Here is a 115,343-nt window from a genome sequence, read left to right on the forward strand (position 1 = left end):
GGCTCGCCTCAAGGAGGTCATCCAGGATAACTATGAGTCACAGCTGCAGCGTCAAAGAGCAGAGTTAGCAGCACTGCACAGCCAGATCAACCCCCACTTTCTCTACAACACCCTTGGCACTTTCCAGATGCTCGCCTTGATGGAAGGACAGGAGCGTCTGGCTATGTTGGCTTACCACCTCGGACGGTTAATGCGCTACGCGCTGGAACCCAGCCCCCTGGCAACGCTGCAACAGGAGGTGGAACACATCGAGCATTTTCTCTCCCTCATCAAGATCCGCTATGAAGAACGCTTGAACTATACTATTCAGATTCCAGAGGATCTGCTGATCTACAGCATCCCGCGCTTTACTCTGCAGCCGCTCGTCGAAAATGCTGTTTACCACGGCCTTGATCCCAAAGCCGAAGGGGGAAATATCTGGGTCCAGGGATGGCAAGAAGAAGAACAATTGGTCATCACGATCTGTGATGATGGTATCGGCATGAGACCAGATCAATTGCAGTACTGGCAGGAGAGGCTCCGATATGAGACAAATTTCCTCGCTCGCTCCCGCCATATCGGGATTCTCAATGTCCAGGGGCAGATCCAACGCATCTTTGGTCCCAACTATGGGCTGACCCTTGGCGCTGGATCAGCAGGCCAGGGGATTCAGGTGACCATTCGCTTGCCATTGCGCGTGCTAGAAGCACACTCCTCGCAAGAGAAGAGGTGATCTATATGAATCAGCAGCAGATAAAGAAAGAGAATGTGATTCTGGTGGCCGATGACGAACGTGCCCTTCGCCAAGGGCTTCAGATGCTCATCTCGCGCCGCTACCCAGATCTGCTTGTCCTGGAGGCCAGCAATGGTCTAGAATGCTGGCACACGTTGGAGCGTGAGCCACAGATTAGGCTGGCATTTATCGATATTCGGATGCCGGAGATGGATGGATTGCAGATATGCGCCAGGAAGAAAGAGGCCGATCTGCCTGTGAAGATCGCGCTCATCTCTGGTTTCCGCGACTTTGACTATGCTCGCCAGGCTCTGCGCTACGGAGTCGTCGACTACCTCTTGAAACCCATTAATCCGTCCGATGTGCTTCGCTTGGTTGAGGAGGTGGTCTTACGCTCCCTCCCTGCCTCCCCTCTCCCCGAAACATGTGAGCGACAAGAACGCCTGATCATTGAGCAAATCCGCCGCTGGATTCATGACCATCTGCATGAAGAGATTACCCTGCTCGATCTGGCACACCGTTTCCACTATTCTGTCGGCTATCTGAGCTTACTCTTTAAAAAAGAGAGCGGAAAGGGCTTCCAAGAATATCTTGTTGCCTGTCGTATGCAGCGCGCACGCTCCCTTTTACAGGACCCAGCTCTCCGCATCGCTGACATCGCTCAGCAAGTCGGCTACAGCAATCCCAAAGCGTTTTCAATGGCGTTTCACAAAGCCTTTGGTCTCTCTCCGACAGATTTTCGCGAAATACGTGGCAAAGACACAAAAAACTGATCACATAGTTTCTCACCTCTCTCTGTCTTGCCACAGTTAGCAAGCAGGAGTTGCCTTCTTCCCGAGGGAAGTCGCTGCTCGAAGCAGTCTTCCGTTAAGAGCGCCAGAGCATTTATGCAATGTTTAACTCTCTCCCCTGGTCATTTATGCGTCATTTACGCATCATCGGGTAAATTGAGAGTGTCCACTCAGAGACGAGCCATTGAGAACGGAGCCAGCCAGCCAGTCGGATTGCCTGATCTATGAGCCTGGCACACCCACTGGTTGGCTGGTCGGCTAGTCGACCGAGACTGTGATAGAGGTCGCATTTTCTCCGGCAGCGAGAAGAATGAAGAATGCAACACTCACAGAGAAACGTCCCACCCGCTTCATCTCCTACGCCCTGCTCACCGGCTCAAGAGGTACCCAGCGCCCGGTACTCTAAGGGGAGCACAACAGTCATCGAGCTGCGTCAGGTGACCAAGCGCTTTCTCACGCCCGGTGGCCAGAGCTACACCGCACTGCGCGATCTGAGCCTCGCTGTAGCCCCGGGCGAATTCTGCGCTCTTATCGGCCCTACTGGCTGCGGCAAGTCCACCACCTTGAGTCTCATCGCCGGACTGGATACGCCGAGCGCTGGCACCGTCCTGGTCATGGGGGAAGAGGTGCACGGTACCGATCCGCGCATCGGCTATGTCTTTCAAACCGACGCCGTCTTCCCCTGGAAGAACGTGCTGTCCAACGTGGCCGCTGGCCCTCTCTTTCGCGGCCTTCCCAAGCGGGAAGCGCTGGAGCGGGCCCGCGCCTGGATTGCTCGTGTCGGTCTGGCCGGTTTCGAGGACCGCTATCCGCACCAGCTCTCGGGCGGTATGCGCAAGCGTGTGGCCCTTGCCCAGACCTTCATCAATGAGCCGCAGATTCTGCTGATGGATGAACCGTTCAGCGCGCTCGACGTCCAGACACGCACACTGATGGAGAACGAGCTGCTACAGCTGTGGTCTGCGCTTTCGGCTTCGGTGGTCTTCGTGACCCATGACTTGGAGGAGGCTATCGCCCTTGCCGACCGCGTCTGCGTTCTGACCGCCGGTCCAGCCACGGTCAAGGGGATCTATACTATCGATCTGCCCCGCCCGCGCAATGTGGCCGAGATCCGCTTTGATCCACGCTTTGTGCGGCTCTATCACGATATCTGGGAGGACCTCCGCGACGAGGTGATGATTAGCTATGAGCGAGCGAAGCAATCGTCTTGAACATGGAGAGAGCGATGGCGCAGCCAAGGCAATGGAGGCAGATAGCGCTATCCTGGCGGCCCTGACTGGCCGACGTCGCCGCCGCCGCTGGCTCATTAATGCCCTGCGTTTGCTGCTGCTCGTGGTTCTGATCGGCGGCTGGGAATTGGGGACACGGCTCGGCCTGATCGATCCCTTCTTTTGGGGGCGCCCGTCTGGGATCTGGCAGCAGCTTGTGACCTGGGTGGTCCACGGGACCGCTCAGGGACCGCTCTGGGTGCAGATTGCTGTGACGCTGGAGGAGGCCCTGTTTGGCTTCTTGATCGGCGTCGTCCTCGGCATTAGTTTCGGCGTTCTCCTGGGTCGTAACGCCTTTCTCGCCGAGCTGCTTGGCCCCTATATTAAGGCGGCCAACTCTATTCCTCGTGTGACTCTGGCGCCGCTGTTCGCCATTGGGCTGGGCCTGGGCAGCCAGTCAAAGATCGCCCTGGCGGTCGTCCTGGTCTTCTTCATCGTCTTCTTCAATGCTTTCCAGGGCGTGCGCGAGGTCGATCGGAATCTGTTGGCCAACGCTCGCATCCTGGGGGCCAACCGCTGGCAGCTCTTCCGCGAGGTTATCTTGCCTTCGGCGCTCACCTGGATTATTGCCAGCCTGCACACCAGCTTTAGCTTTGCGCTGGTGGGGGCTGTGGTCGGCGAGTTTGTCGGCTCGATCGAGGGCATCGGTCTGATGATCCAGAATGCCGGCGCCACCTTCAACGCCAACGGAGTCTTCGCGGCCATGCTGATCCTGGCTGCAGTGGCTCTACTCTCGGAGATCGTGATTACTGCCCTGGAGCGGCGCCTGCTGCGCTGGCGCCCAACCGCTCTGAGTGAGGTCACACTCTGAGATCGATCCAGTTGCAAGGGGATATAGTGCCCACGCCCCCACAGCTGAGACGGCTAAGCAAGGTGCAGCAGCACCACGAGGGGGCATTGTCTGGGTACCACCAGAACAGCACAACGAACGGAACGCACGAAGGGAAAGGAAGAGAAAGACCATGAGTGTCAAGCGAGAGTGGCTACGCCAGCCCATCACCGCGCTCATCCTCTTGCTGGCCGTGCTGGCCAGTGCCTGCGGCGGCAGCGGCGGCCCAACGGTGAGCAATGGCAAGATTCAGCTCAAGATCATGGTTGGTGGCTTGAGCAAGCAGATTTATTTACCTAACATGTTGACCCAACGGCTCGGCTACTTTGCTCAGGAAGGTCTAGCAGTTACGCTCATTGATGAAGCCTCTGGCCAGTCCGCAGAGGACGAGGTGCTCGCCGGCCAGGTCGATGCCGGTTCCGGCTCCTATAACCACACTATTGAGTTACAAGCGGCGGGGAAGCAGATGGAGTGTGTGGTGCAGCTCGACATCGCTCCAGGTGAGGCCGAGATTGTGGCTACGCGCGAGGCCGGCCAGATCCGCTCAGTGAGCGACCTCAAGGGAAAGAATCTCGGGGTCACCGAGCTGGGTTCGGGAACGCAAACCCTGACCACTGTCCTTCTCCACAAGGTAGGCGTTGCTCCCAATCAGGTCCACTTCGTCCCCGTGGGGGCTGGAGATACCTTTATCGCCGCCCTGCAGCAGGGCAAGATCGACGCCGGCATGACGACAGAGCCGACTATCTCACGCATTATGGCCAGCGGTATCGGTAAGGTCCTGGTCGATCTGCGCACGCCCCAGACCACGCAAGCCGCCCTCGGTGGCCCTTACCCCTTCATTTGCGTCTTCATGCGCAACGACTATGTGAATGCTCACAAGGATGTGGTGCAGAAGCTCGTCAACGCCTATGTCAAGACCCTGAAATGGATCCATAGCCATACGGCGGAGCAGATCGCCGACATGATGCCTGCCGACTACTACGCCGGCAACAAGCAGCTGTATGTGACGGCGCTGCAGAACCAGCTAGCGATTTTCAGTCCCGATGGCCTGATGCCCGCCGGTGGACCGGAGTTTGTTCTGAGCACCGAGCAGCAGTCAAATAGCTCGGTGCAGGGGAAGCAGATCGATCTGAGTACGACCTACACCAATGAGTTCGCCAGCAAGGCCAGTTAGGGGAGAGAGCGGTCTGAGCGCTAGACGGATCAAGAGGATCGAGATAGTATAATAGGGTGATGCTGGCTCTGTCCTTGCTTCGAGAGTATCAGCAAACCGAGCAGGGCAGAGCCTCCCGAGCTGGACGGGAGCGCACCCGCTCCCTGCCGGGCAGAGTCGAGGCGCCCGGGTCCCGGTCTTTGTCCCTGGTCGGAAGACAGGCAGATAGCCGTAACACTGGGGTGCCTGGCCCCAGAGAGACGCGCCGCAAGAGCGGGCGGGACCGCGGAGCGCCTTGTGACCGAGAGAAGCCAGCCAGGTTCACTGTGGAGAAAGGCTTATGCGGCCTGCGCTTCGTCGCTCCCTACTGACTCGTCTGCTCACGGTCTATCTTCTCTTCGTCATGGTTGTCCTGTTCGGCGGAGCCAGAATCAACATGCTCGTTGAGCAGCGGCTGCGTAGCGATGTCCAGGCTGCAGATCAGGCCCTGGCCGAAGAGATCGCCCGGGAGACGAGCCTGCAGCTGCTGGGAGCCGAACAAGCGTTACAGAACCTGGGCCGGCTGGTGCTGGCTTCCCCGAACACGGCCCCGGCCAGGCTTGAACAGCTCTTCCAGGCCTGGCATGGCGCCCGGAACGATGTCGATCATGTCTACTGGCTTGACCCTTTCGGCGCAGTACTGGTGGCCTGGCCGGCTGACCACATCATTGCAGGGGCCGAATTCTCTCCTCCCACGGTCGTTGAGCAGGCGCTGAAGAGCGACCAGCCGGCCTTTGAGGTGGGCATCGTCGGATTGGCCTCCAGCAGGCTTGCCAGCCCAGGGGTCATCGTGGCCCAGGCCGTACGCTCTCAGGGCCGCCTGCGTGGACTGGTTGCCGCCAGTTTCTCGCTGGCAGAGCTGAGCCTGCCGCTGGCCAACGTGGTCCAGGCCCAGCAGCGACAAAGCAAGCATCTGATGATCGCCGTGATTGATGGCAACGGGGTCGTGGTGGCCGCATCCGAGGGCAGGCGCTTGCTTGAGACGGCCCTCGGCGAGTTGCCCGGAGCGGCCCAGGCGCTTCAGGGTCAGAGCCTCTCACGTACCGGGCCTGGACCGGACGGCCAGGACTGGCTGTTTAGTTCTGTACCGGTGCCGAAAATCGGCTGGGCGGTGGTGGTCGAGCGTCCGACGAGTGAGGCGCTGGCCGTCGTCGATCAGTTCCATCTCTGGCTCTTGCTCGTGGCTTCACTCTTTAGTCTAGGCGGCCTGCTCTTCTGGCTGCTCCTCCACTTGCGCGTTATCCGTCCCCTACAGATGCTGGCTGGTCAGCATCAGGCGCTGCCAGCCAGCAGTGAAGCCATCCCCACAGCCACGCTCCTGCTCGCGCGCCAGGACGATGAGATTGGTGAGTTGGCACGTTCGTTGATCCGCCTGGAGCGCGACGGCCTGCGCAAGCTGAGTGAGCTGCGTACCCTGCTAGAGACTTCGAGCGCCGTGGTTCGCTCTCTCGATCCTCGCGCCGTCATCGCAGAAATCATGCACGAGGTACAGCGCCTGGTCGATGTCCAGGCGGTGGCCGTGCTGCTACCCGACGAGCAAGGGATCTTGCGGGTATTGCAAAGCAGTGGTCACAGCGAGCGCTACGATCGCCAGCTCTCTCTTTCGCCTGAGCGCGTCAGTTCGGCAGCAGTGCTGGCTCTCAATAGCGGCCAGCCGGTGCAGAAGCTGCTTGATGGCAGTCAGCCCTCTTTTGCCTACGACGACGGCTTTCGCGCGGTTCTCGCCTTACCTATCATCAGCCATCACGTCGGCAGCGTCGTTTTGGTGGTCCACCGGCGTGAGCCACGCCTCTTCGAGGAGCATGAGGTCCAGTTGCTGTCAACCTTCGCCAACTATGCGACGCTCGCCTGGGAGCATGCCGTCCTCTACGAGCGCAGCGATGAGCGGCTGCGCGAGGTCGCCAGGGAGAACGAACGCCTCTATCGGCGAGCTACGGAGGAGAAACAGCGGCTGGCGGCTATCATGGAGAGTATGCAGGATGGGCTGCTCTTATTGGGCATCGATGGCCAGATTCTCTATGCCAATCAGGCAGCCTGCGCCATTGCCGGTCTGCCACGCACGGCTCTGGAGGGGCGCGCCATTGCGGCCTTTTATGAGGCCCTACAGGCGACTGGGGCTGAGGCCGCGGCCTGCGCGCAAGCTTTGAGCCGGACGGAGCCAGCCACGTTTCTGATTGAGAACGGCGAGGGAACGCAGGCCCGCGCCCTCCAGATGCGGCTCTTCGCTGTGCAGAGCGAGAGCGGTAAGACCATTGGGCGCGGCTTGCTGGTACGCGACGTCACCCGCGAGCGAGAGCTGGATGAGTTTAAGACGACGCTGCTGGCCGCGGTCGGCCACGAAGTGCGCACGCCTCTGGCAGCCATCAAGGGCTACGCTTCGACTTTGCTGCAGCAAGACGTGGTCTGGCCTCCAGAGGAGCAGCAGCAGTTTTTGCAAACTATCATGCAAGAGGCCGATCGCCTGACGCAGCTGGTGCGCAATCTGCTTGACCTCTCACGGCAAGAGGCCGGCCTGCTGCAACTCAGGCGCGTCCCTGTCGATCCGCGCGCGCTGGTGCGGTCGGTCGGCGAGCGCATCAAGCCGGGAGCGGCGACGCTAGCGGTGGAGATCCCGCCAGGGCTGCCCCCGGCCCTGGTGGATCGCGGGCGGATCGAAGTAGTTCTGCACAATTTGATCAGCAATGCCTTGCTCTATGGGGCGCACCAGGTGCGGGTCAGGGCCTGGCTCTCTACGGATGAGGTGGGGACCCTGACCTTTGCTGTGCTCGATGATGGACCAGGTATTGCCTCCGAGGAGCTGCCACATATCTTTGAACGCTTCTATCGGGCCCCACGCGGACGCCGCCAGCATGCCGGCGGGACAGGGTTGGGCCTGGCAATTTGCAAAGCCTTCGTGGAGGCACATGGGGGACGCATCTGGGCGCAGAGCGGCCCAGAAGGCACAGTGATGTGTTTTTCGTTGCCTTGCGCCTCGCAGTCGGCACTGACGGCGCTTCATGAGGCAGTCGACGAAGAAGAAGGAGATTCCAGCGATGGTCACAGGAATAGGGAAGGCCAGACGCATCTTGCTCGCTGAGGATGAGCTGGCGCTGCGCGACTTCGTGAGTCGCAATCTGCGCGTACGCGGTTTCGAAGTGCTGGAGGCCAGTACTGGCCTGGAAGCGCTGGCACTTTTCGAGCGGGAGCGACCGCACCTGTTGATTCTTGATCTGATGATGCCCCGGATGGACGGGTTAGAGGTCTGCCAGCGCGTGCGCGAGCAGTCGACAGTTCCCATTATCGTGCTGACGGCCCTCGACGCCGAACGGGACAAGGTGACCGCACTGGATTTGGGAGCCGACGACTATTTGACGAAGCCCTTCGGAGTAGAGGAGCTGCTAGCACGAGTGCGGGCCGCGTTGCGACGCGCCCAGTGGGAGAGCGAGACAGCGACACAGGCAACGCTAAGGGCGCGACGCTTCGGAGAGATCGAGGTGGATCTGGCCAAGCGCATCGTCCGCCGCGGCGGCGAGGAGGTCCGCCTCTCTCCAACAGAGTTTGCTCTGCTGGAGCAGCTGATCACCCAGGCTGGCAAGGTATTGACTCATCGCTGGCTGCTTCAACGGGTCTGGGGACCAGAGTATGGCGGTGAGGTGGAGTATCTGCGCGTCTATCTCAATCGCCTGCGCCAGAAACTTGAGCCTGACCCCGCTCACCCACGCTACTTTCTGACCGAACCAGGGGTAGGCTATCGCTTTGTGGCTCCCGGCCCTGATGTGGAATAGGCTGACAGAGACCGCTCCCTCTATCGCTCCTCCACCTCCCCCACGTATGGCCAAGCCCACAATGCATAGAGAAGCACAGCACTGACCGGCCCTGTGCAGGTGCTCTATCGGCACCTGCACGTCCTACGGCTCTCGCTTTCTTTCCCTTCTTCTTTTTTTAAGAAGCAGCTTCATCTGGAGAGCAGGTATGCAGATATGAGCGGACCTCTGCCGCTGTGCGCAGGTGGAGAGCTTCCCTGGTTACCTGCTGAGCTTCCTGGAGGGTCCAGCGACGGATCGCCTCTTTACAACGTGGAACAGCCCGGGGCACCATGCTGAGCTCATCGATCCCTAGACCCAGTAAGAGGGGCAGCGCCAGCGGCTCGCTCGCCAGTTCCCCGCAGATCTCTACGCGGCGCTGGCAACGGTGGGCCGCCTCGACGGTCAGCTGGAGCAGACGCAGGACGGCGGGATGAAAAGGATCGGCCAGGGAGGCCGTGCTCTCATTGGTGCGATCGGCAGCCAGAACATACTGGGTGAGATCGTTGGTGCCCAGGCTGAAGAAGTCAACGACTTCGGCCAGGACGTCGACCAGCAGGGCGGCAGCTGGCACCTCGATCATGATGCCAAGCTCGACGCGCTCAGCCAGCTCCTGCCCTTGCTGACGTAGCTCCTGCTCTACTTCCTGCACGAGGCGACGCAGGGCTTCGACCTCCTCATAGCTGCTGACCATTGGGAACAGAATGCGCAGCTCCCGCCCCGCGCCCGCGCGGAGCAAGGCCCGCAGCTGGGTGCGCAAGAGCGGCGGGCGCTGCAAGCCCAGGCGCACCCCCCGCAGGCCCAAAAACGGGTTGGACTCGCGTGGCAGGGAGAGATAGGGCACCGGCTTGTCCCCTCCAATGTCAAAGGTACGGAAGACGACAGGCGCCGGCTGGACCGCCTCGATGAGAGCGCGATAGATCTCTCGCTGCTCCTCCTCGCTGGGCGCCTGGCGGCGCTCGAGAAACAGAAATTCAGTGCGTAGGAGACCAATTCCCTCGGCTCCACAGGTCCGCACAGCGGCCACCTCTTCCGGGGTCTGGACATTGGCTCGCACGGGGTAGCATCGACCATCTCTGGTGCAGGCCGGCTGCTGCCTGTCTTCCTCCGCCTGCCTGGCCCGCCTCTGGAGCCGTTGGGCCTGCCGACGATAGCGAGCCAGGGCCTCAGCCTCTGGCTCAGCAATGACAAGACCCCGTTCTCCATCTACGATCACAGCCTGCCCAGAGCGCACCCCCGCTAGCTCTTCTCCTAAGCCAACTACCGCCGGTACTCCCAAGGCCCGGGCCAGAATGGCCACATGAGAGGTCGGCCCTCCCTGGGCCGTGCAGAAAGCCAGCACCTGCTCCCGCGGACAGCGCACGATCGCCGAAGGGGTCAGCTCGTGCGCAACGATAACCGCCGGCTCGCTCAGCTGCCAGCTCTCTTCAGCCTGCCCCGTCAGGTGACGGAGGACCCGCTGCGCCACATCCTCTAGATCAAGGACCCGGGCCTGTAAATATTCGTTCTGGACCGCTTGCAGTTGGTGAATATAGTGTTGAAATCCCGCCTGCCAGGCAGAGGCGGCACTCTGCTGCTGGCGGATGCGTCCCTGTACCTGCTGCAGCAATTCGGGATCTTGGAGAAACAGCTCGTGCGCGGAGAAGATGGCCGCCTCCTTGGGACCAACGGCCCTGCCAGCCTCCTCGGCCAGAAGCCGGATTTCCTGGCGAGCCGCTGCCAGAGCCGCTTCGAGACGCGCCAGCTCCGTCGCCACATCCTGGCCCGCTTCCACCTCGACTGTGATGAGGAGCGGCTCATAGCGGTAGACCGGACCGATGGCAATCCCCGGAGAGGCTGCTATGCCACGGATTCGTCTCTCACTCATTGCTCACTTGCTCCTGCTGCTCAGCCTCCTCGGCCTCGCCGAAATTGTCGGCGATGAGCCGGGCGATGGTCTCTACGGCCTCGTCTTCGTCTTCTCCGTCGGCAGCGATGCGCAGCCGATCATTGCGCTGAATGCCGATCGACAAAACTGTCAGCGGGCTTTTGGCGTTTACCGGCTTACTGCCTTGCGTCAGGTTTTCGATGGTGATCGTCGACGAGAAGGCCGCCGCTGTTTTGGCCAGCAGCGTGGCCGGACGGGCATGCAGGCCGTCACGGTAGGCAACAACCACTTCTGTTGATGCAGCCAAACCTATCCCCTTTCCTGCTCAGCCGGGCTGATCTGGGCCATAATACGGGTACGAGCCGCTAGCCACGATCAGCCAGACGCTGGGTAAGATTAATCACGCCCTCTTTCGCGGCCTGAATGGCGAGAGGCGTGAGATCGCGCAAGCTCATATATTCTCGTTGCACAAGAATTTCAAGCAGCATTGGGAGATTGACGCCGCAGATGACTTGAGTTCCCTGCAGCGCCAACTGCAGAGAGGCACTGGCAGGATTGCCGCCCAGGATATCGATAAGGATCAGCACCCCGCCATCGCTCATCACCTCGCGAACCGCGGCTTCGACCTCCCGTTTGAGCTGCTCAAGCGAGCCACCAGTGGGCATACCGATGGCGACAAAGCGCTCCTGGGGGCCAGCGATCATCTCGACCGCGTCCTTCAAACCGGCGGCTAACGAGCCATGTGAAACAAGGACAACACCGATCACGCAGCCCTTCCTCTCTCAAGGCTGCCCAGAGGCACAGCCTCTGAAGCCACGTCAAGCACATAGTCAGTATGGTCACCACGCTTATGCTCTTGGTCAGCGTCCAGAGCGAGGAGAGGAGAATAGGCCTGCCCTTCCCTCTCCTGCCCTGAGCCTCCCTTTTCTTCACCTTCGCCAGGTGGTGCGTGTCGACAGGGCCAGGCTCTCTGCCCCTGCCGGGCGTCTACCACTATGGAAGAAGAGGCGACCGGTTCCCCCTTCTTTGCGCTCGACCGGGAGCTGGACCTCGGTCAGGCAGCCTTCCGGTTCGTCCTCACCCTGGTCGTGCAGGAGCAGATGACGGTAGGGGCCGGCGACGGTGTAGCCGTGGGCCTCGATCCAGATGGCCAGCGACTGATAGACCTCGCTCAGGCCGTAAGGGCCTCCCCGATAGAGCAAGGTGGCAGCAGTCACCGCGGGCAGTTCTCGAATAGTGATGTGGCCGCCGCTGCGTTCGACGATATTGCCGAGTGACGACCCTTCCACCGGAATGGCGACCTCTACGATGCTTCCCTCGCCTTCTCCGCCGTTGGCATCCAGCGTTAATAGCAGGATGTGCTCACCCGGCCTGACTCCGCTGTCCTTTAAAAATCGCAGCATCTGCCTGGCAAAGCGCAGTTGGAGTGCGACGCTGGGGGCTGTGGTGCGACTGGCGGCCACGAGCTGCGGCTTGAGGCGTTTCAGGACAACCTCATAGCTGCTCTGCTGATCATCGAGCCTCAGCTGCTTGAGACGGGCCTCGATACGTGCCTGACGCTCCTGTTCGATGAGAATCTGCTGCTGAACTTCGACGAGCCGCTGCTGGAGCACGGCACGGAGCTGCTCAGGGGTCACCTGCTCATCCAGCAATTGGACAATCTGGGCAAGCTCAAAGCCCATCTCCTTGAGATCGAGGATGCGGTGAAGGCGCGTGAGCTGTTCAACGGCATAGTAGCGGTATCCCGTGAGGGTATCAACCTGCACCGGCTTGAGCAATCCGATCTCGTCGTAGTAGCGCAGGGTCCGCATAGAGACCTGCCCGAGCCTGGCAAAATCGCTGATCTTGAGCACCAGCTTGCTCCCCTCCTTCCTCGTCTCTGAGGAGGCGCACTGGCCTGGCATCCATAGAGAGAACAGGCGCTTCTCCTCCCTCTAGGATAAACCTTGCCGCGACGTGAAAGTCAAGGTAAGGGCAGAGCTGCGTCGGCGCTAGCTCCCCACCCTCGGCGCTGACGACCAACCCCGGGTCAGTAGCAGCAATGCGAAGGGGAAAGAGCCAGGGCAACCGCTTGACTTTCACACGACGGCAAAGTTTATCCTAGTAGCAAGCAGGCTCTTCCGTCCAGCCGGGTGCAGTGCCTGGCATAGCCACGGCAGCTTCGCCGGCCCAGCCAGGTCCCAGCCCTGACGAGGCGCCCACCTGGTACCTGGCGCGCAGAGCTGAGGCCAGGCGCAGGCGCCGGACCATTCGGAGGAGCAGCGCAAGACTAGCTGAACACGTGTGAGGGAGCGGGGCGAGAGCCACGACTGATCAGCGCTGCGGTAGCGCGCCGCCTCGCCCGCTTCTCGAGCGTGGAGAGAGATCCGCTGTGGCTTCATCAGACGCGCCGTTTCAGCTCAAAGATCTGCTGACGCCCGCCACCATTCGCTTGCATGTTGCTGCCAGCGATCCCGGGCAGGTCATCCAAGAGGCTGGTCAGTTGTTGCTGGCCAGCGGCGCCATCGAGGAGCGCTACATCGAGGCCATGCGGCAGGCTCTGCAGACCTACGGCCCCTACATGGTCATTGTGCCAGGCGTGGCGCTCTTACATGCGCGCCCGAGCGATGGGGTCAAACGTCCCTGCATCAGCCTGCTGACGCTGGAGCCTCCCGTGCCCTTCGGCAACGAGGACAATGACCCGGTGAAGATCGCCATTGCCTTTGGCGCGGTGGACCGTCAGAAGCACCTGCAGGCACTCACCATGCTGACCCAACTCTTGGCGAATGAGCAGGCGCTCTCAGCGATTCAGGCCAGTACCTCCGCCGAGGAAGTGATGCACATCATTGCAGCTGCCTCGCCCGCTTCGTGAGCGAGAACGCAGCAGAGGCTCAGGGGGAATGCATTGTGAAGATCTTAGCTGTCTGTGGCATGGGATTTGGCAGCAGCCTGGTTCTGCGCATGACCATCGAGGACGTTCTCAAGGCCGCCGGTCTCAAGGCCCAGGTTGTCGTGAGCGATATCGGAACCGCGCGCTCGGAGCAGGCTGACATTATTGTCACTTCTGCCGAATTTGCGCGCCTGTTAGCCGATAGAGGCATCCCTATCGTCGTCATCAAGAACTATGTCGATCGAAAGGAGATGAAAGAGAAGCTGCTGCCCTTGGTGAAAGGCAGCTAGCTGATGCTGAGGCCGAACTCAGCGCGAGCATCTGCCTTCAGCGAACAAGCACTGTTGTGGCCTGGAGAGAGACCTCCAGGCTCACTCGTTAGCTAGCTAACGAGCCAGCCAGAAGAAGGATGGTGAACGATGAACATTGTGCTTGCGATCGTTCAGTTCATTGTCTCGGAGATTTTGAGCAAGCCACCGCTGCTGGTGGGATTGATTGCCCTTCTGGGCTTGCTGGTGCTACGACGCCCCGTCAGCGAATTGATTGCCGGAACGCTCAAGACCATCGTGGGCTTTTTGATTCTGACAGGCGGAGCCACTATTTTGATCGGCGCCCTGGCCCCACTGGGAACGATGGTGCAGGCCGGTTTTCACCTGCAGGGTGTGGTACCAACCAATGAGGCAATTGTCAGTCTGGCCCAAAAAGCCTTTGGCGCACCAACAGCGCTCATCATGGCGTTCGGTTTTCTGGTCAACCTGATTTTAGCGCGCCTGACCCCGGTAAAGTTCGTCTTCCTGACCGGTCATCATCTTTTCTACATGGCCACGGTGCTGGCCGTGGTTCTGGGGAGCGCGGGTATCACGGGCATCCATCAGGTCATATTGGGCGCGCTGATGCTAGGGACAATTGGGGCAGTGATGCCGGCCCTGGTCCATCCCTTTACGCGCAAGGTGACGCGCGATGCCGGCTTCGCCCTGGGTCACTTCAATACGTTCGGCTATATTACGTCGGGACTGGTGGGCAAGCTGGTGCGCCGCCTGGGGGCGCCACGGGCCAGCGCGGAGGATCTGGTAGTGCCAGAAGGGCTGTCTTTCCTTCGTGACTCGCTGGTGATGACCACGCTGACAATGGTGATCATTTATCTGGTCCTGGCCATTATTGCCGGACCAGCAGCGCTGGCGCAGGCCGCTGGCGGTGGGAACTATATCATGTTTGCCTTGACCCAGGCTCTGACCTTCGGGGCGGGCGTGGCCATTATCCTGGTCGGTGTACGCATGATCCTGGCGGAGATCGTGCCGGCTTTCCGCGGTATAGCTGAGAAAGTGGTGCCCAACGCTTTGCCCGCCCTGGATTGCCCGACAACCTTCCCCTTTGCCCCCAACGCGGTCCTGATCGGCTTCATCATGAGCTTGCTGGGTGGCATCGTAGGTCTGTTCTTGATGGGACCACTGGGCCTGGCCCTGATTATTCCCGGTATGGTGCCCCACTTCTTCGACGGTGGCACCTCTGGCGTCTATGGCAATTCTAGCGGCGGCTGGCTGGGAGCCGCCGTCGGCGCCTTCATCAATGGCCTGCTGATTACGCTCCTGCCAGCCTTGCTGCTGGCCTTCATGGGATCGTTCGGCCTGGCGAATACGACCTTCGGGGATACCGATTTCTGCCTGGCCGGCATCATCACCGGGCTGGGAGCTAAGGCGGGCTTTTTCGGCTCCTATGCCGTGGTGGTGGTGCTGACCATTGTGCTCCTGGCTCTGGCCTCGTTCGTCACACTGCGCATTACTCCGCGCAGTGGACCACAAGAGGAGACGCCTGAAACGGCTCAGGCAACCGCCGAGACAACCGCCTGAGCGGATTTCTATAAGACTGGCTGCGTGTGAGGGCTTGCTCGTCCGCTCTGTTCTGCTCTGCCTCTGCCAACAGAGCACAAGCAAGCCCTCTTTGCGTGGTGCGTTCTCCGTTCCCTCCTGCTGCAGGCTGGAACAGTGGCACGGGGCGCCCGCAGTAGTAACCCTCCGCTCTCACGAGGGAAAGGCCCCTACAGGGAGGACAGCCGCTCCCCATCAGCGCCTCCGACCTCCTCTCGCGCCATCTCCCCCGCTATGGTGTTTCCACCGGCAGATGGTCCCCAGCAGTCTTGATCAGCCGTTACTCGGCACCGAAGGTGTCAGGATCAGGACCAAGACGCACCCCGGTATCGAGGGCCGAAATGGCGGCCACCTCTTCCTGACTCAATTCGAAATCAAAGATCTGGCAGTTCTCCCTGATGCGCTCAGCGTGCACCGACTTAGGAATGACCACCAGCCCAAGCTGTACGTGCCAGCGCAGCACAATCTGCGCCGGGGTCTTGCCATACTTGTCGGCCAGCTGCCTGAGCAGCGGTGTGCTGAGCAGGGTGTCTTTGCTTCCCTGTCCACCCAGAGGAAACCAAGACTCAACCTGAATGCCATGCGCTTTGGCATAATTCCGTGTTTCCTCTTGGGCAAAAGTGGGATGAAGCTCGATCTGGAGCACCGCCGGGACCACCTCGCTCTCCTGCAGGAGGCGCTCAAGATGGGCCGGCTTAAAATTGCTGACGCCGATCGCTCGCACCTTCCCGTCCTTGTAGGCGCGCTCCAGTCCTTTCCAGGTCTGGACCGTCAGACCCTTCATAGGCAGCGGCCAGTGGATCAAATAGAGATCCAGATAATCAAGACCCAGCTTCTTGAGGCTTGTCTCCAGGCCCTTGAGAGCCTGATCATAGCCATGATCTGTGTTCCAGAGCTTGCTGGTGATAAACAGCTCTTCACGCGGCAGCCCGCTCTGCCGAATCGCTTCGCCAACCTCTTCTTCATTGCGGTAAGCGGCAGCGGTATCGATGAGACGGTAGCCGTTTTCAAAGGCCGCCAGCACGCTGCTTATTGTCTGCTCCTTCGGCGTCAAGAAGACTCCGAGACCAAGCTGCGGCATGCGTACGCCGTTGTTCAAGGTAACCCAGGGAATATCGGCATGCACCTGATGATCTGGCATCTTTCCCTCTTATCCTTCTCAATTGTTATAACGGTGCTAGCAGAAGGATGGGAACCGGAGAGACGGCCTGATTAAGGCTAACAGCCCCAGGCCGGACTGCTCCCGATCCCCCATAACCTAGCACGAATCTGGCCTGAGCCGCAAGGAAGGGGGCCTTCCACAGAGAGAGTATATCCAGTCAGCAGCGGCCAGCGTTAGGAGAATTCTCGCCAGAAATTGGCAAATTCTGCACACACCTTGCTGCTGTCGCCAGCAAACCTGGGCTGCTCCTTCCTCAACGCTTGCTTAGTGTCCAGCGAGAGCAGCAAGACAGGACAAGGCATAAAGGCTTAGTCGAAGCAGCAGCAGATGGAGACACCGACTGGAGAGGCCAGCCGGAAGAGCTTTTCTGGTTCAGGAGAAGTACCAGGACAGGGTCAAGCAGAAGGGGAAAGAGCGTCGAGGACTAGGCCAGCCCTGCCCTGCCTGGGTACAGGCAGGGGAAAGGCTACCTTCGTAGTCTAGCTCTTTTCCCTGCCAAGCCGTCCCTGGCGTGGTGGCCCACAGGACTCGCGAATCACCAGCGAGGTCGCCAGCTCCACATGATGGGTCTCCAGGGACTGGCCAGCGATCAGGCGCAAGAGCATCTCTGCAGCCATCCGCCCCATCTCCTCCAAAGGCTGACGGATCGTCGTCAGCGGCGGCGCCAGATGGGCCGAGTACGTCACATCATCGAAGCCGATGACGCTCATCTCTTCGGGAATGCGAACATGGCGCCGGTAGAGCGCCTGGTAGACCCCAGTCGCCTGGGCATCGTTCCCAGCAAAAATGGCGGTCGGCGGGTCCGGCAAGTCGAGCAGAGCCTCCGTCTGCCGGATGCCATCACCCAGCAAATAGCTTCCCTCACAGATCAAGGCCGGATCAACGGCGATTCCCGCCTGCTCCAGAGCCTCGCGATAGCCCGCCAGCCGCGCCCGCGAGGTTGTCAGATGCAGCGGGCCGGTGATAATGCCGATGCGCCGATGGCCCAGCGAGAGCAAATACTCCGTAGCGGTATAGCCACCGAGCCAGATCGTCGAGCCAATCGTCGGGAAGGCCGTTGTCGGCTCGTTGCGGTCACCAATGGCCACAAAAGGAATCCCTTGCTCTAAGAGAGTATCAGCGATCCCGACTCGCTCGTAGGGGAGCAAGAGCAGAACGCCATCGCTCGATTGATCGAGGATACGCCGTAACCAGAGACGCTCGGTTGCCTCATCCTCATTAGTTGCAAAGACCACGAGGCGGTAGCCGCTCTGCTCCAGCACCTCCTGCACCCCCTGCATGATGCCGAGATCATAGCCACCCTCCAGGCGCATCAGCACCAGGTCGATTAAGCCACTACGCCCCCGGCGCAGATGGCGCGCAGCGTGGTTCTGGACATAATCGCTCTGCTCGATCAGGCGCTGGATGCGGGCACGTGTCTTCTCACCGACGCCAGGCCGCTGATTAAGGACCTTGGAGACCGTTGTGGTCGAGACGCCTGCGCGCCTGGCGATCTCTACCATCGTTAAGCGCTTTGGTCGTTTTGGTTCCAGTGTCGGCCCCTCCCCTGTCCCAGTAGGTAAACGATAACTCAGAGAGATCATTTCAATGGTACCACGCTCTGCCCTCCATGTCAACGCACGCCCCAAGCGTTCACTGCACAGACAAGGCTCCTACACAGCTGCTAGCGCCCCCGGGTCAAGGAAAACGAGTACTTAGACCTCCCTTGACAATCCTCAGTTTCTATGCTACCTTCTACCTCAGAAGGCAGAGTAAACGTTAACCTTGTCTTGCTTCGGCTCACCCAGCTCGTCAGCGCTTGACGGGAGCCAGTGCCTGCCAATGTTTGCCAGCGACAGATACGCTTAAGGAGGTCACTCAGCTATGGCGCTCTTCGCTTCTCCCCCACCAGCACCAACACGCTCATCCTGAGCCGCCCTCACGTTGGCATCGCTCGCCTCGCTTCCGCGTTGACCGCTATCCCTGGCTGGAAGGACCGAGTTCTTGACCCAGCCGGCTTGCGCGGTCAGACGCAGCAGGCCCTCTTTTCTACGCTCTTCTGTGGCCAGGTCGGGATCAGTTGTCATGTGGTGTCTCGGACGTGGCTTATATGGACGTCCGGACGGCATGACATAGGGATATTCTGTCTATTTACCAAGGAGGTCATCCTATGAGCACGCAAGGACCAGGGTCCCCTCTGAATCGCCGCCGCTTCTTGCAGCGCTCGCTGGCGCTGGGGGCCGGCGTCGCGGGCCTGGAGCTGCTCGCGGCCTGCGGTGGCACCAGCAGCAGCTCTACCACCGTCACAGCTACCGTCAATACGCTTCCCCCGTCCACCAATCCCGGAGCCGTCTACGTCTTCAACCAGGTTGTCAAAGACTTCGAGCAGGCCTATCCTCACGAGCACATCGTCGGCAAGAACGACCCCTACGACCCAACAACCTACTTCGCGAAACTGGCCGCTAATCAGCTTGAGGATGGCGTCCAGAGCTATTTTACTGAGCCCCCGCTGCTGATCGCTCGCCATGCTGTGGCCGACATTACCAATCTGGCTAGAAGCTGGTCCTCGTTCAAGGACTATATCCCGAGCATCGCCTCGATCGTGACCCGCGGCGATCGCGTTTATGGGATTCCGGTCAATGGCTATGTTCTCGGCATCTTCTATAACCGCAAGCTTTTCAGCGGGGCTGGCCTCGACCCCGATAAGCCGCCCACTACCTGGGAGGAGTTCCGCGGCTATGCCAAGCAGCTCACCAGTTCGAAGGTGGCTGGCTTTGCTGAAACCAGCACGGCTAACCAGGGCGGCTGGCACTTCACCAACTGGATGTACACCGCCGGCGGCGACCTGGAGTCCTCCGATGGCACGAAGGCCGTCTTCAACAGCTCCCAAGGGGTCAGCGTGCTCAATTTCCTGAAGGCCATGCGCTTCACCGATCGTTCGATGACCCAGCAGCAGCTGCTGACGCAGGCCGATACGTTGCAGCTGCTGGCAACCGGCAAGGTAGCGATGGTGGTGATGGCCCCGGACCAGCTCAATGCGCTCCAGGCCCAATATCAGGCCAATTTGAAGGATTTTGGCATTGGGCCCATGCCCCAGAACGGGGGGAACGCGGCGCTCACTGGCGGCAATCTTTGGGTCTTCAATCCGAAGTCGGCTCCCGAGGTGATCAAGGCCGCCTTTGACTACGTGATCTATTCGAACTTCAATCTGGAGGTTGTCGAGCGCAGTCTGGCTCAACAGGCTGCCTCCGGCCAGGCCGTGGGTGCGCCAACGGCGGTGCTGTTCCAGGGAGCCTTCCAGCAACAGCTCTCGGCCCTCTATCGCAAGTACGCCACGGTGCCCCTGGAGAACTATACGTCCTTCATGAATGCGAAGCTGCAGCTCCGCCCGGAGCCGCGCAATCAGACGCAGAAAATGTATGCTGCCCTCGATCCGGTGATGCAGGCGATTTTGACCGATCCGAAAGCCGATGCGGAAACGCTGCTGAACCAGGCCGCTCATCAGTTCCAGCAGATCCTCGATCAGTCCAGCGCGTCCTAGGGGAGGCTGCCCGCGCTGTCTCTGCGCCGCGCGCCAGCGCAGTGCCGTCAGAAGGGAAGGTCTGGGCCGATGGCGCTGCGCCGGCGCGGCGCGCTGAAGGAGGGCTTCATGTCATATTCTTCGTCATCACCATCGCCGCTGTCGCCCCCTCGCGAGTCGACGCCGGCCTCGACGCCAGGCACAGGACTGGTGGCCGCCCGCGGGGAGCACGCTCGCCGTCGCCAGGGTCCGCTCAATCGAGGACTCCAGGCCCGTTGGCGCCAGGTCCAGGGCTATCTCTTTCTCTTGCCGGCACTCCTGATCTTTGCGCTCTTTGTCTGGTATCCGGTGGTGCTGGGGTTCGTGATGAGCTTCCAGAGTGTCGATCTGATCAACCCTGCGACCTGGGTCGGCTGGACAAATTACCGCCACGTCCTGGCAGATCCCCTGTTCGCCATCGCCTGGCGGAATACGCTGGCTTTTACTGGTTATGCTTTGCTCTTCGGCTATCTGGTGCCGTTGGCGCTGGCACTGGCAATCAATGAGATGCGCCACGGCAAAAGCTACTTCCGTCTGGCTTTTTATTTGCCGGTGATGCTGCCGCCGATTGTGACGGTCTTTCTATGGCGCTGGATGTACGATCCCGACTCGGGCCTGCTGAATGCTCTGTTGAGCCTCGTCCATCTGCCAGGCCGACTCTGGCTGGAAGACCCCCAAACGGCTCTGCCTGCCCTGGTGGTGGTGGCAACCTGGAGCGCCGCCGGCTCAACGATGCTCGTCTATCTGGCCGCTCTTCAGGGAGTGCCTGCCTCGCTCTACGAGGCGGCGGAGATCGATGGGGCCGGCTTCTGGCGCCGCCTCTGGCACGTGACCCTTCCTTGCATTCGCCCTATCATGCTGCTGATGCTGGTGCTGCAGATTATTGCGACGATGCAGGTCTTTATTGAGCCGTTCACAATCACCGGCGGCGGCCCCCAGCATGCTACGCTGAGCGTTCTGCTGCTGATCTATACCTATGCTTTCCAGAATGCAGACTTCGGTGAGGCAAGCGCTCTGAGTGTGATGCTGTTCCTGGTGCTGGCCGCCTTCGCTCTGGTGTATATGCGAATGACCAGTCGCCTGCTGCAAGGAGATTGACTATGGAGATGGATCGGTCTGAAACCCAGCGTCGGCAGGATGAGCCGTCGCCGGTGACTACCGGCGGGCAGCGCTGGCTCGTCTGGCGACTACGCCTGGCCGGTCGCCGCCCTTCTGGAGACCCGACAGCCAGTAGCGAGCGGACGCTGATCTCTCCCTTGATGCTCCGCCGCCCCTCGGTGCGCGCGCTCTACTGGGGCGTCTTCTCGCTGCTGCTGTTGGCAACTGCGACAACCTTCGGCCCGCTCTATTGGATGGTGAGCGGGGCGCTGAAGTCCAATGTGGAGATCTTTCAGACGCCTCCCACTTTCTGGCCCACTCATCCCCAGTGGAGCAATTATAGCAATGCCTGGCAGATTCTGCAGCTTCCGCTCTATATGTGGAATTCGCTGCTTCTGGCTGCAGGGGCCGTGGTACTGCAGCTGCTGGTCTCGGCAACGGCAGCGTATGCGCTTTCGAAGCTGCGTCTGCGAGGTAAGCAGGCGATTCAGTTCGCTTTCTTCGCGACTTTGATGGTGCCTTCGGTCGTCTATCTGATCCCTCAGTTCGTCAACATTAGCGATCTGCCGCTGATCCATGTGTCGCTGATCAATAACTGGGCTGGGGTCTGGCTGCCGGAGGCGGCCAACGCCTTCAATATTCTGGTCCTGAAGAGCTTCTTCGATACGATCCCTGGCGAGCTGATCGACGCCGCCCGTCTGGATGGGGCCAGTAGTTGGCAGGTCTTTCTACGCATTGTGCTCCCACTCTCACGCCCGGCTCTGGCTGTGATCACCATCTTTACGGTGATCGCTTCCTGGAAAGATTTCCTCTGGCCGCTGCTGGTGCTCTCGAATAGCAATCTGCAGCCACTGCTGGTGGCCTTGTACCACGAGTCGAGCCTCAACGCCAATTTGCCTTTCAGCTATTTGATGGCCGGTCTGGTCTTTACCAGCATTCCGCCCATTGTGCTGTTCTTGCTCTTCCAGCGCCAGATCATTCGTGGCGTCAATCTGACCGGCCTCAAAGGTTAGGCCAGGACGGCCAAACAGGTTCAGGGAGGTCAGGAGCGTTCTTTCTGGGTGGTCTGCCTGCCCCGGGTGGTGGGCCAGCTCCAACGCTCTTGCCTTCCGGTGAGACATGGAGTTGTCATGAAAGGAGGTATCTGATGCAGGATGCTAAGCGGCGAGCGATCGCCATGCTCCGCTGCAGTAGAGACCGTCGAGCGGTGCTGCTCCTCACAGCGCTGGTACTGGTGCTGAGTAGCCTGGGCATAGCGCTGATGCTGCCGCGCCTGACGCGCACAGCCTGGGCCAGCAGCGCAGCGGTGACCGGAGGCTCCGGCGCCACGCTGCCCTATGTGGAGATGGAGGCCCATCAGGCAACCACCAATGGGAGTATCCTGGGACCCGATTTTTCGCTTGGGAGCCTGGCCTCCGATGCAGTGGACCGTCAGGCCGTACTGTTGACAAGTGGTCAGTATGTACAGTTTACGCTGACGCAGCCTGCTAATGCTCTGAATCTGCGCTATAGTATCCCGGACTCCGCCAGCGGGGGCGGGATCTCGGCGACGCTGAGTATCTATATCAATGGGGTGAAGCAGTCGCAAGAGCTACCACTGACGTCGAAGTATAGCTGGCTCTACGGGCAGCCGAATTTTTCGAACTGCAACGCTAACGACTGGACTGACACGCCCGGCGGCACAGCGCATCATCAGTTCGATGAGGTGCATCTCCTGCTGCCGCAGATGAGCGCCGGTACAACGGTGAAGTTGCAGGTCGACCCCGATAATACGGCTCCCTGGTATGCCATCGACGTGGCCGATTTCGAGCAGGTGCCGGCCCCGCTGACGCAGCCCGCCGGCTCTCTCTCGGTGACTGCCTCGCCTTACAATGCAGACCCGACGGGCAAGGTCGATGCCACGAGCGCTATTCAGCAGGCCGTCAATGACGCCTCGGCCCAGGGTAAGACAGTCTGGCTGCCCAGAGGCACCTATCTGGTGACCAGCCACATCCTGGTCAATAACGTGACGATGACCGGGGCTGGCCCCTGGTATACCGTGCTGACAGGCGCTCCCGTTGGGAGCAACGGCACTGGCGTTGGTGTCTATGGCTACGATGCCTACGATGGTCAGACCAGCTCCAATGTGACGCTGTCGAATTTTGCGATCGAGGGGCAGATTACGAATCGCATCGACTGCCTCCAGGATAACGGTATCGGCGGTTCCCTGAACAATTCGACAATTTCGAACATCTGGATCGAACACACGAAGGTGGGGATGTGGTTCGATGGTCCCTTCAGCGGTCTGAAGATCACCGGCTGCCGCATCGATAGTGTGCTGGCCGACGGCATCAATTTTCATCGCAACGTGACCAACTCTAGTGTGACGCAGACCATCATCCGTGGCACCGGCGACGATGGTCTGGCGATGTGGTCGGCGACCGATAATGTGCCAGCGACCGGCGACAGTAACAATACCTTTGATCACGATACGGTGCAGTCGCCGTACCTGGCCAACGGGATTGCGATCTACGGCGGCAACGGCAATAGCGTGACGAACAATCTGGTGACCGGCTCGCAGTATCGCGGCGGCGGCATCATGATCGATTACGAGGACTTCGGCAACGCTACCGCTCCCTTCGCCGGGACAACGACGGTGAGCAACGATACGATCCGGCAGACGGCGGGTATCGGCGACCAGGGCATTCAGCAGTTTGGCGCCCTGATGTTCTGGGCCGATAGCGGTGCGATGAACGCAACGTTCACAGTCTCGAATGTGGAGATCGATAACAGCCAGTATATGGCGATCTCGTTCGATGGCGGCAACCCCATCAGTACGGTCAATATGAATGGGGTGAACATCAGTGGCGCTGAGTTCGCCTTTTCGAACAAGGTGAGCCAGGTGACCGGCTCGGCAAGCAATGTGACGGCCAGCGGGCTGACGGTGGCCAGCATCCAGAGCTGCGAGAGCAGCGGCTCCTGGAATATTACTCTGGGCAGCGGTAACTCCGGCTGGAGTCCCAGCTCACAGGTCTGCGGCTTCCCCACGGGTACCCCAACGCCGACGCCTTCACCCACGGCCCCACTGCCGACGCCAACTCCTTCGCCGACGCCAACGCCGCAGCCAGCGCCAACGGGGACGCTGGTCCTGGCAATCAATGCCGGCGGCAGCGCGACGGGCAATTTCGTGGCCGACACCGACTACGACCAGGGCAATCAGTACAGCGATACCTCGACGGCGATCAATACCAGCCGTGTGGCTGAGGCCATTCCGCAGGCGGTCTGGCAGTCCTGCCGCTGGAATAGCTCCTTTACGTACACGATCGGCGGCCTACGCGCGGGCAATACCTACACGGTAGCGCTCGATTGGGCGGAACTGACCTGGACGGCTGCCGGTCAGCGCCTCTTCAATGTGGCAATCAATGGGACGACGGTGCTGAGCCGTTTCGACGTTTACGCCACGGCGGGCTACAAGACGGCCCTGCAGAAACAGTTCACGGTGACGGCCAACGGCAGCGGTCAGATTGTGATCGCCTTTACTCAGGGCGGGGCCGATAATCCTTTTATCAGCGGCATCGAGATCTGGCAGCCGTCAGGCGGCACGGCGACCCCAACTCCAACGGTGACGGTGACGCCAACGAGTACGCCCACGCCAACCCCAACACCTGCCCCCTCGGGGACGCTGGTCCTGGCAATCAATGCCGGCGGCAGCGCGGCGGGCAATTTTGTGGCCGATACGGACTACAATCAGGGGAATCAGTATAGCGATACCTCGACGGCCATCAATACCAGCGGGGTGAGCAATCCGGCCCCACAGGCGGTCTGGCAGTCCTGCCGTTGGAATAGCTCCTTCACGTATACCATCCCCGGCCTGACGGCAGGGACAGTCTATGTGGTGAAGCTGGACTGGGCCGAGTTGACTTTCCAGGCCGCCGGCCAGCGCGTCTTTAATGTGACGATCAACGGGAGCCCAGCCCTGCTTAACTTTGACGTCTATGCCACGGCGGGCTATAAGACTGCCGTACAGCGCCAGTTTAATGTGGCAGCCAATAGCAGCGGCCAGATCGTGATCGCCTTCACTCAGGGAACAGCCAAGGCCGACAATCCCTTCATCAGCGGTATTGAGATCTGGAAGCCGGCCAGCTCGCCGACACCACCACCGGCAGGAACGCTGATCACCGCCATTAATGCCGGCGGCTCGACGGCAGGCAATTTTGTGGCCGATACGGGCTACAACCAGGGGAACCAGTATAGCGATACCTCGACGGCGATCAATACCAGCGGGGTGAGCAATCCGGCCCCACAGGCGGTCTGGCAATCCTGCCGTTGGAATAGCTCCTTCACGTACACCATCACTGGGCTGTTCGCCGGGGCACGCTATACGGTGAAGTTGGACTGGGCTGAGTTGACTTTCCAGGCCGCCGGCCAGCGCGTCTTCAATGTGGCAATCAATGGACAGACGGTGTTGAGTAATTTCGATGTCTATGCGACGGCGGGCTACAAAACGGCTCTGCAGAAGCAGTTCACGGTTCAGGCTAACAGCAGTGGCCAGATCGTGATTGCCTTTAGCCAGGGAAGCGCCGACAATCCCTTCATCAATGGCATCGAGATCTTTCAGGCTTGATCTGCCTGCATGGGATACAGCATCGCTTTCCCTGACAGGTGAGTGGATAAGCAGACGAGCAAGGAAGCTGGTTGCTGGATAGATAAGACCCCGCTCGGAGCGCGGAGCGCTCGCTCCGCCTCCGGAGGGGTCAGGTTTTCACAGACTGACTCGGCCCAGTTCAACAGCGCTTCTTTGCCCGTTGTTCAGTGAATCGATGATCAGCGGTCAGATTATAGAAACAAGCAACCAGAGAGGAAAGGAACCGAGCTTCATGGAGAGGGAACAGCCAGGAGCCAGCAGTGCTCACTCCGTTGCCATCTGGACACATGGTCCGGGTGATCCACACGGCTCATACGGCCCCGAGGGCTATCAGGCCCTGGGCCAGGCTCAGGTCTGCGAGTGGACCGAGGCCAGTCTTTGCTTGCGTAGTGGCCCGGCCACGGTGGAGGTGACGGCGCTCGCAGCAGATCTCTTCCGCGTTGGTCTCTTTCTGGATGGCCGTCCCCGCCGCTACGAGTCGCCAGCAGTGGTGGAACAAGCCTGGCAGCCTGAGTCTGTCACTATCACAGAGCCAGCAGCGGGACAAGTGAGCATGGCCACTCCGTTCGCGACGGCGCACCTCTCTCTTGATCCCTTGCGCATCAGTTTCTCTGATCCGAGTGGGCGAGTCTTTGCCGCCGATGATCCTGAGTTGGGAATGGGCTGGTTCGAGCAGCCTTTCGATGAGGCGCTGGTGCCACTGGCCAACGTGGCGGGGACGCTTGGTCTGCCGCTGCGTGTCTATAAGCAGCACCCGCCTGAGGCGCACTACTTTGGCTGCGGTGAGCGCTTCGGCGGTTTGGATAAGACAGGGACCTACCAGATCTTCTGGAACACCGATCCGCAACCCGGGCACAGCGTTTTCCACAATAACTTGTACGTCTCTATCCCTTTTACGCTGGTCCTGGCCGATGGCCTGGCCTGGGGGCTATTCGTGGATAATGCGGGGCGCGTGGCCTTCGATCTGGCTCACGAGCACCCAGCTCGCTCCTGGTTCGGAACCAGCACCGGCGATCTGATCTATTATGTGTTCTGCGGCCCGACTCCACAGGCCGTGCTGGAGCGCTATACTGCTCTGACCGGGCGCACGCCTCTGCCGCCGCTCTGGTCGCTCGGCAATGGACAGAGCCGCTTTAGCTATGCTTCCGCCGCAGAGCTGCGCGAGGTGGCGGCGACCTTCCGGGCACGCGATATTCCTTGCGATACGCTCTATCTGGATATCGATGCCCTCGATGGCTACCGTGTCTTTACCTGGGACCGGGAGCGCTTTCCCGATCCCGCCGGCCTCTTCTCCGAGCTGCGCACCCAAGGCTTCCATGTGGTGAGCATTGTTGATGCGGGCATCAAGGTCGATGAGAGCTACGCGGTCTATGTAGACGGCAAGCGGCGCGATCTGTACTGTAAGACTCCAGACTACCATGACTATCAGAATGCGGTCTGGCCGGGCCTCTGTGTCTTTCCCGACGTGACCAACCCGGCGGTGCGCGCCTGGTGGGGCGAGCAACATCGCTCGCTGCTTGATGCTGGGGTCGCCGGCATTTGGACCGATATGAATGAGCCGGCTGTTTTTATTCCGGTACATGGGACGCTGCCCCCTGAGACGATCCATCCTGGCGGCGGGACTCCACGTTTGCATGTTGAGATTCACAATGCCTATGGCTCGTTATTGGTCCAGGCGACGCGCGAGGGTCTGGAGCGCCTGCGCCCGGAGATGCGCCCGTTTGTGATTTCGCGCGCCGGCTACGCTGGCATTCAGCGCCATGCCTTGCTTTGGACCGGCGATAATGCTTCAACGTGGGAGGATCTGGCGCAGAGTGTGCCGCAGTTGCTTAATCTGGGCCTCTCCGGCGTGAGCTGGTGCGGCAGCGATATCGGTGGCTTCTACGGCGATTGTAGCGGCGAGCTGCTGGCTCGCTGGACAGAGTTCGGGATCTTTCAGGCTTTCTGCCGCAACCACTCGGAGAAGCAGACGCGCCATCAAGAGCCGTGGGTCTTCGGTGAGCCGTACGAGTCGGTCTGTCGCGCAATGCTCAAGCTACGGCAGCGCCTGCTCCCTTACCTGTATACGCTGTTCGAGGAGTGTCACCGTACTGGTGCGCCAGTGCTGCGCCCGCTCTTCTGGATGGCGCCAGCAGATCCCGCCGCCTGGGCTTACGATGATGAGGCGCTCTGCGGCCCTGCGCTGCTTGTAGCGCCTGTCTTGCGCCCAGGTGTCAGTCACCGTCATGTCTATCTGCCCGCCGGCACCTGGTTCCACTTCTGGAGCGGTCAGCGCTTGAGCGGTCCGACTCATGTGGTAGCCTATGCCCCGCTCGGGCAGCCGGCGCTGTATGTGCGGGCCAATACTGCAGTCCCACTTTGGCCGGAGATGAACTATGTGGGAGAGCGTGCACCAGATCCGCTGACGCTGCTGCTCTACCCAGCCGAAGGGAGCGGCGAAAGCAGTCTCTACGAGGATGCCGGCGATGGCTATGGCTACTTGCAAGGGGAATACGCTCGCCGGCGCATCATTTGCGAGGTCGAAGGCGATGAGATTCGGGTCTTCATCGGCGCCCGCGAGGGCAGCTTTGTGCCGCAGCGCCAGCGCATCGTGTTGGAGCTGCGTGCTCTCAAGCGCGCTCCCCGGAGCGTCGAGCAACGCACCGGAAACGGCGACTCCGCCGGTCAGGTCGCGTGGTCCTATGACCAGGAGCAGGGCCTCCTGCTGGTGACAGTGCAGGAGCAGGCTGAGGCGCAAGAGCTGAGTATCCGCCTGGCAGCGGAAGCCGCTGAGGGAGGGCCAGGCTCCTGGCTGGAGGAGCCGGACGAGGAGGCTGCTGACCGGCTGTGAGCTGCAGGCAGGCCCGCGACCTTCTCGCTGCTCGTCCCGGTCGCTCGCCAGGTACTCAGGTAGTCAGCGCGGACCTGCCAGTTTCTTCGCCCGTGTCAGTTCGTTAGATCAGGCTCCAGGCCTTAGTGCCGTCAGAGCTAGAGAGAGGAAGAGTGCTGGCAAGAGGTGCCAGCACTCTTCCTTTTGTTTCTCTCCTCTTTTCGAGTACTTCCGATGATTCCGATGCTTTAGCGGAATCCCCTCGCTACTCTTGTGGATATGAGCGCGCTGCTGCTAAGGCCGTTTCGGCCTGGTAGCTGCAGTATAATCGCCAGATTATTCCGATAAAAATGCCAATGGCTATCGTCTGACGGATAGGGAAACTATGAATCTGATTGTGGAAGGGAAAGGCATTTTTATTAGTAAACATCAAGGGAGAATTCGCCTGGTCCAGGGTTCGCAGGTCGTGGAGGAAGTACCTCTGATCCATCTCAATCAAATTCTTGTGATCGATACAGGCGTCGGGATTTCTAGTGATGTGGTGAAGCTCTGCAGTGAGGAAGGGATTCCACTTCATTTCCTGGAGAAAAATGGCATGGTGAGGGCCTCACTCTACGCCGCCGGGCTGACAGGTACTGTGCTCACCCGCCGCGCCCAACTGCTGGCTTTCAGCTCCGCGAAGGGGGGCGAGCTTGCCCGGGCTTTCACCCGTGGCAAACTGGCGAATCAGCTTCATCTGCTGCGCTACTGGACGCGGAGCCGCAAAGATGAGCAGCCACAGCTCTGCCAGAAGCTGCACCAGGCGGCGCAAGCCATCCAGGATCTGCTTGGGGAAATTGACGGGTTTACCATCTATCAACAGGGAGTTGAGGAGCTGCGCCCCTCTTTGCTCTCAGTGGAAGGTCGGGCCGCTCAACACTACTGGGCAGGCGTCAGGTACGTTCTGCCGGAGCAGATCGACTGGCCCGGACGCCAGACGCGAGGAGCAACCGATCTTTTTAATGCCCTCCTCAACTACGGCTACGGCGTGCTGTATGCTCAAGTTGAACAGGCCATCCTCTTGGCGGGACTTGATCCCTACGCAGGCTTTCTTCACGCCGACCGTCCCGGCAAGCCTAGCCTGGTGCTGGATTTGATCGAGGAGTTCCGTCAGTGTACCGTTGACCGAACGCTGGTCGGATTGCTGAATCGGCGCGTGCCGCTGGAGCAGGATAGCGAGGGGTTGCTGACTGCAGAGACGCGTCGTAAGGTAGCTGAGAAGGTATTGGAGCGCCTGAGCGGGAGCAGCGAGCTGTATGAAGGGAAGCGCCAGGCTCTTCGCTTCATTCTACAGCAGCAGGCCCGTCATTTGGCCTCCTTTTTGCGCGGCGATCGCGAGACCTATACGCCCTTTGTCGCCGGTTGGTAGTCAGTGGAGAAGAGAAGGGGAGCTTCTTTCATGCGCACGCTGGTCATTTACGACATTTCTCACGATGGCACGCGCACGAAGATCGCCGATGCCTGCCTCGACTATGGCCTGGAGCGTCTGCAGCAGAGCGCTTTTATCGGGGAGCTATCTCCCAGCCAGCAACGTGAGCTGTTTCTCAAGATGCGCCAGCGCCTGGGACGGCACGGGGCGAATATTCAGCTCTTTGCTCTTGATGAACGGGCTTGGGCCAGCCGCCGGGTGATTATCCGCGCTGAGCCGATGCCAGTGGAAGACGAGTCACAACGAGTGCAGAAGGAGGCAAGTGATGGAGGAGAGGAGTCTGCATCTTCTTGAGGAAGAGATAGAAACGTGGTGGCTGGATGTGACCGATCTGAAACAGTTTGCCTGCTGTCCTCGCCTGATTTACTATCGCTATACCTGGCCAACCATCCGCCCCCTGACCCTGGCTATGCAGGCCGGCAAGGAGAGTCATCGCGCAGAGGCTCCGCTCCACGAGGTCCGCCGCAGCCTGCGCCGCTACGGCCTCGCTGAAGGTGAGCGGCTCTTTCATCAGCCGCTGATTTCCAGACGGCTGGGTCTCAAGGGGCGTGTTGATCTGTTGATTGTGTCACCATCGCTGGCCGCCCCGCTGCGCGAGGCGACCATTGTCGAGTATAAGGATTCGGAGCGCCAGAGCCAGGCCCACTTTATGCTCCAGCTAGCTGCCTATGCCCTGATGGTCGAGGAAGAGCTGGGTCTCCCTATCAGGGGCGCGTTCTTATATAGCCTCCCTCTGCGCCAGGCCGAACCGGTGCCGTTGACACGCGCGCTGCGTCGCCGTGTTGAGACAACAGTGGCGGCGATCCGTCAGAGCCTGCAGACAGAGCGCCTGCCAGGGCCTACGGCTCAGCAGCGGCGCTGTCCGCTGTGCGAGTTCCGACGCTTCTGCAACGACGTGGTGTGAGTGAAGGGGGAGGGGAGCAGGAGAGTAGAAAGCTAAGGCAAGGGGCCTGTCTGAGAGAAGAGAGCGGGATTCCGACGATTTAGCGGAATCGCCTGGCTATACTGCTCCCCAGAGCAGCAGCAGGCCCCCTGGCCCCACTCCTCTGCCAGGCTAAGACAAGAGCACCAAGGGAAAGGAGATGCCGCCTTGAATATCGAGACCATGAAGCGGGTCCACCGCCTGCAGACGATCATTCACCTGTTCGAGAGCCAGGTGCAGCGGCGTTGGCGTACCCGCGAGATCGCTGAGCGGCTGGGCATCAATGAGGATACGGCGAACAAGTACCTGAATGAGCTGCAGGTGACCGGCCTGCTGCCTCTCACAAAAGAGGGCCTCTACTGGTTTTTGCCGGAAGGGGCGGTCATCCCCAGGTTGCAGCTCTCCCTGAGCTATCCCGAGGCGGTGGGCCTCTATCTGGCTGGTCGCCTCCTGGCCCAAACGCGCGATGAGCGTAACTGGCATCTGACGATGGCTCTGCATAAGTTAGTAGAGGCCCTGCCTGCTCCCGTACGCGAGCAACAGGAGACTATCGCCGCGCTGCTGCTCACGGAGGATAGCGAAAGGGAGGATTTTTCAGCGATTTTTCTCGCGCTGGCCTGTGGCTGGGTCCAGCATCGGCGCATCCGCCTGATCTACGAGCCGCCGCGCAAGAACCGTTTTGAGACGCTTTTCGATCCCTATCTGCTGGAACCATCAGCTATCGGACGGACCATCTATGTGCTCGGCTACAGTCATACTGTGCGGTCCTTGCGTACTTTGAAGCTGGAGCGCATCCGGCATGCAGAGCTAACCAGTGAGGCCTTTGTCCCTGATCCCTCCTTTAAGGCTGAGGAATTGCTGCAGCGGGCCTGGGGCGTGATGTACGGCGATGAGGAACCGGTCAGGGTGCGTCTGCACTTCAGCAGCCAGGTGGTGAAGCGGGTGCGTGAGACGCGCTGGCATCCGTCGCAGGAGATTCGTCTGACGCGCGACGGCTGCGAGTGGACGGCCCTGATCGGTGATCTGGTCGAGATCGAACCCTGGGTTCGCGGTTGGGGCGCCGACTGTGTGGTGTTGGAGCCGGAAGAGTTGCGCCAGCGTGTCATCAGCCACGTCCAACGAGCCAGCCAGAACTACGGCTTGCAGCCCGCCCCTCTCTCTACCCACGAGCCAGGCAGGCTCAATGCGGATCTGTTCCGCCGCCCCACCCGGCCAGAAGAGGCTTAAGTGAAAGAAAGAAAGAAAGAAAGGAGTGAGCGGTTCCCCTTATGAAGACTCTCTATCCCTATCAGGAGCGCGTGCTACAGGTGCTGGCCCAGGGCCGCAATGTGATTCTGGTCATTCCGACGGGCGGCGGGAAGACGCTGGCTGCCCTGCTGCCCTTTCTACAGAGCTGCGCCTTCAACGATGGGACGCTGCCCGGAAAGGCGCTCTACGTTTCGCCCATGCGGGTGCTGGCCACGCAGTTCACCAGAACCTGCCGCCAGTTACTGGAGGAGGAGCTGAACCCGCTCTTGATCGAGCCTCTGCGCCAACGCTATGCCCAGTTCGGGCGTCCACTGCTCAGTTTGCAAACAGGCGAGTCGCCAGACGATCCCCAGTTCGAGTCATTGATCACGTCCTGCACGATCGATCAGGTGCTGGCCAGCGCTCTCGGCGTGCCCTATAGCGTCGACGGGGCACGGGCCAATATCAATGTTGGTCTGCTCGCCAGCACCTACCTGATTCTGGATGAGCCGCATCTCTATCCGTTAAATCGGCAGGGCCAGAGCTGCTTTGGCGCCTTGACAACGACGATCGAGTTGCTGCGCCAGCTCAAAGGCCTGGCGCGCTTTATCTTCATGAGTGCGACGCTCTCCAGGCCGCTGGTGGAGCAACTGGCGCAGATGATCGACGCTGAGGTGATTGAGGCGAGCGATGAGGAGCTGGCCGCCCTGGCCAGGGGACGTCAGCGCGTCTTTCAGCGCGTGGCGGAGCCACTGAGCGCTGAGCAGGTGCTTGCGCGTCACCAGCGCTGCTCTCTGGTGGTCTGTAACCGTGTCGAGCGCGCCCAGGAGCTGTATCTGCAGCTTGATGAGCTGATTCAAGCGCGCGGCCTTGACATCCGTCTGCAACTGCTGCACAGCCGCTTTAGCGATGAGGACCGGCGCCGTCAAGGCGAGGAACTGCAGCGTTTGCTTGGCCCCGCCGCCTGGGATGAGAAGAGCGAGCGTTATCAGGGCGAGAATGCGATTGTGGTGGCGACGCAGGTGGTCGAGGTGGGCCTTGATATCTCGGTTGAGACGCTGCACAGCGAGCTGTCACCGGCCAATAGCCTGATCCAGCGCGCTGGACGCTGCGCGCGCTTCCCTCACCAGCAGGGGCAGGTCTTTGTCTACTCCCTTCCCGTCGATGATCAGGGCCAGGCGCAGACACTGCCCTACGAGCCGGAACCCTGTCAACGCACGTGGGAGGCCCTGGCCGAGTACGATGGCCAGGTCGTGGGCTTTCAGGAGGAGCGCCGCCTGCTCGATATGGTCCATTGTGAGAGTGATCTCCAGTTGCTGGCGCGCTATGAGGAGCAACGGCCCCATCTGCTTGAGAAGATGGTCTGCAGCTTGAGGAAGCCCGATCCACGTGTGCGCTCTACGCTGATTCGCGATGATCTGCAAGTGGCGCTGCTGGTGCACGATGCCCCCGAAGAGGAGATCGTCACAGCGCCCTGGCAATGGCAGCTTTTCACACTGCGTCCCAGTCTGCTGCAGGGTCGGCACTGGCAGGCCCTACAGGAGCGGGCCGCCGCGCTGGGTCTCGATTGGGTGTGCAAACAAGCGATGCTCATGGATACCGGGAGTGGGAGAGTAGCCCAGGGCGAGGACCATAGCCGGACCAGGAGCGAGACAGCAGCCCAGGGCGAGGATGATAGCCGGCGCGAGCCACTGTATACGTGGGAGCCGGTGACCAACCCGGCCCAGATCAGTAGTGCCCTGGTGCTGGCTTTGCCGCAGGCCCTGGTGACCTACGATCGCGATCTGGGCCTGGTCTTCCGCGACGGGCGCCTGCCATTGCCAGCGCGCTGGCAAGAGCGCCTTGAGGGCATGCGCTACCAGAGCCGTCCGCAGGAGCGGCGGCGTTCAGGTGCGGCCAGTCAGACGGTCTCACGCCAGCGCTACGAGGAGCACATTGGGGGACTGGCCGACGCCTACCATTACGGCCTCTATCATGAGCTGGCCTATGCGCTGCGTCGCCTGGAGGAGCGCATGGGATTGGCAACGGGCACGATTGATCAGGCCATTCAGTTAGCGCTGGCTCTGCACGATCTGGGGAAACTGGCTGAGGGCTGGCAGCGGTGGGCCCGCGCCTGGGAACGCCTCTATCACGAAAAGAAGGGTCTGCACTATCAGGAGCCGGCAGCCGATTATCTCTTTGCCAAGACGACCTATGACGTGCGAGCCCGCGAAGAGCGACAGTGGGAGCAAGAGCTAGCAGAACGCCGTCCTAACCACGCCTGTGAGAGTGTGGCCCTGGCACGCCGCTTCATCGTGGACTGCCTTGGCGCGACAACGCCGGCAAGCCCCTCTGCACCCGTGGTGCGGGCAACCTGCTATGCCATTGCCCGTCATCATACCACAGGGGCTCACGAATATGGTGCGAGCAGGCTGGCGCCAGGAGCCTTAGAGGCGGTGCGGCGAGCCTTAGCTCTGGTACAGCGCGAGACCTCGCCTCGGCCCATGAACCTGCAGTTGATCCAGCCAGAGTGCCAGCAAGGAGATCTCTTCCCCGAGAATGCCAGGTCAGGGAAGTTCAGTCAGCCCGCTCTGGACCTGCACAAACCTCAGTACGAAACCTGGCTGGCCTTTGTCATGACACGGGCTTTGCGCCTGGCCGACCAGCGCGCCGACGCGTATCGCTGATGAGAGTATCCTCAAGTCGGATCGAATAGAAAGGAGGTGAAAGAGGTTTAAAAGCACTACTCTTTCAGTATCCTCTTACCCCGAAGCCTATGAGAACAGCAGCGGGCAGATCGTCGGGTTTTAGTTTAGCATGGCTGTCCCCATGTTGACAAGGTCCATATAATATATGGCAAATCAACCTAGTAGTGCTTTGAAAAGGGGGAGGGCATGCTAAACGTCAAGCCCGGCGTCCAAGCGCTATTTATCCTGTGTGTAACAACAGTGACACTCGTTCTAATTGTGCTGGTCTTCATAGGAAACTCTACCCAATTCAGCCAGCTAGTAGAATTCATGATGCTCTTGGGATCTTTAGTTATCGGACAATCAAGCAGATTCAGAAGAGGAACTCAACATGACAACGCTCTATGTCAACAAAGCGAGCGGGACATTCGCCGATACCCTGCTCGCCCTGGGCGTAGCCGATCTCATGCGGCTCGTCCTGACGCGCCTGGGCCGTCTGGAGCAGTCACTGGAGATCTACGACGCCGGCCGGAGCTTTCTGATCCAGCTCCCTCCCGTCGAAGAAAGCGACCTGGCGAGCAGTAACCGCCTCCCCCTGCTGCGCCCCCTAAGCACCGCCAAACAGCAGGAGCGGCAGGCGAAGAAGGGGCGCACATTCAGCGAGGTCGAGATCTTCGACTACGAGGCCGAGCAAGAGAAACAGCGTCAGCTACAGGCACAGCTCGCCAAACTGTCGTCCGAGCAGCGGTCGCCAAAAGCGCGCCTCAACCCTTCTCCAGAGCTGCAGCAGATCCTGAGCAACGGCCCCAGCCCTGAGCTGGAGCACTACAAGGCCATCAACGTCATGAAGGTCGCCGACACCTTCAATGAGCTGGCGCTGCGTTGGGAGAGCCTGAGCGCCGAGCAGCAATGGTTTGCCATGCGTCTGCTCTTCCGCCTTTTCTCCGAGCCGCTCAACGACGTCGAGCAGGCGCAACGCACCTGGGAGAAGTGGGCCAAGGAGCAGGGCCTCGGTGGCAAGACACAGGCCACTGCCGTGCAACTGCTCAACCCGACCAGTGGCAAAGGGGCCAATGCCCCCAAAAGCAACCGTCTGGCAGTTGGCGGCCTGGAAAGCTTCTGGCTGCTGGAGCTGGTCAAGTTCCGCGGCTTCATGCTGGGCGCCGCTCCCTATATGCTCAGCGGCAGCAAGGACCGCAAGACCTTCGTGGTGCTGCCCGAAAAGGTCGAGCTGGAGACACTCAGGACCATTATGCAGAAGTTTCGCGAGATCTGCTGGTCCAGTACGGCCATCAAACAGGATATTCTGGCCGCCCTGCGCCTGGCCCAGGTTCTTGTGAACCACCGGCGCAACGAGCTGGCGAGCAGCCAGAACCTTGACCCGGACGAGCTTCCTCCCCTGGTCAGTATCACCCACGGGCTTGACGTGGCTTTCTACAAGGACATGGGCAGCGCCCACGCGGTGATGAACGTCTCGACCATCAATCTGCCTTCGTGGCTGCCGCCGCGCCCGCGCTCCGTCGCCGAGGCCACGCAGATCGATGAGCTGCTGGACGAGCACATCGCCATCATCAATCGCATCGAGGGACCGCAAGGGAAAGAAGGTAGCGAAGAGCTAGAGCTGCTGCGCATCTACCGCGACTTTCTCTCCAGTCACGATCTGCGCCTCTTCTGGCGCTTCGCCGCCAGCTATGGCCCTTACCTGTTCCGTCAGCGGGAACGCGAGAAAAACGAGAAGCGCTGGCTCAAGCAGTTTGCCAGCCAGGGATTGGACAAACTTCTATTACTGGAGAGTGCTGCAATGGAAACGAAAAAAGGAACTCAGGACCTGAAACTGACTCCCATCCTTCAGAACAAAGGCTTCCAGCGCATCGCCTCAGCCATCCGCGAGGCAACGGTCAACGCCCAGCGCCGCCGCTTCCAGGATAACAACTATCCCTACGAGGTGCGCTACGGACTGGGGCAGGAACTGCTGCGCAAGATCCATCGCCGCGACGAATTCATGCAAGCCCTCAGCGAGTTTCTGCTGCATTACAACGCCGAGACCGCGCGCGAAGAGGAGAAAGTGGCACAGAAGCTGGGACGCGCCTTGCGTTCAGAGGACTACAGCCAGCATCATCTGCGCTACCCCGTCACGACCAGCGATATCGACGAGTTCGCGACCCTCTTCGACCAGTACCCCTGCGAGCTGGTGGCCTCGATGCTGCTCTCTTATGGCTATGCCCGCTGGGGCAAGGCCGCAGAAAGCAGCCAGAGCGAGGAGGGCACAGAGGCGGCTGCCGCTCAAAGTTCACAGTCCTGATTCATCGTTCACTTCCTACAAGCAAGAATAACCGCAACGACAACTCATCATAAAGAAAGAGAGGAATCGAACTATGGCCAACACACCGGTCTCGCTCTCAATTGCTGCGCGCATGACCCTGAACATGCACAGCCTCAACAACGAAGGTGGCGAGGGGAACCAGATTCAGACGCGCATGGTCGATATCGTCGGCGACGATGGTCTGCTGCACACCGTCAACGCCATCTCTGGCGACATGCTCAAGCATGTCCTTATGGAGCACTTCTATCGCCGTGCACGTGAGGAGGGCTTGAGCCTCTGCGCTGGCTGTCAGCAGTTCGACGCCAACCGCATCAATGCCGACAGCGACTTTATTCAGGGGGCCGGCAGTACTGGCGCTGCCCTCATCGACGGCCTGCTGCAGCGCTGCGCTATGGACGACGTTGGTGGGATTCTGGTGACTGAAGGTGGGCGTTCGGTCCCGCGCAAGTCGGTTTGTGAATTCGGCTGGGTTGTAGCCCTGCCCGAGCGCGTACGGACCGATAGCTACTTCCACGTCAAGTACGCCCTGGAGCGCGGCCCGGGCGCGACGCGCAAGGATGAGAGCAACGAACACAAAGGGGCCAACCTTGGGCAAAGCATTTTCCATCGCCCGGCCTCCAGCGGCGTCTACGCCGTGGTCTGCCACGTCGAGCTGAGCCGGGTGGGCTACAACGATATCGCGCAGAACTACGCCATCAGCGTCGAAGAGCGCCAGCGCCGCACTCGCGTCCTGCTTGAAAGCCTGCTCTACAGCTTCCTGGAGCTAAACGGCGCCATGCGTTCGACCCAGCTCCCTCACCTGCTGGCCCTGGAAGGCTTCATCAGCACCAGCGACACCGCCACGCCGGCGCCGCTGGTCAGTCCGCTGCTGGGCGGCAGCGACGAGCCGCAAGCCTACCGCGAGCAGGCGGAGGCCATTGTTCACGCCCTGAACGGCGCTGGTCCCCAGCATGTGCGCCTGCAGACCTTCGATACGCTGGCCGAGTTCTCGCAGCAGATGCGCTCGCTGATCGACAGCATTACCCCCGAGGCGGCGTCGGCCTAGATCGGTAGGTCAGTTGGCAGATCACACAGAAAGGAGGCAGACGAGCAATGTGGATCGTCGCGCACTACTTGCCGGTCTCTTTCTTCTCGCTGCGACCGGCCAGCGCTACATCCTCGGGCGGTCAGACGCTGCTGGTGCCGACCCCTTTCGCTATCAAGATGGCCTTGCTCAGCACCCTGATCCGCACTCGCGGTCTGGCAGAGGGGGAACGCCTCTTCCCCGCCCTGCGCGACCTGCCTATCGCCCTGGAACCACCCGAGCAGGCGGTCGTCATCAAGGGCTTCAGCAAGATCCGCCGCGAGCTGAAGGACAAGAGCAATCCCGAAAAGGCCGCTCGCGCGCGTTTAGAAAAAGAGTATCCTTTTCAGCCGACAATCGCTTATCGTGAGTACATTAGCTACTATGGAAGCCTGCGTCTGGCCTGTGAGGTAGCTGAAGGGAGTCCCCTGGCGGCAGTGCTGCCGGAGCTGCTGGTCGGCCTCAACTACCTGGGTAAGCGCGGCGGCTTCATCCAGATCCTGCAGCCTCCTGCGCAAAGTGCGGAGCTGCCCGCGGGCGGCTTTCTGCTGCTGACGGCCTCACGGCAGGAGACTTTCCCCATGCAGGGGACGCTGCAGGTGCTCGACGACTGCGGCCCGAAGTTGACCTTTGCTCAGGCCAACATCTATACGACTGAGCGCATCGTGCTGAACCGAGATCGCGTGCTACGTCATGTGGTGCTCCCTTATCAGCGCTGGCGCTCCTCACACGCCTATAGCTGGTATCGCCTCCTGCCATCCTTATGAGAGGAGAGCATACGAGCGGCGATGCTGCTGCCGCGTAGCGCCGTCCTCTGCTCCTGCCAGGGAAGGGCAGAGGCTCCACCGACGGACGCGCACACATACTTACATGGAAGGAGGGCATATGCTGACAACCTATCACCTGCTATGGACCATGCGCGTCGAGACGCCACTAGAGCTGAACGATTCTCCCGGGACGGCGCTGCGCGGCGCCCTCTTTACGGCAATCTGGCGCCGTTTCTGTACGAACAAGCAGGCGCGCACCTGCCTGGAATGTCCCCTGTTGCAGGTCTGTCCTGTCAGCGCGCTGCTAGCGCCAGCGGATGACCCGCAAGCGCCAACGCTGCAGCGCCTTAACGGGCAGCCCTGGGGGCGCGACATTCCTCGCCCCTATGTGCTGGAGCCACCCTTAGAGGGTGGGCGGCGCTACGAGCCAGGTGAGCAACTCGTGTTTGGGATGACGCTCATTGGCCGGCGCGTGGAGCTGCTGCCCTATGTCATGCTCAGCAGCCAGGAACTGGAGAGCCAGGGTCTGGGGCGCCCTCTGCCCGAGAACGGCTCGCCTCCTCGACGTGGTCAGCTGCGCATCGAACAGATCGAAGCCTACCACCCCTTCAGCGGAGAGCGGCAACTACTCTACCGGGCAGGAGCACGCCAGGTGACCACGCCGACGCTGGCAGTGCAGGCCAAGGACGTGCGCCAGCGTGCCCAGACGCTGCCGGAGCGACACGTGTCCCTGACCTTTCTGACGCCCCTGCGCCTGATACGGCATGGCACGCTCTGCAAAGAGCCAGACTTCGCGACGCTGGCACAGCGACTGCTTGAGCGCCTGGAGCTGTTGGGGCTGGCCTACGGCAACGCTGACGAGGCCCGCACCCTGGCCCAGCAGCGTGGGCGCCTGTTGGAGCTGGCGTCAGCCGTGCGCTGTGAGCAGCATACCACTCGCTGGCAGGATATGCCCAGTTATTCGCGTCGTCTGCGGCGCGCCACCCCCATTGGCGGTCTGGTGGGGCAAGCGACTTTCGTCGGCGAACTGGCGGAGCTGCGGGAGCTGCTCGTGTGGGGGGAGCTGATTCACGTGGGGAAGGACGTGGTGAAAGGGGATGGCTGGTATCGCGCCTGCCATTCGCTGGAAGCGGATGTACATACCCCCTCTCTCTCAGTTCATAAGCGAGAGTAAGCGAACCAATCAGGAGCACCTGGCAGACTGGCCTCATCGGTATCATCAGCTGCCAGGTTCTCTTACCTCTGATTTGCCTTAGCAACGATGCTACCTTTTCGCCTTACTTACAAGCGTATCTCAGCCTAATCGCATTCGTAGCGGTTTGGGAAGCATCTGATACATTTTTACAATCCAGGTCTCAACCCAGGGCCGAAGATGTTCCGGTAGGCGCTGCAGTTGCCATGTGCGTTCCTGTGTAACCGCCGCTTTGACATCGAGCGGATGCAACGCAGCTACCAGTTTTATCGAATATACCACAGTACCGAGCGCGTGGGTAGGAACATGAGCAGTGCTTACGGCTTGCCCTGCAGCATGGGCGGCAAAGCCCGCTGCTGGCTCGTCCCTCTTGACACCTTTGGCGGAGGCATGAGCGGCCAGAGCAGCGGATCGAATGGCCTTCATATGGAACTCGCCGGTCTGGGCCCAGGCGCGAAGAGTTCTGATCGCCTCCCTAGGGCGAGGATCATCTGGATATCTTTCCTCAAAGAAGGGCAACAGATGCTCCGCGCAGTCTGCCGCCCAGAGACCTAAGATCCGATGATCGTTTGTATTATAAACAATCCAAAAGTCCTGGTGCGTTCCCAGATATCGCTTCTTAAGATGCTCCAGGAGATCTTCATCCTGAGCAGGGCAGGGGCACCTGCGGGCATGCTCCATATGCCACTGCATGCGTTGCTCCAAAGTCGGATGGTGAGGCAGTCGATGTTTCGCATGCCACTCGGCATTTGGAGAACAATCATATACCATCAGGTTTGACCTCCTATGGCCTGTTTCACAGGCAGCTCGCTCTTGGACAGAGGGAGAGGGGGCTAGTACAAAACACTTCGCTGCCTATCGCGGAGGTATTGTCTCAGCTATCCCGCCAAAGAACTGATTAAGTCAGCCAGGCCCAGGTCTCGGGTCAGGCTGGGCTGGCCTGCTCAGTAGAGGAACATCGACCAGCCTGGCCCGAGCCAACTACACCCCGCCAGCTTCGGAACTCACTCTTATAACGTGGCTTCGTCTGCCGTGCCGGGCTTGCGTCCCCGGACCGTCAGCAGGTTCCAGAGCGCACAAAAGTCCTCTTGTTGCATCTCTGCCACAGCCTGCTGATAGAGGCGCTCTAGCTCTTCCTTTGTCCCCATCCCCATCTTGATCAGAAACGGTTGCACCAGCTCCAGGAAGATCAGGGCATCCTTGAAAACAGGATAGTGCCCCTCGGTCCCCATCGACCACTCGATCACGCTCGCTCGCAGTTTCACGTCCTCGAAGCCCGCCTGACGCACCAGTCGCGGCAGCACCGGCGTGATGCCGACGTGCCCCCCGTCGGGCGAAAAGCTCTGTCCGGCCCGCTTGAGGGCCTGGGTACCAAGATGAAAGTAGTGTTCATAAGACGGACTGGTGGTCAAAGGGGACTCCATCTCGGTCAGGCGCACGATCCCTCCAGGCTTGAGCAGGCGGAAGCACTCTTTCAGCAAGCGGGGCCAGGCCTCCGGCAGCATGAAGCCACATAACAAGCGTCCGTTGATCAGGTCAAAGGAGCGATCGGGGAACGCTAATGGCTCCATCACATTCATCACCTGAAAGTGGGCGTTCTCCAGTCCACGCGATTGCGCCTGGGCCCGGGCATACTCGATCACTTGCTGGCTAATATCGATGCCAATGACTTCGACGTGCGGATAGTGAAAAGCGACCTCCAGGTCCCAGCCACCAGGACCACAGGCCAGATCGAGCACTCTCCCCCCTTCCGGCAACTGCTGCCCCTCGGGAAAGAGTCCCCCCATGCCATCGGTCAGCAACCGGTCCTGTTGCATCAAGCGCGCCAGCTCGCCCGCATTCTCCGGGTCAATGATATAGGTATGCTTCGCGGCTTCTTCCATGCCTCTTGCTCCTCGCTCGTCAGGTTCCCCGCCTCATCTGGCCCTGAGCCAGATCAGACCGGGCCTTTGTGTTACGACTTGCTCACCACCTGGCGCCTCTGCCCAACGAAGAGACTTCTACTACCGTACAGGGGCGCCAACCAGCCAACCAGACCGCTACTATCCCAAACACAACAGAGCATCAGGCCCTTACCTCGCCCCTAGCGCACCCCTGGCCTGGATTGGGAAAGGTAGCGCATCGACACACGTCCAGAGTGATGACGCCTGTTTCTCACTCTGCTTCTTCAAGTGTAGCAGACACTGGCCCGGCAATGGAAGAGGAACGGCCCCCAGCAGACCGATCCTCGTCGTCATTGGAAGAGAGATGGCCTCTTCGTCTCCAGATAAGAGCCAAGATAAGAAGAAGAAGAATAAGAAGAACAAAAAGGCAATAGGAGCTTGAAAGCTCCTATTGCCTCCAATCGGTTGAGGTGCAGGGTTGACAAGGAAAATGTTTTTTCTCAGATTGAAGCAGCGAGCGGCTCCCAGAGAGACGAGAAGAGACTAGCGATGCACCTCCTCGGGCAGCTCATACCACTGCAGACGCCGCCCGACCAGGGCCCGCAGTTTCCAGGCGCTAGACTTCGGCGCCTGATCCAACAGGCGCAGCATCTCCTCAATGTGCCGCTGGACAAGAGCCGCTTTCTCGGCTGGTAGAAGCTGGCCCGCCTCTTGAGCCACTCGCTGCAGATTATCAGTGACGGTCGTATACCAGCCCCAGTCGTGAGCGCAGACCTGCGTCACGATGCGCATATCAAGTTGCTCGCCAGGATTGGCTGCCGCCTCCTGGGGAGGAAAGTCCAGCAGCAGTGCCAGCAGATCCTGAATATCTTTGGCATTCAGCTCGACGATTTGCAGCTTCGTCAGCAAGAGATCAGCTGGTGATAGCGTCAACGGATGTAACTGGAGACGCGGCTCCAGTACGAGCCTGTGGCACATTTCAAAGACGCTCAGAAAAATATCAACCTGGCGCTGCTGGACCTGATCGTAGAAGAGCAGACGCCGCTCTCCGTGCAGGGCATTAAAGCGTCGGTCAGCCACATAGCCGTTGGCTTCCAGAGCAACCCGTAACGGACGAGCCTGCTTCTTGGGCGCCACAAAGTCCAGATCGGCATAGGAGCGCGCGAGAGAGCGATGCCTGGCGCTGGGACAGCGCAGCCTCACTGCCAGGCCACCCAGGAGGCGCAGCGTCAGACTCTCTTGCTGCAGCGCTGTCACCAGACGCTGGGCCTCCGCCACGCCGTCGGCCAGAGTCGGCCCCGGCCCGTTGGCACTCCCCGCCTCTGCCGATGCGGGCAAGCCAGCCTCAAAGTCTCCCGGCCTTGTCATGGCCACCGCCTTTCCTTGGTCGTCTTGACTGACGGATCGAGTGAGTGGGCTTTATCCAGTGATCAGTTGATAACTGAGCAGCTTCGGCCCCTTGAGCGTGACCAGCGCAGCGCGCAGATGCCCGTCACCGTACTCGCTGCCTGGATTGATACAGGTCGTGCGCCCGATTTTGCTCACCGCTCGCGACTCATGAACGTGGCCATGCAGCGAGACCAGGGGCTGGAAGCGCTCGATCATCGTGCGCACGGCCTTGCTGCCCACCGGCCCCGTGGCAATCTCACCGCCAACCACGACCGGCTTAAGCTGCTCATCTAGCTGCGGAGCGGTATCCAGACCGGAGCCATACGGTGGAACATGGACGTTGAAGATCGCTCGCTCAGGATGCTGGAGCTGACAGGCCATTGATTCGATCAGGCGACCCAGCTCCTCATCGGGAATATCGCGCGGCGCATGCCAGGGCGTCAAATTTGCAAAGCCCGCACTGACCATCTCATGCTCATCATCGATCAGCACCACCTGGCCCTCGGGCATCTCCACATAGCTGGCCTGCTTCAAGACCTCCACGATCTCCGGCTCATCATCGTTTCCCGCATCAATAAAGCAGCGCACACCACTTCCGCGAAGGCGCTCCTCCGCCAGCTCACACCAACGCTGCACGCTCTCGACCATCAGCCGTGTAAACAGACGATCGACAAGCGTCCGGTCGCTTTCCAGGGCGGCCAGCTCCTCCACCGTCGTCCGAAATGGATAGGCCCCAGCGTGACGCACCTGACGCTCAAAAGCCGCAATGGCCTCCTCGGACTCGAGCGTCATCCGTTCCCCCAGAAAGGTGGCCCGATAGCGACTATTGTGGCCATCGCGCACGATGGGAATAAGTGCTTTGCCAGTAATATCGCCCCCGAGGATCAGGACATTGGCACCGTAAAACTTGGCGCTGTTAATGAATTTCATAAAACAGCGCTCGGAGCCGTGAATATCGGTAGCAAAGAAGATCGTGGTTCGACGAGTGCCAAACATCAGCGAGACAACTCCCTTTCCAGAGCAGCGGCCCGGCCCACTCCCTCTAGCGCTCTGCCCCAGGCCAGCCAGCTCGACTACGCCCAGCGACTACATGCCCCCCAAGGCCATCGGCAGGCGAGGCGCACCAGACCGGATGACATACCTTCTCCTATCCAGCCCAGCGGTCGGTCAGGACATGAACGCCCCGCCGTTCACATCGACCGCCAGACCGGTCATATAGGCTGCGCGCTCACTCAATAGAAAGGCCACCACCCGCGCCACATCTTCCGGCTCCTCCAGGCGCCCCAGTGGGATCGCCCGCAGATAGTCGGCGATGACTTCCTCGGACGTGATACCCCGCAATTGGGCCTCCCAAACCACTTCACGCTCTTGCATTGAGGTCCGCACATAGCCCGGGCAAACAGCATTGACGCGAATACCGGCCTCGGCAGTCTCAAGCGCTAGAGCCTGGGTGAAGCCAACGACAGCGAACTTGGAGGCGGAATAGTGGGCCAGGAAGGGCGCCGCCTTCTTGCCGGCCATCGAAGCAATGTTGACGATGCTCCCTCCCCCTCCACGACGCAACATGGCGCGTACCTCGGCCTGACAGCAGAGAAAGACCCCTTTGGCATTGACGTCCATGTTAAAGTTCCAGTCGTCCTCGGTCAGGTCCACCACGCGGGCCATCGAAGAAACGCCGGCGTTGTTGACCGCCAGCTCCAGGCCCCCCAGACGAGCCTGAGCATCTTCAATACAGGCTGCCACTGCCGCGCCCTGTCGCACATCGAGAGCCGCAGCATAGAGACGGGCCTCTGGTCGGAGCGTCCTCGCTTCAGCCGCGGTGCGCTGAGCGGCCTCCCCATCCAGATCGGTAATATAGAGATCGGCCCCCTCACGCACCATCTCCAGAGCAATGGCGCGCCCAATCCCGGTACCTGCACCAGTGATAAAACCGCGCAAACCAGCTAAGAGCATCTCCCTTGGTCCTCCTTATGGCTTTCTCGGTTCAGTCTGAGTTGAGTTGAGACCACCAGACTGGACGGGTAGATCTGCCTGGTCCTGAATTAGACGCGCTACATCCGCAAGCTGAGCCAGCTCGGGGAAAAGCGGCTGCAGACGACGGTAGAGATCGCGGTAGAGGAAGAAACCCCGACGATAGAGCGCCACCTGCTCGGCGCGGGGCCAGTAGGTCGGCCCCTGAGCGATGAAGCGCGCGATCTCTTCCCAGCGCTCAAAGAGGCCGGCCCCCATTCCGGCTACGTAGGCTACGCCCAGAGCCGAGGCCGCCTCACCCGCTACCACTGTCACTGGCTGACCGACGACATCCGCGGCGATTTGCATCCAGAGAGCGCTCCGACTGCCCCCATCAGCAGCACAGATGCGCCGAATAGGTCGCCCTGCTTCGCGCAGGAGCTCCAGATGATGGGCAAAGCCATAACAGACCGCTTCCAGCACGGCCCGATAGAGATGGGCACGCCGATGATGGAGCATGACACCGGCGAAGACGCCACGTGCCGTCGGGTCGAAAATGGGGGTCTTCTCCCCCAGAAAATAGGGCAGCACTAACACGCCATCGGAACCGGCAGGAACGGCAGCCGCCTCCTGATCTAACTGAGCCAGCGAGCAGCCGGGGGCCAGCTGGGCCGTAAACCATTTCACCAGCGAGCCACTGGCCGCCATGCAGCCATTGATGAGCGTCAGCCCAGGGATATCGTGATAATCAAAGTAGAAATGGGGATCAGGCTCCGGCTGATCGGAGCAATAGAGAATGTCGCCCGCCCCGCCGAACTTCAACAAGATATCGCCCTGCTGAGTCAGACCTGCCGCCAGCGCCGCCGCCACATGGTCGGCGCTTCCAGCCACCACCGGCGTTCCAGCCAGCAGGCCCGTTGTTTCCGCCACCGCCGTGCTGACTCCTCCCACGATCTCAGTAGGGGCATGCACCGGCGGCAGCAGGGCGCGCGCGATGCCAGCATGATCCAGATAGGGCTGATGCCACTGCCGCCGCCGCACATCATAGAGCGCACTCTCCGCGGCCCAGTTCTCTTCGAGCGACAGCTGACCAGTGAGGCGAAACACAATGAAGTCATAGGAGCCGCAAAGGCAGGCGGTGCGCGCTACCACCTGGGGCTCGTGCTTGAGCAGCCAGCGCCAGCGCGGATCGATGTTTTGCTGGTTGACGACGCCTCCGGTCACCTGGAAAAACTCGTCCGCATCGACGGCGGCGCGCAACTCCTCGACTTCCAGAGCCGAGCGGGCATCGTTTTGCAGAATAGCCGGGCGCAGCGGGCGCCCGCTCTGATCTAGCAGCACCATCGCTGGCACCATGCCCGAGACGCCGATCGCCGCAATCTCGTCGGCAGGGATCTGCCTCAACAGCTCGCGCAGCGCCTCCTGACAGGTCTGCCACCATTGCTCGGCATCCTCTTCGGCCCAGCCCGGTTGAGGCGAGCGCAGCTCATGCGGGCGCTCAACCTGCGCCACCAGGCCACGCTCACGCTCGAGAGCGACAGTCTTTAAGGCAGTGGTACCCACGTCCAGCCCCAGCGCGTAGCGCTTCTGAGCGGCCATCGTCAGGCCTCCTCGCGCGCAGCACGCACCTCATCCATAAAGCGCCGCACACGCTCGGGATCAACCGGATTCCAGGTGTAGCCGTCGCGCTTGAGACCAGTACCGACGATCACGCCGTCGGCAACCGCCAGCGTGGCCCGGACAGTCTCGATGCGCACCCCAGTGTTGGCCAGCACCGGGGTGGAAGGAACAGCGGCCTTGGCCTCGCGAATGTGACTGAGATCGGCCTCAGCCCCAGCCATTGGACCGGAAATCAGAATGGCATCGGCCAGCGAGGAGACGACCACACTCCGCGCCAGCGCTCCAATGGGGCGCGGACTCAGTGGACGGGCAAACTCCGGCTCGATGTTGAAGAAGAGCCGAATGGTGTCGGCCCCGATCTGCCGGCGATAGTCCAGGGCGGCAGCGGCATCAGGCTGCCAGAGGCCCATGTCGCTGTCATAGACGCCGGTAAAGACCTCGCGCACGAAACTGGCCCGTACCGCCTGGGCTACCGCCAGCGCCGCCAGCGGGTCCCAGAGCAGGTCAACCCCATAAGGCAAGCTCAGATAGGGACGCAGCTCGCCAATGGCGGCAGCCATCGCCGCTACCTGAGCGCGATCGATTTGGAGGGCATAGGGGCGATCGCCTTCATTGCAGAAGAGCAGCCCGTCTACCCCCCCCTCCTGGAGAACTTCCAAATCACGCCGGAGGGCGTCGAGAATGGCCGCCATTCCAGCGCGACTGTCATAGAGCGGTCGCCCCGGTAAGGGCGGCAAATGCATCATGGCGATTACCGGACGCGAGCGTCCGAAGAGCTGTTCTAGCACAGAACCCGACCCTGCTGCTCTCTCTGACATCTTCTTCTTTCCTCCCTGAGAGCGACTCACCACACAAGTACATAGGCAACAGACACCTGGCCAAATGTCCTCGCGATTAGCCTGAGCCTCCGGCCCTGGTCCAGGCAAAGGGCCGGACCCATAAGACTCATGCGCAGGGCGAGACCCAGCCTCTTGAGGAGAGCCGGGGACGGCGCGGGACAGATCTATCGCCCTCTGCCTGGTTGGGCAGGGACTGCTCTGCTCTCTCCACGCGCGCCCCGCTCCTTCTCCTGCCCTTACTCAGGCGGGATCTCACGGAAGGCCGCGCTGAGCTGAATGCCCTGGCGCTGGCGGATCAACCGTACGATCAGATAGTAGATCAGGCCCAGCACCGGGACAGCGAAGGCCTCCGCCATTGAGAGCGGCGAGACCTTGCCAAAGGCAGTCGTCGCAAAGGTGACATAGAGGACAAAGGCCCAGCTCAAGAGCATCACGACGCCGACCAGCGTCAGTACGGGGACACCAAACAAGCGAACCCGTACCATTGCTGGCGCCTCCTCAAAGAGAGACGGGCGCGTGAAGGGCATCAGGATCGCTGCCAGGGCCACAGCAATAAAGGCCAGCGCCATGACCGCAATCACATTGATCAGGAGGGCGCTCAGGCCCTGATAAATGTTGAGGTAATTGAGCAGCTCGATCCAGAGGGCAATCACCACGGTGGCAATCACCGGCGTGTGCAGGCGCTCACTTACTTCTGCCACTCCCGCCGGCGCCAGGCGATCAAAGGACCAGGCGAAGAGGTTGCGCGTGGCGATCATAAAGCCGGTCGGCGTCCACCAGAGGACCGAGAGCACAAAGCAGGCCGTCACAAATACCTGCAGGACAGTGGGCAGCGACAGGAACTTGACCAGCGATGGCAAGTACGGAGCAAATGACAAGGGCGAGGGCGAGACGTTGAAGCCCAGATAGACCAGCGAACTGAATTCCGCGCCATAGGTGCGATAGATCAGAGCGCTCCCTAAGACGTAGAGCAGGGCACTGATGAGCAAGGCCCCCAGAATAGAGAAGGTCGCGGTCCGCCGCACATTCTTGATCTCGCCCGCAAAGTAGCCGGTCCACTGGAATCCCGTGAAGACCTGGAAGGCGTAGATCATGGCGAAGATCGTGCCGGCCCAATCCAGACCTGCGCCCGATGAGAAACCAGCCTTCGCCACCGCGCTGACCACACCGGAAAGGGTGGTGCCGCTGTGGGCGTTAAAATTGCTGACAAACGCGCTGTGATCGGTCATCGCCAGACCAATCAGCCAGACCAGCATACCCAGCCAGACCACGACAAACATCACCAGCATATAGCGCGCCACCCGCCGGGCTCCCAACACCATCAGGCCAGCAAAAACCACGGTGAGCACAGTCGCGATCAGAAATTGCGTGAGCTGGTCGGGGGCCCAGGTAAAACCGGCTACAAAGCCCAGGCTGGGACCCAACAGTGTCAGCATGGTCGTGAAGTTAAAGGAAATCCAGGTCGTGAAGACAAAGGTCAGCGTCAGATTGGTCAGGAAACCAATTCCTGGCCCCAGCACCCGGCTGACCCAGACATAGTCACCGCCGGAGCGCGGCATCGCTACCGTGAAATAGAGGTAGACCATGCCAAAGCAGAAGACTAGCGGCAGCGAGAGCAGAAAGGAGATCAGGACATTCGCGCCAGGCCAGAAGGTGGGCGCAAATGAGAAGACCTGCGTGATCCCCACCGGAATGAGGACAGCGGAAAAGACCAGGTTGAAGGCGTCAAACGGCGACAGCTCGCGCACCAGACCGGTAGCATTGCGCACAAAATGCGTCGTGGTGCCTGCTGCTCCCTTGCTGACGGTAGACATCAGATCCTCCCTCCAGATGCAGGGGAATGCAAACAGCGGACAACAGCGGTCGGCTGCGCCGACCACGATAGCTGTCCCTCCCGGCAAAAGCAGCTCACCGTGGGAGAGAATCAGGTCACAATGATGTCCAGAGATCAGGACATATGACTGGCCTGACAGGCAAGGAAAGGAAGAAAAAAGATTGTAGCGCTGCTCCCACCTCCTGAGACGAAAGCGATCGTATGGGCAAGCGGCACTGGATGAAAGTCGCTAGTTTCGCGGCGGTGGCGCCACCGATTCGCGTACCACGAGCGTGACCGGCAGAACCACATGGGGGATCACCGGCGCAGCATCCGCGTAGGGCTGATGCTCTTGAGCGGCGCGCTCGCGGTCACGATGGTTCTCATGAGCCTCGATGCGCTGGAGCAGCAGCTCCACGGCAGCGGTGGCTACCCGCGTCGATGGCTGTTGGACCGTGGTGAGCGATGGCGTGATCATCGCCGTGAACTCAACGCCATCGAAGCCAGTAAGCGAGCAGTCGCGCGGCACGTGTAGCTGTAGCTCACGCAAGGCGCGCAGCGCTCCCAAAGCGATCATATCGTTGGCAGCCACGACCGCAGTCGGACGCTCGTCCCCCACGGCGGCAAAGACCCCCTCACGCGCACAGGCATGGATGATCTCGTAGCCGTGGCTGGCGCGATACTCGCCAAAGCGCAGGAGCAGGTTCACGGACGCCCTCCCGCCTTCGGCCAGGCCAGCGCGGAGACCATTCAGGCGATCCGTCACCGTGGGCAGACCCTCCGGCCCTCCGATAAAGAGGAGCGAGCGGTGCCCCAACTGTGCAAGCAGTCGCCCAAGCTGGCGCCCCCCATCAAAGTTGTCCACAAAGACGCCCGGCAGATTATCGATACGCTCGTCAACCACCACTACGGGCACCCCGGCAGCTACCGCCTCCAGCAGCGCCCGATTGGGAACGCGCGTCCCGGGGAAATAGAGCAGGCCGTCAACCTGACGACTGAGCAGCATCGAAAGATAGTCGGCCTCGCGCTTCGGATCAAGATTCGTGTTGCAGAGAATGACACTATAGCCCCGGTCGTGCGCTGCGATCTCCATCGCCTCAGCCATGCTGCCAAAGAAGGGGTTGGCCAGGTCCGGCACCAGCAGCCCCAGCGAACGGCTGCTTTTGCTCACCAGGCCCTGGGCCAGCCGATTCGGACGATAGCCGAGACGCTCGATGGCTTCCATTACCCGCAAGCGCGTGGGTTCGCTGATCGGTCGCCGTCCTGAGAGCACATGCGATACCGTGCTCACCGAGACTCCAGCCGCCCGCGCAACATCTTTGATAGTGGTCATCCCTGCTCCGCTTCGGCCCTTTCACCTGGTAATCAAAACGTTTTGATTTTGATATGGGGAAGTATAAGGGAAAACGTTTTGATTGTCAAGGGTCGGCCCTCCGGTCGCCGCCCTGTCGCCCGCTGCTGGGCACGAGCACAGGAAAGAGTGGGACAGCGGGCGAGAGCGGCAGCAAGCCAGAGGGATCTTTGAGGGCCAAAGCACCAGGCCATCAGGTCATGAGCGCTCAGGATCAGGGAGCGGCCTCAAAGCTCTGCTCGATCAGTTGACGCAGCTCCTCGGCTCCTACAGCGCGCGGACTGTTCACGAGCAGGCGCTGCTGCTTGAGTGCGCCCTCGACGAGGGCTGGCACCTCTTCACCTGTATAGCCGAGCGCTCCCAGGTTGCTGGGGACCCCCGTATCGCGCATGAGGGTCAGCAAGGTCTGTGGCAGGATCTCCCGTCGCTGCGCCTCATTCAGGCCACTGACCTGGGCTCCGAGCAACTGGGCCGCTCGCAGATGACGCTCCGGGTCAGCGGGATAGGTCCAGCGGAAGGTTGCCGGCGCGGTGACGATCACTGAGAGGCCATGCGGGATGAGCGGCTCTTCGTGCGGATAGTCGGGCGGCGAGAAGCGCTTGACCATGCCGGCGATGGGATAGGCGAGGGCATGCGGAATATGGACGCCGGCGTTGCCAAAGCCGATGCCGGCATAGGTAGCTGCCAGCGCCAGATAGGTGCGGGCCTCTACGTCCATGCCGTTGAGGACGGCTCTGCGCAGGTAGTGCCCGAGATATTCCAGGGCCTTCTCGCACCAGAGATCGCTGATGGGATTGCTCCCGACATAGACCGGGCGCTCCTCCGGCTTGTGGCGCGGGCGGGCCTGGTAGGGCCGGCTGGTGTAGGACTCCAGTGCGTGGGTGAGGACATCGAAGCCAGGGTAGGCCGTCGCCATAGGTGGCAGGGTGACTGTGTTGAGGGGGTCGATAATGGCGAACGTGGGGCGTAGAAAGGGGTGGGAGATGCCGGTTTTGACTTTGAGCGCGAGGATGTCTAGAATAGCTACCGCCGTTGTTTCGCTGCCTGTGCCGGCGGTTGTCGGGATGGCGATGAGCGGCTTGAGCGGTCCGGGGACGGGCTGCCCTTTGCCGATGGGCTTATTGACGTAGTCCATGAGCGGCGCCGGGTAGGTGGCATAGAGGCGCGCCCACTTGGCAGTATCGATGCTGCTGCCTCCGCCAATGGCGATCATCCCATCGTAGTTGCGGCCCTCGATGAAACGGGCGATCTCCTCAAACGAGCGATCCGTCGGTTCGACGTGGACATCATCGTAGATGTCTGCCTGGAGGCCCGCCTCGGTGAGCAGACGGCGCACGCGCTCGGGCAGGCCGAGCTGCATGAGACCGCGGTCGGTGACGATCAAGGCCCGTTGGATACCCAGCCGTTTGGCGTCATAGGCCACTTCGGCAGTTGCTCCTATGCCAAACTTGATGGGAGTCATCTCCATGACAAAGACGGTTTCGTTCGGAACGTCGAGGCACCCCATGATGGTTCATCTCCCTCGCAGTAGCTGCTTCATGACCTTCCCGCCAGGATTGCGCGGCAGCTCGTCCCGTACTTCGATCAGTGCTGGCACTTTAAACGAGGCCAGGCGCTGCGCCGCGAAGGCCCGCAGCTCTTCGGTATCCAGCACCTGACCTGGACGCGGCACCACTACCGCCTTGACGATTTCTCCGTAGAAGGGGTCTGCCTGCCCAACGACGGCTACCTCCAGCACGGCGGGATGGCCATACAGAACGTTTTCGACTTCGGCGCAGTAGATTTTCTCCCCTGCTCTGTTAATCATATCCTTTTTGCGGTCCACAATGTGCACGAAACCATCCTCGTCAAGGCGGGCCATGTCGCCCGTCAGAAACCAGCCGCCGTCGAGAAAGGCCGCCTGCGTCGCCTCGGGATTGCGCCAGTACTCTTTGAAGACCATAGGGCCGCGAATGGCCAGCTCGCCCACCGTCCCGGGCGGCACTGGCTGATGATGATCGTCAACGACCTGCAGCTCGCTGACCGGCAGCGGCAACCCCGCCGAGCCGGGTCGCTCTTGCTTGTAGCGGTCCGGCAGGCAGGTCGCAGGCGAGGTGGTCTCGGTCAGGCCGTAGAAGTTGAAGAACCGCACCTGCGGGGCTTGCTGCGTCCAGCTCCGCACGACATCTGGTGGCAAAGGGGCCCCACCCGAGGCCGCCAGGCGCAGCGATGAGCTGTCGCGCTGCTGAAAATCGCCGTGATTCATGAGCATGATGTACATCGTGGGCACGCCGAAAAAGTGGGTCACGCGCTCGCGCTCGATCAGCTCTAGCGCCGGACCGGGTCGGAAAGGCAGGCGCTGCAGGACCAGGGTGCCGCCCTGGTAGAGAAACTGGGCGCACTGGGCCGCCAGCCCGGTAATATGGAAGATGGGAACGCCGAGCAGAGTGACGTCGTCAGCGCTCAGTCCTTTGACCAGCTCGTAGTTGAGGAGGGTGTGGATGAGGTTAAAGTGGGTGCAGATGACGCCCTTGGGCAAGCCGGTGGTGCCCGAGGTATAGCAGAGGTAGAGCGGGCTGTCTTCGTCGATCTCGACCGGCCTCGGGTGACCGCCACGCAGCAGGTCGCGCCAGGGGCGAGTTCTCGCCTGCCCCTGAGCCTGCCCGCTGCCAATCACAAAGACGCCCTGGAGTTCCTTCAAGGCAGCTGGCTCCGGAGCCAGCTGCTCCCAGTGCTCTGTTGTCGTAATCAGCACCCGGCTGCCAGAGTGCGCCAGCAAAGCACCCAGCTCCGGCCCACGCAGGCGCGTATTGAGCGGTACCAGCACACCCCCCAGCAACGAGCAGCCGACGGCAGCAATGACGAACTCGGGGAGGTTGCCGGTAAGTACCGCCAGACGCTCGCCGACGTCGAAGGCGTAATCTTCTTGCAGAACTGCCGCCAGCGAACAGGCCTCTTCCCAGAGCTGACGATAGCTCCAGCGCTGGCCCTCGAAGATCAGCGCCGTTTTTGTTGGGAAGGTCTCCACCGAGCGACGCAGCACCTCGTTGAAATGCCGTGGGCGACGAGCATAGGTCAGGACCGCTCTGCCGTAATGGGTCTCGCGCGTGCGCTCTGGAAGAGGTTCAGACGCAACTGACGGCTTCGGCCTCATCTTTCCTCACTACTCCTTTCCTTCCTTGGTGATTCAGCCATCTCCCTTCTCTGGCCTTGGGCCTCGTTCCGGGCGGCATTTCACCGCTTGTCCTCGATCTCGTCTTCGAGAATGGCAACAGCGCGCACCGGCGAGCCGGTGCCCTGGCGAATGCGCAGGGGAAAGCCGACAAAGATGAAGCGCCGCCCTACCAGTTGCTCAAGGTTGGCCAGATTCTCGTAATGGGTGATTCCGTGGGCACGGCACATCATATGACAGGGATAGGTCCGGCTGATGGGATTATCCGGGCTGGGCGCATCCACGCCGAAGGTTTTGACTCCATGCTCGAGCAGCCAGTTGCTGCCTGCCTCATCGAGGCCGGGATACTGGCTTAGATAGGCGGCGGTACCGTGGTAACGGTTGTAGGTGCCGGTATAGAGCAGCAGGATATCGCCGCGCCGCAGCTCGCTCCCAGAGCCTTCCAGGGCCAGGTCAAGATCGCGCGCCCCAATGTAGGTCTGCGGCTCCTTAAAGGAGACATCAAGACAGAGCGCTGGACCATAGAAGAGATCAAGCGCCATCTGGTCGATCGAGGGAGCCTCGGGACGCGGATCAAGGTGGCTGAGGGCATCAACGTGAGTGGGACCGTGATCGCTCATGAGCAGTCCGCGCGACTGGTAGGAGAACCCTCCTTCGAAGTTCTTGCGCGTCTCTTCATGCGAATGGTGCTCCCAGATCACGGTCTTCAGGTGGCCCGGATAGACGTACATGCCCTGGTAGATTTCCTGGGATAGATCAATCAGGCGTGTCATTGCTTGCGATCCCTCCGCGTGTAGAATAGCTGGCCGGATGGCGCTCTCGCCCTTAATACATGACAATACCCGCTGAGACATTGAGGTCCTCGCCCGTGATAGAAGCCGCCTGCTCCGAGGCCAGAAAGACCGCCGCAGCAGCGACCTCCTCCGCTGTTACCAGCCGCCCGAGGGGGGCATCGCGCAGGAAGGTTGCGCGCGCCTCCTCCAGACTGATGCCCTTGACTTCCGCTTGTTTGCGAATGACCTGCTCGATGCGCTCACCCTCGACGGGGCCGGGCGAGATCACATTGACGCGGATGCCGTAGGGACCAACCTCCCAGGCCAGTGTACGCGCCAGCCCCACCAGCGCTAGCTTGCTGGCCGCATAGGGTGTGCGTCCGAAGAGGGGCCGTTTGCCGGTCATCGAGCCAATGCAGAGAATGCAGCCGGAAGCCTGAGCGATCATCAGCGGGAGCAAGGCCCGGCAGCAGAGAAAGGTTCCGCGCACATTGACAGCAAAGGTCTCTTCCCAGGCGTCAGGAGTGATCTCCCAGAGGGGGGCAGTTGGTCCCGCAGCCCCGCTGTTATTGACCAGGATATCTACCCGCCCAAAATGCTCCTGTACGGCCTGAGCAAGTCCGGCGACTGCCGTCGCCTCGCTGACGTCGGTTGGAATGACCACGGCCTCGCCACCGAGGTCGCTGACCATGCGGCGCGTTTCTTCAAGGGCGGTGACAGAGCGAGCAGCCAGCGCCAGCCGAGCGCCCGCCTGGGCGTAGGCCAGGGCAATCGCGCGACCGATGCCACGTCCGCCACCGGTGATGACGGCAACTTTCTCTTGCAAGAGCATATGCAGCGCCTCCTCCTCAGCGGAACGGCCTGCAGAGCCAGACGAAAGAGGAGGCAGCCGCTCGTTTTGGAGCGGGCTGCCTGCGGTGATATGGTCCTCGCCTCAGTTTGTCTGTCTCTGGTGGCGGCTCTGGGCCTCCTTGACCCAGCGGACAATCTTCTCGGGCGTGATCGGCATCTCGTCAATGCTGATCCCGAAGGGTCTGAGGGCATCTTCGATGGCGCTCGTGACCGCTGGCGGCGCCACCATGCGCCCGCCTTCTCCACCACCTTTGACGCCATAGGCGGTGAAGGGCGAGGGCGTCTCGTGATGGTAGACCTCGATGGCAGGTACATCGCTGGCCGAGGGCAAGAGGTAGTCGACAAAGGTCGACGTGAGATTCTGCCCATCTGGCCCGTAACGCACCTCTTCTAAGAGCGCCAGCCCGATACCCTGGGCGATGCCGCCGCGGATCTGGCCCTGCAGCGAACGCGGATTAAGCACAGTGCCCACGTCGTGCACGGCCACATACTTCTTGAAGCGTACCGCGCCCGTCTCAATATCCACCTCGACGGCCACCAGATGGGCGGCGTGTCCCATAATCGGATAGAAGACCCCCAGATCCTTGCGGTCGTCGTGCGGCTTCGTGGTATAGGGGTGATCGTAGGTAAAGGTGCCCTCAAGACCGCTCTCCAGCTCGGGCGGCAGGTCGAGCTTGAACCAGTAGGCGCGCATGCCGATATCGGCCAGGCTGACAGAGGAGGAGGGGACGCCCTTGACGCGCACCTGACCGCCAACCAGTTCCAGATCGGAGACGCTGGCTTCGAGCATATGGGCGGCAATCTTGAAGATCTTTTCTTTGAGACGGGCAGCAGCACCATGCACAGCCCCAGCCAGCATGACCGTCATGCGACTGCCGCCCGGGCCGGCGCTCGGCAGGGCGTGCGCGGTGCTATCGTAGGTGACGTTGACGTCACGGGGATCAATGCCCAGCTCCTCGGCTACAACCTGCGCCACCACGGTCTCGGGACTGTTGCCCCAGAACGGCGAGAACATGGTGACCGTCACTCCTCCGGTGGGGCCAACACTGATGCGCACGCTTTCCGGGGTCGAGTTGAGGCCCGTGGCTGGTGCGGGATTGTGAAACCAGAACTCCGTCGAGCTGTAGGTGCTGCGCTGCTGGGCGGTCGCCAGCCCAATGCCCAGATAGCGCCCCTCCTGGCGCGCCTGCGCCTGCTGCTGGCGCCAGGCGTCAAGGTCAAAGTGCCCCAGGGCCAGGTCGAGGACGCCGGGATAGTTACCGCTGTCGTAGACATTGCCGGTCGGGATCTTGTAGGGGAACTGGTCGGGCTGAATGAAGTTGCGCCGGCGGATCTCGACGCGATCGATCCCCAACTGCTCGGCGGCGGCATCGACCAGGCGCTCAAGCACCCAGTTGCCAACGTCGGAGCCAGCTCCCCGAAAGACGGTCTGCTGATTTTTGTTGGTCAAGACGGCCTTGATGCCTGTTTCCACGCTGCGAATGGTGTAGGGGCCGGTAATCTGCGCCATCATGTTGGTGTTGCCGGTAATGGCAAAGATGAAGTAGGCACCGTAGTCGTCGATAGTCCGCAGGCGCAGACTGAGGAACTGGCCGTCTTTGGTCACTGCCAGCTCAGCCTCGTAGAGACGTTCTGGCCCCTGAGAATCGTTGGCCATCAGGTTGTCCAGGCGATCTTCCATGAACTTGACTGGGCGACCTGTGACTTTGGAGAGGGCGCCGGCGATGCCGATGACCTTGGCCAGGAAATGCTTGCTGCCAAAGCTGCCCCCGGTATACATCGGGTAGAAGTTGAGCTTGTGGGGGGGGATCTTGAGCATGCTGGACATGACCCAGGAGGCCGAGTTGAGCATGTTGGTATTCGACCAGATCTCCATCGTGTCTCTGGCCGGGTCGTAAGCACAGACGGCGCCATTTGGCTCCAGCGGGGCCGCTGTGGCTCGTGGCCAGCGCAAGCGGCGCCGAATGACATGATCAGCCCGGGCAAAGTCGCCATCAACATCGCCGAAGGTAAAAACATGGTCATAGACGACGTTGGTCCCAAGGTTCTCGTGGACGAGGGGCGCGCCGGGCTGCATAGCACTGAGGGCGTCGGTCACCGCTGGCAGTGGCTCCCAGTCAATTTCCACCAGGTCAAGGGCGTCCTCAGCGAGAGCGCGGCTCTCGGCGGCGACGGCGACCACTGCCTCGCCGGCATAGCGCACTTTCTCGACGGCAATGGCGTGTTCAACGACGGGTTCAGCGCAGAAAGCCGGGACAGGACCAATGACCTCGGCGGCCTCCTTGCCCGTGAGTACGGCCTGCACCCCCGGCAGAGCACGCGCCGCGCTGGTGTCGATGGCCCGAATGCGGGCATGGGCATAGGGGCTGCGCAGAACGGCGGCGTGCAGCATGCCTGCGATCTTGAAATCGTTGATATAGGTGACCGTTCCCATGAGCAAGGCCGGATCTTCCCGCCGCTTGAGGTCCTTGCCGATCCAGGCGCGTTCGCTGACGGTGGTGGTCATGGGTGCACGCTCCTTTCATGAGATCAAGCCGTCGTCCCCGAAGAGGTGGCAGCCTCCGCCCCCTCACGCAGGCGCTGAGCTGCAAGACGGATAGCTTCAACGATGTGCTGGTAGCCCGTGCAGCGGCAGAGATTGCCGGAAAGAGCAGAGCGGATTTCCTCTTCAGTCGGATCAGGATTCTGCTGAAGTAGCTCGTAGGCCGTCATGAGCATACCCGGCGTGCAGAAGCCGCACTGGAGCGCCTGTTTTTCCCAAAAGGCTTCTTGTAAGGGATGCATGCGCCCATGCTGGGCCAGGCCCTCCACAGTCGTCACCTCATGGCCATTGGCTTGCACAGCCAGCAACAGGCAGGCCCGCACGCTCTGGCCGTCGAGCAGGACGGTGCAGGCGCCGCAACTGCCGTGCTCGCAGCCAGCGTTTGTGCCTGTCAGCTCCAGGTCCTCTCGTAGCATATCCAGCAAGGTGCGACGCGGCTCGACGAAGAGGCGATGGGGAACGCCGTTGACAGAGAGGCGCACCGGGATAAAGTCGTCTTCCATTATGAGTGACTCCTTTCTGCGCGCTGGGCGGCCAGCGCCAAGGCGCGCCGGGTCAGCACGCCCGCCAGGTGACGACGATAATCGGCAGAGCCGTGGATATCTGCGGGAGGCTCCTTGAGTTCATTGACAACAGCTTCCGCGGCGGCCTGCCAGGCCGCATCGTCGGGATGGCGACCTCGGAGGAGGGCCTCGGCAGTGGTCGCCTGCAGAGGGGTAGGGGCAACGCTACAGAGAGTCAGGCGAGCCTGGGCGATGGTGCCATCTTCGGCCAGGCAGATGACAGCGGCAACACCGGCCAGGGCGTAATCGCCTTCGCGCCGTGCGAATTCGAGGAAGGCGCTACCGCTGCGGGGCGGCAAGCCAGGCAGGTGGACTTCGGTCAGAATTTCCCCATGTTGCAGAGCCGTCTGAAATGGTCCCTTGAAGAAGGCCGCTGCCGCGATGGTGCGACTGCCGGTGCTGCTCTGCAGAGTGAAGGCAGCGTCCAGGGCCAGCATCACGGCGGGTAGCTCCGCCGCCGGGTCGGCATGGGCGAGGCTGCCACCCAGTGTGCTCCGATGGCGAATGGCGGGGTGCCCGACGTAGTGGGCGGCTTCGACCAGGAGGGGCTGCCGGGCTGCTACCAGTGGATCACGCTCCAGGGTAGCATCGCGTGTCAGAGCGCCCAAGACCAGGCCGCCATTCCGCGGATGAATGAAGGCCAGAGCCTGGATCTCGTTGAGGTCAATGAGGGCTGAGGGGCGCGCCAGACGGAGATTGAGCAAGGGAAGCAGGCTCTGGCCACCAGCCAGAAGACGCGCTTCATCGCCCTGCTCGTCGAGCAATTGCACGGCCTCAGCGATGGTATGTGGGGCAAAATAGCGGAAACGCGCTGACTTCATGAGCAGTTTCCTTCCTTTCTCGGGGTCCTTCAGGTCAGGGGCCGTCAGCTGGAGAGCAGGCGGCAGCCCTGTGATCTCGTTTGGGGCAATGGCGACTGTCTTTGCTGCCTGTTCTGATCACCGCTTCCATTGCTCGTTTGCTCGCTCAAGGGCGCGATGACCAGGCGAAGAGTTCGATGACATGGCTATCGGGATCACAGATGTAGAGCTGCATGACACCGTCACCGCGTGGTCGCGGCCCTCCGACGATGGGCACGCCCAGAGCCTGCAGGTGTTGTCTGGCAACCTCCAGGTCTGTGACCTCAAAGGCCAGATGGGTGACCCGCCCGAGGGCCAGCTCCTCGGGCAGGTAGCCAGGATGAGTTTCCAAGGCACGCCCGGCAATTTCTTCGCCAATCAGGTGGATCTGAAAATCTCCTCCGGTCAGCCAGGCGCCGGGAAAGTCAAAGTTGGGAGGGCGAGGAATCTCCTGCATACCCAGTACCTGGCTATAGAACTGGCGTGAGCGGTCCACCTCTTTGACCAGCAGAGCTACATGGTCGGCTCGACGGATGTCCATCACAGCGCACACTCCTGCTAAAGAACAGCCATAATGTCAGTCCATGCTGCCGTCGTTTCCTTTCCTAGCGTAGCATCCTGGCAGGGAGGAATACATCAGACAAAGGATGGTTGGAGGGAGAGACTTTCGAGGGATGGCTTCCTCCCCCAAAAAGGGGAAGGAGGCCGTACTTACGTTGCCAGGGGGAGTGTGACGCGGACCAGTGTGCCCTGGGCTGGCGCGCTGATGATCTCGAGGACGCCCCCGATTTGACTGGCGCGCTCGCGCATGGAGTGCAGCCCAAGATGGCCGGGAAAGGTGGCCGTGGTATCGAAGCCCAGGCCATCATCGCCTACTTCCAGAACTATCGTCCCTGCCTCCCTATAAAGAGCCAGCTGACAGCGGTGAGCGCGCGCATGCTTGACCACGTTGTAGAGCGCCTCTTGCGCAATGCGATAGAGCGCTTCTTTGGTTTCCAGGGGAAGCACTGGCTCAGCATCGAGTCGGGTCTCTACATCCAGCTGGTGCAGGGCCTTAATGGCCGCGGCGCGCCGGGCGAGCGCCTCGACGATGCCATTGCTCTCCAGGGCTTCAGGATGGAGGGCGAAGATCAGCGAGCGCATCTCAGCATGGGTAGCTCTGGCCAGGGAAAGCACGTAATCAAGAGATTCGTGCGCATGCCTCTGATCGGTCTCCAGAGCAGCTCGGGCCGCCTGCGCTCCCAGAACGATGCCGTAGAGACCCTGGGCAACTGAGTCGTGCAGTTCACGCGCCAGGCGTTGACGCTCTTCCAGGGCGGCCTTTTCCTGGGCGGTCAGGAGCAGCCGCGCGTTCTCGACAGCAACGGCTGCCTGATCGGCAATGGCCGAGAAGAAGGCGATCTCACTCTCATCGGGCGGCGGCCCCGACGGACAATAGACGGTAAAGACCCCCCGGCATTCGCTGCCATAGATCAAAGGGATACAGACGATGGTCTCCCAGCAGGAGGCACGCAGGAAAGGGTGAACAGGCTCGTAATGGGGGTCGGCTAATAACGCCTGACGCAGGCCAGTCGCCACGACCGTCCGCCGCTCCGCGTACGCCTGCATGGTAGGGAGGCAGATGCCCTGCTGCACCAGCCGCACCAGGCCGGGGGCATAGCCTGGCGGGAGACCGTAGCTGCCAACCACCCGGAAGAGTGGAGGATCACCGTTAATGAGTGGTACGAGGCAGGCCATGACTCCTGTCGCCTGGACCACGCTCCGCGCCAGGGCGTTGAGGGTGGCTTCCAGCGAGCCGGCTCCAACCAGTGTGCTGGCAAACTGAGCCAGCACTTCAGCTTTGCGTTCAAGCTGGCGCTGGAAGGTGAGGTCACGCACAATGATGATGGTGAACCACTCTCCCTGACTCTCAATGACGCTCTGCTGGCATTCTACTTCCCGCTTCTCTCCACTGGAACGCAGGATGACCGCCGACCAGCGCCCGGCCCGCAGGCTGAAGAGCTGGGCGCCCTCGCTTTGCTGCTGGGGGAAGAGAACGCTCAGCGGTTGGCCCTGCAGGCTGCTGGCTTCGCGTCCGAAGATCTCGGCAGCAGCCCGATTACCATAGAGACAGATCTGCTCGGCATTGCTGATCAGATAGCCGTCTGGGGACAGATCGAGCAAAGGCGCTACGATGGTCGGGTCCAGCCGACTGAGATGCAAAAGATGCTGCAGGGGCAAGTGATTGTTGTCTGCTCTGCGAGACGTCAGGGCGGGTCGCGAGCTACTTGACATGGTGGTACCTCCCTTGAGGCGCACCTCCCCGGTGGGAGAGACGAGGAAGGCGCTAGGGCGCGGGCATCAAGCCATTGCGCATGGCATACAGGACGGCCTGAGTGCGACTCTGTACGCCGAGCTTATGGAGAATGTTGCTGACGTGGGTCTTGACTGTCTCTTCGCGGAGGCGGAGTGAGCGCGCAATCTCTTTGTTCGACTGGCCCTGACCGAGAAGCTGAAGGACCTGCTTTTCGCGCCCGGTCAGCTTCTCAACCTGACCCTGTCCGTGTAGTTCGTGCATCAGATGAGTAAGGGCCGAGGGCGCGAGCTGCACCTGACCGGCGGCGGCAGCGCGCAGGGAGCGACACAGCTCTTCGCCGTCAAGGTCTTTGAGTAGATAGCCAATGGCGCCAGCGCGCATAATCTCGATAATGGTCTTCTCTTCGAGCACGCTGGTTAGCCCGAGCACTTCGATCTCGGGCAGCTCCTGGCGAATGGCTGCTGTGGCCGCTATGCCATCCATAACAGGCATCAGAATGTCCATCAGGACGACATCGGGCATCAGCTGGCGCGCCAGTTCGACGGCCTCGGCGCCGTTCGCTGCCTCACCTACAATTTCGATATCCGGGTCCATACGGAGAAAGAGGCGCAAGCCTTGACGCACTACTTTGTGATCGTCGGCTATCAGGACGCGAATCATTGCGCAGCCCTCCTTGTTCGATCAGCAGCGACCTCTTTACAGGCAGCATTCCGAAGCAGAGTATACCATACCCAGCAGCGCAGCGAACGGAGTCCCCGCCTTCGCTTCGAGCGGCGCCTCCACCGGAGACAGCAGCTTGCCTGGGATGACTAGAGGAGTCCCCGGGCTTTGGCTTGCGCATAGGCCGCCAGGGTGAAGCCATCGGTGATCTCGTTTTCACGGAGGAGACGCTCAAATAGGGGGAGCGGCGTGGGCAGAATCTCATGAATGGCCTCCCGCCTGTCTGTCTCGCCATAGGCCGCGACTTCAGCGTAAAAGAGTTCGTCGCACTCCGCGGTCATGCCGGTATTGGGGTGGATCTGTCCCAGAGGGACGAGACATAAAGGTCTTGTCCCTAACTCTTCTTCCAGCTCTCTATAGGCGCTTTCCTCGCTGGTGCAGCCAGGCCAGCCAAAACCTCGCGGAATCTCCAGATGCCAGGTGCGCGTGGCATGACGAAAATGACGCAGCAGCAGGATCTTTCCCTGAGACATCGCGAGGATCGCGACACCAGGCGTATGCTCTCGCGGCTCCACCAGGCGGAGATAGGTACCGAGCGCGCCATCTGGGAAACGTACCGCATCACGCAGCACGAGCAGGTATTGATCACGATAGGCCAGGCCTGCCTGCGACCATTCCCTGGCCCTGGCTGGGTCTATCCCTTGCTCGATGAGCGCCTCTCGCATGACGGCCTCGGCCTGAGCAATCGCTCCTTGGTCAAGCAGGATCGTAATGGCTGTCTCTGCGGGATTGCTGAAGAGCTGGGGACGCTCCTGAACCAGTTCGAAGTACTGCTCTGGATTCTTCATCTCATTCTTGCTCCTGCAAAAACCTGGCAAGATCCTCAGTCACTACGTCAGGGAAGGCGCCAGGCCGTGCGCAGAAGCTCGGTTCATGAGCAAGCAGGCTTGACCGCGCCTTCAGCAGACCCCACGATGCCCAACACGTTCCAGAATAGTCCAGCCCTTTCGTTGCTGTCAAGGTGCGCCTCCGGCCAGACCCTCTCTCAGCCAGCTTCGCTTCTACCGCCCTGGCCGATCATAGCTTGACGCAGAAGAAGGAAGTATGATACAATCCCCGTAACTCTCTTTGGGCGTGTACTCGTGGCCACAGGAGCCAATTCCTTGATTCGCTACGGAGCAAAGGCCCATGACTGCCTTGCAGCGCACCGGCTCCGGCTCCCCTCTGACTCCAGCCTCCTCCCCGGCGGGCCTTCAGCCAGTTGCGCAGCAGGCTGACTCACGCCAAGGCTCTGGATCACTCGCTGACCTTGTCTCTCCTCCATCAATGGCCCGGCTCCTTTCCACCAGGACACCCCTCCCGAAGACAAGCTTTCGATCCCTCTCCGTCCACTCTCTTACTGCAAGCCGGGCAGCCAGCCTTTCCAGGTCTTCAGCCAGCATGGCAGTCGGCCCCCAGGAGAGGGGCCAGCCTGGCAATCCCTTCTCCTGGGCTGCTTTATAGCCTCGGTAGCGGAGAGCCTGGCCGCTCCATTGGAGAATGAAGCCAGCAGTAACGTTTAGGACTACTTAGAGGGAACTCAGCCTTATCCTTCATCCAAGTGGCGACGCATAGGACGGTAGAGCAGAACGCTACTTCTTTGAGCGAAAGGAGTCTGGCCTTGAATGAGTCTCCCGAATCATCTTTACCACTGATCCGGGACCAGGCCCAGTCAATGCAGCCCCAGCAGCTGGACAGAATTGGACGCGAGGACAACGTTGAGTTCGAGCGTCTGAACATCGATGATTTGGAACATATTCCAGTGGTAGCTCAGGCCCTCGATAATCAGTGGCTTCCGCGCAGCTTGCTTGAGCCAGCGTTTCAGGCAGGGAAAATGACATCGGCCCACAAGCGAATCTTGAGAAATCAGGTGCGCTCGGAGTATATCCGCTTCCTGATCCACAGCGAACAGCTTATTCTTAATCGCGCCTATCTCTATAACTCGTCAGCAGTGACCCAGGATTACGTCGGTCGACGTAATCCGATGCGCCTGATCTTCGAGGAGTTGCTCGAAAAGGCGGTCATTGTCCCTTTCCTGCTCCACGAGCGCAGTCCGGCAGATCCGCCGCGGTCCTTGCCAGCAGGCCAGGGAGAAGCTTTCGGCGTCACGGATGCCTTCGAGCAGTGGCGGGAGATTTGCCAGGAGGTACGTCCTCGCTGCCTCCGCCTTTCCTGGGATGATCAGGAGAATGAACGCCGGGCCAGGCGGCTGCTGGTGCATCCCTTTGCTAGTTTCGCCAAGTCCATTACCCAGCATGATCTCGATCTCTGGCTGCAGGACCTCGGCCTGCCGGAAAGCGCCAGGGAGCCTTTTCGCCAGCGCCTGGTCGAGGTCGAACGCTTTTGTCTCGATCTGACCGCCGCCGACAAGGAGGTGACACGCGATGCCCTCTATAAGGAGTTTGTGGTCGCCGGGCCAAATACGGCAGAGCGGCGCTACGATCGCCGCAAGCCTTTCGCTGCAGAGTTGAAGCAGCTCTTCGATCTGCGCTATAATGCGAATCTGCCTGATGCTTTGGGCAGTTATCTCTTGACGCCCGCCGATAGCCTGCCACGTGTCTCCTTGCAGGAGCTGGCTGCCCCCCAACGGCTGCCGTTGATTACCGGCGAGGAGATCGTCCAGCTCCTGAAGCGCCTGGCCTTTGATCTCGTCCAACAAGGACTGAACCTTCCGTCTCTGCATCTGCTCAGCCTGCAGGATGTGGCCGAGATCCGCCGCATGGATGAATGGCAACACTATATGCAGCAGCTGCGGACCCTGCTCGCCCACCCTCAGACCTTCGCTGACGGGGGCGCCGCTCATGTGTATGAGAGTTACATGCGCTTGACAAGAAAAATTGTCCATCTGATGCAGGAGAGAAGAAAGCATATCCAGCTGAGGGTTTGGTCCCCCGTAGTAGCGATCGTCTTTAATATCGCCGGAGCGCTCCTTGAGGTCACACTGACCAACAACGGCCTGCTCTACTCGCTGATCGGGCAGGTTGCTGGCACTCTGGTGGGAGAGACTGCCTCGGTTGTGGGAACGCTGGTGATCCGCGATGCCGCGCAGCGACGCACCCAGCAGGACCTGAGCATGAGTATTGATTTTATGCGCTGCCGTCTGCGCTCGGCACACCAACAGTGGCGCGAGCTTCAGCGCATGGTCCGTTCCTTGCCGGGCTTTCAGGAAAGCAAGGCTTTGCCAGCCAGGCCCGACGAGGCTGATTCCAACCTGAGTGGATCGGAGAGCGACGCACGCCCAGGTTGAGTCTCGAGCACATCGTGAGTAGACAAACAAATCATCAGCCATCAGCCATCTCGCTCACTCGCGATCAGGTTTCCGGTGGGCTGGGCAAAGGCCGTTGGAGAGGCGGCCCACGTGGATCTGATTCACCTCAGTAGATTCCTGCCCACATTTGGCTGGAAAGGAACGAGAGATATGATTTTGCCAAAGGAGCGCGATCGCCGCCTGGTGACTATCCGCCGCGGGGGGACACTCACCGATGAGCATCATCACTTGCTCGCCCTTTGGGCGGCGACCTGCGCAGAACACGTTCTGCCGCTCTTCGAATCGCTCCGTCCAGAGGACCCGCGCCCGCGTCAGGCCATCGCCGCTGCACGTGCCTGGGTCCGCGGTGAGATGAAGATGATGGAGGCCCGCGCCGCTGGCGGGCATGCAATGGCAGCCGCCAGAGACCTGCGCGGAGCTGCCCGCTACGCTGCCTATGCCGCTGGTCAGGCCGCCGTCGTTGCCCATGTGGCCGCCCACGCCCTGGGTGCTGCGGCTTATGCGATCAAGGCCGCCCGTGCCGCCGCGCCGGCAGGTGAGGGCGAGCGCGCACGCCTGGATGAGTGCCAGTGGCAGCGCGATCAATTGCCCGACGCCATTCGCGAGCTGGTTCTTGATGACCAGCGGGCCCGCAACGCTCTCTGCTGGTTCGTCTTCTCTTGAAAGCAGCGCCGATAAGGCAAGCCTCACATTAAGAACTCATAAAAATAGAAGGGAGTGCGCATTTCCCTCTCCTACACATTGACAGGGACCCATCTGCTTCTCTACACTCCTGGCAGAGAAGCATCTCCTGCTTGAGAGGGAAGCGATCCTGATTTCTTGAGAGGTCTGGCCTGGCGGCCTGGCCTGCACTCTGTGGTTGCAGCCTGCTTTCTTTTCTTGATCGCGCTGCTGGCCAGCCAGTAGGCAGGCAGTTGAGGAGCAGGTGACTGAGAGGGCAGCGAGCAGAGCAGGAGCGTCCTCGCAGGAGATCTGACACCAGCAGAGAAAGGAGCTGCCGATGCCCTGGTGGTTCTTCCGTCGCCGCCGCGCCCCAGCTGCTGCCGCTGGCCCCACAGGTGCGGCTCCGTCCGTGCCTGGCAGGCAACCTGGCGAGGGTGCTCTACCGCGCCTGCAGGGCAACCGTCGTTATCTCCAGGAGCAGCCCTATTTGTTGCCGAAAGACCTCGGCGAGGTGAACCGGCTCGACTTCCAGCATTATGTCTTGCGCAGCCTGCTACGCGGCAACTATTTGGCCCCTATCGGTCAGCCGCGCCGTATCCTCGATGTGGGGTGCGGCACGGGTCAGTGGGCCTTTGAACTGGCCCAGCAATTCCCTCAAGCTGAAGTCATCGGCTTCGATCTGGAGCAAGTCAAGGTCACCAGCACGCCACCGGCGAACTTTCGCTTTGTGCAAGGCGATGCCCTGCAGGGGCTGCCCTTCGAAAGTGGCTCGTTCGATTTTGTTCACCAGCGGCTACTGATCCTGGCCGTGCCTCTGCCTTCGTGGCCGGGTCTGGTGCAGGAGCTTGCGCGCGTCACGGCCCCTGGTGGCTGGGTTGAGCTGGTTGAGACCAGCACCATGCAGGACTTCACACCGGCGGGACCGGCCACGCGCGCCTTCTATCAGTTGGGGAGGCCCCTGGCAGCCCTGCGCGGGCTGGATGTCGAGGGGGTTGTGCTGCGCTCTCTGGAGCGCTATCTGGTGGAGGCTGGCCTCATCAATACTCAGCGTCAGCTGGTTGAGGCTCCTGTCGGCGACTGGGGGGGACGGCTTGGCTCTCTGCTGGCGCTCGACCTCCGCGAAGCCTCTAAAGCCGTAAGCGGGCCGATAGCCTCCATCGCCCACGTCTCGGAGCAGGAGGTGCTGGATCTGATTGAGCGCGCGAGCCAGGAATGGAACGCGCTGCAGACCCGCTGTCCCTTCGTGGTCGCCTACGGTCAGAAACCAGCCAGCAGCTAGGTTCGCGCGGGTCTGGTCCTGTGCTGGCAGGTCAACTGGCCGCTTCTGTTGGGACCAGGCCCGCTTGAGAAAGGAAAGAGCTGCGCCCGCCCTCCTGGCCAGCAATGGAGGTCAGGATGGAGAAGCAAGCAAGTAGATAGACAGGAGGCTAGCCAGCAAGGGCGCCAGCATCCACCAGCAGTGTGCTGCCGGTCATCAAGATTGACAAATCACTGGCGCAGAAGAGCGCCACCCGTGCCACGTCATCGGGCACGCCCGCCCGTCCGAGGGGCAGGCTCTCGCCGAATGAGTCGCCGAGCACATCGGGTGCTCCGGCAGCCGTCATCTCCTGGCGCAACTCGGAGATGCCCGGCGTGCGGATCAGCGTCGGCGCCAGAGCCAGTACCCGAATGTTGTACGGGCCGAACTCAATGGCCAGGCTCTTCGTCAGGCCCCGAACCGCATGCTTCGAGGCGACGTAGTGCGCCAGGCCAGCCCCTCCCTGGTAGCCGGCAGTCGAGGCCAGATTGATAATCACGCCACCGCGCTGTGTCTGGATCATGCAACGCGCCGCCTCGCGCGCTCCCAGAAAGGTCCCGCGCAGATTGATTGCCAGCACCCGATCCCATTGCTCATCGGACATCTCCAGCGCCTGGTTGCTTGGATAGATGCCGGCGTTATTGACCCAGATATCCAGGCTGCCCAGCTCTTGCAAGGCTCGCTGCGCCAGATTGCGCACCGAATCGCTGTCCGTGACATCAACAGAGGCAAACAATGCCCGCACCTGATAGCGCGCAGCGATGCGCTCAGCCGCGGCCTGACCCTCATCGGCCCGCACATCGCCCAACAGCACCCCTGCTCCGGCCTCCGCCAGGCGCTCGGCAATGGCCAGGCCAATGCCGCGAGCGCCTCCGGTAATGACCGCATTGCGCCCGCGCAGCGAGATCAGCTCTGCCAGCGTCTTCTGACTGACATCAGGAATCGCCATTGTTTCTGCTCCTTTCGATGGCTGTCTGTCTAGCCAGACAACTGCGTCGTACCTCGCCAGGAGAGGTTCAGAGACAGCATATACCGAAGGAAGGGTCTGTTGCCAGTCTGCAAGCGCGTGTTTATGCGTTCTCCCCAGAGGCAGATGGAGAATCCTCCTCGCCGGCGCTGGCGGTGCCTCCCGCGCCGCTGCCTCTCGCTCGCTGAGCAGTAGCGGCCCTACCAGCAGACCAGGAGACGGGGCCATCAGAGGAAATCAGGGTCTGAGAGAGCGGCGCGCAGGGCGCCATAGGCGGCGGCCTTGTCCCCGAGAAGGGCGGGAACAATCGGCGTCTCCCGGACCGCTGGAGCACCATAGCGCGCGAGATGTTCGCGCCACCAAGGAGAGAAGAGATCAAACGCCTCGCAGAGGCCCCCAGTGATAATAATCAGCTCGGGATCAAACAGGCTCGCAATGCTTGCCAGGGCCAGCCCTAGCAGGTGGCCCATCTCCTTGACGAGGGCCAGACAGGCTGGCTGTCCTTGCCGGGCCTGAGCAATGACCTCATAAGAAGTCAGAGGCGGGTCGAGCTGCTGGCTCCGCGCAGCCAGGGCGCTGCCGGAAGCCATTAATTCCAGAAAGCCATGATCGGGATCAGGGAGATGAGTGCGATCGAGCGTGAGCCAGCCAAAGGCGCCGGCGCTCCCATGTGCACCCTGGACCAGCCGGCCCCCCAGCATGAGTGCCCCACCGACTCCAGTGCCCACACTAACCAGCGCGACCTGCTGGTGTCCGCGCGCCGCTCCCCGCCAGGCTTCACCCAGGAGCGCCAGCTGAGCATCATTGCTCAAGACCACCGCCGCCCCCAGACGCTGCTCTAACTCCGCGGCCAGCTCGCGCTCATGCAAAAAAGGGAGATTCGGCACCCAGAGCGAGCGGCGCCGGGTGCAGGTACCTGGCAGTCCCAGGCCAAGGCTCATCACTGGCTCTCCCTGTTGCCGAGCCACCGCTTCAACCAGCTCCACCAGTACACGCAGAAACTCCTCATAGTTTGCCGGGGTTCTCATACGGGGCGTCAGGGCCACCTCGCCCGTCGCGCTGAGATAGGCGCCCTGGATCTTCGTACCGCCGACATCGATGCCCAGCTCCATTGTATCTGCAGACCTCCTGCTGCGCTGTCACTGCGACGCTCAAAGTCCGGCCAGCTTAGCCTTTAATGCCGGTCAGCGAGATCCCTTCGATAAAGTAGCGCTGCGCCCACAGCGTCAAGACCACACTGGGCAGAATGCCGATCGCCGTGCCCGCCATGACAATATTGGTGAAGGTGACGCTCGATGTATAGGTCCGTAGCCCATTGAGCGAGAGGACCACCGTGCTCATCTCCCGCGAGTAGACCATTGAAAGAGGCCAGAGGAAATTGTTCCACTGGAAGACGAAGGCGAATAAGACCAGCGCCGCCGCCGCTGGACGCAGCAACGGCACCACTACGCGCCAGAGGAGCGTCCACTCAGACGCGCCATCCAGACGGGCAGCCTCCAGTAGCTCATCGGGAATCCCGGCTATGAACTGACGCATCAAGAAGATACCGAAGCCGTTAGCCAGATTGGGCAGAATCAGGCCAGGATAGGTATTATCGAGATGCAGGGCCACCATCATGCGATAGAGCGGGATCAACATGACAAATTGGGGCACCATCATGGTCGCCAGAACGCCGACGAAGAGCGCATTTTTTCCCCGGAACTGATGTTTGGCAAAGACATAGCCGGCCATGATACTGGTGAGCAGAATGCCCACTGTTGAGGAGACAGTCACGACCAGCGAATTGAGTATAGCGCGCGCAAAAGGCGTAACCTCGAAGACGGTCCGATACGAAGAAAAGGCCGGGTGCTCAGGCCACCAGACCGGCGGCAACGCCTCCAGGTCTTCCGGCGACTTCAGGCTAGAAGCAAGCAGCCAGAAGAAGGGGAAAAGCATCACCACCAGGATGAGCGCCATACAGAGATACTGCAGCGCCAGCGAGAGCCAGCGCCGCCCTCGGCTGGAGCGCCGATAGCTCTTGACATAGACCGACATCTTTGCTCTCCTTCGTCGTCTGGATTCAAGCCCCCACGGGGTCCCGCGCGTCAGGTTGCGCCCGCTCCCTCCCGCCCTCGCGCGGCTCGCTCCCCACTCCATGCCTTGCTGGCTGGCCGTCACAGGGAGCGGAAGAGACGCAGCTGGAGCAGGGAGAGCACCAGTACAATGGCCAGCATGACCATCGCCATCGCGCTTGCTAACCCTGCCTGTCCATAGTTAAAGGCCGTGATATACATCTCATAGGCAGCGACATCGGTTGAATTGACTGGCGAGCCTTGCGTTAGCACATAGACAGGATCAAAGACCTGCAGTGTATTGATCGTCAGAATCACAAAGACAAAGGCCAGCGTCCGCCTGAGCAGGGGAAGGGTAATAGACCAGTGGCGGCGCCACCAGCCAGCGCCATCAAGAGCAGCGGCCTCGTAATACTCCTGGGGGATCTCCGTCAGGCCCGCCACCACCATGACCACATAGTAGCCCAGCGTCTGCCAGACATTTAAAATGACCAGCGAGAGCATGGCTTCATGGACGGAGCCTAGCCAGCCCTGCGCAGGCAAATGCAGCCAGCCCAGGATCTCATTCAGGGGGCCATACTGGGGCTCATAGAGATAGCCCCAAACAATGGCCACGGCCACCGTCGGTATCATGTAGGGCAGGAAGAGCACGGTGCGCAGCAGATTACGCCCGTAAATCTGCGCCTGGTACAGAAAGAGACCGAGCAGAATCGCGAGCGGCAGGATGATCACAAGATTGGCCAGCGAATAGAGAAAGACATTGAGCAGAGCAGTGCGAAAAATCGGCTGTTCAAGGATGGCTGCGTAGTTACTGAAACCGACCCAGCGCATGCGTGAGTAAGGAATGGCCATCGAGCCTTGATGCAAGCTGATCCAGGCCGTTAAGAGAATTGGCACCGCCACAAACACGATGAGTAAGCCCAGGCCCGGGCTGAGGAAACCAACGGTAGCCAGCGACCTGGAGCGAATCAGCGAGCGCTGCCCCTGTCTCAATTGCAGACCCTCCCTTCACAGGAAGCTTTCAACTCCCCCATCGACAACCCTGAAGAGCGAGAGAGAAAGGAGATGTAGCCATCCCGGGAGAGAAGGGGTCTTCTCTCTCCCGGGCGTGCGTAGCCTGGCAGCCTGCACGAGGCCAGCGCTGCTGAGATCGAAGTGTCCGCCAGCGGCCCCGACAGGCTCTCCTTTCTCAGGGCCTCCTTACCCCAGTATCAGGAATACTGTTCCGTCCCACCTATACGACACCATATCAGGAATAGTAGCGACTGAGAATCTGGCTGAGGTTGTTCTGCGCCTGGGTCATCGCCTGCTGAGGCGAACTCTGGCCGTACATGAGCGCCTCCAGCGACTTCTGCAGGCTGGTGGTGAGTTCATCGCCGCCCAGCACCGTGGGGAACGGGACGCTGTTCTTGAGCTGCTGGACATAGGTGCTGATAAACGGCTCGCTCAAGTCGGCCTGATGGGCCGTCAGATCCGAGGTGCGACTTGGCAGGATACCCATCCCCATCAGGATATCACCCATTGCCGAGGAGCCATTTTTGCCGCTCTGAGGGCCATTGAGCCACTGTAAGAACTGCCAGGCCGCCTCTTGCTGAGCCGGGTCAGCGTTGGCATTGACAACCGTGCTCCAGGAATACGACACGCTATGGGAGCCGCTGCCGTGCGGTCCCACAGGAATAGGAGCCGTGCCAACATCGTTAAAGCGTGTCCCCATGCCGGCTTTGAGGTTGCTCTCCCACCAGTTGGCCATAATAATCATAGCGGTCTTGCCCGCGACGAAGTTCTCAAGATAGGGTCCGGTCGTCGAGGCGTTGGCCTGGCCCATCGCTGGATCGGTGACCTTCTTCTGGAAAATCAGCTGATAGTAGAGGTTCGCTGTATCAAGGGCCGCCTGGCTGGTCAGGAGGGGCTTGTGATCGGAAGACAGGAGCTGGCCGCCGTCCGAATCCACGAGCGAGAGCCACGGGTGGACAACGCCGCTATTCCAGCTGGTGATAACCCCAAAGCCTTGCTGGAGAATCTTGCCGGAGCTGTCGCGCTTGGTCAGCTTGACGGCATCGCTCACCAGTTCGTCCCAGGTGGCCGGCGGGTTGGCAATGCCGGCCTCACGGAAGAGGGCCTTGTTGTAATTGAGGGCGTAGAGATCAACCTCGTTGGGATAGCCATAGGTCTTGCCATCGACCTGAACGGCGGAAACGACGTTCTGCGGATAGGCCTGCTGGATATCCTGGACAAAGGTGGCTGGAGCCTGGGCTACCAGGCCGTCCTGGACAAGCTGCGGCAGCCAGAGGTTGTAGATCCCCATGATCGTTGGCCCGCTGGCACTGCCCCCCTGGGTGGTGATCGTCGTCAAGAGGTTGCCAAACGGCACGGTGCGCACCTGGATCGTCACTTCGGGATGCAACTTTTCATAGGCGCTGATAGCCTGGTTGAGCTGGTCAACCTGGGGACCGGACCAGTGCGTCAGGTAGGTAATCGTCACTTTACCGGAGGATGAGCCTGTGCTGGTGCCGCCGCAGGCGGCCAGCAGGAGGGAGAATAAGACCAGCACGAGGGTAACTCTCAGTGTTGGGCGCGCAAGTGAAAAGCGTAGCATAGCTACCTCCAGAGAAGTATCTCATGCACGAGTTGGGCCGGGGGACAGCCTCCTTCGCAGGCCAGGCGGGCCAGGAGAGTGCTGGCCTCTGCCGCCGGTCGATCGCATGAGTGGGCGCTGTTGGGAATCAGGCAGAGAAGCCGGCAACAGCGCTGGCAGATAGCGCCTTCAAGCGCCATACAAACGACGACGGAATTCCTCGTAGACCTCCTCGTTGTTGTTGGGGCTCACGCCCTCGGTGTTGGGAGAGGCAAAGGGCCGGACCAGGTAGCCGCGGCGAGCGAGGGCCAGGGCGGTCTCGGAGACGATGGCCTGCACCAGGGCAATCGCGGCCAGCGTCGAGACGCCGCCTACTTTGCCCGCGACTCCCGGGACAGCGACGACGGCATCCTCCGCGGGAACGCCGTTGAAGAGGACGACATCGGCAATGTCCCCCAGCTTCTTCCCGCTGGAGTGGGTGGCAGGCCGATGGCGATGGTTCTCCTCGGAGGTGATCGCCACCACGTAGAGACCAGCGGCTTTGGCAGCCAGGGCCATTTCTACGGGTGCGGCATTCTGTCCGCCGTGCGAGATGACGATCAGCATGTCAGCAGGGTCCCAGCGTGTATGGCGCAGGAAGATGCGTATGTAGTCCTCCTGGCGCTCCAGCCAGAGCAGCTCTTCTGCTCCTCCTGGCCCGCTGACAGCGGTCCACATCAGGCGCGGGTCCATCATTGGGTAGAACCCAACATAGCCGCCATAGCGTGGGAAACAGTCCTGGACCGGGAGGACAGAATGCCCGCTGCCGAATAAACACACCCAGTGACCACCAGCGATCACGTCGGCGGCACGCTCAGCTACAAGGCGGATCTGTTCGCTCTGCTCTTGAAGCTTGTCAATGGTGTGGGCGACTGCTGACAGATAGGTCACTTCGCGTTGCATGCTTACTCCTTGACTAGGGAAGAGATGGCCCGGAGCCTGGCTACGCTTGCCGAGTCTGGCAGAATCAGTTTGAAATAGAGAGGCTTTCCCGCGTTTGCTCCGGCCCGAGCGCAGCACGGATCTAGCGCTGCCGCCGCGAGGCTCGTAGAAAGAGCTGGACTCGATAGCGGTCACCGCGCAGGATCGAGACGACAAATTCAAAGGGTTGCTTGGCTTCATCAAAGGTCAGGCGCTCAACGTGGAAGCCACAGGTTCCTTCGCCAACCTGTAGGAGCTGGGCTTGCTGGCCGCTAATGGAGGTCATCGAGAAGATTTCTACCGCCTCAGCCGGCACAACGCCGTAGCGTTCCTCCAGATACTGGTAGAGCGAGCGCTCGTTGAGGTCAGCTCGCTCTAGTTCAGGAAAGCGGGCTGCCGGTAGATAGGCCGTCTGAATGCCGATCGGGGTGTCGTTGGCGTAACGCACGCGGCGAACGACCACCAGGGCTTCGCCAGCAGCCAGGCGCAGGCGCTGGGCCATTTCTGGCGTGGAGGGTTCGAGGCCAATGCTAAGAACGCGAGCACCAGCGTGCATACCTCGGGCCGCCATTTCATCGCTAAAGGAGGTAAGCCCTCGGGCACCCGCGGTAATGGTGAGATCACGGACAAAGGAGCCACGCCCTCGCTCTCGTACGATCAGTCCCTCGTCGACAAGGACCGCCAGGGCCTGACGCACCGTGGTACGGCTGACCCCGTAGAGGTTGCACAGCTCCATCTCTCCTGGAAGTTGCTGCCCCGGCTTCCAGGTGCCATTGAGAATGCGCTCGCGCATGTCACGCTCTACCTGGAAGTGCATGGGCAGCGGGCTGCTTTTGGATGCCGCTCGATAGCGAGGCTCCGCCATCGCTCTCTTCCCTCCGCCGCTCTCTGAAATGTTATAACATAATGACATTTTACTGGCTTCGCTGCCAAAAATCAAGAGGCCAGCTAGACGGAAGCAGCTCGCTAGAAGAACTGGCCCCAACCTGGCAGGCAGGGGCCGCTCCCTCAGATGGCAATGACAGGGCAGGCGGACCTGTTCGTCTGCCTGCCCTCTTCTTCTCGACAGAAGCACGCGGGGCGGGTGGGCCAGCAGCCAGGTGGAGAGGAGAAGGGGAGAGCGGGACAGTCCTGCCTATCTTTGTTCATGGTTAAGCAGGTTGACCAGGATAGAGATAGAGCCCCAGGTGAGCAGGTTCTGACACCCGTCCTTGCTGCCGCTCTCCGCTGCGCGGGCAGCGGTGGACGGATATTTTCTTTCGGAAACGGCGAAAGGCAGGGGATCAGGAGGACGGGCGGCGGGTGCGCTGTGATCGGTTCTGCTACCGGTTGTCACTGCCCTGCTCTGGTGAGTGAGACGCCTGGGGGAGAGCTGGTACAGGGTGCGAGTGCGAAGGCTGGTCTGCAGTGAGAGGGAGCTGTTCCGGCAGGCCAAAGCTGACGACAAGTGTGGCATTAAGGAACATGATGACGCTGGTGATGACTCTGGCTACAGCGGCGGCGGTTCTCTCCAGGCAGACCACCTGGATGCCGTAGGCCGTGTAAGCATCTCTAGCGGCGTTGAGGCGATAGACGGCAAAGGCGGGCTGCCCATTGGCTACGGTCGGCAGGAGACGCCACTGCTGGGGTTTTCCAGACTGGAAGGGGCAGGCGGCCAGGATGGTTCGGATGGCGGCCACCCCCTGATACCATGCGGCATAGGGCGGCATTGAGAGGGTAGCTTCTTCTTTGAGCAAAGCGATGAGTCCTTCTATGTCGTCATGCTCCCAGGCATACATGTAGCGGGCGAGCAGACGGCGCATCTCTTCGTCCGCTGGCTGCTGGCGGGCAGTCTCAGGTTCCTGGGCGCGATAGCGCTGCTCAAGGGTGAGGCGTGCGCGGTGTAGGATGCTGTTGACGGCGCCGATGGAGCTGCCGAGCAGGTGGGCGATTTCTCTGGCGCGCCAGTCCAGGACGTCGGCCAGGATCAAGACGGCTCGTTGCCGTGGGGGTAGCCATTGCAGGGCGGTCAGGAAGGCGAGGGAGATGCTTTCGGCCCGGGTGTAGCGTGCTTCAGGGTTCTCGGCCTCTGCGGCGAGCCAGTGATGGGGAAGTGGTTCGAGCCAACGAGCTTCGGTGAGCGGAGCCGGCAGGGGAGACTCTGGATCAGCAGGAGGGAAGGCAGCCAGTGGAAGGGTACGGGAAGAACGCTTCTTGAGGGCATCGAGGCAGGTGTTGGTAGCGATTTTGTAGAGCCAGGGGCGTAAGGAGGCAGAGCCGTTGAGGGTATGGTAGTGGCGCCAGGCGCGTAGCATGGTCTCTTGAACCTGGTCTTCGGCATCGTGCAGCGATCCCATGAGGCGGTAGCAGTAGGTGAGCAGTTCCTGACGATGAGACTCTAAGAGCAGGCCGATATCCGGCTGGCGGGTGACGTTGCTGTCGGCCTCGGGTGAGCCTGGGTCGAGGCTGCGAATGGTATCCGTGCCGTGGGCTTGGGCCTGCTGCTTTTCTGATGCGTTCATCGGCTCTCCTCTTACGCCGGTAGGAACCCAGCAACTGCTTGCTCAAGGCTCTCAATTTGCAACGAGTGCTTGATCTGCCCTCTATTCTAACACATCTGGGAAGGTTTCAGTCGCTCTCGGGAGATGCCAGCATGCTCTTTCTTGCAGCGCACAGTTTTCTTGCTGCTGCCAGTCTTATTGGTTGGTGGACAGGCGCCCGCTGCGAGTATTGGGGGGCGAGCTGTTCTTTGAAGCTGCAGGCAGTATGTCTGAAAGAGAGGGGTTCATGTCGAGAAATCTTGATCTGAAAGGACCTGCTTTTGTTGGGCTGAAGGTGCGTGATGTGGAGGCGTCGGCGAGATTCTATGAATCTGTTCTGGGACTGCGCCGCGACCCTGAAGTCTTTCCTCGTGGGATCGCTTTTCTGACCTATCCTATTCCTTTCGGTCTGATTCAAGCGCCGCCCGATACGAATTGGGAGGCCCTGCCGCGCCCGATCGATACGCCGGCGATCTGGTTTAAGGTGGCCGATAGCCAGGTAGCTCATGATGCGCTGGTGGCCGCGGGGGTGACTATTCTGCGCCCTCCTACGGATGGGCGCTTCGGTCGGCAGTTTACGTTTCTGGACCCGGATGGCTACGCGCTCACGATCTATGATCGCGATGCTCCCGCCGAGGGCTGGCCCCAGGCTGGTCATTAGGCCAGAAGAGGAGGGGGCAGCCGCTTCATGCTGCTGTCCCCTCCTTTTTCAGGGGAAACGAAGGTGGTTCACTCTGCTGGCAGCGGCCTGGTTGGCGCTGTCATGAGGGCCCGAGGCTGTGACCTGTGACCAGGGGACAGCACGCGGGCAGATGGACGCTGGATCTATTGCCCAATGATGAGCAGGGATTTGATGGCGCGGCGCTGGTCCATAGCGGCGTAGGCGTCGGCGATGTGGTCGAGGTCGGTGGTGAAGTCGAAGACGCGGCCCGGGTTGATCTGGCCGGAGAGGACGGCCTCCACGAGCTGGGGTAGATAGGCCCGCACAGGCGCCGGGCCGCCGCGCAGGCCGATGTTGCGGTAGAAGGTCGTTTCGGCTGGGATCTCGACCTCGTGGGGGACGCCGACGCGTCCGACAATGGCACCGGGGCGCGCGATGGCAAAGGCGGTCTGGTTGGCTTCGTTGGTGCCGACGCATTCCAGGACGGCATCGGCTCCGACGTTGTCTGTGAGGCTCAGGACAGCCTTGACTGCCGCGTCTCCGCGCTCGGCGACGATGTCGGTGGCACCGAATTGGCGCGCTAGTTCCTGACGCTTGGGGTGGCGGCTGAGTATGATGATGCGGCCAGCGCCAAGCAGGCGCGCGGCAAGGATGGCGCAGAGGCCGACGGCGCCATCGCCGACGACGGCGACAGTATCGCCTGCCTTGACTTCGGCTGAGACGGCGGCGTGGTAGCCAGTGCCCATGACGTCGGAGAGGGTCAGGAGCGAGGCCAGGATTTCATCGGAGAATGGGGCGCCGGGGACGGCCATCAGGGTGCCGTCGGCCAGGGGCACGCGCGCCAGTTCGGCCTGCCCGGCCACTCCTTCAACGCCCTGGCCGAAGAAGCCTCCTCGGACACAGGCGGTGTGGAAGCCGGCGCGGCAGTGGGGACAGGCGCCGTCGCTGATGGCAAAGGGGGCGATGACGAAGTCGCCGCGCTTGATGGTCTTGACTTCGGGGCCGACTTCTTCGACAAAACCGATGAATTCGTGGCCGATGGGGCCACTGGGATGGGGTGCAATGCCTCGATAATACCAGAGGTCGGAGCCGCAGACACAGGCCCGGACGATGCGTACGATGGCGTCCGTCGGCTCTTGAATGACTGGATTGGGTCGCTCTTCTACGACGACGTTGCCAGCGCCACGAAAGATGGCAGCTTTCACGTGTATCTCTCCCTTCGCTTGTTGGCTCGTCTCTACTACAGTTGAGTTTTTCTTTTGTGAGGAGTGCGTCTTTGCTTTGCTTCTCTCTATCCGCTGGGTATTATAGAGACGCTTTGAGGCCAGGTAATAGAATAATCTTCGCCAATGATTGGCGGATTCTGCAGAGCAGGGCGTAGCTGGCAGCGAGGGCACACAGCGGGCGAGGAGGCCAGCAGCGTGGGCAGGCGGGAGGGCGGGAGAGCGGTGGCAGTGGCCCACCAGGGCCAGGCCCCTCTGATCCGGGCCGGGCCTGGCTGCTGGGCGGATAACTAGGACTGGTAGGGCCGCGGGGGATGGGCGGCGGCGGGGTCGGCGGGCGGTGGTGTGAGGCGCGTGCGATAGGGCTGGCCCGTCGCGCTGGCGCGCTGCAGTTCGTCGTAGATCTCGAGGATGACTCTCTTGGTGCGATAGTCGTTGTAGCGCTTGGTGTCTTCTTTTTTGACGATGGGGAAGGTTTCCATGATGTAGTCGACGTCGTCGCGGGCGATGCCGTAGAGGTGGAAGTAGGCAGCGTCCAGCTCGCAGCGCAAGAGGAAGCGCCGCTTTTCGTCCCAGCGGAAGGGCGGCCCGTCGTAGCCGCAGTCGCGGGCGAAGGCGACCAGGTCCCAGGCGGTGTAGGTGAGTTCGAGCACTCGCCGGGTGATCCAGGAATGAAGTGGCTCATCAGCCCACGGCGCTTTCTCTAGAAAGATGGAAGGTGGCAGATAGGCAGATTCATACACGACCCCCATAGGTAATGATGGCTTGGCATGCTTCTGACGAAGGATATAGTCTCCTGCGAAGCTACACATACACGCAAGCAGGCAATTTATGAAATGTTGCTTATCTGAATTAGAAGTTACAATATAAAGTGTATAGCTTACCGCTGTTTTTGGAATAATAGCTCCGATAAGCGTGCGTTCATTGGTCGATGCTGTTATTTGTTTGATCACCAGGAACCATGCTCGTTGCCAGCTTCCAGGAATACGCTTATAGACTTCTTGCTCCGGGGCCCAAAGATAAGGCAGCGTCGCAAAGTATGGGTCCTGACGCTCCGCTATCGAGCTGGGGTGAGGCTGCTGTTGGCGAAAAGGATTCTGAGGATGTATCTCAATGCTTGCAGCCCTGTGGTCGTACATGCCGGTCATCTTCCCCTCAAATATCGGCAGCCATCTCTGCCCATCTTTGTAGAACACATTCCCCTCCAGCCGCCAGCCTTCGCGCTCCAACTGCTCGCGCGTGCGGAAGAGATGCGAGTCGTTGGTCATATCAAACATCCTGATGAACTTCACCCCCCACGGATTCCCCTCAGCAGAGCCTTCCCTGACGAGCACCGGCACGCGCTCATAGATAGCCTTCGTCAGCTGCAGATCGCGGCGCGAGCGAAAGACGGGGCAGGTGCGCGTATTGGGATTGATCAGGGCCACATCTTCGGCGGAAAGAGTAAAGCAGCGCTCCGGCTCCTGCAGCTCCTCCACCTTGTGCAGGAAAAAGGCGAAGGTCGCCCCCTGCGACACCGGCTCCGCGGAACCGGTCAGCGTCAGCAGGCAGAATTTGGCACGGCCATCTACATCAGGAAAGAGGCGCTCTCTGTTCTCAAAATCATAGAGACTGAGCAGCGAGCGCGCAGTCATGATATCCTGGAAGAACGCTTTCGTCGTATCGTCCGTCGCAATCCCGGAGGGCACAATGCAGCCCAGACGCCCGCGCGGGGCGAGCAGCAGGCGCATCGTCTCAGTAAAGATCGAATAGGTATTGATATCGCCCCGTCCGCAGAGAGGAAAGCGCCCGCTGTTGCGCACGAAATGGCTCTCGTAGGCCGCCCGCTGCAGCTCCTCCTCAAAAGCAGCGTACAAGGCAGGGTCCTCGTCCTGCAAAGCCGCGATCATCTTCCGCCGCTGCGCCGCATTAGGCGCATTGGCAATGTCAGGCCGACGCGAGGCAAACCACTCCTTCTCTTGCAGCTTGATGCGCTCCCAGGGCGGATTAGACAGCACCACATCGAAGCCGCCCGACCAGCCAGTCTCGGGGTTCTCCGGCTCCTCGCCCGGCTCCGGCAGACGGAAGACCCCTGGAAAAGCCAGGTGCCAGTGAAAGAAACCGTACAGCTCGCGCAAGCGCACAATCTCGGCCTTCATCCAGCCCGGCACCTGCTCGGGCGCCTCCTCAAACTTGCGCCGGACCTCCTCCGTAATCGGATACGGCAGCTCAGCCGTTCGTCGCTTGCGCCAGACAAAGGCCGCGCACCAGGCATCGGCCAGCCAGCGCGCCCGCTGATACTCCTGCGACCTCAGCAACTGACGATAGCGCTCCTGCTTACGATGCAACTGCTCAACATCATCATCACCGATCGCCTCCATGCGCGTCAGACCCTCCACAATCCGGCCCTGGTCCTGCCAGAGCTGCGCATCCAGCGTAAACAGACTGAGCTGGCCCGCCCGCTGGGCCCGATTGAGCTTCTTGTACTCCCCACACAGCGCGGAGTCATCGCCCTCGACCTTCTCAAAAGCGCTATCGGGAATACCCTCGCGCAGCAGGGCCGGCGTCGCCCCGATCAGGCTATTGCCGCACTGAATATGCGCATCCAGGAAAGAAAAAGGCTTGCCCGGCTCCAGCGCCTCCAGCCAGAGATTCACCTTGCACAACTCCACCGCCATCGGATTCACATCGACCCCATAGAGGCAGCGCCCCACCACATCGCGCAAGGCTCGCCGCCGGGCCTCCAGTCCCGGCTCCTCGCTGCCCGTGCGCACCGCCGCCAGCCGGCGCGCAATGCGATGGGCTGCAGCAATCAGAAAATGGCCGCTCCCGCAGGCCGGATCGCAGACCTTCAGACTCAGAATAGCCTGCTCAGGATCAGGCTGCGCACAGGCCCGCTCCAGCACCGGCTCCAGCGCCGAATCAAGCAGGCACTCGATCAGGCTGGTCGGCGTATAGTAGGTCCCCGTCGTCTTGCGCTTACTGCCCGCGACCACCTCCAACGTAAAGTTCGTCTGCTCCACATTGATGGAAGGATGCATCTCCAACAGCGACTCATAGACGCTGCCCAGCTCCTCGGACCCCAGGTCTCTGTAGTTGACGACACGCAGGACCTTCTGCTCATCCTGGACCGTCGCCAAGGCCCGCACCGCCACCAGCAGCGCATAATTCGTCAGCTCGCAGTCAGCCAGATCGGGCAGGGCCTCGCGCGAGAACAAAAAGCCATTGAGCGCCGGCAGCCCCAGCTCTGGACAGCCCTGCTCGCTCCCCAGCCGCTCCATCACCAAACGCAGCGCCCGATAGAGATCGCTATGGCGCGTCCCCAGCCGCGCGCGCGCCAGACGACGCAGCCGCGCCGTCGAATAATAGTTCACATAGCGCCTCCGCGCCTCCTCATCGGCATCGGGCCGCAGCAGCACATCGCGATCTTCCGCCACAAAGAGCACGATCAAACGATAGATCAGCCGCAGCAACTGCTGATAATAATCCTCCGCATTCAGCTCACCGGAGCGCAAGCGATCACGCAGCGCATGATTGGCCGGATGCGCCAGAAAGCCACGCCCCAGCTCCTCGATAGCCGCAGTCACCCCCTGACGCAAATGCTCCAGCGCCCGCACCCCCTCCTCGTGCGCCTGCCGTGACCAGCGCTCCAACCAACAGTCAGCGGGATTCCTCCCCTCGAAGCGCGACTGATGACAGAGCAGCCAGAAGAGCGCAAAATCGGCGTAGGCCTCCCCGCGCAACATGGCCTCTAGATCGAACTCCAGATAGGCCTGGCGCGTCAAACTGACATTGCGGCGCAACAGCCGCAAGCGCAGCCCATTCGAGACTATGCCCCACCAATGGCCAGACGAACGATTGAGCCATTCCTGCACCAGGCTAAAAGGACTGCTACGGCCACCGCTGGCGAGACGCTGGGTCTGATCAAGATCGGTCCGATAGCCCACCAGATGAATGGGCAGCTGCTGCCAGAAATAAGCGATCGGATAGCTCTTCTCCCCAATCACCTGCGGAGGTGCCTCCACCAACTGACCGTAGCCCAGCTCGCGGAAGAGCGGCAACAGCCAGCGCTCGCGCGTCAGCCGTGTCTCATCCCCCTGCGGCGAGCGGGCCAGCGCCTCCTGAAAGCGCAGCCACGAGCGGCGAACGCGCGTCCAGGCATCGCTAATTACCTCGTTCAGCTGCTCCCCTTCCTGGTGATAAGCAGCCGCCCCCAGCCCTCCCAACGACTCATCTCGCTGATCGATGCGCGCCAGAAGATCCGGCGGCAGCAAAGCCCCCTCAGACTCGATCGTCGAGAAAGTGATCTCCTGCCGTTGCTGCATAGATGCCTCCGCCTTTCCTTGAGAGAATCGATGGTCGCCTGTCAGAGCAAGAACTTGCCCGTTCCTCTTCTTTTTTTCGAGCCCGGGCCTCCTACCTCACCGGGCCGGCAAAGGAAGATAGACATAGATGCCCAGCACATCGGGCGGCAGCAGCGGTTCAACGGCCAGATGGCGCAGACTCAACGACGCCACCTGACGTACGCGCCGATGCGACTCACGCAGCGCCGCGGCGCGCTCCTGGGCCCGCTCCTCCAGGTAGGGCAACAGATGCTGCGAGTAGCCATCGATGACTCGCTGCACAAACTCCGTAATCTGCTCCGGCGCCAGATTGGCCTCAGCAGGTGCCTGCGCCAGCGCCTCAATCTCGCCAGCATCCTCAATCCAAACCGCCTGCGCAGGCGCCCTACGGAAGGCATAGAGCTGACACTCCTCTGCTAACAGCGCCTCCTCCTCGCCGCGCGTCGACGTGCGTAGATGGAAGCGCAGGCGGACCAGTAGCAGCGTCGTGCGCTCCTGAACATGGCTGGTACGAAAGACCCCACAACGCCGCGCAATGCGGCGATTATTCACATCATCAACTGGATCAAGGGCCGTATCCAACACATAGGCCGCCAGTCCCTCAACGAGCGGATGGGTACGACTCAGATAGAGCGTGCGCGGCAGCCCCATGCGCCGGAAACTGAGGCGGAGATGCTGACCAGTAGGCCCGGCATAGCGCAGCAGATTGATGGCATCGCGCAAAGGCATAGGCGTCTCCCGTAGATCCACCTCCAGCACATCCGGCTCCCCGCGCGGCTGCTTTAAAAAGGCCCCGTAGGCACGCAGCACCTCGGTCGTGAAGCGCTCCACCTCCTCGCCCGATCCGATAGCCGCCTGCACCTCGCGCAGCTCCTGAGCGACCTCCTCCACCTTGATGCTATGCTGCGCGAAGAGCGTCCGCGAGCGGCGCTCTCGATCAGAAGCTGCCTCCCACTCGCGGTGGAGATTCCTCTGTTCCCCCTTCAGCAGGTCCTCAAAGCCCGGCAGCAGCAACTGACCCGCATGCGCTCCGGTCAGGCTCTCATGCAAGAGCAAGCCCTCAAAGATGGCCTCGATCACCTGCTCGGCATCCAGCGGCACCGGCACCGAAATGCCCAGCTTGGAGCGAATTTCCCGATGCTTCTCAAGCAAGACCCGCAGCACCACCCCATCGATCTGATTATCCTCCCCAAAGAGCGTTATGACTTTCACCAGCGGGCTGACCTGCCCAAAGCGATCGACCCGCCCCTCTCGCTGCTCGTGGCGCGTCGGATTCCAGGAGAGATCATAATGGAGCACAGCATTGAAATATTCTTGGAGATTGATACCCTCACTCAGACAATCGGTGCAGACCAGGACCCGCCGCTCGTGCTGAGCCAGTTGCAGGACCCGGCTCTCGCGCTCCGCTGGCGGCAAGAGGCCCGTAATGGCCGAGACCTCAATCGCTTCCGGCAAACGCTCCCGCAGCGCCCTCGCTACATACTCGGCAGTCGGGATGAAGCGGCAGAAGACGATCGGCTGATAACCATCCTGCACCAGCCCCTTGATCAGCTCAATCGCCTTTTGCAGCTTCGTATCCTGTTCAGAGGTAATAGCCTTGGCCTCATCCGCCATCGCCAGCAGACGACGTCGGACCCGCTGCTCTTCGCTGATGTCTGCCCCCTCCTCATCTCCCTCTTCGAAGTCGCTGCCCGGGACCAGATCGAGGCCCTCGGTTGCATCGCTGTCCAGCAGATCCAACACCGTATGGCGTCCGATCTGATCGGCCTCCTCTACGCTCTCGGCCCCGGCCACCTGGGCACGGCTCCGCAGCGTGGCCGCTGCTGCCGCCGGACTCGAGGCCAGCGAGCGCAGCAGGGCCAACGCCGACCACCAGCGCACCCGACGCCGCGTCTGCCCGCCAGTAGGATCGCGCACCACCTCGCTGGCATAGCTGAGGGCTTTCTGCATCAAGCGTCGATAACTATCGGAAAGCCTATAAGACTCCAGATGGTCATCGCGCCTTGGAAACGGTGTCTCACGCTCCAAATACGAGCGAATATCAGCGCGTCGCCGCTGCACAAAATGCGCCGCCAGACGAATGCGGTGGCGCTCATTCTCCCTCCCACTGAGGTCCGGCGGCAGCTCCTTGAACTCCTCTTTCAAGAAGCCTAATAGCGAGCGAAAGGCCTCCTCTTTGCCGCTATGAGGGGTGGCCGTGACCAGAATCAGGTGGCGATTTGGATCAGCCGCCAGCCCGGCGACCAGCTGGTAGCGCTGATGACGCGCGCTCCGCTCACTGCCGGGAAAGGCACAGGTATGGGCCTCGTCGACAATCACCAGCTCGGGGCAGGTACGCAGAAACTCATCGCGCCGCCGGTCCGCCTTGATAAAATCCAGCGACACAATCACGAAGGGATAGTACTCGAAGAGCGAGAGGTCGCGCTCAGGCAGCCTGCGCTCTAGCTGAGCCACCGTGCTGGAGAGCACAAGCTCCGCCTCGATGTGAAACTTCTCGCGCAGCTCAGCCTGCCACTGCTCGGCCAGATGCGGCGGACAGAGCACCGCCAGGCGCCTGACTTCGCGCCGATCCAGCAGCTCGCGGGCGATCAACCCCGCCTCGATAGTCTTGCCAATCCCCACGTCGTCGGCGATCAGCAAGCGTACCGGATCGAGGCGCAAGGCCATCAAGAGCGGTACGAGCTGATAGGGCCGCGGCTCAAACGCCAGATGGGCGAACGAGCGGAACGGCCCCGTACTGGCACGGAAGCCGAAGCGCACGGCATCACGGAGCAAAGAGCACGAGCGGTGGTTACCCCACTGGCGCGGATCGGGCAGCGCGAACTGCGCCGGCTCAACCGGCTCCAGCGGCAGATAGACCCCGGTGACCTCCTCATCGGTCCCTCCGAGGGGACGCAAGACCAGCAGATCGGCGCTCGATTCCGGCAAGACCACCCACTCACGCCCTCGCACCTTGACCAGAGAACCGACGGCGTAATTCATGGCTCCCTCCCGAAAATGTGTGGATAACGGCGACATAGCTCCCCCCACTGCTCCCGAGGGCCGAAGCGCAAGACCAGATAGCCCTGATCGTACAGCTCCTCACTGCTCTCCACATCGCGGGCGGCGCGCTCGGCTCCAGCAGGCCCATCGCCGTCGACATAGATGGCCGCCGCAGCAGCATCCCCGTCATAGAGGAAATCAGGGGTAGCCGAGCAGTACGGCGGTTGCCAATGGGCGCGGGTCGGCAGGCGATAGCCCTGCTCCTGCAGCCAGCGCAACCACTCGCGCTCGATCTCCTCGCGGGCCTCATCCAGCAGCGCGGCAGACACCGCCTCTGCCGCAGTCGCAGCGAGCGCGGGACCCGTCTCCTCAGTCAGCACAACGCGACACGCTCTTAGTTCGGCCAGCAGATCACGGATACGAGCGCGATCCAGCAAGCGATGGTCGCGCTGATTGGCGTAGGTCATCAGACAGTAGTAGCAGGCCGCCTCACAGTCCTCGCGGGCGCGCTCGGCCCGGCGCCGATCCTCCAGGGTCTCGGGATCATAATGGCAGAGCCGCAGGGCCTCGCGCGCAACTCGTGCCAGCGCCTCCGGCGCATCGACCATCTGGCGCAAGACTCCAGCTCCGCCCTCGGCAGCCTCGTAGAAGAGCAGTATCTGACGTTGATCGGCGTGCGGCAACGGCTCCGCAGCCAGCTCGTTATCTTCAAGCTGGTAGCAGATCTGAATGGCGCTCTTGAGCGCCGACTGCAGCGAGGCCATCTGCGCCACATCCAGCTCCTGCTCCGGCATGAAAAGCAGACAGTTGCGGGTATCTTCGACGTAGGGAATGACGCGAATGGTGCCAGCTGGCAGGGCATCGGTCGGATCGCTGGCAATGGCATCCTCCTTGCCCCACTCGCCCGTTTCCTTGTTGAGCACAAAGCCGCGCATCGCCTCGTTTTTGCGCCGCAGTCGCCCGAAATTCATGCGCCAGAGCGTCGCCGACTGCCCGTAGGTCAGGTACCCTAGCGTCTGGCCGTCCCTCTCTATGCGTGCGACCATACGCAAAGAACGTCCGCGGCTTTCGGAGAAGCGCAGGGCGGTGTAGATCTCATAGCCCTCACGCAAACGCTCCTCTTCGTCGGACGTGATTTTGTCACGGCGTCGCGTCGAGACGTTCTGCAGGCGGAAGAGCTGGTCCAGGCGCCGGTTCAGCGGACGCTGACAGGCATCGCAGACCTCCAGGCTACGCTCTGCTGCCAGCGGGTGCAGGTAGCCACAATGCGAGCAGAGGTAAGCCGAGGAAGTGATGACGCCCGAGCCATCGGCCTGCCGCGGCAGCAGCGAGCGATGGATGACATAGCGTGAGCCTTCGTGATAGATGATCGCCCGCGGCGCGAATTCGGCAATCGCCAGGAAGCGCGGACGCGAGAGATATTCATCGCGCTGCCTGGTACGGCGCGCGGGAATGTAGGCTGAGAGCGGCAGACGCGGGAAGTTATAGCCCGGCAAGAAGCCCTCGCTGGCGAAATAGCGATAGCTATAGAAGTCGGACTGTTCGACATTGACATCGCTATCGTGATCGCCACTGGTCAGTAGCAGCAGTTGTGATTCGGCCTCGGCGCGCAGGCGCTGGGCGATCTCCTTATCCTGGTGACTGCGCGAAGGATCGGTGATAATGCGGTCCTGGGTGTTGCGTTGGGCAAGCGCCGCACGGTAGAGGCCCCGCCAGCGTTCGCAGGCCTGATCGAAGCGCTGGGCGATGTGGCCTAACTCCTCATCGAGCCAGTTCTCGCTATACCAGCGCGCCTCTGCCAGGTCGCGGCGCAAGGTCTCCAAGACACGCGCTGCCCGCGCCCGTGCTCTCTCCCGGGCCTGCTCATCCTCCAGCGACTGACGCACATGAGCCTGAATGGTCAGGGCCGGCGGATCGCCGGAGAGGTCCAGCAGATCTTTGAGCGACTGACCCAGTGAGAGGCCCGTCTCGGCCAGCCAGATAGCGTGTATATGGGCCCGAATCAGGTCTTCGTTGGTCAGGTCGATACGCGGCGGCGTCACCGCCCCCTTGACCATCTCCTCGGGATGGCGGAAAAAGTATTGATCGTGCGAGCTGCCAGTCGAGCAGTAGGAGATGATCAGGGCCGGCTGGCCGCTACGTCCGGCCCGCCCACTGCGCTGGGCGTAGTTGGCGGGCGTGGGTGGGATGTTGCGCAGATTGACGACGTTCAGATCGGCGATGTCGATCCCCAGCTCCATCGTGGGCGAGCAGTAGAGGATCGGCAGATCCGCCCGGCGAAAGGCCTCCTCGCGCTCCTGGCGCCGTGCTGCCGGTACCTGAGCAGTGTGCTCCTGAGCCTGGATCTGCTGCAGGGCGCGAATATCTTCGGCGCAGCGCTGATAGAAGTTGACAAAGAAGGAGTTGACAGGCAGAGCCTGATCCCGCGGTAGCTCCAGGATGCGCAGCGGATCATGGTAGGGCGTGCGGCCATCGCCGGGGAGCCAGCGCATAGCTGCGGCGGAGAGCTGATAGCCGCGCCCCATCCCACGCTCGTCCTCCGTGACGGCCTCGACGAGGCCGGCCTTGCAGAGGCCAGCCAGCAAGTGGCGAATAATCTGCTGCCGGTCTTCGACGGTCAATTGCGGACTGGAACCCAGAGCCGATGCTAACTCCTGGCGCACGTAGCGCCCGAAGCGACTCAAGCCAGACAGATAGCGATTGCTGACGGACTCACGTTCATGGGTCCGGCTGCGCGGGTGGGCAAAGACGCGGCTGGCATAGAGCAGCTCCTCATCTTCATCCAGTCCCCAGGGCGGGACCAGGTATTGACTGCTCTGCTGCTTGATCTTCTCCTGAAAATGGGGGTCCAGATAATTCACTTTGATGGCCAGGCCGCGGCGCAACTCGTCGAGCAGTGTACGGCAGAGCTTCTGACGCACATCGGATGAGGCAGCTTGCAAGGCTGGATGACTCTCTTGCCAGAGCGCTGCATCTTTGCAGATATCGGGCAGATCGGGATAGTCAATGACCAGCAGGCCGCACTCCTCCAGGTTGGGAGAGGTAATGCGCCAGCCACGCTGGAGATCGCGATAGAGGCGGTAGCCGAGAACGTTGCGCAGAGCCTCGTCGGTTTTGAGGCGGACGCTATAGGGAGTATAGGCCGCCTCGCTGTTAGCAGCATACTGCGTCCGTTGCAGTTCGAGGGCCTCGAAGACGCGGAGGGTCAGGTCATCGTGCGGGAGGCCCGTTCCACCCGCTCGTTTGACCGCTTTATAGAGCGCCGCCCGTAAGAGGACCATCTCGACGAAATCGTTGAAGTGCCCGGCCTGCAGAGAAGCGTCCTGACGATTATCAGTGAAACTGAGCAGCTTGGCGGGCATACGCTGGCCTTCGGGCTGGTCGGCAGCCTGACCCTGACGGTCGCCCTCGCGCAGGTGGAGAATGGTCGAGAGCGAGAGCAGGGTGGTCGCCGTGCTGCGCCCTTCCGAGCTGAGGGAAGCCAGCTTGAAAAAGTCGTTGCGCTGAGAAACACTATAGGTGACCATGCAGCGCAGGCAGAAGCGGAAGGGCGTCGGAATAAAGTGGCAGAGCAGGCCCTCGCCCTCATGCTGGGCCAGCGTACCATCGGGCCGCAGATAGAGCGGCAGCGGAACCGAGCGACGGGCAGACTGAATGACACGCTCTCGACCATTGACCACTTCCTTCAGATCACCCGGCAGACGCTCTTCGATCTCATCCTTGTCAACAGGCCAGGCGCCTTCCTGGCTCAGATAGAGGAAGCCGATCTGACCACCACGCCCGGCCTTTCCCGCTTTGCGGCTGCGGCTGCCACCGCTATCCGTCTCGCTCCCAGCATCACCTTCTTCTTCGTATTGATCCTGGATATCGCGCGCGATCAGCGTCTGGTCGTTCAGCCAGCGCACACAATAATACTCCTGGCCACACTGGCGACAGAAGACCAGCGGAAAGAGCAGCTGATCACGGCTGCCAGGCACATATTGCTGGGGCTGGAGCGTCAGATGGCGCTCGTCAGGATGGGCGAGCGAGGCATAGACAGTATCGCCTTTACTGATGAACTGATGGAGGCGGAAGGCAAAGGGAGGGCTTCCGGTCTCGGGATCGCGCACCCGCTCGTAGCCTGCAAGGAGCCAGGCTTTAATCTTGTCGGCGCAGATCTCTGGCGAAGCACCGGTCAGCTGCGCCAGCAGGGCCGCCGCGCTCTCGCCCTCGCCGGCAATGCGGCGCGGTTGGGAGCGTACATAGTCGCCATGCTCGCCCTTGGTAATGCCAAAGGTTTCCTCCAGCCAGATGGCCAGAGGATCACGCACGAAGTCCTCATAGCGCTCAGGCGGCCTACCTGCGGGATCACGGACACAGGCGCTCAGGCGCTCGCGGAAGGTCGGCGTAGAGGTATCGACCTCCTCGGTCACCCGCTCCAGGGTCTCGCCGATGACGTGCTCGGGTTGGACAGTCGTGCCGAAGATCAGAGAGGCCATCGCGGCGATCTTGCGCTGCTGCTTCTCCTGACCCTCGTCGCTGATGAGTGTGGCCGAGGTACCGATGCATTGCAGCGTCTGGCCGGGCGGCGTCAGCCTATCGCGTACGCGGCGCACGAGCAGGGCGACGTCGGCCCCCTGGCGCCCGCGATAGGTATGCAGCTCATCGAGCACCAGAAAACGCAGCCTGGCAGCATCGAGGAGAGAGCGCTCGCGCAGGCGCGTCATGATCAGCTCCAGCATCACGTAATTGGTCAGCAGGATATCGGGGGGATTCTTAATGATCTCGCTCCGCTCTTCTGCGGTCTCCTGACCGGTGTAGCGCCGAAAGCGCACTCGATGATCACCCGCTTCCAGGCCCAGATATTTCTCCAGCTCTCCTTTCTGGCTGTTGGCCAGGGCGTTCATCGGATAGACAACAATGGCCTTAATGCCCGGCTGGTCACGATGACGCAGGACGTAGTCGACGATCGGAATGATGTAGGCCAGGCTTTTGCCGGAGCCGGTACCCGTGGTAAGGACATAGCTATGGCCTTCAACGGCAACGCGAATGGCCTCGTCCTGGTGGTGATAGAGCTGCAGCGGATGGCCTCGTGGCTCCTGTATCGACTTGCCACGGCGGAAAATACGGGCACAGTCGGGATGGAGTAGGCCCTCAGCGACCAGCTCGTCGATGGTGGCCCCAGGCTTGAAGCGCGGATTGAGCTGGATAAGCGGCTCCGGCCAGAGCAGCCCACGCTCAAACTCCTGCGCGACATGGTTGCGAATTCGGAGATCACGAATCTGGAGAAAGCTTCGGACATAGGCAGCGTAGTCGCCGATCAGATGCTCGCGCAGCTCGAAGATGTTCATTACTGACCTCCTGGAGCAGCTCGCCTGTGACACTTATTATAAAACCTGATGTCTAGAGACACAGGCCATCAGGTCCGGGTACATTCCACTTGACGTTGACTCTGGCACTGGCCTAGAATAGGGCTAGCATGGTTCACTTCGTGTCGAAAGGGCCTGACGTTAACAACTTCAGCCGGTGAGGCACTGCACCGCATGGCCAAGTACTTCCTGCTCTCTCTGCCCAGGACAAGTAGCTACCTGCAGGCCATCACAGCCGGGCAGGCACGCTTGACGATCCAGCAGACTCCCCCTCCCAGCCTGCAGGTTGGCGACCGCTGCCTGGTGGCCCAGCAAGATTCCTCACCGGGCGTGCTACCTGTGGTCCTGAGCGTCATCTCCGTCAACAGCCCCGCACAGACGGCCACGCTCGCCGTGACCGAACGCTATAACCACGCCGCTGACTTCGATGCCTTGAACGGCACTACCAACCAGAGCAAGCCCTCCCGGAGGACGTTGGTAGCGGAAGAGGCACCGCAATACGATTACAATCCTATTTTTCTTTTTCCATTATCAAAAGCAAATTGGGAGGCTATTACTGGATCGATGGGAGGATTAAGGCTAGAAGAGCAGGCTCTGCTCAGGCATATTCACAGCTATATCTTGGCGCGAGGCTACTACTTCGATCAGGAAACGCTCTATAACTATCACATCTGCCTGAAGACGCGCCCTTTCGTGCTCCTCGCCGGCCTCTCGGGGACAGGAAAATCGAAGCTGACGCAGCTCTACGCCGAGGCCCTGGGGGTACCGCGCGAGCGCTATCTACGGCTGGCCGTGCGCCCCAACTGGAACGACGACCGCTACTTGCTTGGGTATTTCAACACCTTGAGCGGCAGCTATATCAGTGAGCCGGCCCTTGACTTCCTGCTGGAGGCCAGTGAACATGAGCAAGACCTGTATTTCTTCTGTCTAGATGAAATGAACCTGGCGCATGTCGAATACTACTTTTCGCAATTCCTCAGTGCCTTTGAAGAGGAGCGTCCCGCCGACCGGCGCATCACCCTGGTCAGCCGGCGTCTCTACGAGGAGCGGAAGCGGCAGGGGCAGCCGCTGACGGTCCCGGCGGAGTTGCAGCTAGCCCCCAACCTGCTCTTTACAGGCACCGTCAACGTCGACGAGACCACCCAGCCGATTAGCGATAAGGTGCTGGACCGCGCCAACACCATCGAATTTTTCTCGATCGATCTGGACAAGATTCCGCAGCCCACGGTCCCGCCGGACCCCGTGCCGCTCTCCGCCCTCACCTGGCAGAGCTACAAGGCGCAGCAGCCGGATACCCGCTATCGTGAGCTGCTGCGCGCCATCAATGCCATTCTCAACCGAGTCGAGATCGGCATAGGCTACCGTGTTGTCCGTGAGATCGAGCTGTATCTCGCCAACAGCGCTGGTTTGCTGGAGCCGGAGGTGGCGCTGGATCTGCAGATCAAGCAGCGCATTTTGCCGCGCGTGCGGGGGACGGAGGTCATAGAGGGCGTGCTGAACGAGCTGCTAGCTCTGACCCGTGATCAGCGGCTGCCGCGCTCCTACCAGCGTCTGGAGGAGATGAAAAGCAGGTTGAAACGCGATGGCTACACCAGCTTCTGGCGCTGATGCCGCCTGGCTCACGATTAACGGTCAGCCCCTCAGCTTTGCACCCGACGATGACAATGCAGCGCTCAATCTCTCGGAATATCGTGTCTGTTACATCAAGGTGACGTCCGCGGCGCCGCACCCCATCAGCATTGTGATCGACGAGGTGCCTTTACACACCGAGCATTATGGCCTCTGGCAGTGGCGCCCCGAGCATTATGCCGGCCTCTATCGCTTGACGGCCAGCGCCCCCGGCGCGGAGCCGCGCACGGCCTGGCTGCGCGTCTTCCCCCAAAAGCTCACTCAGCGCCTCTATGAGCAAATGAGAAGCGAACTGGCGGCGCTCTCGCTAGATCTCTGGTTCCGCCTGCTCTCGCCTGCCGTTGAGCGGGCCGTCTTCGCACGCCGCCTGGAGGAGACTTCTCCTCTACACGACTATAAGCAAATTCGCAGCTTAATGGAGAAGCTCCGTCCCGTGATGCTGCACATCCGCCGTCGGCCTCATTGCAGCCTGCAGCCGGTCAAGCGGCGCTGCGACTGGCGGACACTGGCGCACGTGGGAGGAGAGGCGCAGCCGCTGCCCGGCCCCTCTCTGGAGCTGGCTGCTATGCGGCGTTCTCTCCCCCAGGAATGGCAGGTAGAGGAGAGCCAGCTCTCCTACGATGTGTATGAGAATCGCCTGCTCAAGCACTTTCTGCAGCGGCAACTGCCGGCCAGACTCAGCCTGATCGAGGAGCGAGCCAACGCCGAGGCTCAGCGTCGAGCCGCCCTCTACCAGCGCTACCACAACGAGGAGGACCGCGCCCTGCTAGAGCGTCTACAGCGCGTGATTGCCGAGTGCCAGCAGATGCGGCAGCGTTGTTTGTTCTGGAGCAGTGAGCCGTTTCTCAAGACGGTACAGCCAGCGGCACTGCCCAGCAAAGCCACCCAGGTCCTTTTAAAGCATCCCGCCTACAGTCGCTTCTTTCAACTCTATCTGCAGTTTCAGCAGCGCCTGATCGTCGTCAATACCGAGCGCTACATCAACGAGCTGGGGCAGCGCAAAGTGAGCGAGCTGTACGAGATGTGGAGTGTCTTCGCGATCACCCATCTGGCAGTGGAGCTACTGGAAGAGCGTGGCTATCGCCTGGTCTCGAATACGACCTTCTACGAGGTCGAGAAGCGCTATTTCGAATTCGAGGTGCGCAAGAACGTGGCCAGTATTGTGCTGGTCAAAGGTGATCGAGAGGTGGTCTTTAAGTACGAGCCGTACTATCCTCACGCCTCAACGATGGGAACAGATCCGGCACTGGTCTCGACGCTCTCCAGTGGCGGCCCGCTGACGCCCGATATGGCCATCGAGGTCTATCGCCAGGGCGAGCCGTGGCGCGTGCTGGTATTCGATGCGAAATATCGCTGGCAGCGCTCGCCCAGCGGCCAGTACTATGCTAAGGAGCATGATATCAATAAGATGCTCAGCTATCGCATCAATATCAGATACCAGTATTTGAGGCGTACTTCTGGCAATGTTCAGCTTCAGCGCAAACGGATTGTGACCAGTGCTTCTATCCTCTACCCGGGCACAGAATTGCAAGAAGAGGATGATGGACATATCAGGGCTTTTCCACTCATCCCGGGGCAGGCAGAGCGACGGCTAGCGGCCATCCGGGCCCAGCTTAACGAGTTGCTGACGGCTGCGCAGCTGTGAGAGGAGTCAGCGCTCAGTAGAGAGGCGAGCCAGGGAGGGTCTGGAGCCTCTCCCTGGCGTTCGCCAGGCTGTGGACGCTGTTTTCTTGCTTCTATTCGTACTCGACACTGCTTAAAAAGGCCTTGACGGCTCGCAGCATCTGGTCATAGCGGTCGCGATGGATACTGTGGCCGGCTCCGAGGATCTGTACGAGTTGTCCCTGTTGGGCCAGCGCGACGGCTTGCCGGGCTGTTGCGGGGGTGACGATGGCTCCCAGGGAGGGATCGCCGGTGATGAGCAACATGGGGCACTGGATACGGGGAAATACGTCGCGCCAGGGGAAGGCACCTATTGCAGCATGGGCCGCATCCAGGACGGCGATCTGTACTTCGCCTTTGGAGGCGGCCCAGGGGCCGATCTCTTCTTCGGCCCAGGTCGGTTGCAGGGCCCGGGCCTTGATCAGGCGCTCTTCGGGCGGCAAGGCCCGCAGTTCAAAGAGCCACTGCCAGGTCGAGGGGGACACCGGGCCGTCAGGGGTGGCAATGAGGGCTTTGGTGACGTCAGTCTGCAAGGGCGGGGCGTCGAGGAGGGGAGGGTCTTCGAGGACAATGGCCCGCACGTGGTCGGGATAGCTGGCGGCGACCATTGCGGCGGTGACCGCCCTGAGTGAGCAGTTTTGCACTACTAGCGAGCGTACCTGAGCTCTGATGCTCATATGCAGCAGGGAAGCTGGAAGACCGCTGGGTTGATAATCTTGAAAAAAAATAGATAACTATATTAAAATTAAGAAAGGCAAGATGGTGTAGAGTCCGTAGTGTGCTCTATCTAGAGGCAAGGAAGAAAGGAAGGAACTTATGGCTCACAAAAACGCCTTCAAAGTTGTCCTCGCGTCTGTGATGGTTCTCACTAGCGTTTTCTTTGCGAGTAGTTCCGTATTTGCAGCTCCACATTCTTCTTCGCCCTACGTCCCTCCACCTCATGCACTACCCCCCCAGCAATGCCTGGTTGTGGCTTTCCAGATACAAAATATCACTTCGCAAACGTTTACCGTGGTAGCCCATACAACGAATAGCTGTGGCTTTACGTTTGACGTTACCACACGCATCAATAATGCCATCACCGATTGCCTTCCCTTTCCCAGTAGCAGCAATCCCTTTACCGTGACACTCAGGGACCGACAAACAGCAGCGATTTCCGTGAATGTGCAGGGGGGCTGTGTCGTATGTACCAATCATGTGCCTACAGCGTTCCCTCCATTCACAGTCAGGGTCACCGCTTTTGCTTTTGGCACCGTCCACACCCGTGGTGGTAACTTCCAAGCGTCATCCAATAATGCAGGTCCTGCGAACGTGAGGCTGTCAAATAACCCACATCCCTTTGTACCACCTTGCCCCTAAGAACTCCGGTTTCTGTCCCGGGCAAGCCAGCTTGTGGTTCGCGCCCTTCCTTTCCTACTCTTGTCAGGGAAGGGCGTGGAATCTCCTCAGCAACACCCTCGACTGATGGCTCACGCTGGTATCATTGATAGGGAAGAGGAAACAAGGGGAGCCGCAGGACGTTGTACGAGACAACAAAGGTGAATAGAGACCAGGAGTTCGCTCAGACACTCATGAGGCCGCTGTTCTGACCTGAATGAAGGAGAGAGAGCATGCAAACGCTTAGCACGACCTTGCCCCCACAATTGGTGCTCGCCGGTTCGACACTCTATGCGAGCCAGGGAAGCATCTACGGACTCGATACGACGACGGGCAAGGTGCGCCGTCAGTATGCAGTCTCAGGGACTGCCGCCCTTGCCTTCGCCAGAGGGACACTCTATCTCAATGTAAATCGTCATCCAGACTCGTCCGTCCAGGCCCTGCGGGCACACGATGGCTCGACCTTGTGGAGCTACCAGGCCGCAGGCCAGCTTGCTCACGCCCCTACCCTTGCCCGTAACGGCGTCTACGTCAGTACGGTCGAAGGGGTCCTCTACGCTCTGCAGGCAAGGATTGGGAGGCTCCTCTGGCGCTCCTCCCTTGCCCCTGATCCTTCATCATCGTTTGGAGCAATAGTTTATACCTCGCCTTTTATCATAAATGAAACACTTTATATAACATATATAACCAAAGAATCGCCTAATTGTTTTATCACTGCTTTTCATACGAAGGAGGGCAGGCGCCTGTGGCAGACCCCGCTACCAGACAGCAGCTCCTTTCCACTGGCCGCTGCCGATGAACGCATCTTTTTGAGTACCACGCGGGGATGTCTCGCTATAGACAGACACAACGGCTCCGTGCTCTGGCGCCACGAGCTTGGATCACAGGGTCAGATGTGGTCTGCCCCTGTAGTCATGGATGACAGGGTGTATGTCAGCTTTTCTGAGGAAGCTGCTCCTTCCGTTGCGCTCTCGGACGAGATGAAGCACGAGCAACAGGCTTTCATTTGCGCTCTGCGGGCACGGGATGGCGCGCTCCTCTGGCGCCAAGCCGTCGGTGGGATCTCTGCGGCCCAATGGCCGACAGTAGCAGCGCTGATTGGCGGGGTGCTTTGTGTTGGCGCGAAGAGCGGCCCGGACAGCATTCTCTCCGCTTATCAGCCTGCCGACGGGGCTCTTCTCTGGTCTTCTCACCTCAGTGGGACCTGGCTTTCATCGCCTGTTGGAGCGGCTGGACGGGTCTATATCAGCGATAATAACGGCGTGGTGTCCGCCTTTCGCCTGCGAGATGGGCAGCTGCTCTGGCAAACGGTTGTTGCGACTGAAGCACAGTCAACCGCCCATCTCTCGGTGCGCTCCTCCCCAATTATCTTGTTGCCGGCATCCCCTCCCGAGCCTTGAGGATTTCCTCGATGCCTACTGTCGCGCAAAATGTATCTATAGATTAATCAACAAAATACACAAAATTGCAAATAGATATTGCTATAAATATTTCATCGCAGTCACTACCCTCTATATAAAGCCTGACTGGCACCAGCCGCTCTGTGAGATCGTGACGGTCACCCTGCCTCCGTGGTCTGCCGAAGAGATCCGCCGTCTGCTCGCTCAGGAGGGTGCGCTCCAGACCAGCGCGACCGGCGCCGCCGCAGCACGGCTCACAGCCGCCAGTGAGCGCCTGCACGAGCTGACTGGGGGTCATCCTGCTCTGGTGCAACTGGCCTGTAGACAGTTGCAGTCGAATCAGCTCCGCCTGGAGGAGCTGGCGCGTCTGGACCAGCGCACCTTTGACGAGCGCCTGGTTGCCTGGTTTTTCAGACAGGAGGGGCCGCTCACCTGGTGGCTGCTGGTCCTGGCCCACCTGCTGCCGGGGTCCAGCGAGCCAGGACTGACCCTTTCCTGGCTGGCTCACCTACTCAGCCACTTCTCGGCGCGGGCGCCAGGGCAGGAGTCCCTTAGTAAGGCATCGCTGCTGACGGTGCCAGGTGTCCGCCTGAGCTGCGACGGGAAGAGTGTGTCTTTACAAGAGGAGATCCGTCACCTGCTCGTGCAGGTCGGCTGGAGGCTCCTCGATCCTGACGGACGCTTCCGTCGCGAGCTGAGCCGCCTCGTACTCGCCCACAGCCTCGCAGCCCTGGAGCTGGAAGCCGGCCAGGTGCTGCCCGAACCCGACTGGCGAGCCTGGCAGAGACTGCAGCTTCTTCATCACCTGATCATAGAGCATCAAGAAGGCTGGCGACATGGGAAGCTGTTGCTCACTCGGGCCCTGGCCCAGCGCCTTCCAGCGGAAGGTAGCCGTTTGCTTGCCATCCTCCAGCAGTTTGAGGGACAGCTTAGCCCGCCCCAGCGTCGAGAGCTGCACCTATGGGAAAGACAGATACAACAACTCGAGACCACAGAGTGGGGACGCAGGCCAGAGCAGGCCGAGCCGGCCTAGCCTGCAACGTCCCCACCCAGGCAGAGGGGAGCACACTGATGGCCTCCCTTGCGAGGAGACAAGCAAGAGAGCAGACAGGCAATCATAGCCCTGGCGGGAATGCTCCTTCCCTTCAAGGCGGCATTCGCCGGAATAAGCTGCTGCAAGGGAATTCCCTCGATGCTGAGAGGAATCACCCTGCTGTCAAGGCGACGCACGCTCTTCTGCCAACCGGGAAGGCTGGACAGGCCGGCAGCCAGCCTATCAGCCTCGCTCCCCTGCGCAATGGCAATAGCATTAAAGGTCATATTGTTCGCGACTGTCCGATTGATCAGATCGGTCAGGTCCTCGCGCAGCACCAGAATCAGGCCAATGGCGACCACGCCGATGAAGAGCGCCAGCAGAGTGGTACTGGTGCGCGCACGCTGCTGATTGAGATGAGAGAGCGCCATTCTGAGACTGACCTTGAGCCGCACCGGGAGGAAGGCAACGATCGCTCCAAGCAGGGCCAGCAGCAGCAGCACCAGCCCACCAAAGGCGGGCAAGTTGCGAATGAGCAGCACAGCAATGAGCAGGGCCAGGAACACAAGTCCCCCCTGCTTCAGGTTGCAGCGTTCGGGCACTGGGAGCTTGCTGACAGCGAAGAGCACAAAGCCAAAGAGGAGGACCAGCAGGCCAAGAGCGAGCAGCGAATCCTTGAGGAGGACCCCGGCCATCGCCTAGAAGATGATTACACCCCACCTGAGTCCGCTGGCAGCGCTGGTGTTGAGCCTGTCAGCTTTTCACGGGCGCGGCTTCATCCCCGGGGGCATCCCGCTGGATAGTCCCTTACCCCTGCTCGCTTCTTGTGAGGCTGTCATCGGCTTGCTCGTGGAAATCGCCTTGATCACAACCTTCACTCAGCGCTCCTTGAATAGACTTGGCAACTGAGCTGTGCTGGCCTATACTATTGACAACTCGGCTCCTGAAAGGAGGGCCTCACTATGGCCACGGAAGATGCGCCTTCCTCTATTCGCCTGGTGGTTGAACCGCAAGAGAGCCTTGCCGACGCACCACTCTCTATCCAGCTACAGGGTCTGGAGCCAGGCCAGGAAGTCACGCTCCACGCTTCTACTCTCGACGGCTGGCGCTGCTCCTGGGCATCGTGGGCCACCTTTGTCGCTGACGAGGAGGGAACAGTCGATGTCAACCAGCAGGCGCCGCTGGCAGGCAGCTACGAGGGAGTGGATGCACTGGGCCTGTTGTGGTCTATGACACTGCAAGATCCCGCCGAGAGTCACCTTTTTGTGAAGACCACAGCTACGCCCCTCACCATTACGCTCAATGCAATGTGCGGCGATCAGGTGGTCGCCTCGGCCCGCATCCAGCGTCTCTTTGCAGCACCAGGAGTGCAGCGGATCAACCTTGAGGGGCCGGATGTGGTGGGCACGCTCTTTCTTCCGTCAGGGCCAGGACCTCACCCTTGTGTGATTCTGCTCAATGGCTCAGATGGCGGCTTCCATGCCCATAGCGCCGCGCTCCTGGCCTCTCATGGCTTTGCAGCCTTGGCTCTGGCCTATTTCGGCGTCGAAAATTGTCCGCCCCATCTTCTTACCATCCCTCTTGAATATTTTGAACAGGCCTTCAGCTGGCTCGACAATCAACCAGCTATTGACAGTACGCGCCTGGCAATCTGTGGCCTCTCCCGGGGGGCCGAACTGGCCCTGCTCCTGGCATCTACTTTTCCAGCGGTGAAGGCTGTCATCGCCGGCGCTCCCAGCAGTCTTCTCTGGCCCGGCCTGAAAGGCTATCGCAGCGTCAATGAGCCGGCCTGGACGTATCACGGTGAGGCTCTCCCTTATCTGGCCTCTTCCTCGGGCAAGTTCGCTGCTTTTCTGAGTGTGGTGAGCTTTCTGTGGGGTATGCTGCGGCGGAAGCCCTTCAGGCTCACCAGGGTCTTTCTGAAGCAGCTGCAGCAGGCTGATCCCGAGGCCATCGCCAGAGCTAGTATCGCCGTAGAGCGTATCGCTGGCCCCATCCTGCTGGTGGCAGGAACCGATGATCAGGTCTGGCCTTCCTGCCAGTTCGCAGAGCTGATCAGAGCACGCCTCGAGAAGCACGGTTTCAGTCACTCCTGCACCTATCTTCGCTATGAGGGCGCCGGTCACTTCATCTGCTGCCCCTACGGTGTACCTTCTCTCCCCCCTTGGGTCAGCCGCGGCTCGGCGGCAGGCAGGGGGCCAATCGTGGCCTTTGGAGGCAGCGCGCTCCTCAACGCTCATGCATCACAGGATTGCTGGCATAAGCTTCTCTCCTTTTTACAGGACCTTGGGGAGCGGGCAGACTGATAAACCTCAGCTGCTCGCCTGGCACCTTCGTCAACCTGGCTCTGTCTGTGGCCCGGGGTAGCGCACTCCTCGGAGCGCCGGGCTTGCTTTTCGTCTCGACATCGAGTACGCTTCCCTCTGGCAGAACAGGTCACAGTCACACGCTGCCTCATGCTTGCGCGCGACGGTTCGCAGGGGATGGCTCAGGCCCACGCGCTTCTGGAGAAAGCTGTTGCCTTGAGCAATAGCACAGGTAACCCTGCCCTGGTACAGCTCTTGCAGCACCAATGGCAGGAGCGGGCCTGTCAACGTGAGCAGGCGGCAAGCCTCACTCGCCCGACCTTGCCACCTCTGCTGGCGGGCCTGAGCCGACGCGAAGTCCAGGCCCTGCGCTTTGTCGCTCAGGGAAAGAGCAACCGCCAGATCACAGAGATCCTGGTGATCAGCGAGTGCACGGTCGCCAATCATCTGCGCAGCATCTTCAACGCGATGGCGCCTCCAGGCAGCTTGGTGTTGCCATGCAATCGTACTACTTCGGCGTCGGGAACGTGGTTCCCTGGGCTGAGGCAGGCGTGGGAGCTGTTGCTACGCAAGCCTTTGTCAACACAGACTACGGGTCCGAGGGGCTGGCGCTCATGCGGCAGGGATTGAGTGCCGCTCAGGCGCTGGAGCGCCTGCTCCAGCGTGATGAGGAACGCGAGATCCGCCAGGTTGCTCTGGTGGATGCCCAGGGAGGCGTTGCCGTTCACACGGGAAAGCGCTGCGTGGCTGCTGCCGGCCACCTGAGCGGCGATGGTTTCGCAGTCCAGGCCAATATGATGCTTAATGAGGGCGTCTGGCCAGCGATGAAGCGGGCCTACGAGGAGAGTACAGGCGACCTCTGCGATCGTTTGCTCACAGCCCTGGAGGCAGCCCAGCCCGCAGGCGGTGACATTCGTGGTCAGCAAGCAGCAGGACTGGTGATCGTCTCGGGCAGGCGGACAGAGCAGCCGTGGCGCGAACGCCTTTTCGACCTGCGCGTCGACGATCATCCTCACCCTGTTGAAGAATTAAGGCGCCTGGCCACTATCCGCAAAGCCTGGCTCCTGTTCGAGCAGAGTAACGAGCGGCTGCTGGCGCAGCAGCCCGACGAGGCGGTCAGACTGTTCCGGCAGGCCCTCGCACTTGATCCCGACAATGCAGATCTCAAGTTTCACGGGACGGCAATCCTGTTTCAGGCCGGAGAGCTCCCGCAGGCGCTTGTCTTGCTTCGGGAGGTCTTTGCCAGTCAACCGGGCTGGACGGAGCTGCTTCCACGCCTGGCCGCCGCCGGAATGATCCCCAATGACCCGGAGCTGCTCACGTTGATCCTGGATCAGCGGGCGTGACGGCCCCCCAGGCTCCCAGGCCGCATGGCCTGGGAGCGCTCGTCTTGTCCATCGCAGAGCCGCGCTTCTCCTTTCTTCTCGTGCCGCCTGTGCCGACCTGCGGGAAAAAGCCGTCGGGTCAGCACGGTCCATCCATCAGGAATCATGGTTATGGCGGCCTTGGTCCAGTACCGGTCTGCTGAGCCGCAAAAAGCGACCTGCGCACCTTTAGTGCTGCGCCACTCCTCGGGGTCAGCGCATCCACGCCTTGGAACAAGGCCCTCACCCATGTTCAATGTTCAGATGCGCTGATCCCCTCTCTCTCATCAGCTAGAACGGCTTGAACATCATCAGCCAGAGGATCAGGACCATACCACCACCACCAATTACCGTGAGGAGCCAGGGATGAGTGGCAGCCAGCAGAGCGGCAAGCTGCTTCTCTGCAGACGGATCTGGAGAGATCTGACCGCTTGCCCCCGAGCGCGATGGTTTGCCGCCATATACGAGCTGACGGACAGGATCGAGCGGACGCGAGCCGAGAAACGACATGGAGACGCTCATCAGCACGAACAAGGCCAGGGAGGTCCAAATCCAGCCCTGCCCCCACCATTTGCCCATGAAGCCGGCGGCGACGCCGGCAGCAAGCAGCACCAGCAGGGAGACATTGGCAACGACAGAGACGCTCCTGGAGAGATCAAGCAGAACACGAACACGCTCGACCTCGCGCTGTCTGGGTAGAGCGAAGGTCACGGCAGCAACAGCACCGTGAGCGATCAGAAAGCCGAAGATGCCCAGGATATGGGCGAAGACAAGCCACTGATAGATCATGTTCCCCTCTCTGAGAAATGAAAACGTACGATCCCAATTCGTCGACAGGTCTCTGCTCAACCTTTGCAATATGTCAACCGGTCGACAGGTCGTCATTTCAACTAGATGTCATGATAGATCGCCAGTGCCGCCATACAGGCCCCTTGAGAGCGCGCTTTCCACAAGAGAAGTATAGACGGTATAACCAGCTAGACAGTCTTGTAAATTATCTTGCTGATAAAACATGATATAATCAGCAAAATGAGCGTGAAGGTGTGTTCGCATTAATTCTCTCCATTGTTGATCCTCCCGAAAAACATGATACCAATCAGAAATGTCTGACCCGGTGGATTGCGATTCATTCTGTCAAACTCACCGCAGCGAGGCGGATGCAGAAGTGCCTCTTCCTGTCACACTGGTCAGGATTTCTGTGTCATACTTATGACACAAAGAAATCAGGAAATGTGACCGACGATGAACACTCCTAACAGGCTAGCCATCCAATTTGAGGCTGAGCGCCCTCGTTTGCGAGCCTTAGCCTACCGCATGCTTGGCTCACTCTCTGAAGCGGAGGATGCCGTGCAGGAGTCCTGGCTTCATCTGAGCCGTTCCGACACGAGCACCATCTCAAACCTGGAAGGGTGGCTAACGACAACGGTGGCACGCATCTGCCTCAACATGCTGCGTGCCCGCAAGTCTCGGCCCGAGGACTCCCTGGAAGCCAAAGTCCCGGATCTGGAAGCCATGTTAGGCGGGCACCTATCGAGCGACCCGGAGCAAGAGATGGAACTGGCCGATGCGATTGGCTTAGCTCTGCTCGTGGTACTCGATAGGCTCACGCCCGCCGAACGTCTCGCCTTCGTGTTGCACGACATCTTCGCCGTTCCTTTCGATGAGATCGCACCACTGGTGGAGCGCTCTGAGGCAGCGACCAGGCAGCTCGCCAGCCGTGCACGCCGCAGGGTACGGGGAGGGGTCTCAGTGCAAGATGCGGAGTTGGTCGCACAACGAGAAGTGGTAGAAGCCTTCCTTACCGCCGCCCGCGAGGGATCTTTTGATCAGCTTCTCGCAGTGCTCGACCCGGATGTCACCTTCCGTATCGAACCCCAGGCCTTGCGAGAGGGCGCACGGCGAGAGCTGCACGGCTCGGTAGCGGCGGCCACAGTGATCGTGCAGCATGCCCAGCTTTTCCGGTCCTGCGGAATGGCACTGGTAAACGGCTCTGTGGGAATCGTCGTGGCCCCCTACGGCAAGCTGCGCGCCGTTGGCATCCTCGTGATCAGAGAAGGCAAGATCATTGCTTTCACTGCAATTACTGATCCTGTGCGCTTGCAGCAGGTGCATCTTGCCATCCTTGACAACTGACATGCCCGCCATCCTTGATGGAGGAGCCATCGTGAGAGCAGCCCTCGATCAGCGTCTGCCGGCCAGGGGCCGTGACCTTGATCCCCTGGCCGTTCGATGGGTTACAGCGCTATGGAGCCACGGCACAAGCCAGCAACTGGCCGGGTTGTTATCTTGCCGTCGGTCCTGCTGGTCGCTCTGCGCGCCCACGCAGTGGCACATCTTTTAAGAGCAGCGTCAGCAACACCACAACAAGGCTCATTCCCAGCAGGATCAGAAAGCCTAGATGCAGGCCGTCTGCCAGAGCATGCCGCGCAGCCCCGAAGATCTGCGCGCAGAGAGCCGTCGCCTGGGCCGTCAGGTGGGTCAGATCCTGCCCCTGTCCAGAGCCAGCCCTGTTCTGCTCCACCAGCACCCGTGTGACCACCTGCACGATCTGCCGCTGCTTCTGCGCATCCGCTAAGACCTGCGGATCAGCAGCCTGCGTCAGGAGCGCGGCAGGAAGGCGCTGCGCCTCTGGGGGTAGGTAGCCCGGAAAGTGGCTGGTTGAGATGTTGACCAGCACCGTCCCCAAGATGACCGCCCCCGGGACCTGCCCCACGGAACGCAGATCGGCAGACCGTGCCCCCAAGGCTTGACAAAGGGCTGTCCCTCATATATACTTGCTATTGCAACAATATTTTCAGCAACAATTGCAATCGCAACAAATTGCGGCCTCGTCTGGTAAGGCACTGGACCAGCGAGCCGCGCAGCTGCGGAAAGGGGCACGCCAAGCACATGGAGGACTACCAGGACTACCGTCTCTTTCAAGAGCTGAGCTTGCTGCTTGACCACGCCGACCGCCTGGTCCTTCGCCAGTTCCGACTGAACACCCTGCAGTACAATGCCCTGCTCCTGCTCGACCCTGACGAGGGCTGGCGGCTGACGGATCTCAGCGAACGCCTGCTGTGCGAACGGAGCACGGTCACCCGCCTGGTAGATTATCTGGAAAGCGAGGGTCTCATTGCCCGCAGCCCTGACCCTGGCGATCGCCGCTCGCAGCGCGTCACGCTGACAGCAGCAGGCGTTGCCCGGCGTCGCGAGGCCCAGGCCGCCATTGAGGAGGCCATTCACCGCCGCTTCAGCGTCCTGAACGGTGAAGAGGAACAGCAGCTTATTGCCATGCTCAAGCGCTTGCGCGCTGTTGTGAGCGCCGAGATCGCCGAGAAAGAAACAGCCTCGCCCGAAGCGAGCAGCACCCCATCCTAGTTTGCGCTAGTAGGTAGGTAGGTAGGAAAGCTACGATGCCAGACATCTTTGAGTCGGCCACGGATGCAGTACCTGTGCAGTCGGACGCCGAGCAGATGGCGGCGGTGCCCGGTGACCTGCCCTTGAGCGAGATTCTTATCCGTTGGACAGCTCAACGCACCCAATTTCGCCATGATAATACCACTCTGCCCCTGGCCCCTCTCCCCGGCGAGCCAGTCGAAGTCTGGGCAGCCAGCGGTGAGGAACTGCCCATCGAGCGCGCCGTGCTTTACTACACCGTCGACGGTAGCCGCCCCGATCGCTCGTCGACGGCCTTGCCAATGGAGCGCGCCCGCGTGAGCTGGGACCCACACGCTGGCTATATCACCCACTGGCTGGCTCGCATTCCTGGTCAGCCAGCCGGCACGCGCGTGCGCTACCGCATCGCCGGCTGGCTGACCCGTCCCGGCTCGTCTCCTGCCGAAGAGCCGGAGATCTGGGCCCAGGACGGCCAGGGCTTTGCCTTCCACTTCTCGGGCGAGCGGGCCTTCACCACGTTCGCCTACCTCGTCGAAGAAGAGCAGCAGCGTCGTCCGCCTTCGTGGGCGACAGAGGCCGTCATCTATCAGATTTTTCTCGATCGCTTCCGCAGCGATGCCGCCGATGGCCATTTTCCACCCGCGAGCGAGCCACATGCCCTGCACGGTGGCACACTCAACGGCGTCCGCGCCGCTCTGCCCTATCTCTCAGAGCTGGGCGTGACTTGCCTCTGGCTCTCTCCCCTGCACCTGGCCGAAAGCTACCATCGCTACGACGCCCTCGACTACTTTCGCGTTGATCCCCGTCTGGGCAGCAACGCCGATCTCCAGGCTCTCATCGAGGAGGCCCACGCTCGTGGCATGCGCGTCCTGCTCGACTTCGTGCCGGCCCACGTCTCCTGGCATCATCCTGCCTTCGTGGCCGCACAGATGGATCGCCAGGCCCCCTCTCATGACTGGTTCTATTTCGAGCGCTGGCCAGATCGCTACGGCACCTTCCTCGACGCAGTTCCCAGCCTTCCTTCCCTACGCTCAGAGAGCGAAGGGGCCAGACGCCATATTATCGCCAGCGCCCTGCACTGGCTAAGCGAGTACGGAGTCGCTGGCTTCCGTCTTGATCATGCCATCGGCCACAGCATGGATTTCTGGTGCGAGTTTCGTCTGGCCACACGCTCGGTGCGCCCCGACACATTCTTGCTGGGCGAGGTCACCGATACGCCCGACGCCTTACACCGCTATCACGGCAGACTCGATGCGGTGCTCGATTTTCCACTGGCGGCGGCCTTACGCTCGACGTTCGGCGTCCGCACCTGGGACCTGGGCCGCTTCGAGCGCTTCCTCAGCTCCTATGAGCGCTATATGGCGGACGGCCCCGCGCGCGCGAGTTTTCTCGATAACCATGATATGAATCGCTTCCTCTTCATCACCGGCAACCGTCCAGAGTTGCTCAGGTTGGCCGCTCTCTGCCAATTCACGCTGGCCCCGGTGCCCATCATCTATTACGGGACGGAGATCGGTATGTCCCAATGTGCTGATGTCTCGTCCAAAGCTTTCGGCGGAGACGCCGAGGCCCGCGCCGATATGCCCTGGCGTCCAGAAGACTGGAATCAGGAGCTGCTCGCCTTTTATCGGTCCCTGATCCGCCTGCGGCGCACCTTGCCGGTTCTGACCTACGGCGCGCGCCGCCTCGTTCACCTGGATGCCAGCCAGGCAACCTATGCCTACGCGCGCACCCAGGCCAGCGGCCAGCCCCTGGAGCGGGGCGATGCCCTGGTACTCTTCAACCTGAGCGAGCAGCCACAAACAATCGTGCTGCCAGAGGCCATGCTTCCACCAGCAGCCACTACGCTGCTGGCCAGCGGTCCAGAACCGGTCGTACGTAGGTCCCGACGTCAGGTTGCTATATCCAGTGAGCCGCTGAGCGGAGCCGTTTTCTCGTGGCAGGAAGGAGGATGAGAGCCGCTATCTTCTTCGTTGATCACCTGCACCCGTTAGCGCAGGAAGAGCGTAGCACGCTCGCAGACGTTCTCAGAGAACCAGCGAGACGATCACGATCTTGTTAGGTTTGCAGTCCGAGAGGAGGAAGAGCGCAGAGTAAGCCGCCTCCTCCCAGTGATCTTCCCTCTTATCAGAGAGGATGAGAGATATGAAGAAGATTCTTGCCTCGCGTGCATCTGGCAGCCGGCCACTGCTGGCCACCTTCTTGCTGAGCATCGTACTCATGCTGCTGCTCTCCGCCTGCGGCGGCACCGAAAATAGTGGCAGCAATAGTAACAGCAGCAGCAGCATTGATTATAGCGGTACGATCGTTATCTGGCACGGCTGGCAAGGCGCCTATTTGCAGGCCAAGCAGGCCATTTTCAATGAATATATGCGCCTGCACCCCAAAGTAAAGATTGTGCTGGTTCACCAGGACAATATTGCCAGCAAAGCAGCTACCGCGGTCAAGGCCGGCAATGGACCCGATATCATCGCCTTCACCGACGATAATCTGGGATCGCTGGCCCTCGGGCATGTCGTTGTCCCCCTGGATCAGTACATCAGTCAGGACTACCTCAACCGGACCTATACCCCGGCAGCAGCTTCGGCCCTGATATTTAACGGCCACGTCTACGGTGTCCCAGAGGCAGTCGAAGCCGTCACCCTCATGTACAACAAGAGCCTGATCTCGGCGGACCAGCTCCCAAAAACTACCGATGATCTGCTGGCTTTCGCTAAGCGCTATCAGCAGGCCCATCCGGGTCAGTACGGCGTTGTCTGGCCGACCGAGGACGCCTACTTCAATGCTCCCTGGTTCTACGGCTTTGGGGCTCAGTATGTGACGCCCGACGGCAAAGCCCATCTCGACACCTCACAGGCCCTGCAGGCAATGGAGTATATCGCCTCCTTCCGCCCCTATCTCCCAAAGCAGCCGACGTACGATGTGGTTTCCTCGCTCTTTGCCGAGGGCAAGGCCGCCATCATCATTAATGGTCCCTGGTCCTATGCCGATTACGCTAGTGGAGGGAAGATCAACATCGGCTTTGCCACGCTGCCGATTGTGAGCGCTACCGGCACTCCGGCCAAGCCGTTTGTGGGGGTCAAATCGCTCTGGATGGCCAAAACCGCTAAAAATCCAGCGCTGGTGGCCGATCTGATGAAGTTCTATACCAACAAGGCCAATCAGATCGCCATGTCGCGCGCGGATGGCGAAATTCCGGCCAATAGTGCTGCCGCCGATGATCAGGCCATTCAGCAGCTGCCTGCCGTGGCCGGCTATGCCGCTCAGGTGAAGCTGGGCGTAGCTTTGCCCAATACTCCCTACATGTCCGCTCTCTGGACACCCGTGCAGAATGCGCTGACGGCAGTCTGGAACGGCACACAGACGCCAGCCAAAGCCCTCAGCGATGCCCAGGCCGCGGCTACCAAAGGGATCGCTCAGATCAGTTCGTAGCCTCGCTCCAGCCTGCTGCACGCTCACCGCTCACCAGGCAGAAAGCCTGGCTTACAAGCTGACCGTTCCGACGCTGAAAAGGATGCCCTCTCTGCCCGTCTCTCCTCCCTTTCCAGTGCTGGAAAGGGAGGAAGGGATGGAGCAGAGAGCCATGAACTGGAGGCGAGGATGCCTATGCTCCGAGTCAAACGGCGCACCATTGTGGCTTTTCTGCTGCCAATGCTGGCCATGATGGCAGTGATCAATTTGTGGCCGATTCTGTATACGCTTTATCTGTCGACCACCAATTACAGCGAGTTTACCTCGGATAACTATCGCTTCATTGGCCTGGAGAACTACCGAGAGCTGCTCTTTTCTCTCGATAGCGATCTCTTCCCGGTGCTCTGGCAGACACTGCTCTACGTGCTTGTTTGCGTGGGCAGCTTTCTGATCGTTGGGATGCTGACCGCCCTGGTGCTCAATAATCCTCGCGTTAAGGGCCTGCCTTTCTGGCGCGTGCTGTTGCTTCTGCCCTGGGCCGCTCCCTCGGGCATCACAGCCCTGATCTGGAAATTTCTCTTTCAGTACGATTTTGGCCCGTTCAACCAGATTGGGCGCCTGATCTTCGGTCCCCATTTCGGCATCCCCTGGCTCCTCAATCCGACGCTGGCCTTTCTCTCAGTGGTGATCGTCAACGTCTGGCTGAGCTACCCTTTCTTCACGGTGGTCATCCTGGGAGCACTGCAGGGCATTCCCGGCGAGCTGCGCGAGGCGGCCCGCATCGATGGGGCCGGCCCCTGGCAATACTTCCGCCATGTGACCTTGCCGTTGGTGACGCCAGCCCTGGTGCCCGCTACCATTCTCAGCGCTATTACGACTTTCCAGATGTTTAATACGGTCTTCCTGATCACGCAGGGGGGACCGGTGGTCAGCGCTCTCAAGCCCGGGGCCACGGAATTTGTCATGATCTATATGTACAATCGCATCCTGGGGGCCACGGTAGCCAACCCACACTACGGCTTTATCGCCGCCTTCGCAATTACGCTGTTCGTGATCCTCGCGGCCCTGACCTACCTGGGTTCTGGCCTGGGAACACGGTCCCCACAGACGAGCCGCTTCAGGGAGGCACAAGCATGAGTCAGCACCTGCCCAGCGCTGCACTAGAAGAGAAGAAGAGGTCCACCCCTTTCAGCACACCTGCCAGGGAAGAAGCAAAGCCGCTGCTGGCGCGACGGGCCGCCGCCGGCCTCGGCGCTCGCCTGGGACTGGTTGGCATCTACGTCTTCCTGGTGGTGATGGCAATCTTCGCGCTCTTCCCTCTCTATTATGTGGTTCAGGCCTCGTTTGCCGGGGCCCAGAATCTCTACACGACCGATCTGCATCTCTTCCCTGCCCACTTTACTTTCGCCAACTATGTGACGGCTTTTACGCAGGAGCCGCTGCTGAACTGGATCGGCAATACGCTGCTGGTCTGCGGTCTGACGGCTCTCTGCGGCTTGGTCTGTTCGACCAGTGGCGCCTATGCGCTGGCACGCTTCCGCTTCGCTGGCCGCGAGTTGACGCTGCGCGCGCTGCTGACGCTGCAGGCTTTCCCCGGCCTGCTGGCGCTGACAGCATATTATCTGTTGCTGAATGCATTGAATCTGCTCAATAACCTGCTTGGCCTGGTGCTGATCTACTCAGCCGGTGCTGTGGTCTTCTGCTGCTGGAACACAAAAACCTATCTCGACGGACTGCCGATCGAGCTGGAGCAGGCGGCCTTACTGGACGGCGCTACGCCGTTCCAGGCTTTCTGGCATATCGTCTTACCACTGGCAACGCCCGCGCTGGCGGTCGCGGCCCTCTTTACCTTTATGACGGGCTGGAATGAGTTCGCCCTGGCCAATCTGGTGCTGAACGCCAATGCTAACGGCAGCAATCTGACCTTTATTCTGGGCCTCTATAGCCTGCAGAGCGATTTCCGCACACCGTGGGGAATCTTTGCCGCCTCCTCGGTGATCGTCTCGATCCCGCTGATGCTGATCTTCTTTTTCGCTCAGCGCTACTTCCGCTCCGGCCTGGCTCAGGGTGGCCTCGCTAACTAGCGGCTGACCGCACCACGCCTGCGCTGCCCTCCCTCTCTCCCGCTCCGCCACGGCTGAGACCGCCAGGGAGAAGCCAGGAGAGAAGACCCCGGGCCCGCGGTGGGCACTCCGCTGTCTGCCATAGACTTGCTTCACACCGTGAAGTGTCCTTCAGCATTGAGATCGGATCTGGAGGTCTTTGATGGAACAAACTGGCCGTCAGCGCGCTCTTTTCCTCCCTTTCCTGCTGGTACTAGTGCTGCTCTGCTCAACATTCTTGAGCGGCGGACCGCTCCCGCACCTTCTGCCGGTAGCTATCCACGCGCAGAGCACACCAAATGTGGCCGTGAACACTGCCGACTTTAAGCCAGCGATCATCTACCAGGTAGTGCTCGACCGCTTCTTCGATGGCAATCCAGCGAATAACGATCCGGCGGGCGATACGGGCCTGTACGATAGCACGAAGACGAATTGGAAGCTCTATTGGGGCGGCGACCTGGCCGGCCTGACCCAGAAGATCCCTTATCTGGCCGGTATGGGCATCACGGCTATCTGGATCTCGTCACCCGTGGATAATGTTCATTTGCCGGTTTATGAACCAGGCTCCTCGGTCCCCGAGGCCGGGTATCATGGCTACTGGGCCCGCGATTTCTATCGCATCGATCCTCATCTGGGCACCTGGAGCGATTTCGATACCCTGGTGGCGACGGCTCATAGTTACGGCCTCAAGGTGATCATCGATTTCGCTCCTAACCATTCGAATCCGAACGATACCGGTGAGTACGGCAGCCTCTACCAGAACGGCACCTTCGAGGCGGCCTACAACAACGATCCGAACGGCTGGTTTCATCATAACGGCGGCATCTCGGACTACAATAATCTTTACCAGGACGAGTACGACAATCTGGCAGACCTGGCCGATCTGGCTCAGGAGAACAGCAGCGTCGATAGCTATCTCAAGGGAGCAATGGCTCAGTTTCTCGCTCATGGCGTCGATGGGGTGCGCGTCGATGCGGTGAAGCATATGCCCGCTCCCGATGGCGGCTGGCTGCGCACGCTCAGCGATAGCGTGGAGGCTCAGGGACCACACTACATGGTCGGTGAGTGGTATCTGAGCAGCATCAGCGATCCGACCTATCCGTACGCGCTGAAGTTCGCCAATCGCAGCGGCATCAATTTGCTGAATTTTCCTCTGACGACGGCGCTGCGCGATGTCTATGCGTCCGGCAATGGCGCTAGCGAAGTGGACAGCGTCCTCACCCAGGAGGAGAGTGGCTTTCTGTGGCTGAACGACCAGGCGATCTTCATCGATAACCATGATATGCCACGCTTCCTGACGCTCAACAGTAGCTACGATCGTCTGCATGAGGCCCTGGCCGCAGTGCTGACGCTGCCCGGCATTCCTGTTATTTACTACGGCACCGAGCAGTATCTGCACAATGATACCAATGGCGGCGGCGACCCCTATAACCGCCCCATGATGAGCAGCTTCGGTACGACGACCACGGCCTATAACGAGATCAAGGCCCTCTCGGCGCTGCGTCAGAGCAACCCGGCTCTGGCCTACGGCACTTATCAGCAGCGCTGGATCAATAGCGACGTGTTCATCTATGAGCGCCAGTTTTTCAATAATGTGGTGCTCGTGGCCGTCAATAAAGGGTCTTCCAGCTATAGCATCTCTGGCCTCTACACGGCCTTGCCCAATGGCTCCTACAGCGACTATCTGGGCACGCTGCTTCACGGCGGCACGACCATCACGGTCACGAACGGCGCCGTTGGCACCTTTACCCTGGGCGCCAACCAGGTCTCGGTCTGGCAATATACGGCTCCCGAGAGCAGCACGCCAGAGATCGGCAGCGTCGGACCCAACCTGAGCCGGCCCGGCGATCAGGTGATCATCGATGGTCAGGGCTTTGGCAACAGCGTCGGCAGCGTCAAGTTTGGTACGACTGCGGCGAGTGTGGTGAGCTGGAGTCCCCACTCGATCACGGTGACGACGCCGAACGTGGCCGGCGGCCTCTACGGTGTCCAGGTCTGTACTTCGAGCTGCAGCAATGTCTACGAAACGCGCGTTTCCAGTGCAGCACAGGTAGCTGTGACCTTCACTGTCAATAATGCGCCTCCCACCAACTACGGAGATAATGTCTATCTGACCGGGCAATTCGACGAGCTGGGCAACTGGGGAACAACGACCACTACCGCCATCGGCCCGCTGAACGACCCGAACTATCCGAACTGGTTTGTGATGGCCAGTGTGCCCGCCTGCTGGAATATCCAGTTCAAGTTTATTATCATCCACGCTGACGGCAGCGTTCAGTGGGAGAATGGCAGCAACCACAGTTATAGCGCGCCCTGCAGCGGCACCGGGGCCGTGACGGTGAACTGGCAATATTGAGCTGAGATCGCCCGCAGCGACGCCGCAACCAGGCAACCAGGACGCAGCTGGGAGCGCCCTCCTGGCCTTGTCCGTCTCGTGCAGCCCTTCTCTCTACGGAGAAGAAAGGAGCCTTTCCAGAACCTCTCTGGAAAGGCTCCAATGTACTGGGGCCATTGCAGCAGCATATCGACGATAGTACACCCAACTGCAGACATCTTCTTGAGAGACGCTTCTGCCTTGACAAAGGCTGCTGACAGTGCTATTCTTAATCTTAAGGGTGAAAAGTGGAAAGGAAACCTCTTTAGCGTTGTACTTGGAACTGCAAGCGCAGCACTCGACTTTCCTTGTGAACCCTGCTTCGCCTCGCTTTTGCGCGACAGCTCTGGCTGCTGTTCAATCCAGCAGCACTCTCCTCTGTTGACTCACTCTCACAGCTGCCTGCCCCGCTCTTGCTATGCCTGTTGCCAGGAGCACTGCAGCAGTGGCGCAGGCTTTCTGGCCGCCTGGCCCGGCCTGGGCCATTGCCACAAGGCATAAGCAGAGCGGGGACGGAATAGCAAGAGAGAGCAGTGGAACAGCTCTGCTGATCGAGGCGAGAAAACGCGCCTTTTCTTTTCTCCAGGTGCAACGGATGATGCTGCATGGGAGAAGTAACATGCTGGACGAAGAACGTGAACGACTCAGGACCGTGCTGGCACGGCAGCGCTATCCGTTGCTCTTCATGACACTGAGCGGATCGCACCTCTACGGATTCGCGTCGCCCGATTCCGACTATGACCTGCGCGGCTCCCATATTCTGCCGCTGCGCGAGGTGATCGGGCTGCGCGAGGGAGCAGAGACCTTCGAAGAGCACTTCAACGACGGCGGGACGGAAGTCGATCTGGTGACACACGATGTCCGCAAATGCTTTACGCTGCTGTTGGGGAAGAGTGGAAACGTTCTAGAAGCCATTTACTCACCATTGGTGATTTACACTACGCCCGGGCACGAAGAGCTGAAGGCGCTGGCCATGCGCTGCGTTACACGCTACTATGCCTACCATTACCTGGGCTTCGCCCGCAATCGCCTGAAACAGGCCAGCCACAAACAGCCGCTGTCTATCAAGTCTGCGCTCCACACCTACCGCGTCATTTTGACTGGCCTGCATCTGATGCGCACTGGAGAGCTGGAGCCCAATCTGAGGCGCCTCAACGAAGTGTTCAGGTTCTCCTCTGTGGCGGATCTGCTCGCGCGCAAACCGGCCAGCGGCGAGAAGGCTCAGCTGGAAGAGAGCGCTGTCGCCTTGTACGAGGAGGAGTGGAGGCGCCTGATGAGCGATCTGGAGCAGTCTGTGGAAAGCAGCGTTTTGCCTGTTCAGCCAGATGCTCAGGCCCAAGCGGGCCTGAACGATCTTCTGATCCGTCTGCGGCTGCAGACCGTCTAAGAGGAAGGAAGCATATTCTTCCTCCGGCTGAGAGGCAAGAAGTCACCATCCACGAAGAGGGGGTACGAGCGTCTTCTTTGCAGGAAGTTTGGCACGTCCCCAGAAGGGGTGCGTTGCGATGAGAGGACAGAAGGAAAGAGACTATGCCCGAGATTCCTAAAGGATTCACTCGACTGGCCGGCAGCGAGCGTCACCTCCCAGCTCAGGCCCGGCAGATCGGACCGGCTGATCCCAACGAGCGCCTCGAGGTCAGCCTCTATCTCAGAGATCCGGCGGGGAGCACCCTGGCCAGTCAGGTAGAGCACCACCTCAGCCAGCCGGGCCAGCGCCTGAGCCGAGAGGAGTATCTGACTCAGCATAGCGCCAGTCCGGAGGATGTGGCGAAAGTTGAAGCTTTCGCTCGCGCCCATCAGCTGAGCGTACTGGCGGTCGATCGCGCGGCCCGCCGGCTGGTATTGGCCGGTACAGTCAGCCAACTCTGCTCTGCTTT

The 115,343-nt window shown here is 60.8% G+C and carries 87 protein-coding genes and 2 pseudogenes (2 of these 89 only partly in view); 45 read left to right on the plus strand and 44 right to left on the minus strand.

The window, feature by feature from the left end:
• From N688_RS10570 to N688_RS10600, 7 genes are all read left to right on the plus strand, one after another.
• A protein-coding gene (locus N688_RS10570; RefSeq protein ID WP_162179534.1) for a cache domain-containing sensor histidine kinase crosses the window boundary here: on the plus strand, positions 1-712 show its 3' end. Its footprint begins 1,121 nt before the window's first position; the window shows 712 of its 1,833 coding nt (coding positions 1,122-1,833); its start codon lies beyond the left edge, outside the window; the stop codon is at positions 710-712.
• Positions 713-717: 5 nt separating this feature from the next.
• Complete coding sequence (locus N688_RS10575; RefSeq protein WP_156025381.1) at positions 718-1,485, plus strand: response regulator transcription factor; 768 nt, start codon at positions 718-720, stop codon at positions 1,483-1,485.
• Between the two features lie 335 nt (positions 1,486-1,820).
• On the plus strand, positions 1,821-2,714 hold the full coding sequence (locus N688_RS10580) for an ABC transporter ATP-binding protein (RefSeq protein WP_081838722.1): 894 nt from the start codon (positions 1,821-1,823) through the stop codon (positions 2,712-2,714).
• 31 nt (positions 2,715-2,745) lie between these two features.
• On the plus strand, positions 2,746-3,582 hold the full coding sequence (locus tag N688_RS10585; protein ID WP_156025671.1) for an ABC transporter permease: 837 nt from the start codon (positions 2,746-2,748) through the stop codon (positions 3,580-3,582).
• A gap of 151 nt (positions 3,583-3,733) precedes the next feature.
• Positions 3,734-4,774, plus strand: coding sequence for an ABC transporter substrate-binding protein (locus N688_RS10590; protein ID WP_052889249.1), 1,041 nt, complete (start codon positions 3,734-3,736; stop codon positions 4,772-4,774).
• A 319-nt stretch (positions 4,775-5,093) separates the two neighbouring features.
• On the plus strand, positions 5,094-7,868 hold the full coding sequence (locus N688_RS10595) for an ATP-binding protein (protein ID WP_052889250.1): 2,775 nt from the start codon (positions 5,094-5,096) through the stop codon (positions 7,866-7,868).
• Positions 7,825-8,556 (plus strand): response regulator, encoded by a 732-nt coding sequence (locus N688_RS10600; protein WP_052889251.1) that lies wholly within the window; start codon positions 7,825-7,827, stop codon positions 8,554-8,556. Before N688_RS10595 ends, N688_RS10600 begins: the two co-directional genes overlap by 44 nt.
• A gap of 157 nt (positions 8,557-8,713) precedes the next feature.
• Here the strand turns inward: N688_RS10600 and ptsP are convergent, their stop codons facing one another.
• From ptsP to N688_RS10620, 4 genes are all read right to left on the minus strand, one after another.
• Complete coding sequence (ptsP, locus tag N688_RS10605; RefSeq protein WP_052889252.1) at positions 8,714-10,441, minus strand: phosphoenolpyruvate--protein phosphotransferase; 1,728 nt, start codon at positions 10,439-10,441, stop codon at positions 8,714-8,716.
• The gene (locus N688_RS10610; RefSeq protein WP_081838723.1) at positions 10,434-10,748 is read right to left on the minus strand and encodes an HPr family phosphocarrier protein; all 315 of its coding nucleotides are present in this window, start codon (positions 10,746-10,748) and stop codon (positions 10,434-10,436) included. Before N688_RS10610 ends, ptsP begins: the two co-directional genes overlap by 8 nt.
• 58 nt (positions 10,749-10,806) lie before the next feature.
• A complete protein-coding gene (locus N688_RS10615) occupies positions 10,807-11,208 on the minus strand; it encodes a PTS sugar transporter subunit IIA (RefSeq protein WP_052889253.1) in 402 nt (133 codons plus the stop codon).
• Positions 11,209-11,370: 162 nt separating this feature from the next.
• Positions 11,371-12,294 (minus strand): MerR family transcriptional regulator, encoded by a 924-nt coding sequence (locus tag N688_RS10620; protein WP_162179535.1) that lies wholly within the window; start codon positions 12,292-12,294, stop codon positions 11,371-11,373.
• A gap of 518 nt (positions 12,295-12,812) precedes the next feature.
• Here N688_RS10620 and N688_RS10625 point away from each other — a divergent pair.
• The 3 genes from N688_RS10625 to N688_RS10635 all read left to right on the plus strand — a co-directional run bounded on the left by N688_RS10625 (position 12,813) and on the right by N688_RS10635 (position 15,157).
• Entirely contained in the window at positions 12,813-13,292 is a 480-nt protein-coding gene (locus N688_RS10625; RefSeq protein WP_052889255.1) for a PTS sugar transporter subunit IIA, read from the plus strand.
• A 35-nt stretch (positions 13,293-13,327) separates the two neighbouring features.
• The gene (locus N688_RS10630; RefSeq protein ID WP_052891458.1) at positions 13,328-13,600 is read left to right on the plus strand and encodes a PTS sugar transporter subunit IIB; all 273 of its coding nucleotides are present in this window, start codon (positions 13,328-13,330) and stop codon (positions 13,598-13,600) included.
• 129 nt (positions 13,601-13,729) lie between these two features.
• Positions 13,730-15,157, plus strand: coding sequence for a PTS ascorbate transporter subunit IIC (locus N688_RS10635; protein WP_081838724.1), 1,428 nt, complete (start codon positions 13,730-13,732; stop codon positions 15,155-15,157).
• 298 nt (positions 15,158-15,455) lie between these two features.
• On the opposite strand, the gene N688_RS10640 is transcribed toward N688_RS10635, so the two are convergent.
• The 3 genes from N688_RS10640 to N688_RS10650 all read right to left on the minus strand — a co-directional run bounded on the left by N688_RS10640 (position 15,456) and on the right by N688_RS10650 (position 18,403).
• Positions 15,456-16,316 (minus strand): aldo/keto reductase, encoded by an 861-nt coding sequence (locus N688_RS10640; protein ID WP_052889256.1) that lies wholly within the window; start codon positions 16,314-16,316, stop codon positions 15,456-15,458.
• Positions 16,317-16,816: 500 nt separating this feature from the next.
• On the minus strand, positions 16,817-17,839 hold the full coding sequence (locus N688_RS10645; RefSeq protein ID WP_052889257.1) for a LacI family DNA-binding transcriptional regulator: 1,023 nt from the start codon (positions 17,837-17,839) through the stop codon (positions 16,817-16,819).
• A gap of 351 nt (positions 17,840-18,190) precedes the next feature.
• On the minus strand, positions 18,191-18,403 hold the full coding sequence (locus tag N688_RS10650; protein ID WP_052889258.1) for a hypothetical protein: 213 nt from the start codon (positions 18,401-18,403) through the stop codon (positions 18,191-18,193).
• Between the two features lie 83 nt (positions 18,404-18,486).
• Between N688_RS10650 and N688_RS10655 the strand changes: the two genes are divergently transcribed.
• The 14 genes and pseudogenes from N688_RS10655 (at position 18,487) to cas6 (ending at position 40,016) form a co-directional block, all read left to right on the plus strand.
• Positions 18,487-19,857, plus strand: coding sequence for an ABC transporter substrate-binding protein (locus N688_RS10655; protein WP_052889259.1), 1,371 nt, complete (start codon positions 18,487-18,489; stop codon positions 19,855-19,857).
• 108 nt (positions 19,858-19,965) lie between these two features.
• Positions 19,966-20,973 carry a carbohydrate ABC transporter permease gene (locus N688_RS10660; RefSeq protein WP_052891459.1) on the plus strand — a complete coding sequence of 336 codons (1,008 nt, stop codon included), beginning with the start codon at positions 19,966-19,968 and terminating at the stop codon, positions 20,971-20,973.
• Positions 20,974-20,981: 8 nt separating this feature from the next.
• Entirely contained in the window at positions 20,982-21,986 is a 1,005-nt protein-coding gene (locus N688_RS10665; RefSeq protein ID WP_081839198.1) for a carbohydrate ABC transporter permease, read from the plus strand.
• 134 nt (positions 21,987-22,120) lie between these two features.
• Positions 22,121-25,576 (plus strand): malectin domain-containing carbohydrate-binding protein, encoded by a 3,456-nt coding sequence (locus N688_RS10670; RefSeq protein WP_052889261.1) that lies wholly within the window; start codon positions 22,121-22,123, stop codon positions 25,574-25,576.
• Between the two features lie 253 nt (positions 25,577-25,829).
• On the plus strand, positions 25,830-28,427 hold the full coding sequence (locus N688_RS10675; protein ID WP_081838726.1) for a glycoside hydrolase family 31 protein: 2,598 nt from the start codon (positions 25,830-25,832) through the stop codon (positions 28,425-28,427).
• 364 nt (positions 28,428-28,791) lie between these two features.
• The gene (gene cas1, locus N688_RS10680) at positions 28,792-29,814 is read left to right on the plus strand and encodes a CRISPR-associated endonuclease Cas1 (RefSeq protein WP_052889262.1); all 1,023 of its coding nucleotides are present in this window, start codon (positions 28,792-28,794) and stop codon (positions 29,812-29,814) included.
• Between the two features lie 30 nt (positions 29,815-29,844).
• Positions 29,845-30,090 (plus strand): annotated as a pseudogene (cas2, locus tag N688_RS10685) (CRISPR-associated endonuclease Cas2); the annotation flags it as partial.
• Between the two features lie 49 nt (positions 30,091-30,139).
• The gene (gene cas4, locus N688_RS10690; protein WP_052889263.1) at positions 30,140-30,778 is read left to right on the plus strand and encodes a CRISPR-associated protein Cas4; all 639 of its coding nucleotides are present in this window, start codon (positions 30,140-30,142) and stop codon (positions 30,776-30,778) included.
• A 186-nt stretch (positions 30,779-30,964) separates the two neighbouring features.
• A complete protein-coding gene (locus tag N688_RS10695; RefSeq protein ID WP_052889264.1) occupies positions 30,965-32,023 on the plus strand; it encodes a helix-turn-helix transcriptional regulator in 1,059 nt (352 codons plus the stop codon).
• Positions 32,024-32,064: 41 nt separating this feature from the next.
• On the plus strand, positions 32,065-34,689 hold the full coding sequence (cas3, locus tag N688_RS10700) for a CRISPR-associated helicase Cas3' (RefSeq protein WP_052889265.1): 2,625 nt from the start codon (positions 32,065-32,067) through the stop codon (positions 34,687-34,689).
• 391 nt (positions 34,690-35,080) lie between these two features.
• Positions 35,081-36,991, plus strand: a complete 1,911-nt coding sequence (locus N688_RS10705) for a hypothetical protein (RefSeq protein WP_052889266.1) — start codon at positions 35,081-35,083, stop codon at positions 36,989-36,991.
• 73 nt (positions 36,992-37,064) lie between these two features.
• Complete coding sequence (locus tag N688_RS10710) at positions 37,065-38,057, plus strand: DevR family CRISPR-associated autoregulator (RefSeq protein ID WP_052889267.1); 993 nt, start codon at positions 37,065-37,067, stop codon at positions 38,055-38,057.
• A 47-nt stretch (positions 38,058-38,104) separates the two neighbouring features.
• Positions 38,105-38,842 carry a hypothetical protein gene (locus N688_RS10715; RefSeq protein WP_052889268.1) on the plus strand — a complete coding sequence of 246 codons (738 nt, stop codon included), beginning with the start codon at positions 38,105-38,107 and terminating at the stop codon, positions 38,840-38,842.
• Between the two features lie 118 nt (positions 38,843-38,960).
• A complete protein-coding gene (gene cas6 / locus N688_RS10720; RefSeq protein ID WP_052889269.1) occupies positions 38,961-40,016 on the plus strand; it encodes a CRISPR system precrRNA processing endoribonuclease RAMP protein Cas6 in 1,056 nt (351 codons plus the stop codon).
• A 120-nt stretch (positions 40,017-40,136) separates the two neighbouring features.
• Here cas6 and N688_RS23970 read toward each other — a convergent pair whose 3' ends face one another.
• From N688_RS23970 to N688_RS10820, 20 genes are all read right to left on the minus strand, one after another.
• Entirely contained in the window at positions 40,137-40,805 is a 669-nt protein-coding gene (locus N688_RS23970; protein ID WP_420341005.1) for a putative immunity protein, read from the minus strand.
• Between the two features lie 239 nt (positions 40,806-41,044).
• Positions 41,045-41,917, minus strand: coding sequence for a class I SAM-dependent methyltransferase (locus N688_RS10730; RefSeq protein ID WP_052889271.1), 873 nt, complete (start codon positions 41,915-41,917; stop codon positions 41,045-41,047).
• A gap of 543 nt (positions 41,918-42,460) precedes the next feature.
• Positions 42,461-43,285: a nucleotidyltransferase family protein gene (locus N688_RS10735; protein WP_052889272.1), complete on the minus strand. Its 825-nt coding sequence runs from the start codon at positions 43,283-43,285 to the stop codon at positions 42,461-42,463.
• 51 nt (positions 43,286-43,336) lie between these two features.
• Positions 43,337-44,302: a metallophosphoesterase family protein gene (locus N688_RS10740; RefSeq protein WP_052889273.1), complete on the minus strand. Its 966-nt coding sequence runs from the start codon at positions 44,300-44,302 to the stop codon at positions 43,337-43,339.
• A 171-nt stretch (positions 44,303-44,473) separates the two neighbouring features.
• Positions 44,474-45,259 (minus strand): SDR family NAD(P)-dependent oxidoreductase, encoded by a 786-nt coding sequence (locus N688_RS10745; RefSeq protein WP_052889274.1) that lies wholly within the window; start codon positions 45,257-45,259, stop codon positions 44,474-44,476.
• A 15-nt stretch (positions 45,260-45,274) separates the two neighbouring features.
• On the minus strand, positions 45,275-46,855 hold the full coding sequence (locus tag N688_RS10750) for an FGGY-family carbohydrate kinase (RefSeq protein ID WP_081838728.1): 1,581 nt from the start codon (positions 46,853-46,855) through the stop codon (positions 45,275-45,277).
• Positions 46,856-46,857: 2 nt separating this feature from the next.
• Positions 46,858-47,694 carry a BtpA family protein gene (locus N688_RS10755; protein WP_052889275.1) on the minus strand — a complete coding sequence of 279 codons (837 nt, stop codon included), beginning with the start codon at positions 47,692-47,694 and terminating at the stop codon, positions 46,858-46,860.
• Between the two features lie 257 nt (positions 47,695-47,951).
• Positions 47,952-49,529 (minus strand): APC family permease, encoded by a 1,578-nt coding sequence (locus tag N688_RS10760; RefSeq protein ID WP_052889276.1) that lies wholly within the window; start codon positions 49,527-49,529, stop codon positions 47,952-47,954.
• 249 nt (positions 49,530-49,778) lie between these two features.
• Positions 49,779-50,861, minus strand: a complete 1,083-nt coding sequence (locus N688_RS10765) for a LacI family DNA-binding transcriptional regulator (RefSeq protein ID WP_052889277.1) — start codon at positions 50,859-50,861, stop codon at positions 49,779-49,781.
• A gap of 232 nt (positions 50,862-51,093) precedes the next feature.
• Positions 51,094-52,386 (minus strand): hydroxyacid-oxoacid transhydrogenase, encoded by a 1,293-nt coding sequence (locus tag N688_RS10770; RefSeq protein WP_052889278.1) that lies wholly within the window; start codon positions 52,384-52,386, stop codon positions 51,094-51,096.
• Between the two features lie 6 nt (positions 52,387-52,392).
• Entirely contained in the window at positions 52,393-54,012 is a 1,620-nt protein-coding gene (locus N688_RS10775; protein WP_052889279.1) for a class I adenylate-forming enzyme family protein, read from the minus strand.
• Positions 54,013-54,092: 80 nt separating this feature from the next.
• Positions 54,093-54,803: a cyclase family protein gene (locus N688_RS10780; RefSeq protein WP_052889280.1), complete on the minus strand. Its 711-nt coding sequence runs from the start codon at positions 54,801-54,803 to the stop codon at positions 54,093-54,095.
• Positions 54,804-54,855: 52 nt separating this feature from the next.
• Positions 54,856-55,635 (minus strand): SDR family NAD(P)-dependent oxidoreductase, encoded by a 780-nt coding sequence (locus N688_RS10785; protein ID WP_052889281.1) that lies wholly within the window; start codon positions 55,633-55,635, stop codon positions 54,856-54,858.
• A 102-nt stretch (positions 55,636-55,737) separates the two neighbouring features.
• Positions 55,738-58,161, minus strand: coding sequence for a xanthine dehydrogenase family protein molybdopterin-binding subunit (locus N688_RS10790; protein WP_052889282.1), 2,424 nt, complete (start codon positions 58,159-58,161; stop codon positions 55,738-55,740).
• Positions 58,162-58,184: 23 nt separating this feature from the next.
• Positions 58,185-58,700: a (2Fe-2S)-binding protein gene (locus tag N688_RS10795; RefSeq protein ID WP_052889283.1), complete on the minus strand. Its 516-nt coding sequence runs from the start codon at positions 58,698-58,700 to the stop codon at positions 58,185-58,187.
• Complete coding sequence (locus N688_RS10800; protein WP_052889284.1) at positions 58,700-59,581, minus strand: FAD binding domain-containing protein; 882 nt, start codon at positions 59,579-59,581, stop codon at positions 58,700-58,702. Before N688_RS10800 ends, N688_RS10795 begins: the two co-directional genes overlap by 1 nt.
• Before the next feature lie 145 nt (positions 59,582-59,726).
• On the minus strand, positions 59,727-60,140 hold the full coding sequence (locus N688_RS10805) for a VOC family protein (protein ID WP_052889285.1): 414 nt from the start codon (positions 60,138-60,140) through the stop codon (positions 59,727-59,729).
• A gap of 170 nt (positions 60,141-60,310) precedes the next feature.
• Positions 60,311-61,873: a PAS domain-containing sensor histidine kinase gene (locus N688_RS10810; RefSeq protein WP_052889286.1), complete on the minus strand. Its 1,563-nt coding sequence runs from the start codon at positions 61,871-61,873 to the stop codon at positions 60,311-60,313.
• Positions 61,874-61,925: 52 nt separating this feature from the next.
• Entirely contained in the window at positions 61,926-62,555 is a 630-nt protein-coding gene (locus N688_RS10815) for a response regulator (protein ID WP_052889287.1), read from the minus strand.
• 149 nt (positions 62,556-62,704) lie between these two features.
• Positions 62,705-63,403 (minus strand): NUDIX hydrolase, encoded by a 699-nt coding sequence (locus N688_RS10820; protein ID WP_052889288.1) that lies wholly within the window; start codon positions 63,401-63,403, stop codon positions 62,705-62,707.
• Positions 63,404-64,215: 812 nt separating this feature from the next.
• Between N688_RS10820 and N688_RS10825 the strand changes: the two genes are divergently transcribed.
• The 3 genes from N688_RS10825 to N688_RS10835 all read left to right on the plus strand — a co-directional run bounded on the left by N688_RS10825 (position 64,216) and on the right by N688_RS10835 (position 67,804).
• Complete coding sequence (locus N688_RS10825) at positions 64,216-65,841, plus strand: hypothetical protein (RefSeq protein ID WP_052889289.1); 1,626 nt, start codon at positions 64,216-64,218, stop codon at positions 65,839-65,841.
• Between the two features lie 171 nt (positions 65,842-66,012).
• Positions 66,013-66,525 carry a putative immunity protein gene (locus tag N688_RS10830; RefSeq protein WP_052889290.1) on the plus strand — a complete coding sequence of 171 codons (513 nt, stop codon included), beginning with the start codon at positions 66,013-66,015 and terminating at the stop codon, positions 66,523-66,525.
• Between the two features lie 337 nt (positions 66,526-66,862).
• Positions 66,863-67,804, plus strand: a complete 942-nt coding sequence (locus N688_RS10835) for a class I SAM-dependent methyltransferase (RefSeq protein WP_052889291.1) — start codon at positions 66,863-66,865, stop codon at positions 67,802-67,804.
• A gap of 148 nt (positions 67,805-67,952) precedes the next feature.
• Here N688_RS10835 and N688_RS10840 read toward each other — a convergent pair whose 3' ends face one another.
• From N688_RS10840 to N688_RS10875, 8 genes are all read right to left on the minus strand, one after another.
• Entirely contained in the window at positions 67,953-68,771 is an 819-nt protein-coding gene (locus N688_RS10840; protein ID WP_052889292.1) for an SDR family NAD(P)-dependent oxidoreductase, read from the minus strand.
• A 245-nt stretch (positions 68,772-69,016) separates the two neighbouring features.
• Entirely contained in the window at positions 69,017-69,901 is an 885-nt protein-coding gene (locus tag N688_RS10845) for an ROK family protein (protein ID WP_052889293.1), read from the minus strand.
• Positions 69,902-69,956: 55 nt separating this feature from the next.
• Positions 69,957-70,823, minus strand: a complete 867-nt coding sequence (locus N688_RS10850; RefSeq protein ID WP_052889294.1) for a carbohydrate ABC transporter permease — start codon at positions 70,821-70,823, stop codon at positions 69,957-69,959.
• 119 nt (positions 70,824-70,942) lie between these two features.
• Positions 70,943-71,833, minus strand: coding sequence for a carbohydrate ABC transporter permease (locus N688_RS10855; protein ID WP_081838730.1), 891 nt, complete (start codon positions 71,831-71,833; stop codon positions 70,943-70,945).
• Positions 71,834-72,089: 256 nt separating this feature from the next.
• Entirely contained in the window at positions 72,090-73,436 is a 1,347-nt protein-coding gene (locus tag N688_RS10860; RefSeq protein ID WP_081838731.1) for an ABC transporter substrate-binding protein, read from the minus strand.
• A gap of 168 nt (positions 73,437-73,604) precedes the next feature.
• Positions 73,605-74,357 (minus strand): sugar isomerase domain-containing protein, encoded by a 753-nt coding sequence (locus tag N688_RS10865; protein ID WP_052889295.1) that lies wholly within the window; start codon positions 74,355-74,357, stop codon positions 73,605-73,607.
• Between the two features lie 121 nt (positions 74,358-74,478).
• A complete protein-coding gene (locus N688_RS10870; protein ID WP_052889296.1) occupies positions 74,479-75,240 on the minus strand; it encodes a GntR family transcriptional regulator in 762 nt (253 codons plus the stop codon).
• Positions 75,241-75,697: 457 nt separating this feature from the next.
• On the minus strand, positions 75,698-76,876 hold the full coding sequence (locus N688_RS10875; protein ID WP_052889297.1) for an RNA polymerase subunit sigma-70: 1,179 nt from the start codon (positions 76,874-76,876) through the stop codon (positions 75,698-75,700).
• A gap of 265 nt (positions 76,877-77,141) precedes the next feature.
• Here N688_RS10875 and N688_RS10880 point away from each other — a divergent pair, with 265 nt between their 5' ends.
• The gene (locus N688_RS10880; protein WP_052889298.1) at positions 77,142-77,555 is read left to right on the plus strand and encodes a VOC family protein; all 414 of its coding nucleotides are present in this window, start codon (positions 77,142-77,144) and stop codon (positions 77,553-77,555) included.
• 164 nt (positions 77,556-77,719) lie between these two features.
• On the opposite strand, the gene N688_RS10885 is transcribed toward N688_RS10880, so the two are convergent.
• The 4 genes from N688_RS10885 to N688_RS10900 form a co-directional block, all read right to left on the minus strand.
• Positions 77,720-78,760 (minus strand): zinc-dependent alcohol dehydrogenase family protein, encoded by a 1,041-nt coding sequence (locus N688_RS10885; protein ID WP_052889299.1) that lies wholly within the window; start codon positions 78,758-78,760, stop codon positions 77,720-77,722.
• Between the two features lie 308 nt (positions 78,761-79,068).
• Complete coding sequence (locus tag N688_RS10890; protein ID WP_052889300.1) at positions 79,069-83,082, minus strand: Eco57I restriction-modification methylase domain-containing protein; 4,014 nt, start codon at positions 83,080-83,082, stop codon at positions 79,069-79,071.
• A 96-nt stretch (positions 83,083-83,178) separates the two neighbouring features.
• Complete coding sequence (locus N688_RS10895) at positions 83,179-86,082, minus strand: helicase-related protein (RefSeq protein ID WP_081838733.1); 2,904 nt, start codon at positions 86,080-86,082, stop codon at positions 83,179-83,181.
• On the minus strand, positions 86,079-91,412 hold the full coding sequence (locus N688_RS10900; RefSeq protein ID WP_052889302.1) for a DEAD/DEAH box helicase: 5,334 nt from the start codon (positions 91,410-91,412) through the stop codon (positions 86,079-86,081). The genes N688_RS10895 and N688_RS10900 overlap by 4 nt, the downstream gene beginning before the upstream one ends.
• Before the next feature lie 192 nt (positions 91,413-91,604).
• Here N688_RS10900 and N688_RS10905 point away from each other — a divergent pair, with 192 nt between their 5' ends.
• On the plus strand, positions 91,605-93,038 hold the full coding sequence (locus N688_RS10905) for an McrB family protein (protein ID WP_052889303.1): 1,434 nt from the start codon (positions 91,605-91,607) through the stop codon (positions 93,036-93,038).
• Positions 93,013-94,704: a DUF2357 domain-containing protein gene (locus N688_RS10910; RefSeq protein WP_052889304.1), complete on the plus strand. Its 1,692-nt coding sequence runs from the start codon at positions 93,013-93,015 to the stop codon at positions 94,702-94,704. The genes N688_RS10905 and N688_RS10910 overlap by 26 nt, the downstream gene beginning before the upstream one ends.
• A gap of 91 nt (positions 94,705-94,795) precedes the next feature.
• On the opposite strand, the gene N688_RS10915 is transcribed toward N688_RS10910, so the two are convergent.
• Both N688_RS10915 and N688_RS22790 read right to left on the minus strand, forming a co-directional pair.
• Positions 94,796-95,398, minus strand: a complete 603-nt coding sequence (locus tag N688_RS10915) for an alpha/beta hydrolase (protein ID WP_156025384.1) — start codon at positions 95,396-95,398, stop codon at positions 94,796-94,798.
• Between the two features lie 268 nt (positions 95,399-95,666).
• The gene (locus N688_RS22790; RefSeq protein WP_156025385.1) at positions 95,667-95,918 is read right to left on the minus strand and encodes a hypothetical protein; all 252 of its coding nucleotides are present in this window, start codon (positions 95,916-95,918) and stop codon (positions 95,667-95,669) included.
• Between the two features lie 413 nt (positions 95,919-96,331).
• Between N688_RS22790 and N688_RS10920 the strand changes: the two genes are divergently transcribed.
• Together N688_RS10920 and N688_RS10925 are read left to right on the plus strand one after the other, a co-directional pair.
• Positions 96,332-97,498 carry an outer membrane protein assembly factor BamB family protein gene (locus tag N688_RS10920; RefSeq protein WP_052889306.1) on the plus strand — a complete coding sequence of 389 codons (1,167 nt, stop codon included), beginning with the start codon at positions 96,332-96,334 and terminating at the stop codon, positions 97,496-97,498.
• 151 nt (positions 97,499-97,649) lie between these two features.
• Positions 97,650-98,531 (plus strand): hypothetical protein, encoded by an 882-nt coding sequence (locus N688_RS10925; RefSeq protein WP_052889307.1) that lies wholly within the window; start codon positions 97,650-97,652, stop codon positions 98,529-98,531.
• On the opposite strand, the gene N688_RS10930 is transcribed toward N688_RS10925, so the two are convergent.
• Positions 98,528-99,226, minus strand: a complete 699-nt coding sequence (locus N688_RS10930; protein ID WP_052889308.1) for a hypothetical protein — start codon at positions 99,224-99,226, stop codon at positions 98,528-98,530. The genes N688_RS10925 and N688_RS10930 overlap by 4 nt on opposite strands.
• Positions 99,227-99,236: 10 nt before the next feature.
• Between N688_RS10930 and N688_RS10935 the strand changes: the two genes are divergently transcribed.
• The 4 genes and pseudogenes from N688_RS10935 (at position 99,237) to N688_RS10950 (ending at position 102,183) form a co-directional block, all read left to right on the plus strand.
• Complete coding sequence (locus N688_RS10935; RefSeq protein ID WP_052889309.1) at positions 99,237-99,440, plus strand: hypothetical protein; 204 nt, start codon at positions 99,237-99,239, stop codon at positions 99,438-99,440.
• A gap of 53 nt (positions 99,441-99,493) precedes the next feature.
• Complete coding sequence (locus tag N688_RS10940; protein WP_052889310.1) at positions 99,494-100,837, plus strand: acyl-CoA thioesterase/bile acid-CoA:amino acid N-acyltransferase family protein; 1,344 nt, start codon at positions 99,494-99,496, stop codon at positions 100,835-100,837.
• 177 nt (positions 100,838-101,014) lie between these two features.
• Positions 101,015-101,293, plus strand: a pseudogene (locus N688_RS23975) (LuxR family transcriptional regulator); the annotation flags it as partial.
• Positions 101,266-102,183 carry a DUF1028 domain-containing protein gene (locus N688_RS10950; protein ID WP_272945038.1) on the plus strand — a complete coding sequence of 306 codons (918 nt, stop codon included), beginning with the start codon at positions 101,266-101,268 and terminating at the stop codon, positions 102,181-102,183. The pseudogene N688_RS23975 and the gene N688_RS10950, both read left to right, overlap by 28 nt.
• A 309-nt stretch (positions 102,184-102,492) precedes the next feature.
• Here the strand turns inward: N688_RS10950 and N688_RS10955 are convergent, their stop codons facing one another.
• Entirely contained in the window at positions 102,493-102,990 is a 498-nt protein-coding gene (locus N688_RS10955; RefSeq protein ID WP_052889313.1) for a hypothetical protein, read from the minus strand.
• A gap of 453 nt (positions 102,991-103,443) precedes the next feature.
• Here N688_RS10955 and N688_RS10960 point away from each other — a divergent pair, with 453 nt between their 5' ends.
• Positions 103,444-104,334 carry a sigma-70 family RNA polymerase sigma factor gene (locus tag N688_RS10960; protein WP_052889314.1) on the plus strand — a complete coding sequence of 297 codons (891 nt, stop codon included), beginning with the start codon at positions 103,444-103,446 and terminating at the stop codon, positions 104,332-104,334.
• A 148-nt stretch (positions 104,335-104,482) separates the two neighbouring features.
• On the opposite strand, the gene N688_RS10965 is transcribed toward N688_RS10960, so the two are convergent.
• Positions 104,483-104,944: a hypothetical protein gene (locus tag N688_RS10965; protein WP_052889315.1), complete on the minus strand. Its 462-nt coding sequence runs from the start codon at positions 104,942-104,944 to the stop codon at positions 104,483-104,485.
• A gap of 146 nt (positions 104,945-105,090) precedes the next feature.
• On the opposite strand from N688_RS10965, the gene N688_RS10970 reads away from it, so the two are divergent.
• The 8 genes from N688_RS10970 to N688_RS11005 form a co-directional block, all read left to right on the plus strand.
• Positions 105,091-105,561 (plus strand): MarR family winged helix-turn-helix transcriptional regulator, encoded by a 471-nt coding sequence (locus N688_RS10970; protein ID WP_052889316.1) that lies wholly within the window; start codon positions 105,091-105,093, stop codon positions 105,559-105,561.
• A 35-nt stretch (positions 105,562-105,596) separates the two neighbouring features.
• Positions 105,597-107,534: an alpha-amylase family glycosyl hydrolase gene (locus N688_RS10975; protein WP_052889317.1), complete on the plus strand. Its 1,938-nt coding sequence runs from the start codon at positions 105,597-105,599 to the stop codon at positions 107,532-107,534.
• A 190-nt stretch (positions 107,535-107,724) separates the two neighbouring features.
• Positions 107,725-109,011 (plus strand): sugar ABC transporter substrate-binding protein, encoded by a 1,287-nt coding sequence (locus N688_RS10980; RefSeq protein ID WP_052889318.1) that lies wholly within the window; start codon positions 107,725-107,727, stop codon positions 109,009-109,011.
• Between the two features lie 174 nt (positions 109,012-109,185).
• On the plus strand, positions 109,186-110,127 hold the full coding sequence (locus N688_RS10985) for a carbohydrate ABC transporter permease (RefSeq protein ID WP_052889319.1): 942 nt from the start codon (positions 109,186-109,188) through the stop codon (positions 110,125-110,127).
• Positions 110,124-111,074, plus strand: coding sequence for a sugar ABC transporter permease (locus tag N688_RS10990; RefSeq protein WP_052889320.1), 951 nt, complete (start codon positions 110,124-110,126; stop codon positions 111,072-111,074). The genes N688_RS10985 and N688_RS10990 overlap by 4 nt, the downstream gene beginning before the upstream one ends.
• Positions 111,075-111,255: 181 nt before the next feature.
• Positions 111,256-113,448, plus strand: coding sequence for an alpha-amylase family glycosyl hydrolase (locus tag N688_RS10995; protein ID WP_052889321.1), 2,193 nt, complete (start codon positions 111,256-111,258; stop codon positions 113,446-113,448).
• Between the two features lie 637 nt (positions 113,449-114,085).
• Complete coding sequence (locus N688_RS11000; protein ID WP_052891462.1) at positions 114,086-114,853, plus strand: nucleotidyltransferase domain-containing protein; 768 nt, start codon at positions 114,086-114,088, stop codon at positions 114,851-114,853.
• A 143-nt stretch (positions 114,854-114,996) separates the two neighbouring features.
• Positions 114,997-115,343, plus strand: the start of a protein-coding gene (locus N688_RS11005; protein WP_052889322.1) for a S53 family peptidase. It continues 1,264 nt past the right edge of the window; 347 of the gene's 1,611 nt are visible here — the first part of the coding sequence; it begins with the start codon at positions 114,997-114,999; its stop codon lies beyond the right edge, outside the window.

The organism is Thermogemmatispora carboxidivorans (genome assembly GCF_000702505.1).
GTDB lineage: Bacteria > Chloroflexota > Ktedonobacteria > Ktedonobacterales > Ktedonobacteraceae > Thermogemmatispora > Thermogemmatispora carboxidivorans.

Excerpts from the sequence above, each read along its gene's own strand:
- N688_RS10575 (WP_156025381.1), top strand. The coding sequence starts at position 718 with ATGAATCAGCAGCAGATAAAGAAAGAGAATGTGATTCTGGTGGCCGAT.
- N688_RS10580 (WP_081838722.1), top strand. The coding sequence starts at position 1,821 with ATGCAACACTCACAGAGAAACGTCCCACCCGCTTCATCTCCTACGCCC.
- N688_RS10585 (WP_156025671.1), top strand. The coding sequence starts at position 2,746 with ATGGAGGCAGATAGCGCTATCCTGGCGGCCCTGACTGGCCGACGTCGC.
- N688_RS10590 (WP_052889249.1), top strand. The coding sequence starts at position 3,734 with ATGAGTGTCAAGCGAGAGTGGCTACGCCAGCCCATCACCGCGCTCATC.
- N688_RS10595 (WP_052889250.1), top strand. The coding sequence starts at position 5,094 with ATGCGGCCTGCGCTTCGTCGCTCCCTACTGACTCGTCTGCTCACGGTC.
- N688_RS10600 (WP_052889251.1), top strand. The coding sequence starts at position 7,825 with ATGGTCACAGGAATAGGGAAGGCCAGACGCATCTTGCTCGCTGAGGAT.
- ptsP (WP_052889252.1), bottom strand. The coding sequence starts at position 10,441 with ATGAGTGAGAGACGAATCCGTGGCATAGCAGCCTCTCCGGGGATTGCC.
- N688_RS10635 (WP_081838724.1), top strand. The coding sequence starts at position 13,730 with ATGAACATTGTGCTTGCGATCGTTCAGTTCATTGTCTCGGAGATTTTG.
- N688_RS10640 (WP_052889256.1), bottom strand. The coding sequence starts at position 16,316 with ATGCCAGATCATCAGGTGCATGCCGATATTCCCTGGGTTACCTTGAAC.
- N688_RS10645 (WP_052889257.1), bottom strand. The coding sequence starts at position 17,839 with ATGGTAGAGATCGCCAGGCGCGCAGGCGTCTCGACCACAACGGTCTCC.
- N688_RS10650 (WP_052889258.1), bottom strand. The coding sequence starts at position 18,403 with ATGACAACTGATCCCGACCTGGCCACAGAAGAGCGTAGAAAAGAGGGC.
- N688_RS10655 (WP_052889259.1), top strand. The coding sequence starts at position 18,487 with ATGAGCACGCAAGGACCAGGGTCCCCTCTGAATCGCCGCCGCTTCTTG.
- N688_RS10660 (WP_052891459.1), top strand. The coding sequence starts at position 19,966 with ATGTCATATTCTTCGTCATCACCATCGCCGCTGTCGCCCCCTCGCGAG.
- N688_RS10665 (WP_081839198.1), top strand. The coding sequence starts at position 20,982 with ATGGATCGGTCTGAAACCCAGCGTCGGCAGGATGAGCCGTCGCCGGTG.
- N688_RS10670 (WP_052889261.1), top strand. The coding sequence starts at position 22,121 with ATGCAGGATGCTAAGCGGCGAGCGATCGCCATGCTCCGCTGCAGTAGA.
- N688_RS10675 (WP_081838726.1), top strand. The coding sequence starts at position 25,830 with ATGGAGAGGGAACAGCCAGGAGCCAGCAGTGCTCACTCCGTTGCCATC.
- cas1 (WP_052889262.1), top strand. The coding sequence starts at position 28,792 with ATGAATCTGATTGTGGAAGGGAAAGGCATTTTTATTAGTAAACATCAA.
- cas4 (WP_052889263.1), top strand. The coding sequence starts at position 30,140 with ATGGAGGAGAGGAGTCTGCATCTTCTTGAGGAAGAGATAGAAACGTGG.
- cas3 (WP_052889265.1), top strand. The coding sequence starts at position 32,065 with ATGAAGACTCTCTATCCCTATCAGGAGCGCGTGCTACAGGTGCTGGCC.
- N688_RS10705 (WP_052889266.1), top strand. The coding sequence starts at position 35,081 with ATGACAACGCTCTATGTCAACAAAGCGAGCGGGACATTCGCCGATACC.
- N688_RS10710 (WP_052889267.1), top strand. The coding sequence starts at position 37,065 with ATGGCCAACACACCGGTCTCGCTCTCAATTGCTGCGCGCATGACCCTG.
- N688_RS10715 (WP_052889268.1), top strand. The coding sequence starts at position 38,105 with ATGTGGATCGTCGCGCACTACTTGCCGGTCTCTTTCTTCTCGCTGCGA.
- cas6 (WP_052889269.1), top strand. The coding sequence starts at position 38,961 with ATGCTGACAACCTATCACCTGCTATGGACCATGCGCGTCGAGACGCCA.
- N688_RS23970 (WP_420341005.1), bottom strand. The coding sequence starts at position 40,805 with ATGGTATATGATTGTTCTCCAAATGCCGAGTGGCATGCGAAACATCGA.
- N688_RS10730 (WP_052889271.1), bottom strand. The coding sequence starts at position 41,917 with ATGGAAGAAGCCGCGAAGCATACCTATATCATTGACCCGGAGAATGCG.
- N688_RS10735 (WP_052889272.1), bottom strand. The coding sequence starts at position 43,285 with ATGACAAGGCCGGGAGACTTTGAGGCTGGCTTGCCCGCATCGGCAGAG.
- N688_RS10740 (WP_052889273.1), bottom strand. The coding sequence starts at position 44,302 with ATGTTTGGCACTCGTCGAACCACGATCTTCTTTGCTACCGATATTCAC.
- N688_RS10745 (WP_052889274.1), bottom strand. The coding sequence starts at position 45,259 with ATGCTCTTAGCTGGTTTGCGCGGTTTTATCACTGGTGCAGGTACCGGG.
- N688_RS10750 (WP_081838728.1), bottom strand. The coding sequence starts at position 46,855 with ATGGCCGCTCAGAAGCGCTACGCGCTGGGGCTGGACGTGGGTACCACT.
- N688_RS10755 (WP_052889275.1), bottom strand. The coding sequence starts at position 47,694 with ATGTCAGAGAGAGCAGCAGGGTCGGGTTCTGTGCTAGAACAGCTCTTC.
- N688_RS10760 (WP_052889276.1), bottom strand. The coding sequence starts at position 49,529 with ATGTCTACCGTCAGCAAGGGAGCAGCAGGCACCACGACGCATTTTGTG.
- N688_RS10765 (WP_052889277.1), bottom strand. The coding sequence starts at position 50,861 with ATGACCACTATCAAAGATGTTGCGCGGGCGGCTGGAGTCTCGGTGAGC.
- N688_RS10770 (WP_052889278.1), bottom strand. The coding sequence starts at position 52,386 with ATGGGGTGCCTCGACGTTCCGAACGAAACCGTCTTTGTCATGGAGATG.
- N688_RS10775 (WP_052889279.1), bottom strand. The coding sequence starts at position 54,012 with ATGAGGCCGAAGCCGTCAGTTGCGTCTGAACCTCTTCCAGAGCGCACG.
- N688_RS10780 (WP_052889280.1), bottom strand. The coding sequence starts at position 54,803 with ATGACACGCCTGATTGATCTATCCCAGGAAATCTACCAGGGCATGTAC.
- N688_RS10785 (WP_052889281.1), bottom strand. The coding sequence starts at position 55,635 with ATGCTCTTGCAAGAGAAAGTTGCCGTCATCACCGGTGGCGGACGTGGC.
- N688_RS10790 (WP_052889282.1), bottom strand. The coding sequence starts at position 58,161 with ATGACCACCACCGTCAGCGAACGCGCCTGGATCGGCAAGGACCTCAAG.
- N688_RS10795 (WP_052889283.1), bottom strand. The coding sequence starts at position 58,700 with ATGGAAGACGACTTTATCCCGGTGCGCCTCTCTGTCAACGGCGTTCCC.
- N688_RS10800 (WP_052889284.1), bottom strand. The coding sequence starts at position 59,581 with ATGAAGTCAGCGCGTTTCCGCTATTTTGCCCCACATACCATCGCTGAG.
- N688_RS10805 (WP_052889285.1), bottom strand. The coding sequence starts at position 60,140 with ATGGACATCCGTCGAGCCGACCATGTAGCTCTGCTGGTCAAAGAGGTG.
- N688_RS10810 (WP_052889286.1), bottom strand. The coding sequence starts at position 61,873 with ATGTCAAGTAGCTCGCGACCCGCCCTGACGTCTCGCAGAGCAGACAAC.
- N688_RS10815 (WP_052889287.1), bottom strand. The coding sequence starts at position 62,555 with ATGATTCGCGTCCTGATAGCCGACGATCACAAAGTAGTGCGTCAAGGC.
- N688_RS10820 (WP_052889288.1), bottom strand. The coding sequence starts at position 63,403 with ATGAAGAATCCAGAGCAGTACTTCGAACTGGTTCAGGAGCGTCCCCAG.
- N688_RS10830 (WP_052889290.1), top strand. The coding sequence starts at position 66,013 with ATGATTTTGCCAAAGGAGCGCGATCGCCGCCTGGTGACTATCCGCCGC.
- N688_RS10835 (WP_052889291.1), top strand. The coding sequence starts at position 66,863 with ATGCCCTGGTGGTTCTTCCGTCGCCGCCGCGCCCCAGCTGCTGCCGCT.
- N688_RS10840 (WP_052889292.1), bottom strand. The coding sequence starts at position 68,771 with ATGGCGATTCCTGATGTCAGTCAGAAGACGCTGGCAGAGCTGATCTCG.
- N688_RS10845 (WP_052889293.1), bottom strand. The coding sequence starts at position 69,901 with ATGGAGCTGGGCATCGATGTCGGCGGTACGAAGATCCAGGGCGCCTAT.
- N688_RS10850 (WP_052889294.1), bottom strand. The coding sequence starts at position 70,823 with ATGTCGGTCTATGTCAAGAGCTATCGGCGCTCCAGCCGAGGGCGGCGC.
- N688_RS10860 (WP_081838731.1), bottom strand. The coding sequence starts at position 73,436 with ATGCTACGCTTTTCACTTGCGCGCCCAACACTGAGAGTTACCCTCGTG.
- N688_RS10865 (WP_052889295.1), bottom strand. The coding sequence starts at position 74,357 with ATGCAACGCGAAGTGACCTATCTGTCAGCAGTCGCCCACACCATTGAC.
- N688_RS10870 (WP_052889296.1), bottom strand. The coding sequence starts at position 75,240 with ATGGCGGAGCCTCGCTATCGAGCGGCATCCAAAAGCAGCCCGCTGCCC.
- N688_RS10875 (WP_052889297.1), bottom strand. The coding sequence starts at position 76,876 with ATGAACGCATCAGAAAAGCAGCAGGCCCAAGCCCACGGCACGGATACC.
- N688_RS10880 (WP_052889298.1), top strand. The coding sequence starts at position 77,142 with ATGTCGAGAAATCTTGATCTGAAAGGACCTGCTTTTGTTGGGCTGAAG.
- N688_RS10890 (WP_052889300.1), bottom strand. The coding sequence starts at position 83,082 with ATGCAGCAACGGCAGGAGATCACTTTCTCGACGATCGAGTCTGAGGGG.
- N688_RS10895 (WP_081838733.1), bottom strand. The coding sequence starts at position 86,082 with ATGAATTACGCCGTCGGTTCTCTGGTCAAGGTGCGAGGGCGTGAGTGG.
- N688_RS10900 (WP_052889302.1), bottom strand. The coding sequence starts at position 91,412 with ATGAACATCTTCGAGCTGCGCGAGCATCTGATCGGCGACTACGCTGCC.
- N688_RS10905 (WP_052889303.1), top strand. The coding sequence starts at position 91,605 with ATGGCCAAGTACTTCCTGCTCTCTCTGCCCAGGACAAGTAGCTACCTG.
- N688_RS10910 (WP_052889304.1), top strand. The coding sequence starts at position 93,013 with ATGGCTACACCAGCTTCTGGCGCTGATGCCGCCTGGCTCACGATTAAC.
- N688_RS10915 (WP_156025384.1), bottom strand. The coding sequence starts at position 95,398 with ATGAGCATCAGAGCTCAGGTACGCTCGCTAGTAGTGCAAAACTGCTCA.
- N688_RS22790 (WP_156025385.1), bottom strand. The coding sequence starts at position 95,918 with ATGATTGGTACATACGACACAGCCCCCCTGCACATTCACGGAAATCGC.
- N688_RS10920 (WP_052889306.1), top strand. The coding sequence starts at position 96,332 with ATGCAAACGCTTAGCACGACCTTGCCCCCACAATTGGTGCTCGCCGGT.
- N688_RS10930 (WP_052889308.1), bottom strand. The coding sequence starts at position 99,226 with ATGGCCGGGGTCCTCCTCAAGGATTCGCTGCTCGCTCTTGGCCTGCTG.
- N688_RS10935 (WP_052889309.1), top strand. The coding sequence starts at position 99,237 with ATGATTACACCCCACCTGAGTCCGCTGGCAGCGCTGGTGTTGAGCCTG.
- N688_RS10940 (WP_052889310.1), top strand. The coding sequence starts at position 99,494 with ATGGCCACGGAAGATGCGCCTTCCTCTATTCGCCTGGTGGTTGAACCG.
- N688_RS10955 (WP_052889313.1), bottom strand. The coding sequence starts at position 102,990 with ATGATCTATCAGTGGCTTGTCTTCGCCCATATCCTGGGCATCTTCGGC.
- N688_RS10960 (WP_052889314.1), top strand. The coding sequence starts at position 103,444 with ATGAACACTCCTAACAGGCTAGCCATCCAATTTGAGGCTGAGCGCCCT.
- N688_RS10970 (WP_052889316.1), top strand. The coding sequence starts at position 105,091 with ATGGAGGACTACCAGGACTACCGTCTCTTTCAAGAGCTGAGCTTGCTG.
- N688_RS10975 (WP_052889317.1), top strand. The coding sequence starts at position 105,597 with ATGCCAGACATCTTTGAGTCGGCCACGGATGCAGTACCTGTGCAGTCG.
- N688_RS10980 (WP_052889318.1), top strand. The coding sequence starts at position 107,725 with ATGAAGAAGATTCTTGCCTCGCGTGCATCTGGCAGCCGGCCACTGCTG.
- N688_RS10985 (WP_052889319.1), top strand. The coding sequence starts at position 109,186 with ATGCTCCGAGTCAAACGGCGCACCATTGTGGCTTTTCTGCTGCCAATG.
- N688_RS10990 (WP_052889320.1), top strand. The coding sequence starts at position 110,124 with ATGAGTCAGCACCTGCCCAGCGCTGCACTAGAAGAGAAGAAGAGGTCC.
- N688_RS10995 (WP_052889321.1), top strand. The coding sequence starts at position 111,256 with ATGGAACAAACTGGCCGTCAGCGCGCTCTTTTCCTCCCTTTCCTGCTG.
- N688_RS11000 (WP_052891462.1), top strand. The coding sequence starts at position 114,086 with ATGCTGGACGAAGAACGTGAACGACTCAGGACCGTGCTGGCACGGCAG.